The sequence below is a fragment of the Neobacillus paridis genome (assembly GCF_016765675.1).
In the GTDB taxonomy this organism is placed as follows: Bacteria; Bacillota; Bacilli; order Bacillales; family Cytobacillaceae; genus Neobacillus; species Neobacillus paridis.
On sequence record NZ_JAESWB010000115.1, the window covers coordinates 1 to 102,496 of the forward strand.

A 102,496-nucleotide genomic window follows, 5' to 3' on the forward strand; every position below is an offset into this window, starting at 1 on the left:
GATTAAATTAATGGCCTGGCGGTGATGGCGAGAAGGTCACACCCGTTCCCATACCGAACACGGAAGTTAAGCTTCTCAGCGCCGATGGTAGTTGGGGCACGCGCCCCTGTGAGAGTAGGACGCTGCCGGGCATAAATTATTGGAGGATTAGCTCAGCTGGGAGAGCATCTGCCTTACAAGCAGAGGGTCGGCGGTTCGATCCCGTCATCCTCCACCATATTTTATTTCTTTGCCGGCCTAGCTCAATTGGTAGAGCAACTGACTTGTAATCAGTAGGTTGGGGGTTCAAGTCCTCTGGCCGGCACCTTTTTCTGTTTACTTTTGATATGTTTCTTAATATGAGCCATTAGCTCAGCAGGTAGAGCATCTGACTTTTAATCAGAGGGTCGAAGGTTCGAGTCCTTCATGGCTCACCATTTAATCATGCGGGTGTGGCGGAATTGGCAGACGCACCAGACTTAGGATCTGGCGCCGTAAGGCGTGGGGGTTCGACTCCCTTCACCCGCACCATTCAATATGCGGAAGTAGTTCAGTGGTAGAACACCACCTTGCCAAGGTGGGGGTCGCGGGTTCGAATCCCGTCTTCCGCTCCAGATTTGCCGGGGTGGCGGAACTGGCAGACGCACAGGACTTAAAATCCTGCGGTAGGTGACTACCGTACCGGTTCGATTCCGGTCCTCGGCACCATGTTAATATTGCGCCCGTAGCTCAATTGGATAGAGCGTCTGACTACGGATCAGAAGGTTATGGGTTCGACTCCTTTCGGGCGCGCCATATATTAACGGGAAATAGCTCAGCTTGGTAGAGCACTTGGTTTGGGACCAAGGGGTCGCAGGTTCGAATCCTGTTTTCCCGACCATCTTTTTTAAAATTTGGGGCCTTAGCTCAGCTGGGAGAGCGCCTGCTTTGCACGCAGGAGGCCAGCGGTTCGATCCCGCTAGGCTCCACCTTAACTGTATATATATATATTTGGCGGTGTAGCTCAGCTGGCTAGAGCGTACGGTTCATACCCGTAAGGTCGGGGGTTCGATCCCCTCCGCCGCTACCAAATATAAAGGACCTTTAGCTCAGCTGGTTAGAGCAACGAGCAAAGCTTCAGCGAGTAAACAGCGAGTTGTACCCATCGAGTTGCCTCTTGGATAAGCTTGCTGAGATGGGGACAGACAAATAATAGTTAATGAATTAAACTAAGGACCTTTAGCTCAGCTGGTTAGAGCAGACGGCTCATAACCGTCCGGTCGTAGGTTCGAATCCTACAAGGTCCACCATTTATCTTAATTTCTTATATAATTTACGGAGGAATACCCAAGTCTGGCTGAAGGGATCGGTCTTGAAAACCGACAGGCGGGTTAAACCGCGCGGGGGTTCGAATCCCTCTTCCTCCGCCATAATCTTTAAATAATTATTATCGCGGGGTGGAGCAGTCCGGTAGCTCGTCGGGCTCATAACCCGAAGGTCGCAGGTTCAAATCCTGCCCCCGCAATCTGGTCTGGTAGTTCAGTTGGTTAGAATGCCTGCCTGTCACGCAGGAGGTCGCGGGTTCGAGTCCCGTCCAGACCGCCATTTTTAGTTTTAACTAGAAGGCTCAGTAGCTCAGTCGGTAGAGCAGATTGCATGCTCCTTTGAATATGCTTCTGTGGCAATCTGCGAGAAAAATCGTGAGATTTTTTGAGCAAAGGACTATAACTAGCCTTTCTGTAGGGTACATTCTTAATATGGCTCAGTAGCTCAGTCGGTAGAGCAAAGGACTGAAAATCCTTGTGTCGGCGGTTCGATTCCGTCCTGAGCCACCATTATTAAAAAAGAATATTGTGGCGGCTGTGGCGAAGTGGTTAACGCACCAGATTGTGGCTCTGGCATTCGTGGGTTCGATTCCCGTCAGCCGCCCCATCAATAAATAAGCGGGTGTAGTTTAGTGGTAAAACCACAGCCACGAGCATTGCATCGTGAGTCTGCTACGAGTTGCCTCGACGCATCTATCATCATCGAATTAGCTATTAAAGGAAGAGGCATTCTACGCGTGTATGAGTATATGATTATAAAATCAATTAAATAATGCGGGTGTAGTTTAGTGGTAAAACCACAGCCACGAGCATTGCATCGTGAGTCTGCTACGAGTTGCCTCGACGCATTTATCATCATCGAATTAGCTATTAGAGGAAGAGGCATTCCACGCGTGTATGAGTATATGATTATAAAATCAATTAAATAATGCGGGTGTAGTTTAGTGGTAAAACCACAGCCTTCCAAGCTGTTGTTGTGGGTTCGATTCCCATCACCCGCTCCATAATGGGCCTATAGCTCAGCTGGTTAGAGCGCACGCCTGATAAGCGTGAGGTCGATGGTTCAAGTCCATTTAGGCCCATCCTAACATTATTTATTCCGCAGTAGCTCAGTGGTAGAGCTATCGGCTGTTAACCGATCGGTCGTAGGTTCGAATCCTACCTGCGGAGCCATATGGAGAAGTACTCAAGTGGCTGAAGAGGCGCCCCTGCTAAGGGTGTAGGTCGGGTAACCGGCGCGAGGGTTCAAATCCCTCCTTCTCCGTTTTTATCTGGCCCCTTGGTCAAGCGGTTAAGACACCGCCCTTTCACGGCGGTAACACGGGTTCGAATCCCGTAGGGGTCATAATTTTAAACGTCACTTTCCTTTCATTCGAACAAATAAAACAGTCGTCTTCTTCGACATAGGTCCAGTTCTTCACATTATTGTTCATAAAAAAATCGCCCTTTCTGTAGTGTTGGTTTGGTCACTTACATTTTACTAGAGAAGGCGATTTTTTTTGTGCCCTTTTTTGAAAGAATGCAAAATAATGGGGCATCCAAAAGTCAAAATTAATGACTTTTTGGACAGCTCCAAACCGTCCCCCACGCTTCTTTGAAAGGGGTTTCAATTTTTTCTTGACATTGGGGATAAAAGGTATATAATTTAATCAAGAGGTAGTAACCAGTTCAACAAAGGTAATGACCAGTTTGAATTTAAGGAGACGAAATATGTGCTTATCAGCGATAGTAAAGTACCTTTATATTATCAGTTAGTTGATATTTTAGGGAAGCAAATTAAAGAAAATATGAAGCCACATGATAGGATGCTTTCCGAAAGGGAAATTTGCACCAAGTATAATGTTAGTCGGACTACAGTGAGGCTGGCCATGGCTGAATTGGAAAAGATGGGCTATATATACAAAATGCATGGAAAAGGGACCTTTGTAGCTACCTTGGCTGAGAATAAGCAAAATTTAATGGAGAGCTACAGTTTTACCGAACATATGAAAAAATTGGGTAAAGTCCCGAAAACCGAGGTCTTATCTTTTGAAGTGATCAAGGTTAATGATTATTTGGCAAAACATATGGGCCTATCTGGTGAGGAAAATGCCATTAAAATTATCCGCTTAAGGCTTGCAGATGGTATACCCATGATGGTTGAAACGAGTTATTTACCTTTTGCAAAGTTTTCGAGTCTAACCGAGGAATTAGTAAAAAAGAAGCCTTTGTATGAAATTTTTAAAGAGGAATTTTCACAGGTGATTAAGGCAGCTGATGAGGAATTTTCAGCAAGCATTATTCCTAGCAGGGAAGCCCACCTCCTCCAGGTTCCGACTAATTCTGCCTGCCTGAAATTGGAGCGTACCACCTACAATACAGCAAACCAGGTTATTGAGTTTACATTCAGTATCGCCAGAGCTGACCAATTCATTTATAAAGTTAGACATATTAGATAAAAAGAAGGGTTTGATAGCATGATTGGAATTATTTTGTGCGGCCATGCACATTTTGGAACAGGCCTTTACTCAACTGTAAGATTGATAGCAGGTGAACAAGAAAATTTTGAAGTCATTGATTACGAAGAAGGGATGACCTCTGAGGCTCTCTCGATGAAACTATCTGACACTATTGAAAAGTTACAATCTGCAGAAGGGGTTGCCATTTTGACAGATATTGCCGGGGGGACACCATTTAATGAAGCAGCAAAGCTTTCCGTTACGAAGGAAAATGTAACCGTTATATCCGGCGTAAATGCTCCGGTTCTTTTGGATAGCTGTTTTAAAAGGAATCTGCCAATTAGCCAATTTATCGAAGAAATTGTCCAATCTGGCAAAGATGGAATGAAAGTTTTTAAAGTGAAATAGGTTTTAAAAAAGCTTTGCACAACAACTGGTCATAACGTCATATCCAGTAGTGAATGTAGATAACCTGTATCTAGATTGTTTACATTAGCAAGATCCGAAATAGTGTCACAGTCGGCAGTTAAGAAAAAAGGAAAGATGTGATTGTCATGTTTCAAATGGATTCTAAAGAACTCGAACGGCTCGGCGCCGCGGTTACGAGCAAGGAAATTAAACAACAGCCATTGCTGTGGAAGGAAACTATCGATATTTATAACCGGGAAAAAGAGAATATAACAGCTTTCTTTACGAAACTCCGCGGGTTGGGGCGTATTCGTGTCATCTTTACCGGAGCAGGGACCTCTGCTTATGTAGGAGATACACTCCTTCCCTATTTAAGAAATAAGGTGGATGGAAATGAGTTTTCCTTAGAAAGCATCGCAACGACTGAGATTGTTTCAAATCCTTATCAGGTCTTTAAAAGGGAAGTTCCTACTTTGCTTGTTTCATTTGCCCGGAGCGGCAACAGCCCCGAAAGTATTGCGGCAGTAAATTTAGGAAAGCAATTGGTTGATTCATTCTATCAATTAAACATTACTTGTGCTCCCGAGGGAAAATTGGCTCAGATGGTCAAGGACGAAGAAAATTCGCTGCTACTGTTAATGCCATCCGGGGCAAATGATCAAGGCTTTGCGATGACAGGCAGCTTTACATGCATGATGCTATCGGCGTTGTTGATTTTTGATCCGCAAAGCGATGAGCAAAAGCAAAAATCGGTTGCGGAAATGATTGAAATGGGGAATTTCGTCATTCAGGAAGAAGCACAAATCCAAAGCATTGTGAATAAAGACTTCGATCGGATTGTCTACCTAGGATCTGGAAGCCTGGCCGGATTAACAAGAGAAGCACAGTTGAAAGTACTGGAATTGACAGCCGGACAGTATGCAACCATGTTTGATTCTTCGATGGGCTTTCGTCACGGCCCTAAATCATTTGTAAATGGAAAGACGGCAGTATTTGTCTTTACCTCCAATCATGAATACACACGAAAATATGATTTAGACATTCTTGAGGAAATCAGCCGTGATGCAATTGCCAATGTCATTGTAAGCATCGCCGTCGAGCAGGAAAGCAATTTTTCAGGGGAACGGTTTACATTTGCCGCCGGGAAAACGTTGGATGATATATATTTAGCCTTCCCATTTATCATGTTTGCCCAAACAGTTGCCATCTTGGCTTCCTTAAAAGTTGGCAATACACCTGATACTCCGTCCGCTACCGGAACGGTAAACCGGGTGGTAAAGGGTGTCATCATCCACGATTATCAAGAGTAAGGAGCTTTTTAAAAAGCCGGGCAATTTTAGCGATTTACTTTTTTAAAATAATAACCAATTTATACGAAAGAGGGAGATCGAATGGGAACACCAAATATTCTATTAACTCGGATTGACAATCGTTTGGTTCATGGACAAGTCGGCGTTACCTGGACCAATACACTGGGGGCGAATCTCGTTGTAGTGGCGAATGATGAAGTGTCGCAAGATCCGGTGCAGCAAAGCCTTATGGAAATGGTATTGCCGGATACGGTTCAAGCTCGCTTTTTCTCAATTGAAAAAACGATCAGAATTATTGGTAAAGCAGCTCCACATCAAAAAATATTACTGGTTGTCAGAACTCCACAAGACGCTTTAAAACTGGTTAAAGGAGGGGTGCCTATTAAAGAAATCAACGTTGGAAATATGCATTTTGCGGAGGGGAAAAAGCAATTGTCTGCCACGGTTTCAGTTGACAAAAATGATATTGCGACATTTAAGGAACTGGATCAGCTGGGAATTAAATTGGATGTTCGCGGTATTCCAAATGAAAGTGGCAAGAACATGATGGAATTACTGAAAAATGCTTAATATTTCTGAAATGGAGGAATCGCCATGTTAATCCAAGCCTTATTAATCGGAATATGGGCTGGTATAGCCGGAATTGACTTGTTCAATGGTTTAACCCATATTCATAGGCCTATTTTTACCGGTTTTGTTGTTGGACTAATTTTAGGAGATTGGCAAACAGGCTTAATTGCTGGTGCTACACTTGAATTAGTTTGGGCAGGGATGGTGCCGCTTGCTGGTGCACAGCCGCCAAACGTCGTTATCGGCGGAATTATCGGTACTGCATTTGCCATTTTGGCACACCAGGATCCAAAAATTGCCGTTGGTGTCGCTGTACCGTTTGCCGTTGCCGTACAAAGCTGTATTACATTGTTGTTTACGATTTATTCACCAGTTATGCATAAAATGGACAATTATGCTGTGAACGGAAATACAAAAGGCATTGATCGTCTAAACTATTTAGGCCCCATTATTTTATTTATATTCTATTTCATTATTTCATTCTTGCCAATTTACTTTGGTGCCGACAAAGCAGAAGTAATTGTTAATGCGCTTCCAAAATGGTTGATTTCTGGTTTAAGTGTAGCTGGGGGAATCATGCCAGCCGTCGGTTTTGCTATGTTGATGAAGATTATGTGGAAAGGTTCCTACGCTCCATTCTTTGCCGTCGGTTTTATTCTTGCCGCGTATTTAAAAATGCCGATTCTGGCCGTCGCTATTTTAGGTGTTGCTGTTGCCGCATATGACTTCTTCATGGGAAGTGGAAAATCCGATGATGGTGATAAAGTCAAGGTGGCTCCTGTAAATGATGATCTGGAGGAGGACTATAGCAATGGCATCTAAAGAAACAATAAATCGTGATGAATTCATTAAAAATGATTACGAAGATCCAACCGTAGAAAAAGTACTCACGAAAAAAGATTTGAATAAAATGGCCTGGCGCTCTTTGCTGTTGCAAGCATCATTTAACTATGAACGGATGCAGGGGGGTGGCTGGACTTACAGTTTGCTACCGGGATTAAAGAAAATTCATAAAAATAAAAATGACTTAAGGTCTGCCATGCTCGACCATTTACAATTTTTCAATACTCACCCATTCTTGGTAACGTTTATTCAAGGCGTTATCCTGGCAATGGAAGAAAACAAAGAACGCCGCGACACGATTCGCGGGATTAAAGTGGCCATGATGGGTCCTCTGGGTGGTATCGGTGATGCATTGTTCTGGCTGACATTACTTCCAATTACGGCTGGGATTGGTGCCTCATTGGCAGCAAGTGGAAATATCGCCGGTCCGCTGTTATTCGTTATTGTTTTTAATATTGTTCACTTCGCCCTTGTATTTGGTTTGATGCATTATGGATACAATGCAGGAACAAAAGCAGTATTAAGCTTAAAAGAAAGTACCAAGAAAATTTCTCGTGCCGCATCAATCGTCGGGTTAACCGTTATCGGCGCACTTGTTGCCACTTATATTAATTTCAAATTTGGCATCAAAATCCATGCCGGCAGCATTAATGTCGATTTGCAAAAAGGTGTAATCGATCAAATTATGCCGCAATTATTACCGTTGCTTTATACATTCTTCTGCTACTGGATGTTGAAAAAAGGCCGTTCACCATTAACCTTGATTGGAGTTACCGTTGTAATCGGGATTCTTGGAAGCCTGTTTAAATTATTCTAATTGTTTGAATACCAACAAAAGAGAAAAGATTCCCCTTCTTTTCTCTTTTGTTACTATGAAAGAAGGAATAAAATGCGCTATTTTGTTTATGCAGATAAATTTTTTCTAAAGAATGTGGTGGAGGACGCCGGCTATTTAGAAATTGTGGACGGCAAATTTGGCAACTATTCTAAAACGCTTCCGGTTGATCATGCCGAGGTCATCGACTGTAAGGGGAAATGGATTGCCCCGGGTTTAGTCGATACCCATATTCATGGGCTGTTAAATCATGATGTGATGGACAATGACTTTGAGGGCATCAAAGCTATTTCGGAAGGTCTTCTTTCCTGTGGTGTCACTTCATTTTTACCCACTACTTTAACTGCCCCGGTCGATTTACTCAACAAAGTCGTTGAAACCATTGGCAAGCATTATCAAGAAGTTCAAGGTGCAAAAATCCAAGGAATTTATTTAGAAGGTCCATTTTTCACGGAAGAGCACAAAGGGGCACAGAACCCGGACTATTTTTCTGATCCAGATCTGCAAGCTTTTGAAAAATGGCAACAGCTCTCAGGCGGGATCATTAAAAAAATTGCCTTGGCTCCAGAGCGCAAAGGAGCTGCGGAATTTGTCAAGAACGTGACAGAACAGGGAGTTGTCGTGGCGTTGGGCCATAGCAATGCAAGTTTTGAGCAGGCAAAAGAGGTGGTCGAGAGCGGCGCTTCCGTGTTTGTCCATACGTATAATGGGATGAGTCCGTTAACCTCGCGTGCACCGGGAATGGTCGGAGCTGCAATGACTTTAGAGAAGGTATACTCGGAATTAATCTGTGATGGACACCATGTACATCCAGTGTCGGCTAAAGTTTTAATGGATGTCCGCGGCAGGGACCGGGTGGCGATGATTACTGATTGCATGCGCGCGGGTGCTATGCTGGATGGGGTCTATACGTTGGGGGAATTCCCGGTCATCGTCAAAGACGGGAAGGCAACGATTGAAAACGGCAGCCTGGCCGGAAGTGTACTAAAACTGAAAGAAGCGTTGAAAAATGTTGTTGATTGGGGTATTGCCACTCCGGAAGAAGCAGTAATGATGACAACTATTGTCCCGGCTACCAGCTGTCATATTGATGATGTCTGCGGCTCAATTGCACCGGGAAGAGAAGCTGATTTTATCGTGCTGACGGACAAAATGGAGCTGGAAGCCACCTATCTTAACGGTGTGTGCAGGTATCATGTATAAGAGTTTAGGCTTAAAAAAATATCGTAAAAAAACATTCACTAGCAAGTTTGCTGGTATCATGTAAAAACATTTGGTGCCATAAAGTAAAAGCAAAAAGGGAGTCATTCGATGATTGTAAGTGTAACCATGAACCCGTCTGTCGATATTTCGTATCATTTAGATGAATTTATTTTAAATGAGGTCAATCGTGTTGCACATGTCAGCAAAACTGCAGGCGGCAAAGGCCTGAATGTTGCAAGGGTCATTCACTTGTTGGACGTCCCTGTGACCGCGACCGGAATCTTAGGGGGAACACTCGGGACTTTTATTGAAAATCAGTTGGACCGTGATGGAATTGCACACGACTTTTTAAAGACGAATCAAGAGTCGCGAAACTGTATTGCCATTCTTCATGAGGGGAAGCAAACGGAAATTTTGGAAGCTGGGCCGCATTTTTCCACCAAAGAGAAAAATGAATTTCTCACCCATTTTGGGAAATTTTTAAAAGCCGGAAATATTATTACGATCTCCGGCAGTCTGCCAAGAGGATTTGATGCTTCGGTCTACACCGAAATGATTCGTTTAGCCAGTGAACAGCAAATTCCTGTCTTGTTGGACTGTTCGGGAAAGGTGCTTGAGCAAGTTCTTAAGGCTAAGAAAGCCATGCCGGATCTTATTAAGCCAAACATTGACGAGTTAAATCAACTGCTTGGTAAAAAATTGCATGCAGAAAACTTGGACGGGCTTAAAACGGCTTTGGCAGATCCGTTATTTGCTGATATTGAATGGGTCGTCGTATCACTGGGAGCAAAAGGGGCGTTTGTCAAACATAACGATACGTATTTCCAAGTAAAAATCCCTTCGGTCCAAGTAGTGAATCCCGTTGGGTCGGGAGATTCCGTCGTTGCCGGATTAGCGGCTGCGATGCTGCAAGGAAAATCGGTGGAAGATATTATGAAAACAGCTATGACGACCGGGGTGTTAAATGCGATGGAGACACAAACCGGTTATGTAAATAAAGCAAAATTCGATCTTATTTTCCAACAAGTGGAAGTAATTGAGATGAAATAAGATCGAAAGAGAGGGAGTTACAACTATGGTCAAATTAACGAACAATAAGCTGGAAGCATTAAAACGATTATCAGATGAAAATGGCATCATCGGTGCATTGGCCATCGACCAGAGGGGATCATTGAAAAAAATGATTGCAAGCGCCAGCTCAAAAGAGATTGGTGATGAAGGTATCATTGAATTCAAAAAACTGGTAAGTAAAGAGCTCACGAAATATGCCTCATCGATTTTACTTGATCCTGAATATGGCCTGCCTGCTGCGGAAGTAAGGGATGAAAACGCAGGATTGCTGTTGGCTTATGAAAAGACCGGTTACGACGCAACCGTTCCTGGACGCCTGCCGGATGTGCTTGACGTGTGGTCAGCGAAACGGTTAAAAGAAGCCGGGGCGGATGCGGTTAAGTTTCTTCTATATTATGATGTTGATGAAGACCCAGCGATTAATGATATCAAACACGCATTCATCGAACGGGTTGGTTCGGAATGCGTTGCCGAGGATATCCCGTTCTTCCTGGAAATCGTTTCATATGATGCGACGATTGAAGATGTGAAAAGCGTCGAATATGCCAAGGTAAAACCACATAAAGTCATTGACGCTATGAAGGTGTTCTCAGACTCACGCTACAACGTCGATGTGTTAAAAGTAGAAGTGCCTGTCAATATGAATTATGTCGAAGGCTTCGCTGAAGGTGAGGTTGTCTACACGGTGGAACAAGCAAAACAATACTTTAAAGACCAAAGTGATGCGACAGAGCTGCCTTATATCTATTTAAGTGCAGGGGTTAGCGCCCAATTGTTCCAAGATACGCTGGAATTCGCTGCCCAAGCCGGTGCAGAATTCAACGGGGTCCTTTGCGGCCGCGCTACATGGAAAAACGGCGTCCAGCCATTCGCCGAAAAAGGTCAAGCAGCCGGTAACGACTGGCTCCAAACCGAAGGCAAAGACAACATCACCAGCCTAGATGCTGTCTTAAAGAAAACCGCAAAATCCTGGTTCACCAAAGTCGAAGCATAAGTCATCGGCGGCACAACTGTCAGCCATGGGGTTGCGAAACAAACGATTGATTATTGCCGGAGTAGAAATGTAACTGTGATGGCGATGGTGCAGCCCAGGGGCGGCGATTTTGTTTATAACAAAGCGGAGATTGCCATGATGCAGGAGGATATTGCCCATTTCAAAGAGCTGGGAGCCGACGGGGTGGTATTCGGCTGTTTAACGGACAGCGGCTGGATTGATGAAGTAGCGATGCTTACGCTTCTGCAATCGGCGAAGGGACTCGAGGTCGTATTCCATATGGCATTTGACCAGATTAGGCCCGAAGCTCAGCTTGATGCCATCACCTGGCTGGCAGAACAAGGAGTGACACGGATATTAACGCACGGCGGTTCAAGCAATTCCAAACTGGAAGACAACCTTGACCTGTTAAAGGAATGGATCCAGTTTGCTGGTGATAGAATTACCATCATGCCCGGCGGCGGAATTACCGATCGGAATCTGCCGCACATTGTTCGTGAGTTAGGGATAACCGAGGTGCATGGGACGAAGATTGTCGGTGAACTCGAATAGTAGAAAAAAAATAATAAAAATTAATTCTGAAAATTTTAAATAAATTATTGCTCAACAAAAAACACTATCTCAAGTTTGACAGTTAAAACCACAAGAATGCTGTAATGACAGGCTTTCTTGTGGTTTTTTTGTGAATTTAACAGCTATTTACATAAACAAAATTAGGTATTTTAGCCCGTGATTTCCATTGTGATTTTTATTTATTACCAATCCCCCCTTCTTGGTTCCTAAAAAAAATTAAAAGTGAATTGATATTTTTAGCAAAATGACTCGAAATTTGATGATTTTTTTGTCGAAAATGCAAGGATAACGACAAAAAATAGAACATTATAGCAATTTACTATCTAAATTGTCTGAAAAGGGAAAAAAGTATTTTGAGGATTACGACCCAAATACATATATAATTGTTTTTTGAAGTACATATTCTCAAGTGAGGAAGAGGAAATCATGACAGTAAACATATTATTTCCCACTGACTATCAGTTGCATCTATTTCATGAGGGAAATCTTTTCCAAAGTCATCGGCTATTCGGTGCTCATATTTTTTCCTATTCCAACCAAACGAGTACACGATTCTGTGTATGGGCTCCCAACGCTGTAACAGTTCGACTGGTTGGAGAGTTTAATAACTGGGATGGTCATGGATATGAATTAAACAAAGTGAATAATGAAGGAGTTTGGATGATCGTTGTGAATGACGATCTGGACGGAGAGCTTTATAAGTATGAAATTGTTACACGATCTGGAGAAAGGCTGTTAAAAGCTGATCCTTATGCCGTTTATTCGGAAGTAAGACCGAATACTGCCTCGATTGTTTATTCCATAAATGATTATGCGTGGCAAGACGATCGATGGATGAAACGGAAGTCTCAAAGCAACTTCTTAACGGAGCCTGTTGTGATCTATGAAGTCCATTTAGGATCATGGCGAAAAAAACAAAATGGAGATTATCTTACATATTCGGAATTAGCTGCCGAGCTAATCCCTTATGTTAAGGAACATGGATTTACCCATGTAGAACTATTGCCGCTTGTTGAGCACCCGCTCGACGATTCGTGGGGTTATCAAGGAACCGGGTATTTTTCCGTTACTTCAAGGTTTGGTGAGCCCCGTGAGTTTATGTATTTTGTGGATCAGTGTCATCAACACGGAATTGGCGTAATCCTTGATTGGGTCCCGGGTCATTTTTGCAAAGACGCACATGGGTTATACCGTTTTGATGGTACCCATCTTTATTCGTATCAGACTCCTGGCGATCGGGAAAATATGATTTGGGGAACAGCCAATTTTGATTTAGGTAAGGGAGAAGTACAAAGTTTTCTGATTTCTAATGCCTTATTTTGGATGGACTATTTTCATATCGATGGTTTTCGGATGGATGCTGTTGCCAATATTATTTATTGGCCCAATGCAGGTCATAAGAAACGTGAAAATCCATTTGGAGTTGCATTTTTAAAAAAGTTGAACCAGGTGATCGAAGAATATAATCCTAACTTTTTAATGATTGGTGAGGATTCCACCGAATTTCCCCGGGTAACCGCGCCCGTACGCTTTGGTGGATTGGGGTTTCATTATAAATGGAATATGGGCTGGATGAATGATGTTCTGGAATATATGGAAACGCCGCCGTTTGCGAGATCTCACGTTCATTCTAAGATTACATTTTCACTTTTATATGCTTTTTCGGAAAACTTTATGCTCCCATTTTCACATGATGAAGTTGTCCACGGAAAAAAGTCATTGCTTGATAAAATGCCTGGGGAATATCACGAGAAATTTGCTCAATTACGGCTATTGCTTGGATATATGTTCGCCCATCCAGGGAAAAAACTGCTATTTATGGGTTTTGAATTGGGGCAGTTTGCCGAATGGAAGGATAAAGAGCAATTGGACTGGAATTTAATGGAATATCCTCTTCATCAAAAGAATAATTTTTATGTAAAAATGTTAATGAAAGTATATAAACGGTCAAAAGCGCTCTATGAACTAGATCACCTGCAGGCAGGTTTTGAGTGGATTGACGTTGATAATGCGGATCAATCCATTTTTTCTTTTATCCGCCGCGGAAAAAAAGAAGACGCCATGCTGATCATTGTTTGTAATTTCACAGGTATTGGCTATCAAGGATATAAGATTGGTGTCCCCAGTCCGGGTCAATATCGGGAAATATTTAATAGTGACCAGGAAGAATATGGCGGATCGGGGGTTGTAAATAAAAGGGCACTTATGGCGGTACAAGAGCCAAGTCATGGAAAACCATATTCACTTCAGTTAACAGTAGCCCCGTTTGGGTTTCAAATAATAAGACCAGTCAAAAAACGAAAGGAGCGAAAAGGGAATGGTAAAGAAAAAGTGCGTGGCCATGCTGTTAGCAGGAGGAAAGGGAAGCAGGCTGAATGATCTAACCAAGGAGCTGGCAAAACCCGCAGTCCCTTTTGGAGGAAAATATCGGATAATCGATTTTACTTTAAGCAATTGTGCTAATTCCGGAATTGATACGGTTGGCGTTTTAACACAGTACCAGCCTTTACTATTAAACTCCTATATTGGCATTGGCAGTGCCTGGGATCTTGATTGTAAGGACGGCGGGGTAACGGTACTACCGCCATATAGTGAATCTTCAGAGGTCAAGTGGTATACCGGAACTGCCAGTGCCATCTATCAAAATTTGAATTATTTAAAGCAATATCAGCCTGACTATGTCTTAATCCTTTCAGGGGACCATATATACAAAATGAATTATGAGAGCATGCTTGAATATCACCAGGAAAAACAGGCAGACGTCACAATTTCTCTCATTGAGGTCGCCTGGGAGGAAGCCAACCGGTTCGGCATTATGAATACGGATAGTGATATGAGGATTATAGAGTTTGAGGAGAAGCCCGCTAATCCGAAAAATAATCTTGCCTCCATGGGGATTTATATTTTCAGCTGGAATATTCTTAAGGAATATTTGGAACAGGATGCTAACAATCCCGATTCAAGTCATGACTTTGGTAAAGATATTATCCCTTTGTTATTAAGAGAAAAGAAAAACCTGTTTGCTTATCCGTTTAGGGGATATTGGAAAGATGTGGGTACTGTTGAAAGCCTGTGGGAGGCCAATATGGATTTATTAAAGGAAGACTGCGAGTTAAATTTATTTGATTACAGCTGGAAGATTTATTCCGTCAATCCGAACCGGCCGCCGCAGTTTATTTCACCGGAAGCGGTTGTCAAGGAGTCACTGATCAATGAAGGCTGCACGATTGAAGGAGAAATAGAGCATTCCGTGCTCTTTCAAGGTGTTTCAATTGGGAAAGGATCCGTCGTGAAAGATGCGGTGGTTATGCAGGATACAGCTATAGGTAAGGATTGTTTCATCGAAAGAGCGATTGTTCCTTATGATATGACAATCCCGGATGGAACGGTGATTCGTTCCTTTGATGAAAAAATAATTCTAGTAACCGAGCAACTGATCCGCAGGTTAAAGCCAGCCTATTAGCATGATCCGTTATGGCGCAAGAATACTGGGGATGGAGTAGAGAAACTGGAGGGACTTATTGAGTGAAAAGAAAGCTATTAGGAATTATTGATGCAACAACCTATCATGAAGACTTGAAGGACTTATTAACGCATCGGTCTCTAGCTGCACTGCCATTTGCCGGCAGGTACCGAATTATTGATTTTATCTTATCAAGTATGGTTAACTCTGGAATTAGAAGCGTCGCTATTTTTCCAAAAATACAGTACCGCTCCTTGATGGATCATTTAGGGTCGGGGAAAAATTGGGATTTAAATCGCAAACGGGATGGGCTTTTCTTTTTTCCATCGGCCATTGTTGATAGTGAATATAATAGAATTGGTTCATTCGACCTTTTTGCGGCCAATATGGATTATTTTTATCGCAGCACACAGGAATATGCGATTATTAGTAATTGCTTTACGATTTTAAATATCGATTTTGGCTCAGTTTTTAAATGGCATTTGCAATCAGGCTGCGATATTACGGAAATCCATGATCAGCGTGGAAGTTCACTAGAAATATATTTGATCAAAACTTCGCTTCTCATCAAGTTATTAGAAACTAGAAATCAAACCGGGTATACCTGCGTGCAGGATGTGGTAAATGACCCGCATCATGGCTATTCCATTTGCCAGTATGTTTATGATGGCTATGCCGTGATGATTGATTCCATTAAAACCTATTATTCTAGCAACATGAATTTATTGCAGCCTGAAATGTGGAAACAGTTGTTTTTGCGTGAGCGGCCCATTTTTACCAAGGTCAAGGATGAGCCGCCGACAAAGTATTTAAAAGGGTCGAAAGTAACAAATGCGATGATTGCCAATGGCTGTCTCATTAGCGGTATTGTGAACAGAAGCATCATTGCCCGTGGTGTAAAAATTGGCAAAGGTTCAGTTATTAAGAACTGCATTATCATGCAAAAATGCCAAATTGAAGATAATTGTTACCTGGATTCGATGATTTTGGATAAAGATGTGAAAATTGAAGCAGGAACCAAAATAATCGGTACGCCAGGGTCACCATATGTGATTCGAAAAGGGACGAAGCAAGGAGCGTTGATGAAATCATGAAGGTACTATTTGCAGTGTCAGAATGTGGTCCGTTTGCAAAATCAGGAGGCCTGGCCGATGTTGCCGGGTCTTTGCCAAAAGAACTGAAGGCCCAGGGAACAGATGTTAGAGTGATTCTTCCAAAGTATGGAACGATTGCCGAAAAATATAAAAAGGAAATGAAAAAGGTCAAGGAATTTACCGTTTCTGTCGGCTGGAGAAATCAGTATTGCGGCATCGAGCAGCTCGAGTTCCAAGGAGTTATCTATTATTTTATCGATAATGAATATTACTTTAAACGCGAAGGACTATATGGCTATTTCGATGATGGCGAGCGGTTTAGCTATTTTAACCGGGCGGTTCTGGAAACCATCACCCAGCTGAATTTTTTCCCAGATGTGCTTCATTGTCATGATTGGCATACGGCAATGATTCCCTATCTATTAAAAACAGAATATTACAGGCGCAGGGGGTACGATCTGATTAGAACTGTTTTTACGATTCATAATCTCCAGTTCCAAGGAATTTTTCCAAAAGAAGTATTGGGGGATTTATTGGGCTTGGAGGATCTGTCGCTTCACTATCAGCATTTGGAGTTTTATGGAAATGTCAATTTTCTTAAGGGGGCACTGATTGCTGCCGATAAAATTACCACTGTCAGTCCGACGTATAAAGAGGAAATCAAGACGGAGGCTTATGGGGAAAAACTGGAGGGTTTATTAAGGAAACGGAATGAGGACCTTGTGGGAATTTTAAATGGAATTGATGAGGGATTCTACAATCCTGTTCATGATCCGCTTATATTTCAAACATATAGTCTGGAGGATTTAACTAAAAAGCAGGATAATAAACGTATGATTCAAAAGCAATTCGACCTAAAGCAAAGCCTTGGTACGCCGCTTTTGGTGATGATTTCTCGGCTGACCAAACAAAAGGGGGTTGACCTTGTACAATGTGTACTCCGGGAAATTCTGCAGGAAGATTTACAGGTCATAATCCTGGGAACGGGTGATTACGAGTACGAGGAATTCTTTCGGCAGGCGGCAAGAATTTATCCGGAAAAGCTGAAGGTTCAGACGGAATTTAATGAAGCCTTGGCGCATAAGCTGTATGCCGCCGCAGATCTGTTCTTAATGCCTTCACTATTTGAACCTTGCGGCCTTGGTCAATTGATCGCGATGAAATACGGGGCCATTCCGATTGTACGGGAGACGGGCGGGTTGAATGATACGGTTAGCTCATGGAATGAAGTGACCGGGCAGGGAAATGGCTTTTCTTTCCGCGATTTCAATGCGCATGACATGCTTTTTACCATTCAGCGGGCAATTGGCTTCTATCATGATCACAGGACATGGCAGAAAATTATCAAACAGGCAATGGAAAAGGATTATAGCTGGGCGCAATCGGCCTTTTGCTATAATCAGCTCTACGCTGAAATCGTCTCTGGGAGTGAATCGCATGTTTTCTTCGAAAGAACAATTTAAGAAGACCTTTTTAAAACGGCTTGAAATGCTATGCGGGAAAAGCTTTGCCGAAAGTACGCCAAGAGATCATTACCAAACGCTTGGTCAGATGATCCGTGAATTTGTCAGCAATGACTGGATTACAACGAATGAGCGCTATTGGGCATCAAAGAGAAAACAAGTCTATTATTTGTCAATCGAATATTTATTAGGCAAACTTTTACGGCAAAACTTAATCAATCTTGGGGTGGAGGCGATGGTTGAGCGCGGACTTCAGGAACTGGGAATAAATTTGACCGAGATAGAAGAAATAGAGCCTGATGCGGGCTTGGGGAATGGCGGCTTAGGAAGATTGGCCGCCTGTTTTTTAGATTCGCTGGCTTCGCTCAATCTTCCTGGCCATGGGCATGGCATCCGCTACAAGCATGGCTTATTTGAACAAAAAATTGTTGATGGCTATCAGGTTGAATTGCCTGAGCAGTGGCTCAGAAGCGGCAATGTTTGGGAGGTTCGCAAAGCGGACTTGGCAGTCAGCATCTCATTTTGGGGCAATGTGGAAGCAAAAATTGAAAATGATCGGCTCATCTTCCGGCATTTAAATGCTGAAAAGGTGACCGCTGTCCCTTACGATATCCCGGTTGTCGGCTTTAACACAAACACCGTCAATACGCTGAGACTCTGGAGCGCGGAGCCGGCACAATTTCCGTTTCATCAGGATGTTCTTAAATATAAGCGGGAAACGGAAGCTATTTCGGAGCTGCTTTACCCGGATGATACTCATGATGAAGGAAAAATCCTTCGGCTAAAGCAGCAATATTTTCTAGTATCAGCATGTATACAGTCTATTTTACGTTCTTATAAGAAGCAGCATGCGAACCTGGAACAGCTGCACGAATATGTCTGCCTTCATATAAATGATACCCACCCGGTTCTGGCCATTCCGGAGCTGATGCGAATCTTGATGGATGAAGAGGGCTTCGGCTGGGACGAGGCATGGCATATTACAACGAATGCGATTTCCTATACCAATCATACGACCTTATCAGAAGCATTGGAAAAATGGCCGGTTCATATTTTTCAACCACTCTTGCCAAGGATATATATGATTATCGAAGAAATTAACGAGCGTTTTTGCCGTATGCTTTGGGAGGAAACACCCGGTAATTGGGAAAGAATTAGCAGTCTCGCGATTATTGCCGACCATCAGGTGAAAATGGCCCATTTGGCAATCGTCGGCAGCTTTAGCGTTAATGGAGTGGCAAGACTGCATACAGAGATTTTAAAGGAACGGGTAATGAAGCCATTTTTCCAGTTGTATCCTGATAAATTTAATAATAAGACAAACGGGATTGCCTATCGCCGCTGGCTGTTACAAGCAAATCCGCGGCTGTCCGCCTTGATTACAGAAGCAATCGGAGCAGAATGGACCCAATCAGCGGATAAACTAAAACAATTACTTCAATTCCAGCAAGATGAACCATTTTTACAGCATTTAAAAAAAATCAAAACCGATAATAAGAAGCAGCTAGCAGAAATGATTTACAAACAGAATGGAATAGCTGTTGATTCAGAGGCCATTTTCGATGTCCAGGTAAAACGGCTTCATGCTTACAAAAGACAGCTTCTTAATGTTTTACACATTATGTATCTATATAATCGGATGAAAGCCGATTCCAGTTTTGAAATCGTTCCAAGGGTGTTTATTTTTGGGGCAAAGGCATCACCGGGATACTATTATGCTAAAAAGATTATCAAATTAATTAATACAGTAGCGGATAAGGTTAATACTGATCCGCAGATAGGTAATAGACTCAAAGTGGTTTTTTTGGAGAATTATCGCGTCTCCTTGGCAGAAAGGATTTTTCCGGCGGCAGATGTCAGCGAGCAAATTTCGACTGCCAGTAAAGAAGCTTCCGGAACAGGCAATATGAAATTTATGCTTAATGGAGCATTAACGATTGGAACATTGGATGGGGCGAATGTCGAAATTCATGAGCTTGTAGGGGAAGATAATATCTTTATCTTTGGACTGACAGCAGCAGAAGTCCTCCGTTATTATCAACATGGCGGTTATGAATCGGTTGAGTATTATCATCATGATCAACGAATTCGTGAAGTCGTCGATCAGCTTGTGAACGGCTTTTTTCCTAATGTGTCCAATGAATTTGAACCCATTTTCGATTCCTTACTTGGGGAAAACGATCAATATTTTGTTTTAAAGGATTTTGCTTCCTATACTACTACTCAAAAGAAAGTAAGTGAGGCTTTTAAAGATTCAATCCGCTGGCAGCAAAAAAGTCTTATGAATATTGCCCATGCCGGTTATTTTTCCAGTGACCGGACAATCAAGGAATATGCAAGAGATATTTGGGGAATTTTACCTTATCAATAAACAAAAAGCTTCTGCAGCTTGCAGAAGCTTTTCAAATTCTAAAAGAAATGTCCGACAAAAATGCCGACGGTGAATAACAGTCCAAAAAAGGTATTGGTCTGCGCCGTGGCCTTCATCGCTGGAGCCATTTGAATTGGCAGGACGCCTTTATTAAAGACTTTGATTGCCTTGATTGGTTTGATTGTGCTTAAAATGACAAGAGCCGTCCATATAGGTGCAACGCTGCTGATAATCAGCCCTAAAACCCAGAGATAGGAAAAGATAAACATCCCGGCTAATAATATAACGGCTTTTTTCTTGCCTAACAGAACTGCCACGGTTTTGCGGCCATTCTCTTTATCACCGTCAAGGTCGCGAATATTGTTCGATAAATTAATCGCACTGACTAAAATAAAAATTGGGATTGAAAACAGAATGCTTCCGCTGGTAATGGTTCCTGTTTGGATAAAGAAAGCAATTAAGATAATGAACATTCCCATAAAAAGACCGGAAAATAATTCACCAAAAGGTGTATAGGAAATAGGCAGCGGACCGCCGGTATACAGGTAGCCGACCGCCATACAAATAAGCCCGACAAGAGTTAAATACCAGCTGCTATTGGCGCAAATGTAAACCCCCAATAACAGGGCAATTCCATAACAGGCTAGAGCGAGCTGCATGACTGTCTTTGGTTTAATTCCGTCACGGACGATAGTACCGCCAATCCCGACTGAATGTTCAGAATCAAGCCCGCGTTTAAAGTCATAGTACTCATTAAACATATTAGTGGCTGCCTGAATTAATAGGCTGGCAATTAACATCGCAAAGAAAAGTCCAAAGTGAAAACTTCCTTCTTTAAAAGCAAGTGCGGTGCCAAGTACAACAGGTACAAATGCTGCTGTTAATGTATGAGGACGGGTCATTTGCCACCACACTTGAAAACCCTTGTTGGCTTCAACAACCGGTTTCGCACCCTGCTGTAAATTAGGCTGCATATGCCATTCTCCTCCCCTTATATAGATCTCTAATTTCATCAAATTGTTACAATTTTATTAATATCCAACCCTAAGTGTAGGGAATTCACCAATGAGTGTCAATTAAATTTTACTTTCAAAACTAGAAGATTCTCCCTACTTGGTAAATAGGGAGAAGTTCGTGAGAAAATGATAAAACACATTTTAACCATTACACGGAAATTTGACATATAATAAGGGATGAAACGGGGATAAATAGTGACAAGTCATGTTGACTTCTTTACAATTGGAGTTGTATCTTAAAAAAAGGGCTTACAAAATGGATGGCTGGCAGTCATTTCGGCTGTTTTGGAGGGATTTATTTGTATACCATTCAGGAAACAGAAATAATTGAAAGGGGCCTTACGGCAGTTGACCGCGCAAAGGAACTTGGTCGACCCGTATTGCTTAGTGAAGTGCATAAATTGGATGGCCTCAATCCATTTACATTTTTAAATTCCGGAGAAGAGCTGTTTTTAGGGGAAAGATTTTTCTGGAAGGATCCAAAAGACGAGATTTTCCTGATTGGACTTGGAATTGCAAAACAGATTCAGTCGGTTCAGGCTACTGACCGCTTTTTTCGTGTGGAAAAAGAGTGGGAACAGATTTTAATGGACGGTCTCATCTTTAATTCCTATTCCACAATTGGCATTGGTCCGGTTCTTTTTGGCGGATTTTCTTTTGATCCATATAAGAATAAAACGGAACTGTGGGCAAAATACCCTGATTCCCTCTTTTATTTACCTAAATATATGCTCACCATTATGAACAATGAGGCTTATTTAACGACAAATGTTATTTGCCTGGAGGAGGATGATCCCTCTTTATTGGAGAAGATCTCCGTTGAACGCAATCAGCTGATGCTTTCATTTTATCTCAAGCACGAAGCAGAACCAGCAGTACTCAGTGAAATAAAAGAAATTTCAAAAGATAAATGGAAACGGTCTGTTGACGACGTCGCCAAGGAATTAAGCGGAGGGCCATTGAAGAAAGTTGTTTTGGCCCGTGAACTGAGGCTTATTTTTAACAAGCAGCTGGATACGGGAAAAATAATCGCGAACTTATATGAACAGCAGCATGAAAGCTTTATCTTTGCACTGGAATCAAATGGGGATTGTTTTCTGGGGGCGACACCGGAAAGGCTCGTAAAAAAACATGGAACTGAGATTTTTTCCACCTGCCTGGCTGGTTCCATTTCTCGCGGAACTACAGCAGAGGAAGACAGGCGTTTAGGAGAAGAATTACTTCATGATCAAAAGAATTTAATTGAACATCATTATGTGGTGGAAATGATCAGGGAAGCATTAGCGGAGTCATGTGATAAGATCATTCTTCCTGACCGGCCGCAATTAATGAAAATTAGAGATATTCAGCATCTTTACACACCTGTAATCGGAAAGGCACGTAAAGATTCATCATTGCTCAGATTAGTGGAAAAGCTGCATCCGACACCCGCTCTTGGCGGCCTGCCGCAAAAGCAAGCAGTTGAAAAAATTAGGCAGGTTGAGGAGCTTGACCGCGGTTTTTATGCTGCACCAATTGGCTGGCTTGATTACCAAGGGAACGGGGAGTTTGCGGTGGCAATCCGCTCCGGCTTAATTCAGGGGAACGAGGCATCGCTGTTTGCCGGCTGTGGAGTAGTGGCAGATTCTGATTCCGAAAGTGAATATTTGGAGACGGGCTTGAAATTTAGACCAATGCTTAGAGCTCTTGGAGGGGAATAAAATGAGTCATCAAGAATCATTAACCGCATACCTTGCTGCCTTCGTGGCAGAATTGGTTCATTCAGGGATTAGCGATGTCGTCGTAAGTCCCGGTTCCCGGTCTACACCGATGGCAATGGTAATGGCAGAACATCCAAATTTAAAAGTTCATATTCATGTTGACGAACGTTCAGCTGCCTTTTTTGCACTAGGGATTGCCAAAATAACCAATCGTCCGGTTGCCATTCTTTGTACTTCAGGAACGGCAGCAGCCAATTATTTCCCGGCGATTGTCGAAGCGCATTATGCCCGGGTTCCTTTGCTTGTATTGACTGCTGACAGACCGCCTGAATTAAGAGAAATTGGCGCGCCACAGGCAATTGACCAAATTCACCTATATGGACATCATGTCAAATGGTTTGCGGAAATGGCCCTGCCGGAGAAATCAGTAGATATGATTCGCTATGCCAGAACCGTTTGTTCCCGTGCTATTGCCATTGCGGGCAAGGCACCTGCTGGTCCGGTTCATTTGAATTTCCCGTTTCGGGAGCCGCTCATTCCACAATTGGATGAGAATCTCTTTCGATTAACGGAGCGTCCGCAGGGGTATGTCAAGGTTCATAGTGGTGAGTTACTGATGGGTGACGGACATTTTCAGCAAGTTGCTGCGAGAGTGGACAATAGGCGGGGGATTATTGTTTGTGGAAACATTGCTGACGAAAGATTTGCCAATGCTGTAACCATGTTGGCTGAAGTCTTAAAGTTTCCTATTTTAGCGGATCCTTTATCGCAGCTTAGAAGCGGCAAGCATGAATTAAAAAATATTATTGATACATACGACACTTTTTTACGGAATGAAGAGGCCAAGGCTTTCCTGAAGCCGGAGGTCATTATTCGTTTCGGAGCTATGCCCGTTTCTAAAGCATTAACATTCTTTATTAAAGAAAATCCTGAGGCCGATCAGTTTGTTATTGATGGCGGCGGCGACTGGCGGGATCCGGCTGTTTTATCTACCGATATGATTTTTTGTCAGGAAACGAGCTTTTGTGAAAAGCTGTTACCATATGTAAAAGGAAATTCTTCACCGCAATACTTAAACGATTGGCAGCAAGTGAATACGGTGACAAAGGAAAGTATGACCAAAGTTCGTGAGCTGCCTGAGTTAAGTGAAGGAAAACTGTTCTATCAATTGGCTGAACTGCTTCCGGAGGAAGCGACATTGTTTGTCGGAAACAGCATGCCTATTCGTGATCTGGACAGCTTTTTCCTGACCAATGGAAAAAATATTAAAGTGATGGCCAATCGCGGAGCGAATGGTATTGATGGAACTGTTTCTACGGCACTTGGTGCGGCTCTTTATGCCAAATCGATGTATCTCGTCCTTGGCGATTTAACCTTTTTCCATGATTTAAATGGTTTATTGGCGGCAAAGAGGTTTAATATAGATATTCATATTATTCTGGTGAACAATAATGGCGGCGGTATTTTTTCTTTCTTGCCGCAGGCAGAGCATCCGAAACATTTTGAACTCCTTTTTGGGACACCATTGGATCTTGAATTTGAACATGCTGTCAAGATGTTTAACGGCCGCTTTACAAAAATAACCGATTGGGAGCACCTTCGTCTTGAAATGGAAAAATCTCAAGATATAAAAGGTTTAAATGTATATGAAATTACCACAAATAGAGAGCAAAATCGTGCCGAACATCGGGAATTTTGGCAGTTTGTTTCCCAGGAAATATCGAAATTTGTCAAAGGTGAGTTTTGATGAAGTTTCTTGTAAATGATGTTAACTACCATGTTGAGGTATGCGGCCGCGGTTTTCCCCTTGTGTTATTACATGGTTTCACCGGTGATTCCTCGACATGGACTCACTTTTGTGAACAGTTGGGGAAACATTCTCAGCTGATAATACCCGATATTATCGGACATGGGAAAACGGATCTTCCTGATGATTCCCAGCGGTATTCCATTGAAGCAGCGGCACAGGATCTCAGCCTCATCCTTGACCAGCTTGGAATCAGGCAAATCGATTTGCTTGGTTATTCAATGGGCGGCAGACTTGCGTTAACGTTTGCCGTTCTTTTCCCTGAGCGGGTTAGAAAGTTGATTTTGGAAAGCTCCTCTCCAGGTCTCTTATCAGTTGAAGAAAGAAAGCAGCGTCGCGACAAGGACGCCGTACTTGCGCATTTTATCATCAAAAAAGGAATGGAGCAATTTGTTGATTATTGGGAAGAGATCCCATTATTTGCATCAATGAAACAACTTCCACAAGCCGCTAGGGAAAGAGTCAGGAAGCAGCGGCTCGCTAACTCACCTAAGGGGCTGGCGAACAGTCTGCTTTATATGGGGACAGGTTCCCAGCCATCTTGGTGGGAACGGCTGGAAACGCTTAAATGTGAAGTATTATTAATAACCGGGGAAAAGGATCAAAAGTTTTGTGGAATTGCTGAAAAAATGATCACTAGGCTGAAAAAAGCGATTTGGGTTTCGGTTCCCAATACCGGTCATGCAATTCATGTGGAAGATTGTGAAAAATTTGTTACAATAGTAAGTGACTTCTTGTCAATTGAGAAAAAATAAGGAGGTTATATAGAATGGCAGTAGAATGGGTTCCAGGCCGTAAGTACGATGAAATTATCTATGAAACATATAATGGAATTGCTAAAATTACGATTAACCGCCCTCATGTACATAATGCATTTACACCAAAGACCGTTGCCGAAATGATCGATGCGTTTGCCACTGCCCGTGATGATTCCAATATTGGTGTGATCATCCTGACAGGTGCCGGTGATAAGGCATTCTGTTCTGGCGGAGACCAAAAAGTTCGCGGTCACGGCGGTTATGTTGGGGAGGATCAAATCCCAAGGTTAAATGTTCTAGATTTGCAGCACTTAATTAGGATTATTCCCAAACCGGTTGTCGCCATGGTTAAGGGTTATGCGATTGGCGGAGGCCATGTCTTGCATGTTGTCTGTGATTTAACGATTGCCGCAGATAACGCGATTTTCGGTCAGACAGGCCCTAAGGTGGGGAGCTTTGATGCCGGTTATGGTTCTGGTTATTTGGCAAGAATTGTTGGTCATAAAAAAGCCCGGGAAATTTGGTACTTATGCCGTCAATACAATGCGCAGGAAGCATTGGATATGGGCTTGGTCAATGCCGTTGTACCGCTTGAACAGGTTGAAGATGAAACGATTAAATGGTGTGAGGAAATGCTTGAAAAGAGTCCGACTGCGTTGCGTTTCTTGAAAGCCGCGATGAATGCCGATACGGATGGATTAGCAGGATTACAGCAATTTGCCGGTGATGCTACATTGCTTTATTATACAACAGATGAAGCGAAGGAAGGCCGCGATGCCTTTAAAGAAAAGCGGAAGCCAAATTTTGGACAATTCCCGCGTTTTCCATAATGAACAGTTCAGCTTGATGGGTTTCCATCAGGCTGTTTTTCTTAAGAAATGCAGGTGAATAAAGATGGACAATAAAATGCCGAATTTTTTAACGAGAAGGGCGTTTTTAACCCCTGAACGAACGGTTGTTTGTTTTCAAGAACAATCATTAACCTTTAAAGAATTGTACGATCGTTCTTACCAAACAGCCGGACAGCTGCAAAAACTTGGAGTAAAGAACGGTCAGTTTACTGCAGTTTTATTAAAAAATCATCTCGATACCATTGTGATTTTATTTGCACTCCAGCTATTAGGAACAAAAACGGTGATCTTGAATTGCCGCTTGACCGCGGCCGAATTGCTGTGGCAGCTGCAGGATTCGCAGGCATCTGTGTTAATAGTTGAAGATTGCTTTGCCGATTTAAAGCAGCAATTTACCGAACAGCTCCCCACTTTAATATCGGTAACAAAGACAATGTTGTTTGCCCAGGAGCAAGTGCAGCCGAAACTTTTAGAAGAGGTCAGTTTGGATGAGATTTGTACCATTATGTATACTTCCGGGACAACCGGGAAGCCCAAAGGGGTTATTCAGACATATGGCAACCATTGGTGGAGTGCTGTCGGTTCAGCGTTAAACTTGGGGCTGACAGACCAGGATTGCTGGCTATGTACTGTGCCGTTATTTCATATCAGCGGTTTCTCTATTTTAATGCGCAGTGTGATTTATGGGATGCCGATTGTCCTACATGAAAAGTTTTCTGAGCAAAAAACGATTCGTGATATCAAAGATAAGCGGGTAACGATTATGTCGGTGGTTGGCACGATGCTCTCACGAATCGTTGATACCCTGGAGGACGAGCGGCTGCCGAAGGAGTTTCGCTGTATGCTCCTGGGCGGCGGTCCGGCACCTTTGCCATTACTGAAGACATGTGTTGAAAAGCAAATTCCTGTGTTTCAAACATATGGGATGACCGAAACCTCTTCACAAATCGTCACCCTTTCACCGGAATACAGCCTGACTAAGCTTGGTTCTGCCGGAAAACCATTATTCCCATCAGAAATCCGAATTGAACGAATCGACGGGGCCACAGCACAGCCGGGAGAAGCAGGGGAAATCGTCGTAAAAGGGCCGAATGTGACAAGCGGTTATTTAAATCGTGAGGATGCTACCGCAGAAAAAATTCGCCAGGGCTGGTTGTATACCGGAGATGTAGGTTACTTGGATGAGGAAGGGTTTCTATTTGTCCTTGATAGGCGCTCAGATTTAATTATTTCCGGCGGCGAAAATATTTACCCGGCTGAAATCGAAGCGGTACTATTAGCCCATCCCGATATTTTAGAGGCAGGCGTTACCGCTGTTGATGATAAGGATTGGGGTCAGGTGCCGGCTGCTTTTATCGTCACCAGGAATGGCCGGGACATACCTGTTGATGAACTACAGCAATTTTGCCGCAATCGGTTGGCAAAATACAAAATCCCTAAGTTTTTTTATCTAATAGACCGGCTGCCAAGAAATGCGGCAAAAAAGTTGCTGCGCAGAACCTTAAGAGATTGGGTGAATGAAGGAAGGTTCCGTTAATGAAAATCACTGCTGTCGAGCTATTTATCATCAAAATGCCATTAAAGGCTCCATTTATAACTCACCTAGGGACTGTTCAGGATCGGGAAGGGATTATCGTCAAAATAACGGATCAAGAGGGAATGACCGGGTATGGTGAAGGTGTTGCTTTTTCCACCCCATGGTATACAGAGGAAACGGTAAAAACAAGCATCCATATGCTGACCGACGTGTTAATTCCTGTATTGCAAACACATCCAATCGACCATCCGGACGAGGCAGCGGAGCTTTTCAAATCTGTTCGCCGAAACAACATGGCCAAGGCCGGGTTGGAAACAGCCCTTTGGGATTTGTATGCAAAACAGCAGGCTCTGTCACTGTCAAAGATACTGGGTGGGACACGCCAAGAAGTTGCCTCGGGAGTGGTGGTCGCGGCCGATTCTCTGACAAACGCTCTGAAACAAATCGAAAGCTACCTGGAAGATGGTTATCAACGGATAAAAGTAAAAATCAGTCCAGAGCAGGACTATCGATTTTTAGCAGAAATCAGAAAACGTTATCCGCTGCTTCCCATACTGGCTGATGCCAATTCAGCTTATAGTTTAGATGATCTTGACCGCCTAAGAGCCCTTGATGAACTCAATTTGCTGATGATTGAGCAACCGCTGGGACATGATGATATCATTGAACATGCGAGGCTGCAAAAACAAATAAAAACGCCAATTTGTCTTGATGAAAGTATCGTAACTTTTGACGATGCCAGAAAAGCGGTGGAGTTGGGAAGCTGTAAGGTGATTAATATAAAAGTGGGCCGTGTGGGCGGTCTTTCCGAAGCAAAGCGGATTCATGATTATTGTGTTGAGCAGGAAATTCCAGTTTGGTGTGGGGGAATGATTGAGTTTGGAATTTCTCGGGCTCATAATATTGCTCTTGCCTCTTTACAAGGCTTTTCCATCCCTGGAGATATTTCTGCTTCGAGCCGTTTTTGGGAGGAGGATATTATCTTACCTGAAGTATCAGTTGAAAACGGCGTGATTCAAGTACCCAACAGTCCTGGAATCGGGTTTGCCATTAATGAAAAAAGACTGAAGGAAACAACAATTGCTACAAAAGTATTTCCAATTTAAAGAACCAGACAAAAATGCCTGGTTCTTTCATTAATTACTCAGTAGACAGCAAGGGAAGAAAGCTAATCATTTAGAGCGGTTTTTAATGTCTTCAAGTTCTTATTCATCAATGAAAAATATGTTTCTTTATGATTCAGATTATCTGTTGTTAAAACCGCCAAATTATGAACTGGCAGCGCTCGGGCACCAATCTCCTGCTGGACTATTTTTCCCAGCTTTGATTGAACATTTTGCTCAAATAAAATGTATTTTAAACCTTCTCGATCGGCTAAAGAAATGATTTTTTCCAGAGCCTTTTGTGTTGGCTCATTGGTCGTGGAGAGTCCGGAAATACTAATTTGTTCCAGTCCATAACGATTTTCCCAATACCCAAATGCAGCGTGGGTTACAATGATTTGTTTATGCTTTGCCTTGGAGATCGTAGATGCAAATTGCCGATTTAATTCATTTAATTTTGCTGCCAGCTTCTGATAGTTTTGATTAAAATATGCCTTTTGCTTTGGCATTTTTTTACTTAATTGATCGCGAATCACACCAGCCATTTCCTTTGCGTACAGTGGGTCAAGCCATACATGAGGGTTAATATCGCCATGTAAATTATGATCCTGATCATGGTCATGGTCTTCTTTTTTATAGCTGTTGTCTTGCGGAAGCTGAAGCTTCTCAGCGACAGGGACCATGGTTACATGTTGATTTTTCAACGTTTCCTTTGCCTTCTCAACAAATCCTTCCAGACCAAGTCCAATGTAGAAAAAAAGGTCTGAATCGGCTAGGTTCATCATATCCTTTTGCGATGGCTCGAAGGTATGTTCATCAGAACCAGGGGGATAGATCGTGTTTACATGAACGTATTTTCCGCCTATTTGCTCCGAAAAATATTGCAGCGGGTATACCGTTGTATAGATTTGCAGCTGCCCCTTCTTTTTGGCAGTATGCTCATTTGTACATGCAGATAATAAGATGCTTAATGGTAAAAAGACTGATAGAATAATAATAAATTTCTTCATATAAGCCCCCTTGAATTAAATCGTACTTATTCCGATTTATTGTTCAAAAAAATTTAGTTGTAATCCGTAACGATTCCGATTAACATTAGTATATTACAAGAAATCCGGGGAAAATGCAAGAGTAAAAATATTTGTTTAAAACTTCGGTTATTTTGTATCATAAAGGGAGAGATAGAGAGGATGTGGTGATGATGAAAAATGGGACAATGTTACAAGAGATCCTTGCATACAACCAGAAGTTTGTGGAAAATCGAGAATATGAGAAATATGAAACAACAAAATATCCGAACAAAAAGATGGTCATTTTGACATGTATGGATACTCGTCTCCTTGAACTCTTGCCAAAGGCCTTAAATTTGGGAAACGGAGATGCAAAGGTCATCAAAAATGCAGGGGCACTTGTATCACATCCGTTTGGCAGTATTATGCGGAGTATCTTAATCGCGGTATATGAATTACAGGCTAAGGAAGTATTAGTGATCGCCCACCATGATTGCGGAATGAGCGGGTTAAAGGCCGAATCGGTTTTAACGCATATGAAGGAACAGGGAATTACCGAGGAAACGCTGAATACTTTAGCTTTTTCCGGAATTGATATTAATCATTGGCTTCACGGCTTTGATAGTGTCAACGACAGTGTTTCTCACAGCGTGGACATCATTAAAAATCATCCGCTGATGCCAAAAAATGTACCGGTTCATGGCTTAGTGATTGATCCTAAAACGGGAAAGCTTGACCTCATCGTTAACGGTTATCAAGATTGATGTTTTTTTCGATCCTCCCATGTTTCCGGAACGGGATCCAGTCCCCCCGGGTGCAATGGATGGCATTTTAAGATTCTTTTTACTGCCAAATATCCGCCCTTTACGGCACCAAAGCGCTTGACAGCTTCTAATCCATATTGGGAACAGGTCGGGTAAAAGCGGCATGTCGGCGGTTTCAAGGGTGAAATCGCGACTTGGTAAAAACGGATCAGTGAAATAAATATTTTTTTCAGCATCCTCGGTTTCTCCTTTGAGTGGTTATTTTCAAGATACCATATTTAAGACGGAATCATACAGGTTTTTGCCTGTAAAAAAACTCGCCTATTCAGCGAGTTTTTATTATACATTTTGCTTCCGCTCTTTTTCATCATTTAATTTTAGTAAATGATTATTTTCCAGCGGATCCGGATCAACCGTGTGCTTAAAGGAATAGGCTTTTGAGGTTGTAATCACAGCCAATAACAGTACAACAAAAACAATAATGATCGATACCACTAAAACAGTAGTCAACTCTACCATCCCCCCTTATTTCAATATTGTACCATGAAAAATGAAAAGGAAACTGACTTTTCAGTTTCCTCTTCGCGTTAGTATGTAAATTTAATGGATATTCCTTGGATAATAAATATGTGCTCGCTGCTGCCCATATTGTTCTTGAGCAAATTTCCCCTTTAAGCTTTCAATCAAATACAGCCCCATTAAATCATACAACTCTTGTTTATCCATTTCATGAATTAAAGCCAACAGGTCCTCGTATGACATTTCCTCTAAAAAAGCAAACGCGAGCATATCAATGTCTTCTTCATCACCTGTAAGTTTGTTGCGATACATTTCAAATAATTCATCAATTAGTTTCAATTTCAAGCACCTCCCATTAGTATTCTTTCCTTATGGTATTCCCTTAAGTAACTAAAAAATATTTCCAAATTTACTGAAAAATCTGTAATTTATTGTTTATATATTATATCTTATTCAATTTGGAAAAATGAATCGAAATTTGGCAGAGAATAAATTTTTTCTTTTTGCAGATGACTAAAAATGAAAAGGGGTGGAAAAATGGAAGACCAAAAGAAAACCTATTATATTGATGTAGGTACGGGGGGAATTTCCCGAAGTGCCACAGCATCGACTTGGAGCTACAAAATTGAAGCAACAGATGCAGAAATTTCACAGCTTCGGGCCTTAATGGATCAAAATCACACAACTGAATGGAAAAACTTTTTTAGGGCTCATGTTCCTTATGTTCAATATCATTATGACCGGCAAAATGATGCTTATGACAGCACCATTCAGCAAATCTACGGAATGTTATATCAACTTGGTGATGAAGAGGCTAAAAATCATATTGCAACCATGAATATTTTACCACACAATAACGAGTAAAGGAAAATCCAAATTCGAGGATTTTCCTTTTTTCGTATATAATCTTTTTAGATACATGAGTGGAGATGGATTTTATGAGATTTCAGTTTTTCGATGATCACGGAAATAATGTGGAGTTAGCTTTTTCAAAGCAGGTGTTTGCCGAGGAAGCAGGGCATGTGTTGATTATCAGTAAAATCGGGAAGAGCTGGGTTCTGACCGACCATAAAAAGAGAGGGCTGGAATTCCCCGGCGGCAAAAGGGAACAGGGTGAAACGTTGGAGGAGGCGGCAAGGCGGGAGGCTTTTGAAGAAACAGGAGCAATTTTTAAGGAATTAAAGCAAATTGCTGAATACAGAGTTACTGAAGAAAACGGCTCGTTTGTAAAGGCAGTTTTTTGGGGAAAAGTAAGCAATCTGGAGAAGTCGAGCCATTATTTTGAAACCAATGGTCCGGTTTTGATAGACGGTGATCTGCTCAAGCGGCGGTTTGGTCCGGAGTATAGCTTTATTATGAAGGACAAGGTTGTCGAGGAATGTATCAAATATATCGAACAGCAGCAAAAAGAATAGCAGACATACGAACCTGCTATTCTTTGATTAATTTCTTTTCCAATAAATCAACAAGCTGATACATAACTGTAGCCAATACGGCTATTACAAAAAGTGATAAAAACACGAGGGTAAAATTAAATACTTGGAATCCATAGATGATCATATAACCTAACCCTCTGGACGAAACTAAAAATTCTCCCACAATCACGCCAACCCAGGATAGCCCGACATTGACTTTTAACGTCGAAATAATGGTCGGAAAACTTGCCGGTATAATTGCTTCTTTAAAACATTGAAAGCGTGTTGCTCCAAAGGTTTGGAGCACTTTTAAATAATTGGGATCGACCTCTTTAAATGAAGTATAGACAACAATCGCGGTAATGATAACACAGATAATGACGCCATTGGCAATGATTGAAGTGTATCCGGGGCTCAGAGCAACAATGATAACTGGCCCCAGGGCGACCTTCGGCATGGCGTTAAAAATGACCAGGTAGGGGTCGAGAATGTTGGACAGCATCGGTGACCACCAAAGAAGGGCAGCAATGATGACGCCAAGAGCAGTCGCAATAATAAAGCTGGCAACCGTTTCTGTTAATGTTACTCCTAAATTAGCTGCTAATGAACCGTCTTGTATTTTCTCAAAAAACAGCTTCCATATTTTATTGGGAGAACTAAAAATTAGCGGGTCAATCCACTGCATCCTGCTTAACAATTCCCAGCTTGCAAAAACAAACGCGAGAATAATCAGCTGATAAAAGCGGACCCATCTTTTTTCAATTTTTAACGACTGAAGATAGTTTTGATGAAGGAGTTCGATCTTATTCCGATTTTCGTTCAAGGGTCTCCAACTCCTTCCAAATTGCTTGAAACACAGAAGAATACAAAAAGTGATTTCTTGCTTCGAACGGGGATAATTTTCGTAATTCCTCCGGTATTTCAAATGTTTTATGGATTGTTCCCGGTCGAGATGACAGCAAAAATACACGGTCACTCATGGCAATAGCCTCTCCAATATCGTGGGTAACGAGAATCGCCGTTTTGCCGAAATCTTTTAAGGTCTGCGAAACTAAGTCTTCCAGCTTTAGCTTTGTTTGATAATCCAACGCGGAGAAAGGTTCATCCAGCATCAACAGCTTTGGTTCCGTTGCCAATGTTCGAACTAATGCTACACGCTGTCTCATCCCGCCAGATAGTTGCTTTGGCAGTTGTTTTTCGACACCGCCGTTTAATCCCATCTGTTTTAATAGGTTGAGAGCGTTCGACCTTGTTTTTGGGTTAAGCTGTTTTGCTAATTTTAGACCTAAGAGGATATTTTCTTCAATCGTTTTCCAGGGAAAAAGGTAATCTTGCTGAAGCATATAGCCGATTGTATTTTTGGTAGTGGCAACGGGTTTATTTTCTAATAAAACGGCACCTTCCGTTGGTTTCAGCAGACTCGAGATAATTGAAAGCAGGGTGGTTTTTCCACAGCCACTTGGGCCGAGAAGGGAGACAAATTCTCCCTCCTCAACGGTAAGATTAATATTGGAGAGGGCCGTGGTTCGTAAGGCTTTGGTAAAATACGTGTGGTGAACATCTTGAACTTTCAAGAAACTCATCTTGTTACGGCCTCCCTTTCCGTTTATTTTTCAATGACTTTTTCGGCAATTTCTGTGTTTACAAGCGTTTTATGGGCAACTTCCTGGGGAAGCTCTCCAGCCTCTTTCATGATATTTTGCAGATTGTTCCACTCTTCTTCATCCAGGATCGGATCGGTTGCGAAGCTGCCCTGGTTTTTATAGCGTTCTACAACAGTTGTCATAATATCTAAATCGGTATCCGGAAAGTACGGTTCCACCGCCTTGGCGATTTCTGCAGCACTGTGGTCCTTAACCCATTGCTGCGCTTTATAAATAGCTTTTGTAAATTTTTCAATGGTGTCTTTGTGTTCTTTTATATAGCTTTTTTTCGCCATAAACGTTGTATAGGGAACATGACCGGATTCTTTTCCAAAGGAGGCGACAATGTGGCCTTTTCCTTCTTTTTCAAAAATACTGGCCGTCGGTTCAAATAATTGTACAAATTCACCGGTTCCGGAAGCAAAGGCATTGGCAATATTAGCAAATTCAATATTTTGGATTAAATTTAAATCTTTGTGTGGATCAATACCGTGCTTCTTTAACACGAATTCACCGACCATTTGCGGCATGCCGCCTTTCCGCTGTCCAAGAAAGGTTGTTCCCTTTAATTGCTCCCATGAGAAGTTATCGATTTTCTTGCGGGCAACCAGGAAGGTGCCGTCGGTTTGGGTGACTTGCGCAAAATTTATCACCGGATCATTCGAGCCCTGGGCATATACATAAATGGATGTCTCTGAACCAACAAGAGCGACATCGGCCCCGCCGGAGAGAAGGGTCGTCATTGTTTTGTCACCGCCGGGAGTTGTTGTTAAAGTGACATCCAAACCTTCTTCTTTAAAAAATCCCTTTGCTAAGGCAACGTATTCCGGAGCATAGAAGATCGAGCGGGTTACTTCGGCAATACGAACTTTCTCCAGTTTCTTCGGCTCTTTTCCAGAGTCATTATTACAAGCAGCCAATGGTATCATAAGAATAGCGATTAAAGCTAAGGAGAAACTGATTTTTAACCATTTATTCATAAATGTTAAACCTCCTTAATATGGGCTGATTACCTATGATAATGTATGAAAAGGAGTAAAATGTGTGATTACCCGGTGTTTAATTTTTTTCAAAAGGATGAATCCAGATGAATAATGACAACGGAATGATTGTTGAGGTTACACGGTTCCCATCTCCTAATCCAAATGTGGAATTAAAGGAAATTACTTATCTTTCCAATGGATTAAGGGTAAAGGGGATGTTGGCGGAACCGAAAAATGAACAAGTATCGGATGGTTTTCTTTATCTGCGCGGCGGCATTAAAAATGTCGGTAAAGTTCGGCCAGCGCGGATTGCCCAATTTGCACAAGAGGGCTTTGTTGTCTTTGCACCCTATTATCGGGGAAACCAAGGCGGGGAAGGGAATGAGGATTTCGCCGGTGAGGATCGGGAAGATGCTTTTGCAGCATTTCAATTGCTGCAATCGCTGCCACAGATTCGGAACGTTCATATTTTTGGCTTTTCTCGGGGCGGAGTCATGGCGCTAATGACCGGGAATCAGTTTCCGCAAGCTGCTTCACTGGTTACATGGGGCGGAGTCAGCGATATGAGCTTAACTTATTGGGAACGCAAGGATTTAAGGAGAATGATGAAGCGGGTGATTGGTGGAACACCGGCAAAATATCCGCAAAGGTACAAATCGAGAACACCTTTATATGAACTTGAAAAAATGTCGGCACCGATCCTGATTATTCACGGTGTTAAAGATCATAATGTTTCCATTGAGCATGCTCACCGGCTGGAAAGGCGGCTGAAAGAATTGGCGAAACCCGTTGAGTGCTGGTATTTTGCCGAATTTACCCATTACTTTCCTCCTGTAGTGAATCGTAAAGTTGTCCAAGATTTAACGAGATGGATGAAAAATCAGTGTAAATGATGATAAGATAGAGGTATCAATTGGAGAGGAGCGGATTTTATATGGGAATGCCCCTTGAATTAAACACCCTGATTGTGACGAAGGGAAGAGAGATAAGAATTGAGGAAAATCTATTTCAGTTAGAAAAAGAAGGGTACAGACTCTACCCGATTGAAATTCCACTCGATATCAGAAAAACTCTTGAAAGCAATTCCAGCGGTTCAGCATTGATTAAGAAGCTGGAATGGGAAAATAACAAAACGACGATTACTTATCAACTCATTTCATTGAACTCGACAAATTAGATCACAGTTTTATCCATAAAAAATGGTGCCCTTCAAGGAAATGGGCACCATTTTAGTTTATTTAGGCAATCGGTCCGCCTTTTTCGGCAATTTCAGTGGCAACGTTTTGGAATTTTTTAAAGTTTTCCCGGAATTTGGCTGCAAGTTCCTTCGCTTTTTCAGCGTAAGCTTGTGGGTCATGCCAAGTTTTGCTTGGCTGCAGAACCTCGTCTGGCACGCCAGCGATATGAAGCGGAATATTTAAGCCAAAGATTTCGTCGGTGACTGTTTCGACATGGTTTAATTCACCTTCAAGTGCGGCCTGCACCATCGCTCTTGTGTAGGAAAGCTTCATCCTGCTGCCAACACCGTATTCTCCGCCGGTCCAGCCTGTATTGACTAGGAAGACGTTGACGTTATGCTCGAGAATTTTATCTCCCAGCATTTCCGCGTAACGGGTCGCTGGTAATGGCATGAACGGAGCTCCAAAGCAAGTCGAGAAAGTTGCTTCCGGAGTGGTGACACCGCGCTCAGTGCCGGCAAGCTTTGAGGTATAACCGCTTAAGAAATGGTACATGGCCTGTTCTTTCGTTAATTTTGCAATAGGCGGCAGCACGCCGAAGGCATCAGCAGTTAAAAACACGATTGTATGTGGATGACCGGCAATACTAGGAATGACACTATTATCAATGTTTTCAAGTGGATAGGCAGCCCTTGTATTTTCCGTTAAGGTATTGTCGTCGTAATCGGCAATCCTTGATTCTTGGTTGACGATGACGTTTTCCAAGACAGTTCCAAAGCGAATGGCATCAAAGATTTGCGGTTCTTTTTCATGCGAAAGATTGATACATTTAGCATAGCAGCCGCCTTCAATATTAAAGACGCCATGGGACGACCAGCCGTGTTCATCGTCACCAATTAGCTTCCGATTCGGATCGGCTGACAGCGTTGTCTTTCCAGTTCCGGATAATCCAAAGAATAAGGCAACGTCACCTTCTTGACCAACATTTGCCGAGCAGTGCATGGAAAAAATATTCTTTTCAGGAAGTAAGAAATTCATAATCGAGAAGATCGACTTTTTCATTTCTCCTGCATACTCAGTCCCGCCAATAAGAACAATTCGGCGCTCAAACGATATAATAATAAAGGTTTCCGAATTGGTTCCATCTACTGCAGGATCCGCTTTAAAATTAGGAGCAGCGATGACAGTGAATTGGGCATCATGCGCTAAAAGCTCATCCTCTGTCGGACGAATGAACAATTGATGAACGAAAAGATTATGCCAAGCCAATTCATTAATCACTTGAATCGGCAATCTCGATTTTTTATCTGCACCGGCAAATCCTTTGAATACAAATACATCTTCCTTCTGTCTTAAATACTGAAGGACTTTATGATAAAGATTTGTAAATACTTCCTCAGAGATAGGTTGGTTTGTTGAACCCCAGTCAATTTTATCTTTCGTTGATTTTTCTACAACAATAAATTTGTCTTTTGGAGAACGGCCTGTATATTTGCCGGTGGAGACACGTACTGCACCGGTTGAGGTCAACGTTCCTTCGTTTCGCGCCAAGATTTTTTCAACCAATTGGGGTACAGATAATTGCATTTGAACGTTCTTTTCTTTCAGTAACTGATTAAGTTCGTTTGGAACGTGAACAGAGTTCATGGATCGGACCTTCCTTTTCTTGTTTTTAACGAAAAAATTGTCTTTAAATAGTATAACACAATTAAATGATTAGTCTATACTAATTATGTGAAAAAATTATGTCATCTTCCACTTTATACTATTCATTGAAAGAAAAAAAAGGAAGAACAATTTATTATTAGAGCAATAGATTGAAAAATATTGACATTGTTTCCAGTAGTACGTTATGATTATATTTTGAACGGATACTCTCTTATCCCGAGCTGGTGGAGGGACGGGCCCAATGAAACCCAGCAACCTGCAACGAAGAAAATGTTTTTTTTCTATGCATTTTCTAGGCAAAGGTGCTAACCCAGATGCAAGGCTTGACCTTGAACGATAAGAGCGAAAGGAATGAATTTAGTGTATTTTAACCTTTCCTCATTGATGGAAAGGTTTTTTGTTTTTAAGAAATTATTGGGGATAATGGTTCTTCTTAATAAATTTCCCATTTTTATTTCATACTACAAAGGGAATGAGTTCCGTTTAAATTAGAGGTTCAATATATTGTCAGCAACAGGCCATGTAGATAACCTCATTTATTTCATTAATATAGGAGGAATTCAGATGCCAACAAGACGCCACTTGTTTACATCCGAATCAGTAACTGAAGGTCATCCTGATAAGATCTGTGACCAAATTTCTGATTCAATTTTAGATGCAATTTTAGCCCAAGACCCTAATGCCCGTGTTGCTGCTGAAACATCGGTAACCACTGGTCTAGTGCTTGTAGCCGGGGAAATTACCACATCTACATATGTAGATATTCCCAAGATTGTTCGGGAAACGATTAAGGAAATTGGCTATAATCGTGCCAAATATGGCTTTGATGCGGAAACATGTGCAGTGTTAACCTCCATCGACGAGCAGTCGCCCGATATTGCCATGGGTGTCAACCAAGCACTTGAAGCCCGCGAAGGGAACATGACGGATGAAGAAATCGAGGCAATTGGGGCAGGAGATCAGGGGTTAATGTTTGGTTTCGCCTGCAACGAAACGAAGGAACTGATGCCGCTGCCGATTTCGCTTGCGCATAAGCTTGCCCGCAGGTTAGCAGAAGTACGAAAAGAAGATATTCTTCCGTATCTGCGTCCTGATGGGAAAACACAGGTTACTGTTGAATATGACGAAAACAATCAGCCGGTCCGGATTGATACAATTGTCGTGTCAACCCAGCACCATCCTGAGATTTCTTTGGAGCAAATTCAGCGCAACATAAAAGAATATGTCATCAATCCGGTTGTTCCAAAAGAACTTATTGATGACAATACGAAATATTTCATTAACCCAACAGGACGTTTTGTGATTGGCGGTCCACAGGGAGATGCCGGCTTAACTGGTCGGAAAATTATTGTTGATACGTATGGAGGCTATGCCCGCCATGGCGGTGGTGCTTTCTCTGGGAAAGATCCGACCAAGGTAGACCGCTCTGCCGCCTACGCGGCCCGCTATGTAGCAAAAAATATTGTGGCCGCTGGCCTTGCCGATAAATGTGAAGTTCAGCTGGCCTACGCAATCGGGGTTGCCAGACCAGTTTCAATTTCAATTGATACGTTTGGAACCGGAAAAGTAAGTGAGGACGTCTTAGTTAATCTAGTCAGTCAAAACTTTGATCTTCGTCCGGCAGGCATTATTAAAATGCTGGATTTACGCCGTCCGATTTATAAGAAAACAGCCGCTTATGGACATTTTGGCCGTACAGATATTGACCTCCCTTGGGAGCGGACAGATAAAGCGGAAACACTGCGCCAACAGGCAGAAAATCGTTGATCCTCAGTGGGAGTTGCAAATAAACTGTAACTCCCATTTTTTATTTTTCGTCTAATTCTTTGTTTAGCGGTTTAAACCAATGTTTATCCAGCAGCAGCGAACTGAAAAATGGTAAGGCCATAAATTTCCTTATACTCACAGTGCCATTTTGCGAAAAAAAGTGGTAGTATTAGATAGTATGTTTGCTTGAAGGAAGGGGCGGAGCGCCTCATGATTGGATCGGATTTTCCCGTTATGGCAGAATAAAACTCTTGCTCTGACGTTGGGTAAATATGTTCTGATCCACCGTCTTTTTTGATATTTTGAATGGAGTAGGTGAGGTACATAATGTGCGGATTTATCGGTTGTATACATGATAAAGCACAAAATTATACGGACGAACAAAGACAACAATTTAAAAATATGAATGATATCATTACCCATCGCGGCCCTGATGATGATGGCTTTTATTTTGATGACCATATTCAGTTTGGCTTCCGCCGCTTGAGTATTATTGATCTTGAGGCAGGTCATCAGCCGCTTACGTATGAGAATGAACGCTATTGGATTATTTTTAACGGTGAAATCTATAACTATGTAGAGTTGCGCGAAGAATTGTTAAAAGCCGGCTTAACGTTTGCGACAAGCTCTGATACCGAAGTAATCATTGCCCTTTACAGCCATTTAGGGGAAAAAGCAGTCGAAAAACTAAGAGGAATGTTTGCCTTTGTTATTTGGGATAAACAGGAGCAAATCCTCTACGGCGCCCGCGATCCGTTTGGAATTAAACCATTCTTTTATTTGCAGGATGGGGAGAGAACGTTCTTTGCCTCCGAGAAAAAAAGTATTTTGCTGGCGCTGGAAAATGATGTCTTAGATTATGATTCCTTGCAGCACTATTTAACTTATCAGTTTGTACCGGAACCATATACACTTTCTGCAGGCATTAAGAAGCTTGAACCAGGCCATTATTTCACGAAAAAAGTCGGTTCTCAAATGGAAATTAAACGCTATTGGAAGGCGCATTTTGCCCCAATTCAAAAATCAGAAGCCGATTTTATTAAAGAAATAAGAGATGTGTTATTTGATTCGGTAAAAATGCATATGCGCAGCGATGTACCAGTCGGTTCGTTCCTTTCCGGCGGGATTGATTCATCGATCATTGCCTCCATTGCTAAGGAATTCCATCCAGCGATTAAGACCTTCTCGGTTGGCTTTGAACGTAATGGCTTCAGTGAAATTGATGTGGCCAAAGAAACAGCAGAAAAACTTGGCGTAGAAAATATCAGTTATGTTATCACACCTGAAGAATACATGAAAGAAGTGCCGAAAATCATCTGGCATATGGATGATCCGCTGGCGGATCCTGCCTGCGTGCCGCTTTACTTTGTTGCTCGTGAAGCAAGAAAGCATGTTACCGTTGTCCTATCCGGTGAAGGCGCCGATGAGTTGTTTGGCGGTTATAATATTTACCGCGAACCACAAGACTTAGAGATTTTTAACAAAATCCCTCGTGTATTTCATCGCTTTTTGCGGCTGATTTCGAGGATGATGCCGGAGGGGATGAAGGGAAAAAGCTTTATCGAACGCGGAGTAACCCCAATGGAAGAGCGTTATATCGGCAATGCCAAAATGTTTAGCGAAGAAGAAAAACGTGAATTGTTAAATGTGTATCGTGAAGGACTAAAGTTTACCGATATCACCAAGCCGCTTTACCAGGAATCAAGCGGCTATGACCCTGTTGACCGAATGCAATATATTGATATTCATACATGGATGCGCGGCGATATTTTACTAAAGGCAGATAAAATGACGATGGCGCATTCATTAGAGCTTCGCGTACCATTCCTTGATAAAGCCGTGTTTGAAGTGGCTTCAAAAATTCCGACGAGCCTAAAAACGGCAAACGGAACAACGAAGTATGTGTTACGGAAAGCAGCCGAAGGAATTGTTCCGGATCATGTGTTAAATCGAAAAAAACTCGGTTTTCCGGTACCAATTCGCCACTGGCTCAAGGCTGAGATGAACGAGTGGGCGAAAACCATCATTCGCGAAAGCGCGACTGATCATTTAATCAATAAATCATACCTGTTAAAGCTGCTTGATGACCATTGCCTCGGGAAAGCCGATAACAGCCGGAAAATTTGGACTGTTCTCATGTTTATGGTGTGGCATCAAGTATATGTTGAGAAGGTATATTCTTTCCAAAATGACTATAAGACAGAAAAAGTGCATGCGAGTCATTCATAAAAAATAAGCACCTTGAGTGCTTATTTTTTTTGCAAAGACTTATAGTATTGAGCTTTTTCAGCATATTCTGTATAAATACGTTTTATTTCTTTTCTGTCTTCATCCGTTAATTCTCTAATAACTTTTGCCGGTCTGCCAAATGCTAATGTATTAGGGGGGATTTTCTTTCCCTGCGGGACAAGACTGCCAGCACCGATAAAGGCACCTTCACCAATTTCGGCCTGGTCAAGGATAATCGAGCCCATCCCAATCAGGGCCCTCTTTCTGATAATACAGCTATGTAAAATTACTTGGTGTCCAATTGTTACCTCATCTTCTAAAATGAGCGGGTTGTTTGGGCTTTGATGCAAGACGGAATTGTCCTGGATGTTGACTTTGTTGCCAATTCTAGTAGGCGCTACATCACCTCTAATCGAAGTATTGAACCAAACGCTCGATTGTTCGCCAATTTCAACATCTCCGGTAATGGTTACAAAATCAGCGATAAATGCGGAGTCAGCAATCTTTGGGTACCTATCTTTGAATGGGTAAATCATTCTGGTCGCTCCTTTTGTAATGATGACTCTATTTTAGCGAATTTAATAAATGGAATACAAAAAATAAATCTCGGCGTCAATTTTTTGAAACAGTTTCAGGACAACGTTACACTAGTCTTTATGGTAAAATATATGAATGATAATGAATTTTTGTAGGAGGAAAAAGTATGTGGAAGTGGGAAGCAGAAGGGGAAGCGAAAGCAGTCATTGTAATTGTCCATGGTGCGATGGAGCATCATAAGCGATATGGCTGGCTGATTGAAATGTGGCGTTCATCCGGCTTCCATGTCATCATGTCAGACCTGCCGGGGCAAGGCATCACCACAAGAGCGAACCGCGGCCATATTGATTCCTTTGATGAATACATATTTGAGGTCAAAGATTGGGTTCAAGCCGCTTATCGCTATGATCTGCCAGTGTTTTTAATGGGGCATAGTATGGGGGGCTTAATTTCAATCCGCCTACTCCAGGAGGAAAGGTTAAATATCGCCGGAGTTATCCTTTCTTCTCCTTGCCTAGGGCTGGTTCAGAAACAACCTAAATTTCTAGAACTTATTTCTCTTCTGTTAAATATTGTATTTCCATCCTTTAAGGTGAATTCAGGATTGACGGTCCAAATGGCCACAAGGAATGAGGATGTCTGGGAAGCCGATTCAAATGATTCGCTGTTCGTGACCAAGGTTTCAGTCAGGTGGTATCGCGAGCTGGTTTATGCGATGAAGCAGGCCTTTCTCGATCTTGAAAAAATCCAGGATACCCCAATGCTTCTCATGCAGGGAGGCGAAGATAAAATAGTTAACAAGGCCAATGTCAAGGACTGGTTCAATCACGCCCCATTATCGGAAAAAAGATTTAAAGAGTGGCCGCAATGCTACCATGAAATCTTTAACGAGCCGGAGCGAGAAGAAATTTTTGAATATGCCAAGGATTTTGTTTTGAGTCAATTAAAAGCTATTGGCTATATTGTATAGAAAGGTTGTTGTTTTCCATGAAGCCATTCACTCTTATGTCCAGGGTATACCGCAAAATCCTGCCTGCCGTTCATCGAGAATTGGCTTATTGGAAAAGTCGTGCTGCAAAGATTCCCAATCCGGAGTTAAGAAGGCAGGCACTCGCCAGTATTGAGACTAAAACCTTCCATTGCGAAGGTGGAGGTATTCTCGCTTTGACAGCCAATCAGCAGTATAAACAGGCTGTAAAATTTATTGTGGCTTATCAAACCATCAGCGATTATTTGGATAATCTCTGTGACCGGAGTACTTCGCTGGATCCCAATGACTTCGCGGCCCTTCATGAATCGATGCTGGATGCGCTTGTGCTCAAAGCTGACAGGAAAAATTATTACCGGCTCCGTGAAGATCAGGACGATGCTGATTATTTATATGACTTATCGGAAACATGCCGTTCCGTATTAAGGGAATTAAGCACGTATGGGCTGATTAAAGATTATCTTCAAGAACTGTGCCGCTATTATTGTGACTTACAGATTCACAAGCACGTGAAAAAAGAGGAACGCGTGCCGCGCCTTGAAAAGTGGTTCGAGCGGAATCGAAATCATGTCCCGGACATGGAGTGGTACGAATTTTCGGCCTGCTCAGGTTCAACATTAGGAATCTTTTGCTTAATCTCTTATGCGATGCGGGAAGATTTTAAAGCAAGTGACGCGGAGAATATCCGCAATGGCTATTTCCCTTATATTCAAGGCTTACATATCCTGCTAGATTATTTTATTGATCAGGAAGAGGATAAAGCGGAAGGGGACTTGAACTTTTGCTTTTATTATGAAGATCAGGAAACGCTGTTTAACCGCTTAAAATATTTTGTGGCCGAAGCAGACAAGCACACCGAACAGCTGCCGCATAAGAAATTCCATCAGCTGATTAACCGCGGCTTATTGGGGATTTATTTATCGGATTCCAAAGTCCGTAAGCAGGCGGAAGTCCGCAGGCTGGCGAGGGGAATTATCAAAACCGGCGGCTGGGCCAGCTATTTCTTTTATTTTAATGGACTAGCCTACCGCTCACTGCAAAAATCTGCACCAGCGTTTCTAACCAAGCTGGCTTCCAAGCCTCTACATCAACAAGAGTAACACATTTTACGGTGAAATCGATATTGGCAATGGATATCAACGAGTTATCGCGGGTATCTGCATAAGTTCAAAGAATACCGACATTTTGTATAAGTTCAAAAAATACCTACATTTCCAAAAAAACCAGGCGCAGATGGCCTGGTTAAATTTTTTCAATCGCGACAATAAATGGCGGGTTATGCTGCTGGTTAATAAATTGGTATTGCAGGACATGGGCCGTCTTTTGATCCAGTCCGCGGCAATAGGCTAAAAGTGCATCCCGTTCGGCGGCACCGCCTTCATGCCCGTGATAAATAACCAGAACAATGATCCCTGCCGGAGCCATGATTTCAAGCAGCTGGTCAATTGCCGTAATTGTTGTTTCCGGGCGGGTGACAATCGTTTTGTCGCCGCCTGGCAGGTAGCCAAGGTTAAAAATCGCCCCAGATATGTTTCCGTGATGTACAGCTGGGATTTTTTCGGCAAGATGCTCATGTCCATCATGAAAAAGTACTGCCCGGTCAAGCAAACCGTGTTGCCGCAAACGTTCCCTAGAAGCATCTATGGCTTGCTGCTGTACATCGAAGCCGTACACTTTTCCGGCCTCACCGACAAGTTCTGCTAGGAAAACGGTGTCGTGGCCATTGCCTAATGTGGCATCGACCACGACATCCCCGGCAGTAACGGCTTTTTGTAATAAAATTTTGGCAAAGGGAAGAATCCGATCCAATTTCATCATTAACGATTTACACTTCCTTGGTAATACTTACCTTGCCAGCTGTCGCGGCGTTTCAGCTCATCATCAATGGCATTTAGCACTTCCCACTTGTTGACGCTCCACATTGGTCCGACCATCAGATCAATCGGGCCGTCGCCGGTGATGCGGTGAACAATCATTTCCGGCGGTAAAATTTCTAATTGGTCGCATACTAAGTTTACATAGTCCTGTTGCGACAGAAATTCAAGCATGCCTTTTTCATATTGTTTCACCATCGGCGTTCCTTTAAGCAAATGGAGTAGGTGAATTTTAATTCCTTGAACATCCAATTTCGCGACTTCACGTGCCGTTTCCATCATCATTTCGTCATTTTCAAGCGGCAGACCGTTAATAATATGAGTACAAATCCGAATCCCGTGCTTTCTCAGCTTGTTTACTCCATCGATATAACATTGAAAATCATGGGCTCGGTTGATTAGGTTTGCGGTCTGTTCATGAACAGTTTGCAGTCCGAGTTCCACCCATAAATATGTTCTTTCGTTGAGTTCTGCCAAATACTCAACCACATCATCAGGCAGGCAGTCAGGCCGGGTTGCAATCGAAAGGCCGACAACACCATCCAGGCCAAGGACGGTTTCATATTTTTCGCGAAGCACTCGGACAGGGGCATGGGTATTAGTGAAAGCCTGAAAATAGGCCATATATTTCCCATCTTTCCATTTTGAATGCATTTTCGCTTTGATGTCATTAAATTGTGTCGCTAAGCTTTCAGCCCGATTTCCGGCAAAGTCACCGGAACCGGCAGCACTGCAAAAGGTACAGCCGCCATAGGCAACAGTACCGTCACGATTTGGACAGTCAAAGCCGCCGTCAAGCGCCACCTTAAACACTTTATGGCCAAATTGCTTTCGTAAATGATAATTCCACGTATGGTAACGTTTATCGTCTGAGGCATATGGAAAAGGTTTTGTCTGAAGCATTCAGCAAACCTCCTTTTTAAAAATTAAGCATAGGAATAATTTTATCATGAACTACGAAGCATATCCAAATGTAATGGTTTCAAGATGATTCCCAGTAATTATCAATCTGTTTATGTAATAGGAAAAGGAATTGGGAACAAAATAAGAATTGAAGCAGTATGCTTCAAGGCGTGTTGACTTAAAGGGGGTTCTTTAATGGCTACGCGTGTTTCGATGTCGAACTTAACTCAGCAGGTGGAGGACACGATTCGCTTTGCTGAAGAGCAATATAAACAAAGCAGTCTGCAGGAACAATATAATGACGATAATTATTATCAAGCATTGCAGCGGCTGGAGCAGACATACCAGGATATTGCAACAATGGCGCATAGTGCCAATGGACCGCAGAGAGAACAACTTCACCGGATGCGGCTGCAAATTCAGCAGATGCAAAACAGTATGATTTTAAAGGGGACAAGAGGAGGAGAACAGTTTTGAAAAAACGTTCTAAACAGCAAAACCCTGAACAAAAGACACGAAATGGCATCAATAACCAAGACATTGAACTGGGCCAAGACCGGGATTTAATAAAACAGGCAAAGAAGAAATATGAAAATATCGGCAGCCAGCCGATAAAATCGAAGATTCATCAAGAATAATCGTACGTAATCGCAAAATCTCTCAACAATGGTTGGGAGATTTTTTAAAATTTTATCGATTTCATTTGCATCCTGTTAGAAAATTTAATAAAATAATATTTACATTATATTTCTTATAGTCAACAACAGTGAATAGGAGCAGTAGTGGTGAAAAACCGTTACAAGAGAGTTGACGGCTGGTGAAAGTCAACCGGGGGACATCATGAACTCGCCTAGGAGTTGCAGATATGAAGGGACAGTAATGTCTGCCGTTTTCCGCGTTAAGGATAATGAAGCGAGTGCATCAGCACTAATGTGGGTGGTACCGCGGGAAGATACATATAATCCTCTCGTCCCTGTGTGGGGATGAGGGGTTTTTTTATTTTATTTGGCGGCAGCGCCTGCCACTAAGGAGATCTCCTTAGAATCATCATCGCAGGAACTAGCTGTGCTTATTCCAAGGCGCGACAGCTTTTATTTATCAATAGGAGGAAATCATAATGAGTTTCGATCATCGAAAAATCGAAAAAAAATGGCAAAAAAGATGGGAAGAAGAAAAAACTTTTAAAACAAGCGAAGAATATGATAAACGAAAATTCTACGCCTTAGATATGTTCCCATATCCATCAGGAGCCGGGCTCCATGTCGGGCACCCTGAGGGCTACACCGCAACAGATATACTTTCGCGGATGAAACGGATGCAGGGCTACAACGTGCTGCACCCGATGGGCTGGGATGCCTTCGGTCTACCTGCAGAGCAGTATGCATTAGATACTGGCAATGATCCGGCAGAATTTACCGCAAAAAATATTGATACCTTCCGCAGGCAAATTAAAGCGCTCGGTTTCTCTTATGATTGGGATCGTGAAGTCAACACAACCGATCCGGACTATTACAAATGGACACAATGGATTTTCTTAAAGCTGTGGGAAAAAGGCCTTGCCTATGTGGATGAAGTTCCGGTTAACTGGTGCCCGGCACTGGGGACTGTATTAGCTAACGAAGAAGTGATTGATGGTAAAAGCGAACGCGGCGGCCATCCGGTAGAACGCCGGCCAATGAGGCAGTGGATGTTGAAGATTACCGCTTATGCCGACCGTTTGCTTGAGGATCTGGAAGAGCTGGATTGGCCCGAGTCATTAAAAGAAATGCAGCGCAACTGGATTGGCCGTTCTGAAGGAGCTGAAGTCAACTTCCAAATTGAAGGACATGACGGAACATTCACCGTATTTACGACTCGTCCTGATACACTTTTTGGGGCAACCTATGCGGTCCTTGCACCTGAGCATAAGCTTGTCGAAAAAATTACCACGGCAGAACAGCGCCCGGCAGTTGAGGCCTATCTTGAAAAAGTCAAATCCAAGAGTGATCTTGAACGTACCGACCTTGCTAAAGAAAAAACCGGCGTCTTTACAGGTGCCTATGCAATAAATCCGGCCAATGGCGAAAAAATGCCAATCTGGATTGCCGACTATGTACTGGCAAGTTACGGTACCGGGGCCATTATGGCAGTACCGGCCCATGATGAGCGCGATTATGAGTTTGCCAGGAAATTTGACCTGCCAATTAAGGAAGTTGTTGCTGGCGGCGATATCACTAAAGAGGCTTATACCGGCGACGGTGAACATATAAACTCCGATTTCTTAAACGGTTTGAATAAAGCTGATGCGATTTCGAACATGATCGCCTGGCTTGAAGATAAAGGCATTGGGACGAAGAAAGTGACATACCGCCTGCGCGATTGGCTGTTCAGCCGGCAACGTTACTGGGGTGAACCGATTCCAATTATTCATTGGGAGGACGGTACCACCACAGCAGTTCCAGAAGATCAGCTTCCATTGACACTGCCGAAAACAAAGGATATTAAACCATCCGGCACCGGTGAGTCACCACTTGCGAACATCGAAGAATGGGTCAATGTTGTCGATCCGGTAACAGGGAAAAAAGGCCGCCGCGAAACCAATACAATGCCGCAATGGGCTGGCAGCTGCTGGTACTATTTGCGTTATATTGATCCGAAAAATGATCAGGAACTGGCCTCACCAGAAAAATTAAAGCACTGGCTGCCTATAGATATTTATATTGGCGGTGCTGAACATGCCGTATTGCACTTACTATATGCCCGTTTTTGGCATAAATTCTTATATGATCTTGGCGTGGTACCAACAAAAGAGCCATTCCAAAAACTATTTAACCAAGGAATGATTTTAGGCGAAGGCAATGAAAAGATGAGTAAGTCAAAAGGAAATGTTGTTAATCCAGATGACATCATTGAAAGTCATGGTGCTGATACCCTGCGCTTATATGAAATGTTCATGGGACCATTGGATGCCTCGATTGCCTGGTCGACAAATGGATTGGACGGTTCCCGCCGTTTCTTGGATCGGATCTGGCGTTTGCTGGTTGAAGAAGATGGCACGTTAAATCCAAAGATTCAGCCGACCGAAGAAGCTTCAAGCATGGAAAAAGTATATCATCAGACAGTGAAGAAAGTTACTGAGGATTATGAAGGCCTAAGATTTAACACGGCCATTTCGCAAATGATGGTATTCGTAAATGAAGCGTATAAAGCTGATGTTCTGCCAAAGCCATACATCGAAGGCTTTGTTAAATTACTTTCGCCGGTGGCACCGCATCTTGCCGAGGAGCTTTGGGAAAAGCTTGGACATCATGATACGATTTCCTATGAAGCTTGGCCTGCCTATGATGAAGCCAAGCTGGTGGATAACGAAGTGGAAATTGTTATTCAAATCAATGGTAAAGTAAAAGCCAAGCTGGTAGTGCCAAAAGATGCCAGCAAAGAGACGTTAGAGGGAATCGCCATGGGTGATGACCGCGTGCAAGCACAAATTGACGGCAAAACAATTCGCAAAGTCATTACCGTACCCGGCAAGCTCGTGAATATTGTTGCAAATTAAAATGATGACATCCTCCATCCATATATGGGGGATTTTTTTATTTTAATTTTCAGAAAAATGGTCAATAATGAGAGACAAAAAGAAAGGAAGAGTTCGATGATCCAAGTGAAGTTGTTTGACCGGGAGCATGAAAAGGATTTAGAAAAAGAAATGAATCATTTTTTAAGAAGATTGGATGAGAAGAGCTTGCTGGATATTAAATATAATGTCGCGGCATTTCCAGAGGATGATGAGGAGGAACAAATTTACTGTTTTTCGGCAATGATTATTTATAGGGCCTGACCAATGGGTCAGGCCCTAGCTGATAATGCGGCATTCACCCCTGCCAATCTCCCAGTAACCAGCGCGGAGGTAATGTTATATCCTCCTGTATAACCGTGAATATCGAGGATTTCGCCGCAAAAATATAACCCGTTCATCCGTTTTGAACCCATCGTTTTTGGGTCGATTTCTTTCACAGACACCCCGCCGCCGGTAACAAAGGCTTTTTCCAACGGCAATGTCCCATTGACCTTAAATTGAAACTGCTTGCAGCTTTTGGCAAAACTGCGGGTCTTTTCGTTCGTAAGAGAGCCTGCCTGCGCTGCGGGATCGATCTCATTGGTTTCTAACAGAAAAAGCAGGTAGCGCTCCGGCAGCAGCCCTTTTAAGGTATTTTTGATGCTCTTTTTCGGCTCTTCTTTTATTATTTTGATCATTTCCTGAAATAATTCTTCTTCATTTCGATCCGGCATCACATCGAGGCTCATCGTAACCTCTGTAAGATGCCATTTTTTCATGGCTTTCACGACAAACTGACTGCATCTTAACACAGCGGGACCGCTAATGCCGAAATGGGTAAAAATCATATCCATCCGGTGGCTGATAAGAGGCTTTCCTTTTGGGTTTAACACGCTTAATTCAATGTCTCTTAATGATATTCCCTGCAGAATTTTTTGCTTAATAAACGGTTCACTGGAAGTGACAGGCACTTCCGTTGGAAATAATTCGGTAATTGTGTGTCCGGCTTTCTCCGCCCAGGCATAACCGTCGCCGGTTGATCCCGTTTGCGGAACCGATTTGCCGCCAACAGCAATGACAATGGATTTTGCCCAGATTTTTTGCCCGTCTTTTAATTGGACTGCTGATACCCTGCCATCCTCGTAGAGTACATCGGCAACCGGGCTGTTTTTAAAAACTTTAACCTGTAGTTTTTCTAATTGCTGCAACAAGGCATCAACCACCGACTGTGCCTTATTGGAAACTGGAAACATCCGGCCGTGGTCCTCTTCCTTAAGAGCAATTCCCAGATTCTCGAAAAACTGAATAATATCTTCATGATTAAAAATCGAAAAAGCGCTGTATAAAAACTTGCCGTTTCCCGGGATATGTTTAATAATTTCCTCTACTGGCCTCCGGTTTGTTACGTTGCAGCGGCCGCCACCGGATATCGCCAGCTTCCGGCCAAGCTTGTCCCCTTTATCAATGAGCAGCACCTTGGCCCCTTTTTCGCCAGCAGCAATGGCTGCCATTAAACCTGATGGACCGCCGCCAATCACAATTACATCCAATTGCATTTTTTCACCAACTTTAACTAGATTCACTTCATTATGCAACAATTATAGTAAAATTAAACGAACCTCCCATTATTTTTCACAAAAATAACTTGATTGTAAGTGGCATCGGGAGAAAAGAAGTTGTAAACTACTAATAGTGTGCAAAAAGTCAAGTTTCTTATTGCGCATGTATTTCTTCAGTCAGGAAGGGATTCTATGCAGTCGAAGCTTTTAAGAGGTACCTTTATCTTAACACTGGGAACGATACTTTCGAAAGTTCTTGGGTTAATTTATGTTATTCCATTCTTTCAAATTGTCGGTCGCGAAGGAACCGTTCTATATCAATATTCCTACGTTCCGTATACAGTTTTTATCAGTATTGCAACAGCTGGTGTACCGCTTGCTGTTTCGAAATTTATTTCAAAATATAATGCCCTCGAGGAATATGCAGTTGGCAGAAAGCTGTTTAAATCCGGGATTGTGGTTATGCTGACAACTGGATTTTTGGCCTTTTTAGTGATGTATCTCGCTGCGCCCACCCTTGCCGAGATGAGTACGGGCGGAGACGCCAATTTAAAAAATGTTACCACCGTCATGCGGGCTGTCAGCTTTGCTTTAATTGTTGTGCCGTTTATGAGTTTAATCAGAGGCTACTTTCAAGGTCATCAATCCATGGGGCCATCAGCTCTTTCACAAGTAGTAGAACAGATTGTCAGAATTGCTTTTGTTCTGCTGGGTGCCTTCGTAGTCATGAAGTTTTTAAATGGAAAAATTGTTACGGCTGTCAGCGTAGCGACGTTTGCCGCATTTATTGGGGCAATCGGCGGACTTGCTGTATTATTTTGGTATTGGTATAAAAGGAAACCATATTTAGACGAATTGCTTGAACATGATAAGGGTACGATTAATATATCACTCAAAGAAATCTATAAAGAAATTATTTTGTATTCCTTTCCCTTTGTTCTAGTCGGAATCGCCAATCCGTTATTTCAGGCAATTGATCAATTTACCTTTAGTAAGGCATTAGTTCAAATTGGTTTTACCGAGCAAGTGGCCGATTCCTTTTTTTCAATGTTAAACTTTGAATCACATAAAATTGTTATCATTCCTGTTTCCCTGGCAACTGCTTTCTCCTTAACGCTGGTTCCAAGCATCACCAAAGCGTTTGTAGAGGGTGACAAAAAAAGTATGGTTCATCAATTAAATCAGTCGTTTCAGGTTTTATTATTTTTAACATTACCGGCAGCGATTGGGTTATCATTATTAGCTGAGCCGGTTTACACCGTTTTTTACCAACATGATGTTATGGGAACGGAAGTATTGAGGGCATACGCGCCGGTAGCGATTCTCTTTTCTTTATATTCCGTTACAGCTGCTATTTTACAGGGAATTAATGAACAGCGCTTTACGGTTCTTAGCCTGCTTGTCGGCTTATTGATCAAATTGTCATTGAATATTCCTCTTATTAAGATGATGGAAACAAGAGGTGCCGTTTTAGCCACGACATTAGGATACACGGCAGCAATTATAATCAATCTGATTGTTATTAAAACCTTTGCCCGTTATCCATTCCGGATTGTCTGGCGCAGAAGTTTGCTGATCGGGATATTTGCCGGTTTAATGAGGGCTGTAACAGAAGGGGTTTACCGGGTACTATTGCTATTCCTTTCACCCGAGTCAAAAATTCAATCGGTCATTATTATTCTCTTATGTGCTGCAATTGGTGCGGCGGTTTATTTCTATCTTGGGGTTAAGTCAGGTCTCATTAGCCGCTTATTCGGCTCAAGATTTGACCGCCTGATGACAAAAATAAAATTGCCGGGAAGGAGAAGAACGGTTGAGAATTGATAAAATGCTGGCGAATCTGGGTTATGGCAGCCGTAAGGAAGTCAAACAACTGTTGAAAAGCGGTGCTGTAATGATTGATGATATCGTGGTTAAGGATGCCAAACAGCAAGTGGATCCAACTATCCAAACGGTAACCTTAAATGGTGAAGTGATTGAGTATAAGGAATATATATATTTGCTGATGAATAAGCCGCCTGGTGTTTTATCTGCGACAGAGGATAACGTCGATGAGACGGTGATTGATTTACTGGAAATAGAGGACCAAGTCTATGAACCGTTCCCGGTCGGCCGGCTCGACAAAGATACCGAGGGTTTGCTGTTGATTACTAATGATGGGCAATTGGCGCACAGGTTGTTATCGCCAAAAAAGCACGTTCCCAAGACTTATTTTGCGGTCATTGATCGTGAAGTAACGGACGAGGATGTTAGGGCTTTTGCCGAAGGTGTTGTACTCGACGATGGTTATAAAACTAAGCCCGGCAAGCTGAAAATTCTAAAATCCGGGACTCATTCCGATGTTGAACTAACGATTACTGAAGGAAAATTCCACCAGGTAAAAAGGATGTTTGAAGCCGTAGGCAAGAGGGTTATATACCTGCAGCGGATTTCCATGGGCCCCTTAGTACTGGATGAAACACTTGAACCTGGTGAATACCGCGAACTAACGGACGAAGAAATTGAGTTATTAAAAAATGATCAAGTGAAGTGAAAAAGCAGCTATAGTGTTAGCTGCTTTTTCTTTAATTTCCTCAACAATAGGTAAAATATGATTTTCTGTCGTCACAATATTTTTCCTAAACTTTGGGTATCTTACAATCAAAAGAAGACATGGGGGGAAGTGTTGATGAAATTAACACATGAGAAGGCGATCGAATTACATGGCTTTAATAATCTGACGAAATCATTAAGTTTTAATATGTATGATATTTGTTTTACGAGGACGCGGGAAGAGCGGGAAGCCTATTTAAATTATATTGATGAGCAATACAGTGCAGAGCGGTTGACAAGAATTCTACAGGATGTCGCCGATATTATTGGGGCACATGTATTGAATATTGCCAGTCAGGACTTTGAACCGACCGGGGCCAGCGTGACCTTTTTAATATCGGAGGCACCCGTTCACAATCCGCCTTTGGAAATATTCGAAGAATCACCGGGACCGTTAATGGAATCGGTGGTTTTGCAGCTTGATAAGAGTCATATTACCGTTCATACATATCCGGAATACCACCCTGATGAGGGGATCAGTACGTTCCGCGCTGATATCGATGTTTCAACATGCGGTGAAATCTCACCTTTGAAGGCGCTGCACCATTTAATCCGTTCGTTTGAGACGGATGTGATGACCATCGATTACCGAGTCCGCGGATTTACTAGGGATAAAGATGGATATAAATTATTTATTGATCATGAAATTAGCTCCATTCAGAACTATATTCCCGACGATTTGATCGATATGTTTGATATGATTGATGTCAACGTTTATCAGGAAAATATATTTCACACGAAATGTAAACTGCGGAATTTTGATTTAAATAACTATTTATTTGGGTATACAAAAGATAAATTGTCCCCAGAAGAAGCTGCTGAAATTACAGAACGAATTCATTTTGAAATGGATGAAATTTTTTATGGGAAAAATATTATTTGAAAAAGAGCCTGATTGCCGGGCTCTTTTCATATATTATCCTTCGAATAGATGATGCAGCATCCGATTTTTATCATCGAAAAATTGCTTCATCAGTCGATAATGGTTTGTCTCTTCCAGTTTGCTTTCTGAAATTCCTGACTCAGTAAACTCAAAAATTTTTGCATCTGGGTAGGCCATAATGATGGGTGAATGGGTTGCGATAATCAATTGGGAATTTTCCTGTACTAAATCATGAATTCGTGTCAGCATCGACATTTGTCTGAGAGGTGACAAGGCAGCCTCCGGTTCATCCAAAATATAGATACCATTTCCACGGAATCGATGAAGAAACGTGGCGAAGAATGCTTCACCATGGGATTGCTCATGGAGTGAAACCCCGCCAAATGAATCAATCACCTTAGTTCCGAATCCTTCCCGGTCCATTTCTTCAATATTGGAAGCAACATTATAAAAGCTTTCCGCCCTTAGAAAAAATCCATCAGTTGGTTTATCGATGCCTTTTATTAATTTGAGGTAATCAGCAAGCGGGGAATGAGAATCATAGGTGGAAAAATTAAAGTTCAACGATCCGCCCTCAGGATTAAATCCTAATGCAACGGCAATTGCTTCGATTAATGTAGATTTCCCCATGCCGTTTTCACCAACAAAAAAGGTAACCTTAGGATGTAATACGAGTTCATCCAAAGTTTCTACACTGGGGAGATGAAAAGGATATTGTTTGAATGACGGAATATCAGCTTTCATTAATTGGATACTTCTTAAAAATTGGCTATTCCAATACATATATTGACCTCGGTTTGCTTTTTACCTTCATTGTATCAACCTGTTGGAATTTGTATCAATTAGGATGACAAAAATTCTGCACATTCGGAAAAGGGAGGCTGCATGAAATTAGGTATATTATAACAGCTTATCCCATACATTTGAAATAGGAGGGGAACTTGTATGCAATTTTACTATGGTCAGCAAATGCCATTAAGAATACTGGATGAAGCAGAATTTTGGAAACATCAAGAGGAGGAGCATACGGTTGTAATTCGCGAGTTGGTTTCCGAACTGGAACCTGAATTTGTCGATGCTTTGAAAAAATGGGAACAGGCCCTTGCTGAAACAAACCAGCAGGTAGTCCGTTTTATTGAATCGGTGGTCCGCTCTGGTTATCAAATATCAGACCAGTTGCACCAACAAGTGATGCAGCTGGTGGCCTATTGCCTGCAGCAAAGTGAATCGTTTATTGCCCTATGCCAACAAATCAAAACACACAGTGCTGCGGTAAGCAGCAATCATACAGCAAAAGTAGTACTTGTGCACATCATCCGTGAATCCGAGTATTTTATCGGTATTGCTCAGGCACTGTTATCAAGTGGACAGTAATAAACTTTAAAGTGATATTCCTTATTGGGATATCACTTTTTGAATCATGTTGACGCGACGGGTAAATTATCAAAACAGACGGGTAAAATCAGAAAAATGACGGGTAAATGATAAATCCCGTCTTAAAGCAGTACCAATAAAATAAAAAGCCAGCAAGTAATTCGCCGGCTTTTACACTAGTACGATTGTTTTTCTAGTAATATATGAAAAAAGGATTAACACTCCGATGGTTATAAGACTAACGGATGTTCCAATAATATTATTGCGATTAAATATAAATCCGATGAAGATCACGCCCAAGGCGATTAAAGCAAAGACGGTCGAATATGGGAACCATTTTACTTTAAAAGACGGCTGATTGAGGTATTGCGGCCGTAGTTTTAACTGTGCGGCACAAATACTCATCCATATTAGCATGACGGTGAAACCAGGGATTGTCATTAAATAGCTGATGACTTCATCAGGGGTCAGGTATGCCAGGAAGACGCCAAACATGATAAACAAACTCGTCATCATCAGCCCAATAATCGGAATTCCTTTACGAGATAATACCGCTAATCTGGCAGGCGCCACACCACTTTGTGCCATCGAAAATAACGTCCTGGAAGTTGCATATATACCGGAGTTAGCCGCCGAAAGCACCGCGGTCAAGAGCACAAAATTCATAATATGGGCTGCACCAGGCAGACCGGTAACACTAAATACTTGGACAAACGGGCTGTCGGCGCCAGTAACCTTATTCCACGGCATTATCCCACAAATGATGAGGATTGGCATTATATAGAAAATAATAATCCGCCAAACCGTACTCTTGATAATTCTTGGTAATACCCTTTCTGCATCCTTCGTTTCGGTCACGGCAACACCGATCAACTCGGCCCCGCCATAAGAAAACATAACGACCAAAAAGGCGCTGAACGTGCCCCCAAGGCCATGAGGGAAAAAGCCGCCATGCCCGGTATAATTTGACAATGGATTGTGAATCCCACTGGGAATAACGCCTAACAGTAATAAAAATCCTAAAATGATAAAGGCCGTTAGAGCAAGAATTTTCACCCCGGCAAACCAAAATTCAAGTTCTCCATAGTATTTTACTTGAAACAAATTAATTCCAATGATCACCACAGCGCAGATCAGACTTAGCAGCCATAAGGGGGATTGAGGAAACCAAAATTGCAGGAAGCTTCCTGCAGCTAATAATTCTACTGCCGTCACGATAATCCAGTTGATCCAATAAAGCCAACCCACGAGGAAAGATACTTGGGAACCAAAAGCCTTGTTGATTAAATGCTGCACATTATGATTGGGATAAGCCAAAGCCAATTCACCTAGCGCCGCCATAATAATGAACAGAATAACTCCACCAATTAAATAGGCAAAAACAACGCTTGGGCCGGCAGTATGGAGCGTATCCGCACTCCCTTTAAATATCCCTGTACCAATCATCCCGGCTAATGCAATAAATTGAACGTGGCGCGGTAATAATCCTTTGTTTAGTTGCTGTTTTTTCATAGTGCACCCGCTTCTCTCTCGCTTAAACGCTTTTAAGTGATAAAGCATTTTTTATATTAATATATCATTTTTGTGAAAATTGTCAATAACAGCTAGTTGTTTCATAGAGATTGTAGGAAAACACAATAAAACAACACGCGGCAATCCGCGTGCTGTTTTAACGATTTCATTTATGAAGACATTTTAACTTTCTTATGTGTGGTCGTCCATTTTCCACGGCTTGGACTCATGACCAAATCATTATAGGCTAAGACATTTAAATCTCGTTGTACGGTTCGAGGAGTGATACCAAATTCCTCTACAAGTTCCTGTGTTGTAACTGTGCCATTCTTACGGATAAACATGTAGATACATTTGATGCGGTTTAACATCCGGTTAGTTGAAGGTTTCAAAGAACCACTCCCTATCCTTTTTTCAAACCTTTGGCTAATCCCTCTATCGACAGTCTGGTTGAAAATTGCTTTTCAAAATATGTAATTTTCTTTTCCGCGCAGACATCTCCTTTTTATGGAAGGTCCTCTGTCAATATTTCAATGTCTTATCCTTAGTCTTATTGTACCCATAATTTCAAAAAATTTCTACTACAATAGTATAGTTTTAAGAATTTTCCTCCATTATTTTGAAAAGCAGAGTGTTTTCCCTCCTTTTTTTAATTCTTACTATAGGGTATGGTGTAAACTATGGGACTTATGATAAATTAATTGAATTTTCTAATAAAATTTTTAGTGAAATATTTCGTTTTTTAGAAACTAGCTTAGTTGTAAGGACAAAAATTCAAGCGAGGGTTTTCACCAATGACAAGCATCATGTAAACCGGAAATTGAAAATCGATGTGGAAAATTGTAATCTTTACTATAAGTTACGTGGAAATAATCTGCGTCTTTTTATAAAGTGTCTCTTCATAGTTAGGCAAAAATAGAATAAAATTGTGAAAAGGAATGAAAACAATATGCAGCAAACCCATTATTTTTTTGCCGTTAGGATCCCGGAAGATACGAAGGTACTTATGAAGGATATAATGGAGAAATTGCAACAAAGTTTTCCTTTTGACCGCTGGGTCCATCATCAGGATCTTCATATTACATTAGCATTTCTCGGGGCGGCGGAGGCTGAGAAACTGACGGCAGCAGAAAGCTTCGTGAGAGAGGGATTAGAAACGGAAAAATCTTTTCGATTACAAATAAACGGACTCGGAGTCTTTGGAAGGGAGGATTCCCCAAGAGTATTTTGGGCAGATACGGTCGATAGCAGTGAACTGCGAATCGTAAGGAATAAGGTATATACAGCTTGCGGGAAAGCAGGCTTTCAATTAGAAACGAGGCCATTTCGACCGCATATTACTTTAGCAAGAAAATGGAGCTCCGAAACCACTTTTCAAAAAAAGAGGCTTGAAGTTTGGCAGGAATTGCAATCTGAACCACTCTCCTTTCAGGCGAAGGATGTTGTGTTATATCAAACGTATCTCAATCAAACTCCTAAATATAAAGCGATAACTATTTTTCCACTACAATCATAGAGATAAAAGGGTTGGTTTTTATGAGAAGCATCTACTTTATTGTTAATCCGAATGCCGGAAACGGACGCTGCCGTAAAATATGGGATAGAATAGAAACCTTGTTGATCGATGAACAAGTTTCTTTTTTGGCATTTTATACGGAATATCCGGGTCATGCAAAAAAACTTGCCGGACAAATTGCGGCTAAACATGATGGGGAAACCATCATTGTAACGGTTGGCGGCGACGGAACTTTGCATGAAGTCATGAATGGCGTCACCAGGAATAAAAATGTCATCCTTGGGTTTATTCCAGGCGGGTCCGGGAATGATTTTTCCAGAGGCTTCAAGATTCCGTCCAACCCTGTGAAAGCTCTGCAGGTACTGCTTCGTTTAATAAAAAGTGATCCTGTTCAAATAGATAACGGAAAAATGACATTGGCGGACGGGGCGGAGGAGTTTTTCATTAACAATATGGGTGCCGGATTTGATGCACTCATTGCCTATCAGGTCAATCATTCACCAATCAAGGCTATCCTTAATAAGCTGTCATTGGGCCGTTTAGTTTATGTTTATTTTCTGCTGAAAGAATTATTCACTTTTAAACCGACAACCATTGATATTGCGATTGATGGGAAAAAGTATTCCTTTAAACAGTCATGGTTTGTCACCGTTTCAAATCAGCCATATTATGGCGGGGGGATGAAAATTGCCCCCGCAGCTATTCCCGATGACGGTTTACTGGATATTACCGTTGTTCATGAATTATCCAGATGGAAGCTGTTGCTGGTATTTATAAGCGTCTTTTGGGGCAAGCATATATTTTTTCAAGAAGTGAAGACCTTTAAAGGCAGAATGATATCGATTCAATCGGCGGAGAAACTGTTTGTCCATGGGGATGGGGAGCATGTTGGCTACACTCCTTTAAAAATCGAAATCCAGGTCAAGTCGATGCAGGTATTGACAAGAATGCAGCATGCCCCAGAAGTTAATCTAGAAGCGAGGGATTCAAATGACTTCTAATAATAGGAATTTTCTTGCTTATTTGGACGAGATGGACTTGATTACCATTCTTCTTCCCCTTTCCTATCACCAGGGGTTATCTTCCTCTTTTTCTTTAACTGATGGACTAGGAGAGAGTCGATTGCAAACAATTAAAAAATATTTCATCGAAGGCTATTATAAATATATCTGCCGATTTTCGGAAGAATATGACTTTGGGAAACAGTATTGGATTATCGACGAACATAGCGGCAAAACCGATTTACAAATCGGTGCTGTCATTAGAACGGAAGCCTTTGACCAAAAATTTTATTATGAGGGGCATGATTTAGGAGTAACCTATCAGAAAGATCAGTGCCTTTTTAAACTTTGGGCGCCGACTGCTGTTCAGGTTAAATTGAAATTAAACCCACCTTCCAGTCCCGATTCGGAAATAGTAAAGCTGAAACGAGGGGATAAGGGGATTTGGTCGGTAATCGTTTCCCGTGATTTGGAATATTACCAATATAGTTATCTTGTACAGGTTAATCAGGAATGGCGCGAGGCCGTTGACCCGTACGTCAAGGCTGTCAGTGCAAATGGTGAAGCCGGTGTTATTGTCAATCTGAAGAAGACCGATCGGCCGAAGATCACTCTCCCCCCCATTGAAAGTCCGGTGGATGCCATTATTTACGAAACACATATAAGAGATTTCACGATTCACCCGAATAGCGGGGTTAAGCATAAAGGATTATATCTTGGGGCCGGGGAATTAAATACCAAAGGTAAGGACGCCGAACCTACCGGTTTATCCTACGTAAAAGCTTTAGGTGTTACCCATATAGAATTCCTTCCGTTTCATGATTTTGCCGGTGTTGATGAATTAAAGCCGAAGGAATCATATAATTGGGGCTATAATCCCCTGCATTTCAATACTCCGGAAGGCAGCTACTCCACAGATCCCACTGATCCCTATTCCAGAATTATCGAATTAAAGCAATTAATTGACCAGGTTCATCGAGCTGGACTTCGGGTTATGATGGATGTGGTCTATAACCACGTTTATATCCGTGAACAATCCTCATTTGAAAAAATCATTCCTGGTTATTACTTTCGTCATAATGACATGGGAATGCCATCAAATGGCACCGGTGTCGGGAATGATATCGCATCCGAACGGCGGATGGTACGAAAATTTATCGTTGATTCCGTTCGCTACTGGCTAGAGGAATATCATATTGATGGTTTTCGTTTCGATTTAATGGGGATTTTGGATATTGAGACAATGAATGAAGTGAAAACTGTCTGTGATTCAATCAGTAAGGGTGGGGAAGTCCTCATCATTGGTGAGGGCTGGAGTCTTAATACCCCGCTGCCGTGTAACCAAAAAGCGAATCTGGCAAATCAGGATAAATTGCCGCGGATTGCCCAGTTTAATGATCAATTTCGCGATGTTATAAAAGGCAGTACGTTTCATCTTGATGATAAAGGCTATGCCCTGGGAAATGAAGCGTACCATGAGGCCGCATTTGAAGCGATTACCGGCAGTATTGGCTTTAATAAGCGAGAAAATCGTCTGTTTAATGAACCAACGCAAACTGTCAACTATATTGAATGTCATGATAACCATACATTATGGGATAAGCTTCAAGTCTGTTTGAAGGATGAAAATATAGAGGTAAAAAAGAAATATCACCGTTTGGCAACCGGATTGGTCATCTTGTCGCAAGGAATTCCTTTTCTCCACAGCGGGCAGGAGTTTTTCCAGACGAAACAAGGTAACGGCAACAGCTACCGAGCCCCTGACACTGTTAATCAGCTCGATTGGATACGGAAAAGTGAAAATGAAGAAAATGTAAACTATCTAACAGGTCTTATTCAAATTCGTAAGGAATATCGTTGTTTTCGTTACCGGACTGCTGCCGAAATCCGAGCTAAAATTCGACAGTTTCCACTCCCCGCACCAATGATGGGCTTAATATATTATTCAGAAGGATACGATATTCTTCTCGTAGTGAACCCATCGAAAAAGCAGTACTCCATTTCCCTGCCAAAGGGAAAATGGTCACTTTTAGCTAATCAACATTATGCAGATAAGGTTCCAAAAGGCAGCTTTTACGAGGGGGAATCAGTGATTGAACCAATCTCACTTCATGTATTCGTAACATCCAGCTCTACGAGTAATCCTGCGGCAGCATTAGCATCGCTTTTTCTTCAAAAAGATGACTTGACGAAAAAAGGCAAATGGAGATAAAATCTATTATGATGGCTATTGTAGAATAACATATCAATAGCCCTTTTTTATTTAAATAACAGACCACGTTTAAATCTATTCTAATTGGAAATTGGTTATAAAGATAAACCTTTGGACGGTTAAGGTTCTTCCTATCCTGGAGAAGTCCTTCTAGTAAAGTTAGTTAGGATTAGGGACACCACCATTAGAACGGCATAAATTGAAGGTGACAATGTTGGAACATATATTAGGACAAAAGTGGGAAATAACACCCGCTGGCGGCGCCACTGGTGAAGCATTTTTTGCAAAAAATGAGAACCAAAGCCTTTTTCTCAAACGGAATTCTTCCCCTTTTTTGGCCGTGCTGTCAGCCGAAGGGATCGTTCCAAAGCTGATTTGGACAAAGCGTTTGGAAAACGGTGATGTCATTACAGCCCAGCAATGGCTGGAAGGGCGGGAGCTAAAACCAGAAGAAATGAATCAAGAACTTGTTGCCAGGCTGTTAAAGAAAATCCACCGATCAGAACCGATGCTTAGTATGCTTAGCCGCCTCGAAAAGTCTCCTTTAAACCCTGAAATGATATTTCAATCGATTATAAATGAAGTCGATAACGAAACGCTTTCTTTACCGGAAGTTCGGAGGGCATTGGCTTTCTTAAAACAAGAATCAAAAAATGTCCATTGCGAAGAAAAAGTCGTTTGCCATGGTGATTTGAATCATAACAATTGGCTGCTTACAGAGGATAACGAGCTGTACCTAATTGATTGGGATGGAGCTGCGATTGCCGATCCGGCAATCGATTTAGGAATGCTATTATATTGGTACATTCCCGAAGAAAATTGGCGGGACTGGCTTTCCATGTATGGGGAGGAGCTTACAGATAACTTAAAACTAAGGATGAAATGGTATACAGTCCTTCAGACCATTTCATCCATTCAGTTCCATAAAGATAAAAACCGCCTTGAGGAAATGAAGAAATGGATTAAATTTCTAGACGAAATTCTTTAATTACGAAAATTGTCCAATATCATTTACCCATTGTGATAAATTTTCCTGATTGGAAACAATGTGTTGGTCGAGGTCGGCAGTCTGGGCTCCTTCTTGACTGTAATAATAGATATCCTGCAGAATGTCTTTTATATTTTGGCTGACCTGTGCATTTACCATCAGTGATTTAGCCAATCGTTCCAGCTGTTCACATTCCGCTGTTGAGCCGCAACAATCGGTTTGATGATCATTTAATATATCTTTTAGTAATGTGACTTGATCCTGATGATTCAGTGGCAAGAAAAACACATCCTTTCAAGTAAAAATGAAAATTGAATTCACCTTTAGGTTGTGGATTCTTTTTTTGTTTATTCACTTGCAACAGATATTGCTTCGTGATATTGTTTTCATCAAAATTATCTTATAGGAGTGCCGTAATGAGACTTAGAAATAAACCTTGGGCAAAGGATAAAATAGCACAATACCCCCAGTATATCGTTCCAAATCCGGAAGAATATAAAGGAAAATGGCATGAGGCATTTGCTAGTGATCAGCCGCTCCACATTGAAGTAGGTACCGGGAAAGGCCGGTTTATTACCGAAATGGCCAAAGCTCATCCAGAGATTAACTACATTGGGATCGAATTATTTGATAGTGTCATCGTCGCTGCATTAGACCGATTAATTGAGGCAGAGCTTCCAAATCTTAAGCTGTTAAATGTTAATGCCAAGGATTTAGCCAAGTTTTTTGCCAAAAACGATGTCCAGCGCGTTTATTTGAATTTTTCTGATCCGTGGCCTAAAAAGCGTCATGAAAAAAGAAGATTGACTTACAAGGACTTCTTGAAGCTATATGAGGAAATCATGACAGATGGCGGGGAAATTCATTTTAAGACAGATAATCAAGGCTTATTTGAATATTCATTAATGAGTTTTTCTGCCTATGGCTTGCTGTTGAAATTTATCAGCCTTGATCTTCATAACAGCGATTTTGAAGGTAATATCATGACTGAATATGAAGAAAAGTTTTCCGAAAAGGGAAATCGGATTTATCGTTGTGAGGTTAAATATCAACATTAATGATTTCGGACCGCTCATTTTGATGGGTTGTCCTTTTTATTTTTCTTAATTATCAGATAATGATAAACTAAAAAAAAGGAGTTGATGAGTATGGATACATTAAAGATCGGAAATGTATCGTTAACATGGTTATCCGGCGGAGTAACCAATCTGGACGGGGGAGCCATGTTTGGAGTCGTACCAAAATCATTATGGTCGAAGAAATATCCGGCAAATGAAAAAAATCAAATCGAATTGCCAACAGACCCGATTTTAGTTCAATTTGATGGGAAAAATATCTTAATTGAATCGGGGTTAGGAAATGGAAAATTAACTGAAAAACAGCTTCGGAATTATGGGGTAACGAAGGAATCCGAACTGGATGTTTCCCTACAAAGCATAGGCCTTGATTCAACTAAAATTGATTACGTATTAATGACCCATTTACATTTCGACCACGCATGTGGCTTGACCAAACCTGGAAATGGTGAATTTGTATCGGTTTTTCCTAATGCCAAAATCATTACATCCAAAATTGAATGGGATGAAATGCGTCAACCCAATATTCGTTCAAAAAATACATATTGGAAGGAAAACTGGGAAGCCATCGAATCACAGGTTGAAACATTTGAGGAAAACTGGAGTTTTGGCCCGATCCGGATGATTCATACCGGAGGTCACAGCAATGGACATTCCATTGTGATCATTGAAGATGGAGGAGAAATGGCGATTCATATGGCTGACATTATGGCAACGCATGCCCACCAAAATGTCCTATGGGTAATGGCCTATGATGATTATCCAATGGATTCAATTGCTGCAAAGGCTAAATGGCAGCCATTTGCTGTAGAGAAACAGGCCTGGTTCACTTTTTATCATGATGCATTTTACCGGGCAGTTAAATGGGGACCGGACGGTCAAATGATGGAAAGCGTGAAAAGATCGAAATAACGAAAAGCCGTATCCTAATCGATGAATGGGATACGGCTTTTTCTTAAGCAATTCCTTCCGACAGACGGCGAATATCAATGAGTGTTCCTGTTGAGGCATCTGCAATAAATTCATATTGTTCATCGATGCCTTCAACAGTTTTGGAGATTCCTCCTTTGTAAACCTGGTAATGGATTTGCTGTTTTTGATATGGCTCCGCTACCATATGGATCCATGAGCCGGATATCGATCCATTTTGACTAAATTGCTTTTTAACATTTTCTAATACTTTTTCAGGTGATACCTTTGTTTGTTTAGTAATCATTTGGCGTGCCGTGTAGCCGCCAAGAATACCAACTGCAGCACCAAGCATAAAAGATTTCCAGTTCATTGCAGGACCTCCAACATACAAATATGGAAAAGATTGTGACTTCCTATTCTCTTCCAGTATAGCGCATTAATTTGACGGAAGATAGAAAAATCAAATGTTGGTAAAAATCCAATAAATTCTGTAATATTAGGCTGAATACATATATTATTTAGACCAATTCAAAAGGAGCAAACAGCTGATGAATGAACAAACTTTAAAGCTTTTTCAAACGTTAACAGAGCTTCCCGGTGCACCGGGAAATGAACATGCTGTCAGGAAATTTATGAGGGAACAATTAACGCAATATGCCGATGAAATTGTCCAAGATCACTTAGGCAGTATTTTTGGTGTTAAAAAGGGCAATGACCAAGGTCCCACCATTATGGTTGCCGGCCACATGGATGAGGTTGGCTTCATGGTTACAGCCATTACTGATAATGGTATGCTTCGATTTCAACCATTAGGAGGCTGGTGGAGCCAGGTCCTTCTCGCCCAAAGGGTCCAAGTCATGACGAAAAATGGTCCAATCATCGGGGTCATCGGCTCGATTCCACCGCATCTCTTAGATGAAGCGAAGAAAAATAAACCGATGGAACAAAAAAATATGTTAATTGATGTCGGTGCAGATGATCGGGCAGATGCTGAAAGAATGGGAATTAGACCGGGACAGGCGATTTTGCCAATCTGCCCATTTACCCCAATGGCAAACGAAAAGAAAATTTTAGCTAAAGCATGGGATAATCGCTATGGCTGCGGCCTGGCGATTGAGCTGCTGCAGGAATTAAAGGATGAAACATTGCCAAACATCCTTTATTCCGGGGCAACTGTACAGGAGGAAGTTGGATTACGCGGTGCCCAAACGGCAGCCAATATGATAAAACCTGATCTCTTCTTTGCACTTGATGCCAGCCCTGCCAATGATGCGAGCGGCGATAAATCGGAATTTGGCCAACTTGGGAAAGGGACATTGCTGCGAATTCTTGACCGGTCTATGGTAACCCATCGGGGAATGCGGGAATTTGTTCTTGATATGGCGGAGACAAACCATATTCCTTATCAATATTTCGTTTCGCAGGGCGGAACCGATGCCGGCCGTGTACACTTGGCAAATGAGGGAATTCCAAGTGCGGTAATTGGTATTTGTTCGCGTTATATTCATACCCATGCTTCGATCATCCATGTAGATGACTATGCTGCTGCTAAAGAATTATTGGTTAAATTAGTAAAAGCCTGCGACAAAACAACAGTAGATACCATTAAGTCCAATAGTTAATTTTTCTGGGGACAACTCTTTTGAGTAAGCCCCTTTTTTTATAAAGGAGATGGACAGCAATGAAAATCGTCATTGGATCAAAAAATCCTGCTAAAATTGCCGCAGTTAAAAATAGTTTCAGCCATCAGGCGGCCGAATTCTGTTCACTTGATATCCCCTCGGGAGTCAGCGAACAGCCTTTTTCCGATGAAGAAACGATTAAAGGGGCGATTAATCGGGCAGAAGGCGCCCTTCTTGAAGGAAATGGAGACATCGGAATTGGCCTTGAGGGAGGCGTCCAGGAAACGAGTTACGGTCTCTTGATTTGCAACTGGGGGGCATTGGCAGCACCGGGGAAGGAGCCGATTATCGCCGGGGGCGCCCGGATTTTACTGCCTGAAGAAGTGGTCGGTAGATTGCGGGCTGGTAAGGAACTTGGTCCGGTTATGGAAGAGTATGCGAAAAAGAAGAATGTCAGTAAACAAGAAGGGGCTGTCGGAGTATTTACCGACGGACGGGTCAACCGTACGGAAATGTTTACCCATGTGATGAATCTTCTTGTCGGACAATTTAACTATCACCAAAAGCAGAAATAGGATAAGCTAATGGAAAACAGATAGCAATTCTTTTACAACAAAGGTGAAATTCAGCACTGCATTTCGTTGGACTAGAAGCAGTTTGACTGCTATGATGTGATAGAACGTTAACAAATGATCAAGGCAATACGGAGGCGTTTTAAAATGAAAAATTTACAATCCATGGAGCAATTTGAACAGCTTCGTCAACAAGGAAAAACAATTTTCATGTTTTCTGCCGATTGGTGTCCAGATTGCCGTTTTATCGAACCGGTGCTCCCGGAAATTGAAGCAGAATTTCCTGACTATGCGTTTATTCATGTGGACCGTGACGGCTATATAGATCTCTGTCAACAGCTTGATGTATTCGGCATTCCAAGCTTTATTGCTTATAAGGACGGGGAAGAGCTTGGCCGCTTTGTCAGCAAAGATCGCAAAACAAAAGAAGAAATAGAAAACTTTATCAAAGGTTTAAAATAGAACCTGCCCTCCTTCCCTTTTGGAGAAGGAGGTTTTTTCCTGTAAAATAGGGAAAACGATTCCTGGGAACGAGAGGGGGATGTAGATGGACAGTCTTAAAATGAAACGTGAATTGGAGTCGCGCTTGGCAGGCGAGGATAGAATCATTACTTATGACCGTGAGAAAGACGAGCTGCGAATTGAAAGTAAAACAGCGGGGAAAGGGATTACCGTATCGCTCCCCGGCATTGTGGCTAAGTGGCATAACGAAAAGGAAAAGGCGATTGAAGAGGTTGTTTATTATGTAGAACAAGGGCTGATGGCAATGGTAAGCCCTGTTCAATTAACCGATCATGAGAAAAGAATCTTTCCCGTTATCCGTTCCACATCCTTTCCGGTGGAAGCTGAAGAAGGTGTACCATTCTTGACAGATGATCATACGGCTGAAACAAGAATTTATTATGCTTATGATATGGGAAAAACCTATCGCTTACTCGATTCCCGGATTATTGAAAAAGAGGGCTGGGAGCCACATCGGATTAAGGAAATTGCTTTGTTTAATGTAAGATCTTTGTCAACTAATTTAAAAGAAGATCAAGTTGCCGGTAATACTTTTTATTTTTTAAATACAAATGATGGCTACGATGCAAGCCGAATTTTAAATAAAGGTTTTCTACACGACATGGAAAAACAAATAACCGGAACGATGGTTGTAGCTGTTCCGCATCAGGATGTCCTGATAATCGCCGATGTTCGCAATGACAGGGGCTATGATGTAATGGCGCAAATGGCGATGAGTTTTTTCACAAGCGGTCACGTCCCGATAACCGCCTTATCCTTTTATTATCAAAATGGGGAATTAGAACCGATTTTTATCCTTGGAAAAAATAAATAAAAAATAAAATTGGGACCCGAAAGTGGTCCTTTTTCCTTGAATGATTTCCGGATTTGTCCAATTATAAATTGTTTTGAACTATTTCTATAGAATTGTCTCGAAAAAATATCAATTACTGCTAAAATAGAGTAATAGATGACAGCAGAAAGAGTGATAGTTTTGAGTTGGATCCAAAACTTATTTCAAAAATTAAAAAAAGATGAGGAAGAAGAATTTGCTGAATCCTTTTTTCATAATGATAAACAGGGAGATCTTTCACCACTTCAACAATATGATGGTGCAAAGGATGTCGAGGTAAAGGTTTCCTATCAATATCCGAAAAGCAACCCTCTGCCTCCCGAATTGTTACTCAAAACAAATCCAGAAGGCAGACATAAAGGAAAAAAAGCAAGGCATTCAGAAAAAAGAAAAACTGATCAAGTGGATGATTTGTATGATAAAAATGCATTTCCTAAAGAGGAAACACGACTAATAAAAGCAAACAGTTCATTTCATCCAACCGAAATTCCTTCTCCGGTATTTGGATTTAGGCGGCCAAGAAAAAAAACAGATATTGTTGAACACGAACTAAGTCCTTTTTTTCAAGCTGATCTTTCACCGCTGCCTGAGAATAAGGAATTGGCAACGGAAGTTGTTGAGAGGGAAAAGGAACAACAGGAATCCTCTCCTGTAACTCAGTGTGTGGAAGAAACTTCAGTTTCGCTTGAGAATACATCGGAGCAAGTGGAAATGGAACGGGATGCAGAAAATACATATGAGCTGCCTGCTGCGAACAAAGAAATAGTTGCCGAAGCTAACGGGCGGCAGCAAGAAAACAGCAGCGAACCGTTTTTAAAGGAAGAAAATATTGAGAAGAGAAGGTCAGCGCGGTCAGCAAGACAGCATTTACCCTTTAATGTTTTAATGTTAAAGCAGGATAAGGAAAAATGGGGGATGCATAAACGAATAAACAAAATCGCACCTAAACAGGAGCATACCAACCAGCCTGGAGAGGCGGAAAAGGCAGCTATGTCATTTGGACAGATTGAAGAGGAAAAGGAGCCAGCCGGAGAAATAAATCTGCCAGGCCATTATCAATTCCCTGATGTTAAGCTGTTAAAACCGCCGATTGCTAAAGGGAATGATACCGAGTGGATGATGCAGCAAGAGAAGCTTCTCAATCAGACATTAGAGAACTTTAATGTTGGCGCCAGCGTTGTTAATGTTACTCAAGGCCCTTCTGTAACCCGATTTGAGGTACAGCCGCAGCCAGGTGTTAAGGTCAACAAAATCACCAACCTGAGTGATGATATTAAGTTAAGCCTGGCAGCCAGAGATATTCGGATTGAGGCCCCTATTCCCGGTAAACATACGATCGGGATTGAGGTCCCTAATCAAACAGCAAGACCAGTATTTATTAGCGAGATTATTCAAAGCCGTACTTTTCGCGAAACAGCCTCACCATTAACTGTAGTCCTAGGACTTGATATTGCCGGGAACCCGATTGTTACCGATTTAAAGAAAATGCCTCACGGACTGATTGCCGGTGCAACTGGTTCGGGAAAAAGTGTCTGCATCAACTCGATCATTATCAGTCTGCTTTATAAAGCCGCACCAGAGGATTTACGCTTGCTGCTGATTGATCCCAAAATGGTCGAATTAGCTCCCTATAATCGGATTCCACATCTTGTCAGTCCCGTCATTACCGACGTAAAAGCGGCGACAGCGGCATTAAAATGGGCTGTCGAGGAAATGGAGCGGCGTTATGAACTTTTTGCTCATACTGGTGTTCGCGACATTAACCGGTTTAATGAACTGGCAGTGGAGCATAAGCAATATTCTGATAAACTGCCATATATCGTGATCATTATTGATGAACTCGCCGACCTTATGATGATGTCACCAGCAGATGTCGAAGAAGCGATTTGCCGGATAGCCCAAAAGGCAAGGGCATGCGGCATCCACCTGATCATTGCCACACAAAGACCGTCTGTTGACGTCATTACCGGTTTAATTAAAGCCAATGTGCCGACACGGATTGCTTTTTCCGTATCCTCACAGGTTGATTCCCGAACGATTATTGATATAAGCGGAGCAGAAAAGCTATTAGGACGCGGTGATATGTTATTTTTAGAAAATGGTTCTTCAAAGCCTGTCCGCTTGCAAGGAACATTTGTATCAGATAACGAAATTGACCAGGTTGTGGATCATGTCAAAGAACAGCGGGAGCCGGAATATTTATTTGAGCAAGAAGAACTGTTAAAAAAGTCGCAGCTAGCAGAAGGGGAGGATGAGCTGTTTTTTGAGGCTTGTGAATTTATTGTGGATCAGCAGGCTGCCTCCACCTCAAGCCTGCAGCGCCGCTTTAAAATTGGTTATAATCGTGCGGCCAGACTTATGGATATGCTCGAGCAAAACGGCTACATCACAAGTGCAAATGGCAGCAAACCCCGTGAAGTGTTAATCACCCAAACCGATTTGGAGATGATTCAAGATTTAAATGGATAATGGTTGATGATCATGGTATTGCTTTAAAGCAATGGACAAATAATAAAAAATAGATTGCTGACTGCTTTTTGTAATAAAATAGTTTTTATCCATGAACAGTGCTATAATATAAAAATGTGTTTAGCAGGTTTTTATTGTTACGTTGACAAAAGCTGCATGATTAGCAAATACAGACTGATGTCATATACTGTTTTACAGTATTATGTTGGTTGGAGGTTCATCTATGACTATTTACCATTTTGTGGGGATAAAGGGAACAGGAATGAGTGCACTTGCACAAGTTTTACACGATATGAAATTTGAAGTGCAAGGCTCCGATTTTGAAAAACACTTTTTTACCCAAGATGCCCTTGAAAAATCCGGAATAAAAATCCTTCCTTTTCAAAAGGAAAATATAAAACCAGGAATGACCATTATTGCAGGGAATGCTTTTCCCGACACCCATGAGGAAATCCAAGAAGCGATGAAACTCGGTCTTCCGATTGTCCGCTACCATCGCTTTTTAGGCGATTTCTTGCAGCGGTTTACAAGTATTGCAATTACAGGGGCTCACGGTAAAACCTCAACAACAGGTCTCCTTGCCCATGTGATTTCCGGAATGAAGCCGACATCGTTTCTAATTGGCGATGGAACTGGTAAAGGAGAAGAAAATGCTGAGTATTTTGTTTTTGAAGCATGTGAGTATCGCCGACATTTTCTCTCCTATTTCCCTGATTATGCCATCATGACTAATATTGATTTTGACCATCCTGATTATTTCGCCAATATTGATGATGTCTTTTCCGCATTTCAAGAAATGGCAATGCAGGTGAATAAAGCTATCTTTGCCTGCGGTGATGACGAGCAGCTTCAAAAAATTCAGGCAAAAGTTCCCGTTTTATTTTATGGATTTGATGAAGGAAATGATTATCAAGCCAAAAATATTGTGAAGACCACGGATGGAACAAGCTTTGATGTGTTTATCCGCAATACCTTTTATGATACATTTTCGATCCCGACCTTCGGTACCCATAATGTGTTAAATGCCCTGGCTGTTATTGGCTTGTGTCATTATGAAGAAATGAGTGTTGATACAGTAAAGGAAAGATTAACTACTTTCCAAGGGGTTAAAAGAAGATTTTCGGAAAAAAGAATTGGTTCTCAAATATTAATTGATGATTATGCCCATCATCCGACTGAAATAAAGGCAACCATTGATGCAGCTAAACAAAAGTATCCGGAAAAAGAAGTTATTGCTGTTTTTCAGCCACATACATTTACCCGGACTCAAGCCTTTCTTGAGGATTTTGCTGCGGCTTTAAGGCTGGCGGATCGTACCTATTTGTGTGAAATTTTTGGCTCTGCTCGAGAAAATCATGGGAAATTAACGATTAAGGATTTGCAGGCAAAAATTGTCGGAGCGGAAATTCTGACGGAAGATAATACGGCCGTATTACAAAAGCATGATCATAGTGTCATCCTGTTTATGGGTGCTGGGGATATTCAAAAATTCCAAGAAGCGTATGAAAAATTATTGGTTTAACAGAGGCTGACCCAAAAGATGGTGTCAGGCACCGCAATGGCATATCTAGCTGCTGACCAAAGTAAAGCGTTAGATATAGTTAGTGGTGCTTGCCGCCATTAGGGACAGCCTCTTTATTTTAGGAATTTTATGTATCTGCTAATTCGCTTTATCTATAAGTATTTTTTTTAATTAATGGCAGGAAAACGAGACAAATAGATGGAAGTAGTATAAGATGATAGCGAGGTTTAGATCCTCAAAAGTTAGGCTATACATATGATAGATTGAGGCGGAGGTTTTACCATGCAAATTATTTTATACTTAAGCGTTGCCTTGATAGCTGTTGCGTTTTTAGTGCTTGTCATTTTTTTATCGAAGACCCTTAAGACTCTTCAGGAAACATTATCAAGTGTTTCTGATACGTTAAAGGGGGTAGAGAATCAGCTTGACGGTGTAACACGGGAAACTACCTTGCTTTTACAAAAAACAAATGCGTTAGCTGATGATATTCAGCAAAAGTCCCAAAGCATAAATAGTGTTGTAGATGCGGTAAAAGAAGTAGGTGAAACCGTTTCAAACTTTAACGGAACATTAAAAAATATTACAACAACGGTTGACAAAAAAGTAGAGGAAAGTAAAGAAAAGGTATCACAAATCATTCAATGGAGTCATATCTTCCTGGAATTAAAAGAAAAATGGCAGGAACGAAAGGAATTAAAAAATGAAGCTTATGAAACCGATAAGCGGAAAATTCACTCTTATTAGGACAAAAAGGAGCTGAAAAAAATGTCTAAACGAGATTATGATTCACGGGAAACCAACCAAAATCGCACCGGAGATTCAGCGGGTAAAAGCTTTTTTCTGGGCGCCCTGATTGGAGGTCTTGCCGGGGCAGCAGCAGCCCTTCTCCTTGCTCCTAAATCCGGAAAAGAGCTGCGCCATTCCATTAGCAGTAACACTGGGACGATTGTCACAAAATCGGTGGAATTGGGTGAAACAGTGAGAAATAAAACCTCCAATTTTTCACAAGGTTTAACCCGTCAATCTACAGAGATTATGAATAGAGTTACGGGAAAAGCAGTAAGCGATGAAGCAGCTGAGAATGAATCTGAAACTATCTATATTCCGATTGGCACCTCGAGTAAAAAACAGGATGATAAAGGGGCAGTGAATGACGGAGAGATAGAAAGGAAATTAAAAGAAGCTCAAATGGCCTTTGACGAGGAAGAACGGCGAATCAAACTATAATTGTAAAAGGTAAGGCCAGTTTAATTGTTAACCACACGGTGAAGTGATAAAATGACTTCACCGTTTATTTTTGGAGGGATACCAATCATGCTAAAAAAAGTTGATACGATCGAACAATTTAACGAGATCATCAAAGAGGATTCGCGTTTTTATTTTTTTAAGCACAGCCTTACCTGTCCAATCAGTCAGGCTGCGTACAAGGAATATGAGAAATTTACGGCAGACCATCAAGAGATTCCTGCTTATTATTTGGCTGTTCAAGATTCCCGCCCATTGTCAAATGAAATAGCAGAGAGGTTTGATATTAAGCATGAATCACCGCAGGCGATTCTTTTTTCAGATGGGAAAGCTGTTTGGAATGCCTCTCACTGGAAAATTACCAATCGTTCTTTAACAATGGCCTGGCAAGAAAATGAATAAAAAATGTCACAACATAAAGGGTTTTGCGATACAATAATTTTATACCATAAATATCTACTTTAACGCTTAAAAGCGTTTAAGAAATAAAGAAAAAAGAGATGACAAAGACATTACTTTCCGTTATAATAAACCCTAATAAAATTGTTACAAAATTTTTAAAATACTTATGAATCCGGTAAACCATAATCGATATCTCGATAGATTTGACTATTGTTAAACGAAGGAAAGGATGGGGACGAAAGATGGGCAATAATGAATTAGAGCGGTTGAGAGAGCGTGTGGATGAAGTAAACTTGGAGTTGTTGAGGTTAATCAATGAAAGGGCCCAGCTCGTTCAAGAGATAGGACATGTAAAAGGGAGCCAAGGAGTTTTTCGCTTTGATCCGGTCCGCGAAAGAATGATGCTTGACAAGATTAAGCAAAATAATGATGGACCATTTGATAATGCTACGATTGATCATCTCTTTAAGGAGATTTTTAAAGCAGGCTTGGATTTGCAAAAGGATGATCACAAGAAAGCGTTGCTTGTGTCCAGAAAGAAAAAGCCGGAAGACACCGTTATCAATTTAAAAGGGGAATATATCGGTGATGGCAAACAGCATTTTGTTTTTGGCCCGTGTGCCGTCGAATCCTATGAGCAAGTTGCCACTGTGGCCAAAGCAATGAAGGAAAAAGGCTTAAAGCTATTGCGCGGCGGTGCCTACAAGCCAAGAACCTCTCCATATGATTTTCAAGGCCTTGGGGTTGAGGGCCTCAAAATCTTAAAAAGGGTGGCTACAGAGTTTGATATGGCCGTGATTAGCGAGATTGTCAATCCTGCTGATATTGAAATGGCGGCTGAATATTTGGATGTCATTCAAATTGGCGCCCGAAACATGCAAAACTTTGAACTGTTAAAAGCCGCAGGGGCTGTCAATAAGCCGGTTCTGTTAAAAAGAGGACTAGCCGCAACCATTGAGGAATTTATTAATGCAGCTGAATATATAATGGCCCAAGGAAATGGACAAATCATTCTTTGCGAGCGCGGCATCAGAACATACGAACGGGCAACAAGAAATACGCTTGATATTTCTGCCGTGCCAATTTTAAAACAAGAAACGCATTTACCTGTCATGGTCGATGTTACCCATTCAACTGGCAGACGAGATCTGTTGCTTCCATGTGCGAAAGCAGCGATTGCTATTGGAGCAGACGGCGTTATGGCGGAAGTTCATCCAGATCCGGCTGTTGCCCTGTCCGATGCCCAGCAGCAAATGAATTTGGAACAGTTTGATCAATTCTATAATGAGCTGATTGCTTCAAAATTTGTTCACCTTTAATCATCTGAGGGTGAATGGCCTTCTGCTGTTTTAGCAGAAGGTTCATTTTTTAAGAAAATAAAAAAATATCGCCTAGCCAATTGCGGCTTTTATTTTCTTGTCGTATCATTAATACATAATTTAGATTGTTTACTTTATCACAAAAGGGTTGGAAGCGGATCAATGGTTTGTTTCGGATCCTATCTTGTGAGACTGGATTTAATGACTAGATTTTCACGACGTGATGTAAAATAAAGAGAACGATGTTCGTTTTTAGGAGAGTGTTATGAGTGAATAATATTACCATTTATGATGTTGCCCGTGAAGCAAATGTTTCCATGGCTACCGTTTCACGTGTAGTGAACGGCAATCCAAATGTAAAACCGGTTACCCGGAAGAAAGTATTAGAAGTCATCGAGCGGCTTGGCTATGTACCGAATGCAGTTGCCAGAGGGCTCGCAAGCAAAAAAACAACGACGGTTGGTGTTATTATCCCTGATATATCGAATATCTTTTTCGCGGAGCTGGCCCGCGGTATTGAGGATATTGCCACGATGTATAAATACAATATTATCCTTAGTAACTCTGACCAAAATAAAGATAAGGAATTACATTTAATTCATACAATGCTTGGAAAGCAGGTAGATGGCATTGTCTTCATGAGCGGCAAAGTTACCGAGGAACATGTTGAGGAGTTTGAAAAATCACAAGTCCCAATCGTTCTTGCGGGATCCATTGAAGCTAGCGAAAAGATTCCATCCGTTAACATTGATTACGAACAGGCTGCTTATGATTCGATTAATGAGTTTATTGCCAGAGGCCATAAACGGATTGCCTTTGTCAGTGGGCCGTTCTATGAACCTGACATTACTGTCAAGAAGCTAAACGGTTATAAACGAGCCTTAGAGGAAGCAAAACTTCCGTTTAACGAAGAGCTTATTATCGAAGGAGATTATACGTACGATTCTGGATTAGAAGCTTTTGATAAAATGTTAGAACTATCGGAAAAGCCTACTGCCATTTTTGTCGGGGCGGATGAAATGGCTCTTGGGGTTGTTCATGGGGCAGAAGACAAAGGCTACCACATTCCAGAAGATTTTGAAGTGATTACATCCGACAATACAAGACTGTCACTGATGGTTCGTCCGCAGCTTACAACGATTGTTCAGCCGTTATATGATATTGGTGCGGTGGCCATGCGCCTTTTAACTAAATTAATGAATAAGGAAAAAGTGGAGGACCAAATTGTGGTACTGCCACATCGGATTGAACACCGACAATCAACAAGAAATCAATAAGAAGAATAAAGAAAACTCGCCGACTGGCGAGCCCTAAGGGCGAAGACAGAGGCGTAGTTGAACTTATGCCTAATAGGAAAGTTTTCACACTTTCCTATCGGCCAAAAAAGCCGGCCATCTTGGTCGGCTTTTGCCATTACACGGTTTCGCTTTTCCTTTGATTTCTAATCGGGTATAGCGCTTTTTCAAGCGTATTTAAATTCTTTTCCGTTATTTCGGATTTTCTAGGGATGGGAGGGTATAGATTTTCCGGGTCATCCCATTCTCTTGGCAATTCGAGTGGGGCTTTAGCCTGCCAGTAATCAACCCATTCAGCAGGCAGGGGACCCGAAAATTTCGAGTTTTCCGTCATTTCCAGCCAAATCAGTGCCCATGCTCTAGGCACCACACGCCAAATATCATAGCCGCCGCCGCCCACCGCAATCCATCGGCCGCCACAATATTGATGAGCAAGTTCATGGGCCAGCTTGGGGATTTCCCGATAGCTTCTCATTGTTGTTGATAAATGTGTTAATGGATCATAATAGTGAGCATCTGCCCCGTTTTGAGTTAAAATGACATCGGGTTTAAAAAATTCCGTTATCTCTCTAAATGCTTGTGTATAGACATGAAGCCATGATTCATCTTCAGTAAAGGCATCAACGGGGATGTTGAAGGAATAACCATAGCCTGCCCCTTGCCCTCTTTCATTGACATTGCCTGTACCCGGGAATAAATAACGGCCAGTTTCATGTATTGAGAGAGTACATACTCTTGGTTCATCATAAAACGACCATTGAACGCCATCACCGTGATGTGCATCCGTATCTACATAAAGAACGCGGGCATTATATTTTTCCAGCAAATATTTAATGGCTACGGAGCTGTCATTATAGACACAAAAACCCGATGCTTTGCCCCGAAAACCATGATGTAATCCACCGCCAAGGTGAAGGGCATGCAACGCCCGGCCTGACATGACTTCATCAACAGCAGTCAGTGTGCCGCCAACCAATAATGAACTGGCTTCATGCATGTTGGGAAAAATCGGAGTATCCTCTGTACCCAAGCCGTAGTTTTCGGCAATTTCGTTCGGGAGCTGGCCGTGGCCTGCTTTTTTCACTGCTTCAATAAAACCAGGATCATGAACAAGCTGTAATTCTTCTTCTGTGGCCATTCTCGGTGGAACCATACATTTTGGGTCCAATGCATTGATCTTTTGTAATAAATCCATTGTTAATTTAAGCCGGAATTGATTAAAAGGATGATGATTGTTAAATTTGTAATTTAGCAGTTCTTCGGAAAAGATAAATTTGCATGCATCTGTCATAGTGAAATCCCCGGAAGATTAGGCCATAAAACGTGATGGCCAGCTTTTCTGAGATCTTGAATGAGTCCAGTGGGATTCATTAATTGAACCCTAAAGACCAGTATTTTATATTGATCATCCTGTTTATCCGGGTAAACCAGTACGCTAAGAATATTGGCATGTCGTTTACAGATAATTCCGGCAATATCGGAGAGGACACCGGAGATATTGGGAACCCTTATCTCAATTTGCGATCCTGGCTGATGGGCACCTGTCAGTTCGACCATTGTTCTTAAGATATCCGTTTCCGTAATAATTCCAACCAGTTTATGGTCATTAATAATCGGAATCGCGCTAATTTTGTGTTCATAAAATACCGCTGCTATCTCTTCAACAAAGTCAAGCGGATGACCGGTAATGATGTTTCGTTCCATAATCAGTTCAAGTGGCTTTTTTAAATCATCCGGATTTTCAGTTGTCCGGAATGTTGAAGGAGTTACTTCTTTTAATCGGGAAATAGTAACTAGACCAACTAAATTATTTTCACCATTAATAATCGGGATATGGCGGATATTATTAGTTTCCATTGCCTGAATAGCATCCTCAATTGTATTCGTAGGATGCAGCGTAACAACATCTCGATTCATGATTTCTTCTACAATCATTGCTATCCCCTCAATTCTAAAATTCAGATAAAAACTGGGAGTTTAATACATAAGTCGATTCATAAAGCGTAATCTGTCAAACCTTTGAATGCTTTCAATATCAACCCGTTTTCCAATTCTCGCCATTAAGCAGTTAGCAGGATGGGAACAAATTTCCGGATCGTCTGTGGCATACCACTCTAACCCACCGGCATTCATCATTTTTTCCATAACCTTTCGATATTCCCATACATTTAATTTCGTTCCTTTTAAATCCCAATGCCAATAGTATTCTGTTGTAATGATAATATAATCTTCCATTGCGTCATCCATCATTGACACTTTTAAAAGGTTTTTGCCAACTGCACAGCCTCTAAATTCCGGGATTACTTCAATCGCACCCAATTCAATTAGATTTTCGATCTTTCCCTCTGACCAGCGTTCCATCGGGTCGGGATAGAGGAATGTAACATAGCCAACAATGGTATTTCGATGTCTTGCAATAATGATTCGGCCTTCTGGCAAATCAGCAATTCCGATTAGAGCCTTGTGCTGCTGTTCTGGGGGGCGAAAGGCAATTAAATCTTTATGAAAATCTAACGCTTTCAGCTGGACTGAGGAAATAGGACCCTCAATAATTAGCGTGCCATTAGGAGTCTTTAACTCCTTGGCATTGTAAGTTTTTTTATGTTCCATTAAGTCACCCCTAGAAATCAATAATATCACAAATATATTATACATAATTTTCATGACGGAAAAGTTACTTCACAAAAATTTTTGGAATCTTTATCTTAATTGTTACAAATTTCGGAAAAAATTTTAAAAAAATATTTTTTTAAAATTGTGAATTGTCGCCTTTGGTAATATAATAACATTATCAACTTTAAAAAGGGGGAGATTTTGTGAGAGTGGAAGCGTTACCAGTTGTACAGGGGGAATATAATTTACGCAATTATGAGGAAATGTATGAAAAATTCAACTGGAAAGAAACAGAAAAGGAATTTTCCTGGAGTGAGACAGGGCTTGTCAATATGGCTTATGAGGCCATCGACCGCCACGTTGAGACCTTCCGGAAAAACAAGATTGCTCTCTACTATCGTGACGGATCTAGAAATGAAAAGTATACTTTTAAAGAAATGAAAGAGCTTTCAAACAAAGCGGGAAATGTACTAAAGAAGTATGGTGATGTTGAGAAGGGCGACCGGGTATTTATTTTTATGCCGCGTTCACCAGAACTTTACTTTGTTGCGCTGGGGATTATTAAGCTTGGTGCCATTGTTGGTCCATTGTTCGAAGCTTTCATGGAGGGTGCGGTCAGGGACCGCCTGCAAGACAGTGGAGCAAAAGTTTTAGTCACAACTCCGGAGTTACTCGATCGAGTTCCTGTACAAGACTTGCCGGAATTGAAGCATATTTTCCTTGTTGGTCAAAATGTGAAGGAAGAGGGGATCTTTGTTGACTTTTTAGACAAATTTGCCGAGGCTTCTAAGGAACTTCAGATTGAATGGGTTGAGCGCAATGATGGTCTGATCCTTCACTATACTTCTGGTTCCACTGGAAAACCGAAAGGCGTGCTGCATGTACATAATGCGATGATTCAGCATTATCAAACAGCAAAATGGGTACTTGATTTAAAAGAAGAGGACGTATACTGGTGCACAGCTGACCCGGGCTGGGTAACCGGAACTTCTTACGGAATGTTCGGTCCATGGTTAACCGGAACCTCTAACGTCATTATTGGCGGCCGCTTCAGCCCGGATTCCTGGTATAAGATGATTGAAGACTTTGGTGTTACCGTTTGGTATAGTGCCCCAACCGCATTCAGAATGTTAATGGGAGCGGGGGATGAACTTGTTAAAAAATATGATTTAAGCAGCCTGCGTCACATTTTAAGTGTTGGCGAGCCGTTAAACCCTGAGGTTGTAAAATGGGGTGTAAAGGTATTTAATAAACGAATTCATGACAACTGGTGGATGACGGAGACTGGCGGGCAATTGATCAGCAACTACCCTTGTATGCCGATTAAACCGGGTTCAATGGGGAAACCGATTCCCGGGGTTGTTGCGGCAATTGTTGATGATCAAGGCAATGAGCTGCCGCCGTACCGGATGGGCAATTTGGCGATCAAAAAAGGCTGGCCGTCGATGATGTATACGATTTGGAATAACAAAGAGAAGTATGAATCATATTTCATGCCAAATGGCGACTGGTATGTTTCGGGGGATTCAGCCTATATGGACGAGGATGGATATTTCTGGTTCCAAGGCCGGGTCGACGATGTCATCATGACATCCGGTGAACGCGTCGGGCCATTTGAAGTTGAAAGCAAGCTGGTTGAGCATCCAGCGGTCGCTGAGGCTGGAGTAATCGGAAAGCCGGATCCCGTCCGTGGTGAGATTATTAAAGCTTTTGTTGCTCTTAGAGATGGTTATGAGCCTTCCGAAGAATTGAAAGAGGATATTCGTCAATTTGTTAAAAAAGGACTTGCTGCCCACGCAGCTCCAAGGGAAATAGACTTCCGTGACAAACTGCCAAAGACGCGCAGCGGTAAAATCATGAGACGTGTCCTAAAGGCATGGGAGTTGGATTTACCAACCGGTGACCTTTCAACAATGGAAGACTAAGATGAAACAAAGACAGCACATCACCGCTTGATGTGCTGTCTTTTTATAACGCACTATTTCATAAAGTTCTACCGATTTATTGGCGCATTTGAACGTTTTATTAGCGAATCTGGACCTTTTATTAGCGATTTAGTGCATTATATTAGCGAATTAAAAAATCGTAAAAGAATGAGCTATTAATATTTAATTAATGTATACTTCTTTTTCCCTCTTCTAATGATAATAAACTGTCCTTCAATCCGATCTGCTTCTTGGAGAACATAGGCGGTGTCGGTAATTTTTTCCCCATTCACAGAAACAGCCCCATTCGAGATGTCTTCACGTGCTTGACGTTTCGACGGAGAAATTTTGGCAGCCACTAACAGGTCAACTAAATTTTCCTCTCCGGCTGCTTCGTATGTTGGAACGTCCTTAAAACCCTGCTTGATTTCATTAGCCGATAAATTTTTTACATCGCCGCTGAAAAGCGCCTGAGAAATTTTAATTGCTTGCTGCAATGCGTCCTCGCCGTGAATCAAACGGGTCATTTCTTCCGCTAACGCCTTTTGCGCTTTGCGCAGATGTGGTTCTTCTTCGACGCTTTTGGCCAATTGTTCAATTTCGTCATGAGAAAGGAAGGTGAAATACTTCAAAAATTTCACCACGTCGGCATCAGCAGTGTTAATCCAGAATTGATAAAACTCATATGGTGTCGTTTTTTCCGGATCCAGCCAAATAGCGCCACCTTCAGATTTGCCAAACTTGGTGCCATCTGCCTTTGTCACAAGTGGGATCGTCATTCCATATGCTTTCGCTTCATCCGAATGCATTTTCCGGATGAGCTCTAAGCCGGTGGTAATATTTCCCCACTGGTCACTGCCGCCAATCTGCAATTTACAATGATAGTGATCATATAAATGATTGAAATCCATTGCTTGCAGGATTGTATAAGTAAATTCAGTAAAGGAAATTCCTGTTTCAAGGCGGTTGGCAATCGTATCTTTGGCCAGCAAGTAATTAACCCCAATATATTTTCCGATATCACGAAGGAAGGTAACAACACTCATGGATTTGGTCCAATCGTAGTTATTTACCATGATGGCGCCATTTTCTCCCTCAAAATCAAAAATAGCCTCGAGCTGTTTTTTAATTCCCGCAGCGTTTTTCTCCACCGCCTCTAATGTTTGCAGTTTTCGCTCTTCTTTTTTTCCGCTTGGGTCACCAATTAGGCCAGTTGCCCCGCCGACTAAAACGATTGGCCGGTGGCCATGCTCCTGAAATCTTCTTAATGTTAAAAATGGCACTAAATGACCGATATGAAGACTGTCAGCAGTCGGGTCTGTTCCGCAGTAAAGCGATATTTTTTCCCTATTTAACAGTTCTTTCAGGCCTTCTTCATCCGTTTGCTGATAAATAATTCCCCGCCATTGTAAATCTTCCAGTAAGTTCACCAATAACTACCTCCAGATAAAAAAATAAGTCCCTGCATAAAATGCAGGGACGAAAGAAATCGCGGTACCACCCAGCTTGAGGATCATAATCCTCCAACTCGAAAAAAATAACGGTTTTATCCGTCCTCCGCTACTTGAATTGTTTCACGGAGAAAGCTCGAGGATGTAATTCATTCTTCTATTTGTGACAGCTTGCACCGACCGCTGTCTCTCTTGATACAGGGATAGAAGAACTACGATTGTTTCCCTTCACAGCCTTTAATAAAAATAACTTATAGTCTTTTTTATCATAATCCTTTTTCATTGTCAAATTAGATAGGGAAATTTCAGAAAAATGATGAATCATGTCAATCTTCCGCTTATCGATATGATATAATTGAAGGTAATTTTAGATGAGGTGATGGAATTAATGAAGGAAAAATGGCAAAAATGGATCAACAAAATAAAGTCCATCTTTACCTTATTAACCCATGGAAAAACGGTAAAGGGCGCTCGGATTACCTATGCAGTCGTATGGAATTTATTCCTTCTAACGATGACAGTTGTCATTTTAGGGGGGGCGTTTGCAGCAGGTGTTGGTGCCGGTTACTTTGCATCACTCGTGAAGGATGAGCCTGTCCGTTCTTATGAGAGCATGAAAAAAGATATTTATAATTACACAGAAACATCGGAATTATATTTTGATCATAATGTCTATCTTGGAAAGCTAAGAACTGATCTTGAACGTGAGGAAGTTAGCCTTGATCAAGTGTCTGATTATTTGATAAAGGCCATCGTGGCCACTGAGGACGAATATTTTTATCAACATCACGGTGTTGTACCAAAGGCTGTTCTGCGTGCTCTGTTTCAAGAAGTTACAAACTCCTCAGTCCAATCAGGAGGTAGTACATTAACCCAGCAATTAATTAAAAACCAAATTCTGACGAACGAAGTTTCATTTCAAAGGAAAGCCAATGAGATTTTACTGGCACTCCGGCTAGAGAAATTTTTTAGTAAGAAGGAAATACTGGAGGCTTACCTGAATGTTTCTACCTTTGGAAGAAACTCTTCCGGTAAAAACATTGCCGGGGTTCAAGCAGCAGCGAAGGGGATTTTTGGGAAAAGGGCAAGTGAATTAACATTAGCACAGGCTGCCTTTATTGCCGGCTTGCCGCAAAGTCCGTTTGGCTATACTCCGTTTACAAATGAAGGAACTGTTAAAAAGCACCTGGAACCAGGTCTTTCCCGGATGAAAACAGTATTAAAGAGAATGTATGACGGCGGTTATATTAGTGAAAAGCAATATAAAGAAGCATCTGCCTATGACATTACAAAAGACTTTATCCCACGTGCTGCCAATCCGATTGAAAAATATCCTTGGCTGACCTTTGAAATTGAAAACCGGGCCAAAGAGGTTTTAATGACAGTGCTGGCACAAAAGGACGGTTATTCGGAAAAGGATTTAAAAAAGGATGATTCGCTTTACTATAAATATAAAACGTTAGCAGCCCATGATTTGCGACAGAATGGGTATAAAATTTATACGACTATTGATAAAAAAATTTACGATGCAATGCAAAAAGTAAAGGACCGATACCAATGGTATGGACCGAATAAACCGGATAAAATAAAAGACCCGGATACAGGGGAATGGAAAACAGTGATGGAGCCTGTCCAGGTTGGTGCCATGTTGATTGAAAATAAAACCGGAAAAATCATCAGTTTTGTTGGCGGAAGAAAGTATGATAGCGAGCACCAGTTGAACCATGCGACAAATGCCATCAGGCAAAACGGATCAACCATGAAACCGCTGCTTATATACGCTCCGGCAATTGAACTAGGGAAGGCCTCACCGGGGACTCCTCTTCCTGATGTCGCCTTAAGCCTTAATCCTGCAAGCAGCAGTCCATGGCCGCACAACTACGATTACCGCTACAGCGGTTTGGTTTCAGCCCGTTACGCACTGGCAAAATCCTACAATGTTCCGGCTGTGAAACTGTATAAGGAAATCGTCAACCAACGTCCAGCCAAGTATCTTGAAAAAATGGGTTTCACTTCGCTTACCAAAGCAGACTATACAAATCTTGCTGCCAGTATCGGTTCGTTGACGAACGGTGTTACGATTGAAGAAAATACAAACGCCTTTAGCACATTTGCCAATGGTGGACAATTTATTGATGCCTATCTGATTGACAAAATCGTTGATAAAAATGGCAAGGTAATTTACCAGCATAAAGCGAAGCCGGTGAAGGTTTTCACACCGCAAACGGCCTATCTTACTCTAGATATGATGCGGGACGTGATCAAAATGGGGACCGCGGCGGGGCTCAGGAGCAAGTTAATCTTTAATGCCGACTGGGCCGGGAAAACAGGAACTGGGAATCAGTATATCGACTCCTGGTTTGTCGCAACCAATCCTAATGTCACCTTTGGGCTTTGGAGGGGTTATGACAAGCCTAAATCACTCCAGACTTATGGGATGTCCTACAGCCAGCGAACGAATACTCTCTGGGCTCAATTAATGAATGCCGCTTATAAAATCAGACCCGATTTGGTTGCCCCAAAACAATCTTTTAAGATGCCGGGCGGAATTGTCAGACGTTCCTACTGTGCCGTTTCAGGGCTGCTTCCTTCTGCAGCCTGTGCAAAAGCTGGACTCGTTGAAAGTGATTATTTTAAAGTTAATAATGTTCCTACAAAAGTGGATGACAGTTTAATTGAAGGTCAATATGTCACAATTGGAGACAAGAAGTATTTAGCCTTGCCTTCCACACCAAAGGAGTTTGCCCAGGTTGGCTTAATTTTAAACCCTGATTTTATCCGGCGAATGGTCGGGCCTAATTTTCATAATTACAGTCAGCTCATTCCCCAACGGGATCGCTGGGGAAAGGTACTTGTCTCGACAGCCAGGTTGGCGGATAACGGAAAAAAACCCAATCCTGTTAGTTTAAAAGCAAGCGGAAATACATTAAGCTGGTCGCAAGCTTCTGACAAAGATGTCGTCGGCTATCGGATTTACCGCGGGGGGGCAAAAGTGGGCAGTATTGTAAATGGCTCGAAGCGATCATTTACCGCCGGAAACGGGGCCTATTATGTGACGGCAGTCGATATTGCAGGGAATGAATCGGCACCATCGAATCTAGTTGAAATTGGAACGGGCGAAAAGCCCAAAGATCAGCCGGTAACAGGTAAACCGGGAGAAAAGTCAACAGGAAACCCTAAAGACAAGCCGGCTGGAAAAGATAACCACTAAGAAATCAGTTTAATCGCTGAACAGTGAAAAGGTTGTAGCAAAAGCACACTTGATGTGTGCTTTTTTGCGTGCTGAAATAACAGAAAAAAATTCCCTAACCAAAATGGCAGGGAATTTCTTTTGCGAAAATTAACGTGAGTAGAACTCAACGATGAATGTTTCGTTGATTTCAGCTGGTAATTCAGAACGCTCTGGCAAGCGAGTGAAAGTACCTTCTAATTTGTCTGCATCAAAAGTTAAATAATCAGGTACAAAGTTAGTTGCTTCGATTGCTTCTTTAATCACTTCAAGATTACGTGATTTTTCACGGACGCTGATCGTTTGACCAGGAGTTACGCGGTATGATGGAATATCTACGCGAGAACCATCAACCAAAATGTGCCCGTGGTTAACTAATTGACGTGCTGCACGACGAGTGCGGGCAAGACCTAAACGGTAGACTAAGTTATCAAGGCGAGACTCAAGCAAGATCATGAAGTTTTCGCCGTGAACGCCGCTCATTTTACCTGCTTTTACAAATAAGTTATGGAATTGACGCTCATTTACTCCGTACATATGACGAAGCTTTTGCTTTTCTTGTAATTGCAATCCATATTCAGAAAGCTTTTTGCGTTGGTTTGGACCATGTTGTCCTGGAGCGTAGGGACGCTTTTCTAATTCTTTCCCAGTACCGCTGAGAGAAATACCAAGACGGCGGGATAATTTCCAGCTTGGGCCGGTATAACGAGCCATAAGATGACTCCTCCTTCGTGTTTTTATTTGGGTAAAATAAAAACCGTTAAGACACACTTTTAACAGTCATTTTGTTTTCATGCACCATCGCCCCAGCAGCAGAGGGTTACACGATGCACCATCGTAAGATCTTTGAAAACTGTCTAGCTTCCGCTTTTCTTACGAGGAACAAAATGAAACAATTAAAGTTGTTCTTATAGGCTGCAATATTTTACACAAATGCTATTATATAATTTTTATATGATGAAAGTCAATATCAATTTAGCTAAAACAGTATATTCATGGATTGAAAAAATTTAAATGAACTTTTTCGTGAAAATATTTCAAAAGGACTACGAAATTTCCTGATATCAGGTTATAATGTATATATTTGGAATTTTATGCTATATCTGAATATTAGGTGGAGATAAAATGAATTATCTAGAAAGAGATCTGCGAGCGCAAGCTGAAAAATATAAAAATCTATTCCTAATTAGTGAAAAGCTGCATTCATGTATGGATATGGAGACCTTATTAGAGGAACTATTTGTTATTTTGCATGAGAATTATTCTGATTATTCCTATTGCCTATTTCTTTCATTTGATACCCATAGCCGTGAAAATTATCCTATCAAGGAATTGGAATACGATAGTGAAAATGTTGCTGCCGCGAAAGCCTATGCCTTGGGGGAAGTTCAATTTGAACAATCAATCACAGATAGAAACGCGATTATTTATGCACCTTTAAAGGGGATTCAAGGAGTTTATGGGGTATTGCAAATGATTGCCCGTGATTCGGTTGATTTTCCAGAATCAGAAATTGAATTTATTACCCTACTGGCTGGCAGTGTCGGGCATGCCATTGAAAATGCAAAGCTGTATCAGCAGTCGGAGCAGCTGGTATGCAATTTAAAGCTGTTAAATGAAGCTACCAAACAGTTTAATTCCAATCTTAAGCTTGAGGAGGCAATGAGCAATATTTCTCAACAAATTCAGTCCGCTTTTCAAGCAGAAGAGGTCGGCTTTTTTGTGCTGACGGATGACCAGTTGAAAGTGAAATTGCTGCCTGGTTCAACTCCATATTTTTATTCAAAGCTGGGACAAGTCTATATCCAATATTTTAAGGAGAAAATTCTGCAAGAAAAAGACTCTCTTTACTTTGCTGATTTTAGGAGTGAAATGGAGGTTGGAGAAGAATTTCACTCCATTATGGCTGTTCCCGTGTACCAAGGTCAGAGCTTAAAGGGCTTTTCCATTGTCATGCATCATAAGCCATACTTCTTTACATTTGACACATATAAATTATTGCAGACATTAATTCAACATTCTTCGTTGGCCTTAATGAATCATAAGCTGCGGGAGGAATTGAATAAATTAGTCATCACGGATTATTTGACAAAGCTGCATTCGCGCAAATATTTAGATGAAAAGATTCTTCATTCGATGAAAAAGGATAAGCAAGGTACGTTCATCTTGATTGATATTGATAATTTTAAAAAAATCAATGATACCTACGGACATCAAGTGGGCGATGAGATTCTCGTTCAAGTGGCTAATGTAATTAAAGCAAATATTCGCGAAAAAGATATTGGAGCACGCTGGGGCGGTGAAGAGTTAGCCATCTATCTGCCAATGGTTTCATTGGATAATGGGACAGCGATAGCGAAAAGATTAATTAAGAAGGTGGAGGAAAATTCAAACCCTAGAGTCACGGTCTCATGCGGTGTTTCGTATTGGTATAAAGATTTGGCTCATTCCTATCAATCCTTGTTTAAACGGGCGGATGAAGCGTTATATGTGGCGAAAACAACCGGGAAGAACAGAGTAGTTGCCCAAACAGATCATCATGAGGCAAGCTAGCAATGGTATCAGGCACTTTTTTGGTGCCTGACACCGCTTGAAATAGCCTCTTTTTTTACAAGATGTCCAGCTCCACAAGGAAAGCTTCGTCAGCATTGGCTGATCGAAGGCGCTTACGCTTTTCTTAAATGAATTTAATTAATACTGAAACAAATTCCTCAAGCTTTTCTTGGTCAAGTTCATCGAAGCGGTTCAATTCTGGTGAATCAATGTCTAAAACGCCAATTAAATGTTCCCCTTTTAAAAGCGGTATGACGATTTCCGATTGAGAGGTGGAATCACAGGCAATGTGACCGGGGAATTGGCTGACATCGGCGATCCGGACCGTTTCTTTTTTTAATGCGGCGGTACCGCATACCCCTTTGCCGACAGGGATTCGGACGCAGGCGGGCAGACCTTGAAACGGCCCTAAGACAAGCTCGTTATTTGTATCCATTAAATAAAAACCAACCCAGTTAATCCGGTCAAGAAATTGATTTAATAAGGCCGCTGCATTGCTTAAGTTGGCTATTTGATTTTTTTCATCATGGATTAATGCATGTAATTGCTTTTTAACCATTTGATAATTTTCTTCACGGCTTCCCGTGTATTTTTCGACGTTAAACATGTCATTTCACCTATTTCTGTTGCGTATTATTCATTATTTTAGCAGAAATCGAAGAATTTGAGCAGACTTTGTCGACATTTTTGAGAAGGAAACAACGGTGACAACAAGAATCCTTATAATAAGGGGATTTATGATGTTTCAAGGGGGGGAATCAATGAAGAAAAATGCTAAGGATGAGATTATCAGAGCGGCAATTATATTATTTAATTCAAAAGGGTATTCAGGAACGTCAATAAGGGATATTGCCAAGCTGGCAAAAGTTAATACAGCGACCATTGCCTACTATTTTGATAACAAAGCGGGACTGTTGGAATATTGTATTACCCACTTTTTTGAGCAATATATTCGAATCATGGATGAGGTGTTTCATTCAATTGATAAGGGTGCCAGAACATGCCTAAAGCAAATGGTTACAGAATTATTGCAATTTCAATTTGAAAACATTCAGCTGGCCAGCTTTGTTTATCGGGAAATGTCAGTGAATACGCAAGTTTCCCGTGAAGTCATGGCTACATACTCTTTGAAAGAGAAATATTATTTTCAACAGATATTTGAAAGAGGATTTGAATGGAACGAGTTTCGGCCGCATTCCATTCCGTATTTAATCATTCAGCTCAAGGCCTTATTAATGATGCCATTTACCAACGCCATTTATCTGCGGGAAGTATTATATATTTTTCCAAATGAAAATTTCTTCGTGCAAAAATATTTGAAAGATATCCATTTATGGATTGATCGAACCTTATGTACCGACCTTCCGCTTAAAAAAGGTGCGATAGTAAAATAGCGATAACCGCTATTTTTTTTTACAAAAAAATTGAAAATAATAGTCAAAAACTGTCGTTTACATGGTATCATAAAGGCATCGAATAAACATGAAAGAATTTTTTTAAGATAAATTGTACGTGCTAAAATGGAATCATTGTTGTTTGGAATAGGAGGCTTACAAGTGATTTATATCATTGGACCGTTCATCCTCTTACTTGCATTATTTGTATCAGGATATTTCATAAAGAAAAAATACTTTAAAGAAATGGACCGTTTAGAGGCTTGGAAGATTGATCTGTTTAACCGTCCGGTAACAGAAGAAATGTCAAAAGTAAAACAGCTGAATATGACGGGACAGACAGAGGAGCTTTTTGAGCGTTGGCGGAATCAGTGGGATGAAGTGATTACTGTAAAGCTTCCAAGTTTTGAGGAGATGCTGTTTGATGCGGAAGAATACATAGATCATTACCGTTTCAAGAAAGCTAAAGAATTGCAGCAGCAGCTTGCAGAACAACTGCAGGAGGCTGAAAACCAAATAAATAATATTTTAGCTGAACTCAATGAACTGGTTGGCAGTGAAGAAAAAAACCGGCAAGAAATTGAACAATTAAAGGAACAATATCGGGAAACAAAGAAGATGTTGCTGGCACATCGTCATAATTTTGGCAAAGCCGAAAAGCAGCTGGAAGCCGGACTTGATGAGATTTCCCAAAAGTTCCATGATTTTGATGAAAAAACAGAACATGGTGACTATTTGGAAGCGCGTGAAGTGGTTCTCTCAATTCATAGTAAGCTTGACACGATAAAGAATAATATGGATTTAATCCCACAATTGCTGATTGAAAATCAATCGCTGCTCCCCAATCAACTAACGGAGGTTCTAGACGGCTATCGGGAGATGACGGAAGCTGACTATTACTTGGAACATATTAACGTGGAAACTGAAACAAATCGTTTACAGGAGAAGCTGGCTGAAAATATCGCCTTCATTGAAAACATGGAAATGGAAAAAGCTGTAGAGGGTACAAAAGAGGTAAAAGAGCGCATTGATATTCTGTTAGATCTGTTGGAAAAAGAGGTTTATGCCAAGCACTCGCTGTTAAAAAATAAGGAGATTACCAGCGATCTGTTGGCCTCAGCCGAAGCGGAAAGTAAAAATCTTGCGGGTGAAATCCTCCAAGTGCAAGCAAGTTACCAAGTACCGGAAAAAGATTTGGAAATTCAAACGAATTTGGAAAAGGAACTCGCTGCTGTTTATAAACGCTATGAGATTCTATTAGAGAAATTAAAGCAAAATGAAACGGCTCAATCTGTAATGAGTGATGAGCTAAGTGAAATTAAGGAACAATTAGATTTGCTTGTTGAAGAACAGCAAACTTTCTCGCAAAAATTACAGGCACTTCGCAAGGATGAGTTTGCCGCTAGAGAACAAGTAAAAGAGCTAACGAAGAAAGTGGCAGAAACGGTTCGGCTTGTACAGAAAAGCAATGTTCCCGGATTGCCGGAAGATTATAAATACCTTTTTGAGGATGCCAATGAAAGTATTCGCAATGTCAAAGTACAGCTGGAAGAAAAACCGCTAAATGTTTCTGTGCTTAATCAATATTTGGAGATGGCGGTGTTAACGGTCGAAAAACTGGTGAATTCGACGATCGAGTTAATTGAAAATGTGATGCTTGCCGAACAAGGAATTCAATATGGAAATCGCTATCGAAGTCAATATCCATCTGTTGCCAAAGGCTTAGCCGAAGCTGAAAATGCTTTTAGACGTTATGATTATCAAGAAGCACTAGAGCAGGTCGCTGCCTCCCTTGAAGCAGTTGACCCGGAGGCGTTGAAAAAAATTAAAGCTGCAATAGAGTCAACATAACCAAAGAAACCGGTTTAACCAAATATTGGTTAGCCGGTTTCTTTACTTCTTTTTTTTTAAACCTGGTGTTTTTATGATAAAATTTTAGCGGCAGAAGAAAGGTGAAAAATTATGATCTATTTTGATAACAGTGCGACAACCAAACCCTATAAAGAAGTGCTTGATTCATTTCTTAAAGTTTCAAGTGACTATTTCGCGAATCCATCGTCATTGCATCGTTTTGGCGGGCAAGCTGAAAAGCTTCTTTCCCAAGCAAGAGAACAGGTTGCCCAGCTCCTGCAGGTTAAAACAAATGAAATATATTTTACCTCTGGTGGGACTGAAAGCAATAATTTGGCGGTTAAAGGTGCTGCTTTGAGAAACAGAAATAAAGGTAAGCATTTAATTACATCAAGTGTGGAGCATCCCTCTGTCCGACTGGCCATGGAACAGCTAGAACAGGTCGGATTTGATATCACTTATGTACCGGTTGACCGGAACGGAAGGGTATCGGCTACTGACATCGAAGCGGCGATTCGAAAAGATACCAGTTTCATTTCGATCATGCTTGTAAATAATGAGGTCGGAACGATTCAGCCAATCAAAGAAATAGGTGAAATGCTAAAGAGGTACCCAACTATTCTTTTTCATGTCGATGCTGTCCAGGGGATTGGAAAGGTTCCCCTCACTCTTCATGAAGACAGGATTGATTTATGCTCTATCTCCGGTCATAAATTTCATGGACTAAAGGGGACAGGTGTCCTTTATGTTCGTGATGGAGTAAGAATTACGCCATTATTTTCTGGTGGCAGCCAAGAGCGAGCCTTGAGGAGTGGAACGGAAAATGTAGCAGGGGCCGTTGCTTTGGCGAAAGCACTCAGAATGACTTTTGACAGGAGTACAGCCGGAATTGAGAATATGAGAAATATTCAAAACATGCTACGGCAGGAATTAAGCAAAAATGAACGTATTCAAATAAATACACCGTCCGAAAATTCTGCTCCGCATATTCTGAATTTCTCGCTGAATGGGATTAAATCAGAGGTATTTATTCATGCCCTTGAGGAGAAGGAGATCTTCGTCTCAACAACAAGTGCCTGCTCCTCTAAAAAGAAAACAGCCAGTACCACACTTACCGCAATGGGAGTCCCAAAGGCAACTGCTGAAAGTGCTGTGAGGATCAGCCTGTCTTACGATAATACCACCGAGGAAGCGTTGAAAGTCATTGAAGCGATTGAGAACTCGTTAAAACAATTAGAAAGGGTAATGAAATAAATGAATTATGACCGTATATTAATTCGTTATGGGGAAATATCTACTAAGGGTAGGAATCGAAATAAATTCATTGATAAGCTAAGAAAAAGCGTGCGCATCGCGTTGACGAACTTTCCTAACATTAAAATAGAAGCCAGCCGTGATCGGATGTATGTTGTCCTAAACGGCGAAAATTCCCAAGCGGTTATTGAAAAGTTAAAACCTATTTTTGGGATTCAATCCTTCAGTCCAGCTATCAAAGTGGCCAAAGAAATTGAAACATTAAAAATAAAATCACTTGAATTGGTTAAATCTCAATACAGTGAAGGAAACACCTTTAAAGTAACGGCAAAAAGATCTGATAAGACGTTTGAATTAACGACAGATGAAATTAATCATTTGATAGGCGGGCATCTGCTGCAGAATATCCCCGGCTTAAAAGTAAATGTTAAAAATCCTGATATTAATCTAAGGATTGAGGTGCGAAAAGAGGCTATTTATTTATCATCCGAAACCATTCCGGGTGCTGGCGGGCTTCCAGCCGGGTCAGGGGGAAAAGCAATGTTAATGCTGTCCGGCGGAATTGACAGCCCAGTAGCAGGTTATTTATCAATGAGACGCGGGCTGGACATTGAAGCAGTTCATTTTTTCAGTCCGCCATTCACAAGTGAGCGGGCTAAGGAAAAGGTAATGGATCTGTCAAAAAGACTAGCGGAAATTGCCGGTGGTTCGATAACACTCCATATTGTGCCATTTACTAAAGTGCAGCAAGTGATCCGTGAGCAGGTCCCGGAAAATTATACGATGACCTCTACCAGAAGAATGATGCTGCGAATTACCGATGAAATTAGAAGGAAACAGGAAGGGCTCGCGATCATAACCGGGGAAAACCTTGGCCAGGTTGCCAGCCAAACACTGGAAAGCATGTATGCGATTAACGAAGTAACCAATACACCCATTTTACGTCCATTGATTTCGATGGATAAGAACGATATTATAAAAATGGCTGACATGATTAATACCTTGGAAATTTCAAACAGACCTTATGAAGATTGCTGCACCATCTTTGTCCCAGCATCACCGAAAACGAAACCTAAAAGAGAAAAAGTCATTCAATATGAAAGCTATTTTAACTTTGAACCATTGATTCAAGAGGCTGTGGAAAAGGTGGAAACCATCACAATTAAGCCTGGACGGGAACAGCGTCGGGAATTTGAAGAATTATTCTAATTGTATATTTTGATATTTTTGTGAACAATTACCAAACAAAAACAAGAATTTTGCCATGTGATTTTACACATTCTATACTCACAAGGAGGTGAAAATCACATGGCAAACAACAACAACTCCAATCAATTACTAGTAGCAGGCGCTGAGCAAGCCCTTGAACAAATGAAAGTGGAAATTGCTCAAGAATTTGGTGTAAACCTAGGTGCTGAGACAACTTCACGAGCTAACGGTTCTGTTGGTGGTGAAATCACTAAGCGTCTCGTTTCTATGGCGCAGCAGCATTTAAGCGGATTTTCACGCTAAACTTAAATAAATATAATGGCTACAGAGAGTAGAGGATTCCTCTACTCTCTTTTTGCATGGAGAAATTTTTAACTGAATAATAATTTAAAATCTTAAAATAATTTTGTATAATCATACTATAACCTATCTTGGGAGGGATACGATGAAAAGAGAAGATCTAATTGCCCCTGAACAGTATAATCTTGTGACAGAGGTAGAACGCTTTACGAACGATCCGAAGAAAATTGCTTTAAAGTGGGAAAACGAATCAGGGGAGAAGAAACAGGTTACATATGAACAATTATTGAAACAAGTAAACCGGGCCGGAAATGTTTTTAAGGCCAGTGGTTTAGACAAAGGCGATGTGGTCCTGGTGATTGTACCTCGGCTGATTGAAGCCTATGTTGTTTATTTAGCCGCCTTAAAGGCCGGTATGGTGGTGATTCCCAGCTCTGAAATGTTAAGAGAAAAAGATTTGCAATATCGCATTTCTCATGGCGATGTTAAAGCGGTTGTCAGCTATTATCCCTATGTTGACCAATTTAGCAATATTACTTCAGCGCAGCCCCTTGTTAAATTCACCGTAGGTGCAAAAGCCAAAGGCTGGATTCATTTAGATGCAGAAATGGAGGAAGCAAGTGAGGAATTTGCAACAGTAGCCACGTTAAGAGACGATATGGCCTTTTTATCTTATACCTCCGGAACAACCGGAAATCCTAAAGGTGTTGTTCATACCCACGGCTGGGCCTTTGCTCACTTAAAGACAGCAGCATCCAATTGGCTCTGCATCGAAGAAGGGGATACTGTTTGGGCAACCGCAAGCCCGGGTTGGCAAAAATGGATTTGGAGCCCTTTCCTCTCGGTTCTCGGCTCTGGTGCAACAGGATTAGTCTATAATGGCAAATTTGAACCCAATAAATACTTAAGCCTGCTGCAAAAATATGATGTAAATGTTCTTTGTTGTACACCAACGGAGTACCGGTTAATGGCAAAAGTGGATAATTTGGCTGAATATCAATTGCCAAACCTTCACAGCGCTGTATCTGCTGGTGAACCATTAAATCGCGAGGTCATTGATACTTTCCGGAAACATTTTGGTGTTGATGTTCGTGATGGTTATGGTCAAACGGAAAACACCTTACTCGTCGGAGTAACAAAAGGAATGGAATTAAAGCCGGGTTCAATGGGAAAACCGACTCCGGGCAATCGTGTCGAAATTATTAATGATGAGGGGGAAGTATGCGCTGTTGGAGAAGTTGGCGATATTGCCGTGCACATTGAAACCCCTGCCTTATTTAAAAATTATTACAAGGATCCGGAAAGAACCGCGATGCAATTCCGTGGAGATTATTATATAACCGGAGATAAAGCAAAAATGGATGAGGATGGCTATTTCTGGTTTGAAGGCCGCGGTGATGATATTATCATCAGTTCAGGCTATACCATTGGTCCTTTTGAAGTCGAGGACGCCCTTGTCAAGCACCCATTTGTAAAAGAATGTGCTGTGGTCGCCAGCCCTGATGAAATCCGCGGCTTTGTGGTAAAAGCTTTTGTCGTTCTAAAAGAGGATGTCGATGCAGATTCTCCGGATTTAACGGCAACACTGCAGGAGCATGTTAAAGCGTTGACTGCACCGTATAAATATCCAAGAAAGATCGAGTATGTGTCGGAACTGCCAAAAACAACCTCCGGTAAAATCCGCAGAATTGAACTGCGCCAAAAGGAATTGGAAACAGCAAAAAAATAAATGACTTATATGTCTAATTAGCGGATAACCGCTGGTTCCTTGCCTATTTGCATTGTGCACTTGCGGAAATATATAAACTGTCCCTAGCAGGAATTTTACTTATGAATCCCATTAGTGAATGAAGCAGGCGAATTTCTCTCGTCTGCTTTTATATTGCAAAAAGGAGAACAAAAAATTCCCCTATTTTAGTTGTTTCATTGTATAATTAAAATTATTTCGATTTTAGAAAGAATAGGGGCTTGGGAAATGACAAAAAAAAGCGAAGCACAGCTAGGCGCCATTCATGCTGGTTTTTCCTATCTTCTTTGGGGGTTATTACCGATCTATTGGAAGTTTTTGGGTGGCATAAATGCTATAGAAATCCTTGCCAATCGGATTTTTTGGTCGTTTATTTTTATGTTGCTTGTTGTGTTATTAACAAAAAAATCGGGACTGTTTCTTTTAACCATCAGGGGATTTGCCAAAAAGAAAAAGCAATTGTTCGCCTTGATTTTGGCCTCAATACTGATAACCATTAATTGGTTCATTTATATTTGGGCGGTGAATAGCGGTCATATTGTTGAAACAAGCTTAGGTTATTACATCAATCCGCTGGTCAGCATCTTATTGGGGATGGTCGTTCTTAAAGAAAAATTATCACCGGCCCAATATTTATCTTTTTTTCTGGCAGCAATTGGTGTCATCATTACGACCGTTGCTCATGGTAAATTCCCATGGATTGCGATTGGTCTGGCCATCTCCTTCGGCTTGTATGGTTTGGCGAAAAAATTGATTAATGTTGATTCGTCTGTTGGGTTAACATTGGAAACGTTAGTGATTACACCGGCGGCGGCAGCTTATCTGCTTTATCTGTTTATAAATGGAACAAATGCCTTTTTATCAGTTGATATCCGTACAGTATTATTATTAATCGGATCTGGAGCAGCGACAGCCGTACCCCTGCTTTATTTTGCGAAAGGGGCGCAAAAAATCCCGTTGTCTTTACTCGGCTTTTTACAATATATTGCTCCGACTTTGACGCTACTTCTCGGAATTTTCGTCTACCATGAACATTTTTCAACAGTACAATTGGTATCATTTTTGTTTATTTGGACGGCATTAATACTTTACTCTCTTTCCAAAACAAGGTTATTTGCCGGAAAACGCTTAAACGAAAAGCAAGCATTGTAAAAAAAGGTGTCAGCTCCAGCAAATTTTTGCTGGTGGTCTGACACCTTTTGAATCATAGAAACGTCCGCTTTACTTTTTCCCAGAAGGAATTATCTTTTAATTTTAATGTTTTTAACTTTTTATTGCTTAATTGGATTTCGATATGATCCACTTCGCGAATACTTAGCGCTTCATTATCCATTCCCATTACAGGATGGTCATTCTCTGTTTTAACTTTTAGTGTAAGTTTTCGATCATTGCTTAAAATAAACGAAGAGCCAAGGGTCCGGTAATTGTTGTTATTAATCGAAGCTATCTCGCTTATTTGCATACAAGGTATAAGCGGGTCAACAATCGCCCCTTTTACCGATTTATTATAGGCTGTGCTTCCTGTCGGGGTTGCGACAATTAAGCCGTCGCCGCGGAATGTTTCAAAATGAAGCTGATCGATAAAGACATCAATTACCAGGGTTTTTATGATGGATGAAACGATACTAAATTCGTTAATGCAATTAAACGCGCCCTGGCCATTGACGGAGACCTCTATCAGAGGGTAACGGCGTACCTCCAGCTGCTCATTCCTCATCGCTTCAATCAATTTCGAGGTATCATCAATGCGAAAATCACAATACATATTTAAATTATTTTTAGTTGAAATCCCCATATACAAACAATCATCACGAAATCCTGTTTTTCGAACAGCTTGAAGAAATGCCCCATCATCGCCAATGCTGGCAATAATATTTGCCTGGCGAAAATCGTTGACAATCGTAAACCCATATCGTTCCGTAGCTTCAAAGAGTGGCGCTGCATTTCGAAGGATTTCTTCATTGCGCTTGTAATAATAATATACATTACGTCTTTCTGGCATACATGATCCCCTCCTGGAAAAATGGTGAGAAAAAGAACAAGTTTTCTCCATTTTACCATGTATCTTTGATAAAATAAGGTTTGTCCTGCATTAGTTTAGCATTTTTTTTGAAACAATATGAGAATGGATATTTCATTTTTAGCGGAAAGAGAAAGAGAGGAATATGGATGAGTGGAAAACGTTGGGCTGCACTAGGGATTGCTGCCGCATTATTCTTTGTTTCAATTGTTGTAAATTTTCTATCTGCGTTTGCTTTTAAGGGAATCAAAACAGATTTCACTGATTTTATGACTTCAGCTGAGCAGCCGTTTACAGAGGAAGTGGTGGATAACGGGAGCGAGCTTAAGAAAATAGTCGTTCTTGATGTCGATGGCGTTATTCAGGACACCGGTGATTCCGGATCGCTGTTACAAGGCGGAGGATATAATCATCAAACGTTTATGAAGCAGTTAAACTATCTTAAGGATGACGATTCGGTAAAAGGGGTCATCATTAGGGTAAACTCTCCAGGAGGCGGTGTGATGGAGAGTGCTGAAATTCATGATAAATTGGTTGAAATCCAAAAGAAATCTAAAAAGCCGGTCTATATTTCGATGGGGGCAACGGCAGCATCAGGGGGATATTATATTTCAACGGCGGCGAAAAAGATTTATGCCAGTCCGGAAACGTTGACAGGAAGCCTCGGAGTCATTATGGAAGGAATTAACTATAAGGGATTAGCCGATAAGTATGGTGTTGATTTTGTGACCATTAAAAGCGGGAAATATAAAGATATTATGAGTCCGACGCGGAAAATGACGGAAGCAGAACGAAAAATTTTACAAACGATGATTGATCACTCTTACCAAGGCTTTATCAAAGTCATTTCCGAAGGCCGTCATATGAGTGTTGACAAAGTTAAACAAATTGCCGATGGCCGGGTGTATGATGGCCGGCAGGCAAAGGAATTAAATCTAATTGATGGTTTTGGATACTTGGATGATGTGATTAAACAAATGAAAAAGAATGAAAAGCTTAAGGGTGCAAAGGTTGTCCGATATACGGAGCCGCTTGGTCTCGGTTCGCTGTTTTCTTTCGAGGCTAAAAGATGGGCCGGTAATAACGCTGAAATGGCCGGCTTAATGAAGGTTCTTTCAAAACCCAATTCACCACGGCTAATGTATCTTTATGCGGAATAGGGGAGATAGCGGATGGATACGAATGAAAAATTTTATGAAACAGAAAAAAATATTTCCGAAGGTTTTAAGGACCAAAGTTTGAATCGCACTCAAGCTGCTGATGGGGAAGTACCCGCGGAAAGTCACACCCAGCAGCTGCCAGTTCGCTATGCTGGTTTTTGGATGCGGTTCTGGGCCTATCTGCTTGACTTAATTGTAATCGGAAGCATTGTTCGTTTGTTGATTAACCCGCTTTTTCGCCTGCTTGATATTTCCTTGGCCGAATATAATATGTTTGCTCCGATCTCCATTGCGTCAGCCGTGATCTTTTATTTATATTTCGTGTTGATGACGAAGTTTTTTCAGCAAACACTGGGGAAAATGGTGTTTGGGTTGAAGGTAATTGATTTGAAACATGAAAAATTATCATGGGGAACGATTATTTTTCGTGAATGGATCGGCCGGTTTATTTCCGTCACCGTTCTCATTGGCTACCTCATCGTTGCCTTTCTTCCCAAAAAGCAAGGGCTGCATGATATTTTTACCGATACGACTGTTATTCATTCAGACTAATCGACAGACACCAAGCTTGATAAGTCTGAAGGGAAAAAGACTTTGGGGTATTTAAGCCTGTCAACAAAAGTTGGCAGGTTTATTTTTTTACGGTTGAGGAAATAATAGCAGGCTGAAAGGTTGTGGAGAACTTGCTATGGCTTTATATTTCTTTATCCGTTTTGCTGGGATTATTGCTGCTTATTGTATTTACCAAATTAACGATCATCATCAATTATCAGCACCATAATGATGACGATGATTTAAAAGTGGAGTTCAAGATTTGGTTCGGGTTGATTCAATATAAAATCAATGTTCCGTTAATCAAAATTGATGATGACTCTCCCAGCGTGATTGTCAAACATCATTCTCATTTAGGAGAAGAGCCAGGTGGAAAAGTAGATCATAAGGTGAACCAAATCACGAAAGATAAGGCAGTAAAAAATATTGAGAAGGCCAGAGATTTTTTGCAAAAGGTTGTAAGAATGCAAGTCATCGTCAGGAAGTTCTTTCAAAAGATTAGTGTTAAAAAATTCGAGTGGTCATCATATATCGGAGTTGGCGATGCTGCTTATACGGCGATTGCAGCAGGGGCATTATGGACCCTTAAAGGGAGTATTGTAGGTTTCTTAAGTCGCTTTTTTAAGCTGACAGTCATGCCGCAACTAGCGATAACGCCCCAGTTTCAAGCTGCGGTGATTCAAACGCATCTGCTATGTATTTTTCAGTTTCGAATCGGGCATGCTATTTTAGCAGGATTAAAGTTGATTAAATACTGGAGAGGCGAAAAAAATCGCTTCACAAGCAAATCAACTTTTTCAAATGATAAAACAAAGTTCGTTTGAAGAAGGAGGAAATTACGATGGCAGATCATCCAATTCAGGGATTGATGACTACTGCAATGGAAAGTCTAAAGGAAATGATTGATGTGAACACAATCATTGGGGATCCTGTGGAAACCCCTGATGGGAGTGTCATTTTAACTGTTTCTAAGGTAGGGTTCGGATTTGCAGCCGGCGGCAGTGAATTTAACATGAGCGGTAGTTCAGGAGGCCAAAATCAAGGCCAGAGCCAAAGTCAGGGACAAGGTCAAAGCCAAGGGCAGCAGCTTCCATTCGGAGGAGGCAGCGGTGCCGGTGTCTCGATTACGCCAATCGCCTTTTTAATTGTCAATGCCCAGGGAGTAAAAATGCTTCATCTAGATGAAAGCACTCATTTGTATGAGAAGATTTTAGAACTTGCCCCTCAGGCAGTGGATAAAATTCAACAAATGTTCGCCAAGAAAAATGAATCAAGCCAACAATCTCAAACCGGAAATCAATCCCCCAATCATAAACCTAAAGTAGACTTGGACATTGATGTAATCCAATAATGCAATACACTGCGGCTCGCCGATTGGCGAGTTTCTTATATTTAGACAATGATAATTTCAAAGGCCATATTAATTGCAAAATTAATACTTACAGGATATATTTACTATGTACATGTGGGAAACGAGTTGATTCAAGTTGAATCAGTTATACTCAGTAGAATAAAGGAGGATGTAAATATGGCAAATGTTACATTTAAGGGAGGTCCTGTCACTTTACTTGGCAACGAAGTAAAGGTAGGAGATAAGGCGCCTAATTTCACTGTCTTGGCTAACGACTTATCAGAAGTTACTTTAGACGATACAAAGGGTCAAGTTCGCCTAATCACTTCCGTACCATCCCTTGACACTGGAGTGTGTGATGCCGAGACGCGGCGTTTTAATGAAGAAGCGAACAGCTTAGGTAATGTAAAAATATTAACAATCAGCGTTGATCTGCCATTTGCTCAGAAGCGCTGGTGTGCAGCTGCCGGAATTGAAAATGTCCAAACCTTATCAGATCACCGTGATCTTTCGTTTGGGGAAGCGTACGGGGTTGCGATTAAAGAATTAAGATTATTAACCCGTGCCGTATTTGTCGTTGATTCTTCCGACACGGTTACATACGTTGAGTATGTAAGTGAAGCAACCAACCATCCAAACTACGAAGCAGTGTTACATCACATTAAGCAAACTATGCAAAGTTAGTTATCCCCTTTCCACATAAGGATTCAGATTACAATTTTAAATTAATAATTATTTTAACCACTGTTAATTACACA

At 41.5% G+C, this 102,496-nt stretch carries 95 protein-coding genes, 21 tRNA genes, 1 rRNA gene, 1 riboswitch and 2 other annotated features; of the genes, 92 read left to right on the top strand and 25 right to left on the bottom strand.

Annotated features, from left to right (window positions below; translation table 11 throughout):
* Positions 1 to 14: 14 nt before the first annotated feature.
* From rrf to JK635_RS06555, 37 genes are all read left to right on the top strand, one after another.
* Positions 15 to 131: ribosomal RNA gene (gene rrf / locus JK635_RS06375) — 5S ribosomal RNA — on the top strand.
* Between the two features lie 10 nt (positions 132 to 141).
* Positions 142 to 217: transfer RNA gene (locus tag JK635_RS06380), tRNA-Val, on the top strand.
* Between the two features lie 14 nt (positions 218 to 231).
* A tRNA-Thr gene (locus tag JK635_RS06385) sits at positions 232 to 304 on the top strand.
* A 36-nt stretch (positions 305 to 340) separates the two neighbouring features.
* A tRNA-Lys gene (locus JK635_RS06390) sits at positions 341 to 416 on the top strand.
* Positions 417 to 425: 9 nt separating this feature from the next.
* Positions 426 to 510 (top strand) — tRNA-Leu (locus JK635_RS06395).
* 8 nt (positions 511 to 518) lie between these two features.
* Positions 519 to 593, top strand: a tRNA-Gly gene (locus JK635_RS06400).
* Between the two features lie 5 nt (positions 594 to 598).
* Positions 599 to 687, top strand: a tRNA-Leu gene (locus JK635_RS06405).
* Between the two features lie 10 nt (positions 688 to 697).
* A tRNA-Arg gene (locus JK635_RS06410) sits at positions 698 to 774 on the top strand.
* 8 nt (positions 775 to 782) lie between these two features.
* Positions 783 to 859, top strand: a tRNA-Pro gene (locus JK635_RS06415).
* Between the two features lie 15 nt (positions 860 to 874).
* Positions 875 to 947, top strand: a tRNA-Ala gene (locus tag JK635_RS06420).
* Positions 948 to 971: 24 nt separating this feature from the next.
* Positions 972 to 1,048: transfer RNA gene (locus JK635_RS06425), tRNA-Met, on the top strand.
* Between the two features lie 143 nt (positions 1,049 to 1,191).
* Positions 1,192 to 1,268 (top strand) — tRNA-Ile (locus JK635_RS06430).
* A 27-nt stretch (positions 1,269 to 1,295) separates the two neighbouring features.
* A tRNA-Ser gene (locus JK635_RS06435) sits at positions 1,296 to 1,388 on the top strand.
* A gap of 21 nt (positions 1,389 to 1,409) precedes the next feature.
* Positions 1,410 to 1,483: transfer RNA gene (locus JK635_RS06440), tRNA-Met, on the top strand.
* A gap of 3 nt (positions 1,484 to 1,486) precedes the next feature.
* Positions 1,487 to 1,563: transfer RNA gene (locus JK635_RS06445), tRNA-Asp, on the top strand.
* A gap of 154 nt (positions 1,564 to 1,717) precedes the next feature.
* Positions 1,718 to 1,793, top strand: a tRNA-Phe gene (locus JK635_RS06450).
* Between the two features lie 21 nt (positions 1,794 to 1,814).
* Positions 1,815 to 1,890: transfer RNA gene (locus JK635_RS06455), tRNA-His, on the top strand.
* A gap of 323 nt (positions 1,891 to 2,213) precedes the next feature.
* Positions 2,214 to 2,287 (top strand) — tRNA-Gly (locus JK635_RS06460).
* A 4-nt stretch (positions 2,288 to 2,291) separates the two neighbouring features.
* Positions 2,292 to 2,365: transfer RNA gene (locus tag JK635_RS06465), tRNA-Ile, on the top strand.
* Positions 2,366 to 2,381: 16 nt separating this feature from the next.
* Positions 2,382 to 2,456, top strand: a tRNA-Asn gene (locus JK635_RS06470).
* A 3-nt stretch (positions 2,457 to 2,459) separates the two neighbouring features.
* Positions 2,460 to 2,547 (top strand) — tRNA-Ser (locus JK635_RS06475).
* 9 nt (positions 2,548 to 2,556) lie between these two features.
* Positions 2,557 to 2,628: transfer RNA gene (locus tag JK635_RS06480), tRNA-Glu, on the top strand.
* Between the two features lie 367 nt (positions 2,629 to 2,995).
* A complete protein-coding gene (locus tag JK635_RS25240; RefSeq protein WP_202653138.1) occupies positions 2,996 to 3,721 on the top strand; it encodes a GntR family transcriptional regulator in 726 nt (241 codons plus the stop codon).
* 18 nt (positions 3,722 to 3,739) lie between these two features.
* Positions 3,740 to 4,129, top strand: coding sequence for a PTS sugar transporter subunit IIA (locus tag JK635_RS06490; RefSeq protein ID WP_202653139.1), 390 nt, complete (start codon positions 3,740 to 3,742; stop codon positions 4,127 to 4,129).
* A 146-nt stretch (positions 4,130 to 4,275) separates the two neighbouring features.
* Positions 4,276 to 5,439, top strand: a complete 1,164-nt coding sequence (locus JK635_RS06495; RefSeq protein ID WP_202653140.1) for an AgaS family sugar isomerase — start codon at positions 4,276 to 4,278, stop codon at positions 5,437 to 5,439.
* Between the two features lie 81 nt (positions 5,440 to 5,520).
* Positions 5,521 to 6,009 carry a PTS N-acetylgalactosamine transporter subunit IIB gene (gene agaV / locus JK635_RS06500; RefSeq protein WP_202653141.1) on the top strand — a complete coding sequence of 163 codons (489 nt, stop codon included), beginning with the start codon at positions 5,521 to 5,523 and terminating at the stop codon, positions 6,007 to 6,009.
* Between the two features lie 24 nt (positions 6,010 to 6,033).
* The gene (gene agaW / locus JK635_RS06505; RefSeq protein ID WP_202653142.1) at positions 6,034 to 6,831 is read left to right on the top strand and encodes a PTS N-acetylgalactosamine transporter subunit IIC; all 798 of its coding nucleotides are present in this window, start codon (positions 6,034 to 6,036) and stop codon (positions 6,829 to 6,831) included.
* Positions 6,821 to 7,669, top strand: coding sequence for a PTS system mannose/fructose/sorbose family transporter subunit IID (locus JK635_RS06510; protein WP_202653143.1), 849 nt, complete (start codon positions 6,821 to 6,823; stop codon positions 7,667 to 7,669). The genes agaW and JK635_RS06510 overlap by 11 nt, the downstream gene beginning before the upstream one ends.
* A 72-nt stretch (positions 7,670 to 7,741) precedes the next feature.
* Complete coding sequence (gene nagA, locus JK635_RS06515; protein WP_202653144.1) at positions 7,742 to 8,890, top strand: N-acetylglucosamine-6-phosphate deacetylase; 1,149 nt, start codon at positions 7,742 to 7,744, stop codon at positions 8,888 to 8,890.
* Between the two features lie 108 nt (positions 8,891 to 8,998).
* Complete coding sequence (gene lacC / locus JK635_RS06520) at positions 8,999 to 9,940, top strand: tagatose-6-phosphate kinase (RefSeq protein WP_202653145.1); 942 nt, start codon at positions 8,999 to 9,001, stop codon at positions 9,938 to 9,940.
* Between the two features lie 25 nt (positions 9,941 to 9,965).
* Complete coding sequence (gene lacD / locus JK635_RS06525; RefSeq protein ID WP_202653146.1) at positions 9,966 to 10,955, top strand: tagatose-bisphosphate aldolase; 990 nt, start codon at positions 9,966 to 9,968, stop codon at positions 10,953 to 10,955.
* A gap of 3 nt (positions 10,956 to 10,958) precedes the next feature.
* Positions 10,959 to 11,507 (top strand): copper homeostasis protein CutC, encoded by a 549-nt coding sequence (locus JK635_RS06530; RefSeq protein ID WP_202653225.1) that lies wholly within the window; start codon positions 10,959 to 10,961, stop codon positions 11,505 to 11,507.
* A 447-nt stretch (positions 11,508 to 11,954) separates the two neighbouring features.
* On the top strand, positions 11,955 to 13,907 hold the full coding sequence (gene glgB / locus JK635_RS06535) for a 1,4-alpha-glucan branching enzyme (protein ID WP_202653147.1): 1,953 nt from the start codon (positions 11,955 to 11,957) through the stop codon (positions 13,905 to 13,907).
* Positions 13,846 to 14,991 carry a glucose-1-phosphate adenylyltransferase gene (locus tag JK635_RS06540; protein ID WP_202653148.1) on the top strand — a complete coding sequence of 382 codons (1,146 nt, stop codon included), beginning with the start codon at positions 13,846 to 13,848 and terminating at the stop codon, positions 14,989 to 14,991. The genes glgB and JK635_RS06540 overlap by 62 nt, the downstream gene beginning before the upstream one ends.
* Before the next feature lie 62 nt (positions 14,992 to 15,053).
* Positions 15,054 to 16,085 (top strand): GlgC family sugar phosphate nucleotidyltransferase, encoded by a 1,032-nt coding sequence (locus JK635_RS06545; protein WP_202653149.1) that lies wholly within the window; start codon positions 15,054 to 15,056, stop codon positions 16,083 to 16,085.
* Positions 16,082 to 17,548, top strand: coding sequence for a glycogen synthase GlgA (gene glgA, locus JK635_RS06550; RefSeq protein ID WP_202653150.1), 1,467 nt, complete (start codon positions 16,082 to 16,084; stop codon positions 17,546 to 17,548). The genes JK635_RS06545 and glgA overlap by 4 nt, the downstream gene beginning before the upstream one ends.
* Positions 17,523 to 19,919, top strand: a complete 2,397-nt coding sequence (locus JK635_RS06555; protein ID WP_202653151.1) for a glycogen/starch/alpha-glucan phosphorylase — start codon at positions 17,523 to 17,525, stop codon at positions 19,917 to 19,919. Before glgA ends, JK635_RS06555 begins: the two co-directional genes overlap by 26 nt.
* 38 nt (positions 19,920 to 19,957) lie before the next feature.
* On the opposite strand, the gene JK635_RS06560 is transcribed toward JK635_RS06555, so the two are convergent.
* Positions 19,958 to 20,893, bottom strand: coding sequence for a 1,4-dihydroxy-2-naphthoate polyprenyltransferase (locus JK635_RS06560; protein WP_202653152.1), 936 nt, complete (start codon positions 20,891 to 20,893; stop codon positions 19,958 to 19,960).
* A 341-nt stretch (positions 20,894 to 21,234) separates the two neighbouring features.
* Between JK635_RS06560 and JK635_RS06565 the strand changes: the two genes are divergently transcribed.
* The 6 genes from JK635_RS06565 (at position 21,235) to menC (ending at position 28,694) form a co-directional block, all read left to right on the top strand.
* Entirely contained in the window at positions 21,235 to 22,635 is a 1,401-nt protein-coding gene (locus JK635_RS06565; protein ID WP_202653153.1) for an isochorismate synthase, read from the top strand.
* 1 nt (position 22,636) lies between these two features.
* Entirely contained in the window at positions 22,637 to 24,382 is a 1,746-nt protein-coding gene (menD, locus tag JK635_RS06570) for a 2-succinyl-5-enolpyruvyl-6-hydroxy-3-cyclohexene-1-carboxylic-acid synthase (RefSeq protein WP_202653154.1), read from the top strand.
* Positions 24,382 to 25,197, top strand: coding sequence for a 2-succinyl-6-hydroxy-2,4-cyclohexadiene-1-carboxylate synthase (gene menH / locus JK635_RS06575; protein WP_202653155.1), 816 nt, complete (start codon positions 24,382 to 24,384; stop codon positions 25,195 to 25,197). Before menD ends, menH begins: the two co-directional genes overlap by 1 nt.
* A 14-nt stretch (positions 25,198 to 25,211) precedes the next feature.
* Positions 25,212 to 26,030, top strand: a complete 819-nt coding sequence (menB, locus tag JK635_RS06580; protein ID WP_202653156.1) for a 1,4-dihydroxy-2-naphthoyl-CoA synthase — start codon at positions 25,212 to 25,214, stop codon at positions 26,028 to 26,030.
* 64 nt (positions 26,031 to 26,094) lie between these two features.
* Positions 26,095 to 27,588 carry an o-succinylbenzoate--CoA ligase gene (locus JK635_RS06585; RefSeq protein WP_202653157.1) on the top strand — a complete coding sequence of 498 codons (1,494 nt, stop codon included), beginning with the start codon at positions 26,095 to 26,097 and terminating at the stop codon, positions 27,586 to 27,588.
* A complete protein-coding gene (gene menC, locus JK635_RS06590; RefSeq protein WP_202653158.1) occupies positions 27,588 to 28,694 on the top strand; it encodes an o-succinylbenzoate synthase in 1,107 nt (368 codons plus the stop codon). Before JK635_RS06585 ends, menC begins: the two co-directional genes overlap by 1 nt.
* Positions 28,695 to 28,756: 62 nt before the next feature.
* Here the strand turns inward: menC and JK635_RS06595 are convergent, their stop codons facing one another.
* Positions 28,757 to 29,701 (bottom strand): metal ABC transporter solute-binding protein, Zn/Mn family, encoded by a 945-nt coding sequence (locus JK635_RS06595; RefSeq protein ID WP_202653159.1) that lies wholly within the window; start codon positions 29,699 to 29,701, stop codon positions 28,757 to 28,759.
* 206 nt (positions 29,702 to 29,907) lie between these two features.
* On the opposite strand from JK635_RS06595, the gene JK635_RS06600 reads away from it, so the two are divergent.
* Entirely contained in the window at positions 29,908 to 30,465 is a 558-nt protein-coding gene (locus tag JK635_RS06600) for a beta-class carbonic anhydrase (protein WP_374049143.1), read from the top strand.
* Here JK635_RS06600 and yidD read toward each other — a convergent pair.
* From yidD to JK635_RS06615, 3 genes are all read right to left on the bottom strand, one after another.
* The gene (gene yidD / locus JK635_RS06605; RefSeq protein WP_202653160.1) at positions 30,456 to 30,701 is read right to left on the bottom strand and encodes a membrane protein insertion efficiency factor YidD; all 246 of its coding nucleotides are present in this window, start codon (positions 30,699 to 30,701) and stop codon (positions 30,456 to 30,458) included. The genes JK635_RS06600 and yidD overlap by 10 nt on opposite strands.
* Positions 30,702 to 30,804: 103 nt before the next feature.
* Positions 30,805 to 30,975: a YtzI protein gene (gene ytzI / locus JK635_RS06610; protein WP_202653161.1), complete on the bottom strand. Its 171-nt coding sequence runs from the start codon at positions 30,973 to 30,975 to the stop codon at positions 30,805 to 30,807.
* 90 nt (positions 30,976 to 31,065) lie between these two features.
* Positions 31,066 to 31,323 (bottom strand): DUF6154 family protein, encoded by a 258-nt coding sequence (locus tag JK635_RS06615; RefSeq protein ID WP_202653162.1) that lies wholly within the window; start codon positions 31,321 to 31,323, stop codon positions 31,066 to 31,068.
* Between the two features lie 198 nt (positions 31,324 to 31,521).
* Here JK635_RS06615 and JK635_RS06620 point away from each other — a divergent pair, with 198 nt between their 5' ends.
* On the top strand, positions 31,522 to 31,848 hold the full coding sequence (locus JK635_RS06620) for a hydrolase (protein ID WP_202653163.1): 327 nt from the start codon (positions 31,522 to 31,524) through the stop codon (positions 31,846 to 31,848).
* Positions 31,849 to 31,922: 74 nt separating this feature from the next.
* Positions 31,923 to 32,399 (top strand): RNA deprotection pyrophosphohydrolase, encoded by a 477-nt coding sequence (gene ytkD / locus JK635_RS06625; RefSeq protein WP_202653164.1) that lies wholly within the window; start codon positions 31,923 to 31,925, stop codon positions 32,397 to 32,399.
* A 16-nt stretch (positions 32,400 to 32,415) separates the two neighbouring features.
* Here ytkD and JK635_RS06630 read toward each other — a convergent pair whose 3' ends face one another.
* From JK635_RS06630 to JK635_RS06640, 3 genes are read right to left on the bottom strand one after another with little or no spacing between them, the layout of a single operon-like run.
* Entirely contained in the window at positions 32,416 to 33,222 is an 807-nt protein-coding gene (locus tag JK635_RS06630) for an ABC transporter permease (RefSeq protein WP_202653165.1), read from the bottom strand.
* Entirely contained in the window at positions 33,203 to 33,982 is a 780-nt protein-coding gene (locus JK635_RS06635) for an ABC transporter ATP-binding protein (protein WP_202653166.1), read from the bottom strand. Before JK635_RS06635 ends, JK635_RS06630 begins: the two co-directional genes overlap by 20 nt.
* A gap of 23 nt (positions 33,983 to 34,005) precedes the next feature.
* A complete protein-coding gene (locus tag JK635_RS06640) occupies positions 34,006 to 35,022 on the bottom strand; it encodes an ABC transporter substrate-binding protein (protein WP_202653167.1) in 1,017 nt (338 codons plus the stop codon).
* Positions 35,023 to 35,129: 107 nt separating this feature from the next.
* Between JK635_RS06640 and JK635_RS06645 the strand changes: the two genes are divergently transcribed.
* Together JK635_RS06645 and JK635_RS06650 are read left to right on the top strand one after the other, a co-directional pair.
* Positions 35,130 to 35,918: an alpha/beta hydrolase family protein gene (locus JK635_RS06645; RefSeq protein WP_202653168.1), complete on the top strand. Its 789-nt coding sequence runs from the start codon at positions 35,130 to 35,132 to the stop codon at positions 35,916 to 35,918.
* Between the two features lie 41 nt (positions 35,919 to 35,959).
* On the top strand, positions 35,960 to 36,202 hold the full coding sequence (locus tag JK635_RS06650) for a DUF2584 domain-containing protein (RefSeq protein WP_202653169.1): 243 nt from the start codon (positions 35,960 to 35,962) through the stop codon (positions 36,200 to 36,202).
* 61 nt (positions 36,203 to 36,263) lie between these two features.
* Here the strand turns inward: JK635_RS06650 and pckA are convergent, their stop codons facing one another.
* The gene (gene pckA, locus JK635_RS06655) at positions 36,264 to 37,850 is read right to left on the bottom strand and encodes a phosphoenolpyruvate carboxykinase (ATP) (protein ID WP_202653170.1); all 1,587 of its coding nucleotides are present in this window, start codon (positions 37,848 to 37,850) and stop codon (positions 36,264 to 36,266) included.
* Between the two features lie 229 nt (positions 37,851 to 38,079).
* Positions 38,080 to 38,214: riboswitch (SAM riboswitch) on the top strand.
* Positions 38,215 to 38,435: 221 nt separating this feature from the next.
* Here pckA and metK point away from each other — a divergent pair.
* On the top strand, positions 38,436 to 39,638 hold the full coding sequence (gene metK / locus JK635_RS06660) for a methionine adenosyltransferase (protein ID WP_202653171.1): 1,203 nt from the start codon (positions 38,436 to 38,438) through the stop codon (positions 39,636 to 39,638).
* Between the two features lie 327 nt (positions 39,639 to 39,965).
* The gene (asnB, locus tag JK635_RS06665) at positions 39,966 to 41,867 is read left to right on the top strand and encodes an asparagine synthase (glutamine-hydrolyzing) (protein WP_202653172.1); all 1,902 of its coding nucleotides are present in this window, start codon (positions 39,966 to 39,968) and stop codon (positions 41,865 to 41,867) included.
* Between the two features lie 20 nt (positions 41,868 to 41,887).
* Here the strand turns inward: asnB and JK635_RS06670 are convergent, their stop codons facing one another.
* Positions 41,888 to 42,403 (bottom strand): gamma carbonic anhydrase, encoded by a 516-nt coding sequence (locus JK635_RS06670; protein ID WP_202653173.1) that lies wholly within the window; start codon positions 42,401 to 42,403, stop codon positions 41,888 to 41,890.
* Positions 42,404 to 42,570: 167 nt separating this feature from the next.
* On the opposite strand from JK635_RS06670, the gene JK635_RS06675 reads away from it, so the two are divergent.
* Positions 42,571 to 43,374 (top strand): alpha/beta hydrolase, encoded by an 804-nt coding sequence (locus JK635_RS06675; RefSeq protein WP_202653174.1) that lies wholly within the window; start codon positions 42,571 to 42,573, stop codon positions 43,372 to 43,374.
* A 17-nt stretch (positions 43,375 to 43,391) separates the two neighbouring features.
* Positions 43,392 to 44,492 carry a tetraprenyl-beta-curcumene synthase gene (tbcS, locus tag JK635_RS06680; RefSeq protein ID WP_202653175.1) on the top strand — a complete coding sequence of 367 codons (1,101 nt, stop codon included), beginning with the start codon at positions 43,392 to 43,394 and terminating at the stop codon, positions 44,490 to 44,492.
* A 142-nt stretch (positions 44,493 to 44,634) separates the two neighbouring features.
* Here the strand turns inward: tbcS and mnmM are convergent, their stop codons facing one another.
* Both mnmM and mnmL read right to left on the bottom strand, forming a co-directional pair.
* Positions 44,635 to 45,207: a tRNA 5-(aminomethyl)-2-thiouridylate-methyltransferase MnmM gene (gene mnmM / locus JK635_RS06685; protein WP_202653227.1), complete on the bottom strand. Its 573-nt coding sequence runs from the start codon at positions 45,205 to 45,207 to the stop codon at positions 44,635 to 44,637.
* A 2-nt stretch (positions 45,208 to 45,209) separates the two neighbouring features.
* The gene (gene mnmL, locus JK635_RS06690; RefSeq protein ID WP_202653176.1) at positions 45,210 to 46,169 is read right to left on the bottom strand and encodes a tRNA modification radical SAM protein MnmL/YtqA; all 960 of its coding nucleotides are present in this window, start codon (positions 46,167 to 46,169) and stop codon (positions 45,210 to 45,212) included.
* Positions 46,170 to 46,364: 195 nt separating this feature from the next.
* Between mnmL and JK635_RS06695 the strand changes: the two genes are divergently transcribed.
* From JK635_RS06695 to JK635_RS06710, 4 genes are all read left to right on the top strand, one after another.
* On the top strand, positions 46,365 to 46,646 hold the full coding sequence (locus JK635_RS06695; RefSeq protein WP_202653177.1) for a YtzC family protein: 282 nt from the start codon (positions 46,365 to 46,367) through the stop codon (positions 46,644 to 46,646).
* Entirely contained in the window at positions 46,643 to 46,807 is a 165-nt protein-coding gene (locus JK635_RS06700; protein WP_202653178.1) for a glycogen biosynthesis protein GlgD, read from the top strand. The genes JK635_RS06695 and JK635_RS06700 overlap by 4 nt, the downstream gene beginning before the upstream one ends.
* Before the next feature lie 119 nt (positions 46,808 to 46,926).
* Positions 46,927 to 47,147: a binding site (T-box leader), on the top strand.
* 139 nt (positions 47,148 to 47,286) lie between these two features.
* The gene (gene leuS / locus JK635_RS06705; protein ID WP_202653179.1) at positions 47,287 to 49,704 is read left to right on the top strand and encodes a leucine--tRNA ligase; all 2,418 of its coding nucleotides are present in this window, start codon (positions 47,287 to 47,289) and stop codon (positions 49,702 to 49,704) included.
* A gap of 96 nt (positions 49,705 to 49,800) precedes the next feature.
* Positions 49,801 to 49,986 (top strand): sporulation protein Cse60, encoded by a 186-nt coding sequence (locus JK635_RS06710; RefSeq protein WP_202653180.1) that lies wholly within the window; start codon positions 49,801 to 49,803, stop codon positions 49,984 to 49,986.
* Between the two features lie 8 nt (positions 49,987 to 49,994).
* Here the strand turns inward: JK635_RS06710 and JK635_RS06715 are convergent, their stop codons facing one another.
* Positions 49,995 to 51,260 (bottom strand): BaiN/RdsA family NAD(P)/FAD-dependent oxidoreductase, encoded by a 1,266-nt coding sequence (locus tag JK635_RS06715; RefSeq protein ID WP_202653228.1) that lies wholly within the window; start codon positions 51,258 to 51,260, stop codon positions 49,995 to 49,997.
* Positions 51,261 to 51,455: 195 nt separating this feature from the next.
* On the opposite strand from JK635_RS06715, the gene JK635_RS06720 reads away from it, so the two are divergent.
* The 3 genes from JK635_RS06720 (at position 51,456) to speD (ending at position 54,738) form a co-directional block, all read left to right on the top strand.
* Positions 51,456 to 53,087 carry a putative polysaccharide biosynthesis protein gene (locus JK635_RS06720; RefSeq protein ID WP_202653181.1) on the top strand — a complete coding sequence of 544 codons (1,632 nt, stop codon included), beginning with the start codon at positions 51,456 to 51,458 and terminating at the stop codon, positions 53,085 to 53,087.
* Positions 53,077 to 53,796, top strand: a complete 720-nt coding sequence (locus JK635_RS06725) for a pseudouridine synthase (RefSeq protein ID WP_235887939.1) — start codon at positions 53,077 to 53,079, stop codon at positions 53,794 to 53,796. The genes JK635_RS06720 and JK635_RS06725 overlap by 11 nt, the downstream gene beginning before the upstream one ends.
* 135 nt (positions 53,797 to 53,931) lie before the next feature.
* Positions 53,932 to 54,738: an adenosylmethionine decarboxylase gene (gene speD, locus JK635_RS06730; RefSeq protein ID WP_202653182.1), complete on the top strand. Its 807-nt coding sequence runs from the start codon at positions 53,932 to 53,934 to the stop codon at positions 54,736 to 54,738.
* Between the two features lie 33 nt (positions 54,739 to 54,771).
* Here the strand turns inward: speD and JK635_RS06735 are convergent, their stop codons facing one another.
* On the bottom strand, positions 54,772 to 55,482 hold the full coding sequence (locus JK635_RS06735; protein ID WP_235887940.1) for an AAA family ATPase: 711 nt from the start codon (positions 55,480 to 55,482) through the stop codon (positions 54,772 to 54,774).
* Between the two features lie 201 nt (positions 55,483 to 55,683).
* On the opposite strand from JK635_RS06735, the gene JK635_RS06740 reads away from it, so the two are divergent.
* Positions 55,684 to 56,112: a DUF2935 domain-containing protein gene (locus tag JK635_RS06740; RefSeq protein ID WP_202653184.1), complete on the top strand. Its 429-nt coding sequence runs from the start codon at positions 55,684 to 55,686 to the stop codon at positions 56,110 to 56,112.
* A 171-nt stretch (positions 56,113 to 56,283) separates the two neighbouring features.
* Here the strand turns inward: JK635_RS06740 and JK635_RS06745 are convergent, their stop codons facing one another.
* Positions 56,284 to 57,624, bottom strand: coding sequence for an amino acid permease (locus JK635_RS06745; protein ID WP_202653185.1), 1,341 nt, complete (start codon positions 57,622 to 57,624; stop codon positions 56,284 to 56,286).
* Positions 57,625 to 57,794: 170 nt separating this feature from the next.
* Positions 57,795 to 58,016, bottom strand: a complete 222-nt coding sequence (locus JK635_RS06750) for a DeoR family transcriptional regulator (protein WP_202653186.1) — start codon at positions 58,014 to 58,016, stop codon at positions 57,795 to 57,797.
* 557 nt (positions 58,017 to 58,573) lie between these two features.
* Between JK635_RS06750 and thpR the strand changes: the two genes are divergently transcribed.
* The 4 genes from thpR (at position 58,574) to JK635_RS06770 (ending at position 63,341) form a co-directional block, all read left to right on the top strand.
* Positions 58,574 to 59,140 (top strand): RNA 2',3'-cyclic phosphodiesterase, encoded by a 567-nt coding sequence (gene thpR, locus JK635_RS06755; RefSeq protein ID WP_202653187.1) that lies wholly within the window; start codon positions 58,574 to 58,576, stop codon positions 59,138 to 59,140.
* Positions 59,141 to 59,160: 20 nt separating this feature from the next.
* Positions 59,161 to 60,141, top strand: a complete 981-nt coding sequence (locus JK635_RS06760; RefSeq protein ID WP_202653188.1) for a diacylglycerol/lipid kinase family protein — start codon at positions 59,161 to 59,163, stop codon at positions 60,139 to 60,141.
* Positions 60,131 to 62,353: a type I pullulanase gene (pulA, locus tag JK635_RS06765; RefSeq protein ID WP_202653189.1), complete on the top strand. Its 2,223-nt coding sequence runs from the start codon at positions 60,131 to 60,133 to the stop codon at positions 62,351 to 62,353. Before JK635_RS06760 ends, pulA begins: the two co-directional genes overlap by 11 nt.
* 214 nt (positions 62,354 to 62,567) lie before the next feature.
* A complete protein-coding gene (locus tag JK635_RS06770; protein WP_202653230.1) occupies positions 62,568 to 63,341 on the top strand; it encodes a phosphotransferase family protein in 774 nt (257 codons plus the stop codon).
* Here the strand turns inward: JK635_RS06770 and JK635_RS06775 are convergent, their stop codons facing one another.
* Positions 63,342 to 63,620, bottom strand: a complete 279-nt coding sequence (locus JK635_RS06775; protein WP_202653190.1) for a YtzH-like family protein — start codon at positions 63,618 to 63,620, stop codon at positions 63,342 to 63,344.
* Positions 63,621 to 63,757: 137 nt separating this feature from the next.
* Between JK635_RS06775 and trmB the strand changes: the two genes are divergently transcribed.
* Positions 63,758 to 64,399: a tRNA (guanosine(46)-N7)-methyltransferase TrmB gene (trmB, locus tag JK635_RS06780; protein WP_202653191.1), complete on the top strand. Its 642-nt coding sequence runs from the start codon at positions 63,758 to 63,760 to the stop codon at positions 64,397 to 64,399.
* A gap of 90 nt (positions 64,400 to 64,489) precedes the next feature.
* Positions 64,490 to 65,329, top strand: a complete 840-nt coding sequence (locus JK635_RS06785) for a YtnP family quorum-quenching lactonase (protein ID WP_202653192.1) — start codon at positions 64,490 to 64,492, stop codon at positions 65,327 to 65,329.
* Positions 65,330 to 65,372: 43 nt separating this feature from the next.
* Here the strand turns inward: JK635_RS06785 and JK635_RS06790 are convergent, their stop codons facing one another.
* On the bottom strand, positions 65,373 to 65,699 hold the full coding sequence (locus tag JK635_RS06790) for a PepSY domain-containing protein (RefSeq protein ID WP_202653193.1): 327 nt from the start codon (positions 65,697 to 65,699) through the stop codon (positions 65,373 to 65,375).
* Between the two features lie 178 nt (positions 65,700 to 65,877).
* On the opposite strand from JK635_RS06790, the gene JK635_RS06795 reads away from it, so the two are divergent.
* From JK635_RS06795 to ccpA, 11 genes are all read left to right on the top strand, one after another.
* Entirely contained in the window at positions 65,878 to 66,951 is a 1,074-nt protein-coding gene (locus JK635_RS06795) for a M42 family metallopeptidase (RefSeq protein ID WP_202653194.1), read from the top strand.
* A gap of 59 nt (positions 66,952 to 67,010) precedes the next feature.
* Positions 67,011 to 67,526: a DUF84 family protein gene (locus JK635_RS06800; RefSeq protein WP_202653195.1), complete on the top strand. Its 516-nt coding sequence runs from the start codon at positions 67,011 to 67,013 to the stop codon at positions 67,524 to 67,526.
* A 144-nt stretch (positions 67,527 to 67,670) separates the two neighbouring features.
* A complete protein-coding gene (locus JK635_RS06805) occupies positions 67,671 to 67,985 on the top strand; it encodes a thioredoxin family protein (protein ID WP_202653196.1) in 315 nt (104 codons plus the stop codon).
* 85 nt (positions 67,986 to 68,070) lie between these two features.
* The gene (locus tag JK635_RS06810) at positions 68,071 to 68,859 is read left to right on the top strand and encodes a DUF1444 domain-containing protein (protein ID WP_202653197.1); all 789 of its coding nucleotides are present in this window, start codon (positions 68,071 to 68,073) and stop codon (positions 68,857 to 68,859) included.
* 159 nt (positions 68,860 to 69,018) lie between these two features.
* Positions 69,019 to 71,346, top strand: a complete 2,328-nt coding sequence (locus JK635_RS06815) for a DNA translocase FtsK (RefSeq protein WP_235887941.1) — start codon at positions 69,019 to 69,021, stop codon at positions 71,344 to 71,346.
* 223 nt (positions 71,347 to 71,569) lie between these two features.
* Positions 71,570 to 72,868, top strand: a complete 1,299-nt coding sequence (gene murC / locus JK635_RS06820) for a UDP-N-acetylmuramate--L-alanine ligase (protein ID WP_202653199.1) — start codon at positions 71,570 to 71,572, stop codon at positions 72,866 to 72,868.
* 282 nt (positions 72,869 to 73,150) lie between these two features.
* Positions 73,151 to 73,612, top strand: coding sequence for a DUF948 domain-containing protein (locus tag JK635_RS06825; protein ID WP_202653200.1), 462 nt, complete (start codon positions 73,151 to 73,153; stop codon positions 73,610 to 73,612).
* 21 nt (positions 73,613 to 73,633) lie between these two features.
* Positions 73,634 to 74,095 carry a YtxH domain-containing protein gene (locus JK635_RS06830; RefSeq protein ID WP_202653201.1) on the top strand — a complete coding sequence of 154 codons (462 nt, stop codon included), beginning with the start codon at positions 73,634 to 73,636 and terminating at the stop codon, positions 74,093 to 74,095.
* 87 nt (positions 74,096 to 74,182) lie between these two features.
* Entirely contained in the window at positions 74,183 to 74,515 is a 333-nt protein-coding gene (ytxJ, locus tag JK635_RS06835) for a bacillithiol system redox-active protein YtxJ (protein WP_202653202.1), read from the top strand.
* Between the two features lie 242 nt (positions 74,516 to 74,757).
* The gene (locus JK635_RS06840; RefSeq protein ID WP_202653203.1) at positions 74,758 to 75,834 is read left to right on the top strand and encodes a bifunctional 3-deoxy-7-phosphoheptulonate synthase/chorismate mutase; all 1,077 of its coding nucleotides are present in this window, start codon (positions 74,758 to 74,760) and stop codon (positions 75,832 to 75,834) included.
* 269 nt (positions 75,835 to 76,103) lie between these two features.
* Entirely contained in the window at positions 76,104 to 77,111 is a 1,008-nt protein-coding gene (ccpA, locus tag JK635_RS06845; RefSeq protein WP_308078031.1) for a catabolite control protein A, read from the top strand.
* 136 nt (positions 77,112 to 77,247) lie between these two features.
* On the opposite strand, the gene JK635_RS06850 is transcribed toward ccpA, so the two are convergent.
* From JK635_RS06850 to JK635_RS06860, 3 genes are read right to left on the bottom strand one after another with little or no spacing between them, the layout of a single operon-like run.
* Entirely contained in the window at positions 77,248 to 78,420 is a 1,173-nt protein-coding gene (locus tag JK635_RS06850; RefSeq protein ID WP_202653204.1) for an acetoin utilization protein AcuC, read from the bottom strand.
* Positions 78,417 to 79,064, bottom strand: a complete 648-nt coding sequence (locus tag JK635_RS06855; RefSeq protein WP_202653205.1) for an acetoin utilization AcuB family protein — start codon at positions 79,062 to 79,064, stop codon at positions 78,417 to 78,419. Before JK635_RS06855 ends, JK635_RS06850 begins: the two co-directional genes overlap by 4 nt.
* Positions 79,065 to 79,106: 42 nt before the next feature.
* On the bottom strand, positions 79,107 to 79,739 hold the full coding sequence (locus JK635_RS06860; RefSeq protein WP_202653206.1) for a GNAT family N-acetyltransferase: 633 nt from the start codon (positions 79,737 to 79,739) through the stop codon (positions 79,107 to 79,109).
* Positions 79,740 to 79,945: 206 nt separating this feature from the next.
* Between JK635_RS06860 and acsA the strand changes: the two genes are divergently transcribed.
* On the top strand, positions 79,946 to 81,667 hold the full coding sequence (gene acsA, locus JK635_RS06865; RefSeq protein WP_202653207.1) for an acetate--CoA ligase: 1,722 nt from the start codon (positions 79,946 to 79,948) through the stop codon (positions 81,665 to 81,667).
* 176 nt (positions 81,668 to 81,843) lie between these two features.
* On the opposite strand, the gene tyrS is transcribed toward acsA, so the two are convergent.
* Positions 81,844 to 83,097: a tyrosine--tRNA ligase gene (tyrS, locus tag JK635_RS06870; RefSeq protein ID WP_202653208.1), complete on the bottom strand. Its 1,254-nt coding sequence runs from the start codon at positions 83,095 to 83,097 to the stop codon at positions 81,844 to 81,846.
* 42 nt (positions 83,098 to 83,139) lie between these two features.
* Positions 83,140 to 83,359: a binding site (T-box leader), on the bottom strand.
* A gap of 147 nt (positions 83,360 to 83,506) precedes the next feature.
* On the opposite strand from tyrS, the gene JK635_RS06875 reads away from it, so the two are divergent.
* Positions 83,507 to 86,329: a transglycosylase domain-containing protein gene (locus JK635_RS06875; protein WP_202653209.1), complete on the top strand. Its 2,823-nt coding sequence runs from the start codon at positions 83,507 to 83,509 to the stop codon at positions 86,327 to 86,329.
* Between the two features lie 129 nt (positions 86,330 to 86,458).
* Here the strand turns inward: JK635_RS06875 and rpsD are convergent, their stop codons facing one another.
* Positions 86,459 to 87,061, bottom strand: a complete 603-nt coding sequence (gene rpsD, locus JK635_RS06880) for a 30S ribosomal protein S4 (protein WP_202653210.1) — start codon at positions 87,059 to 87,061, stop codon at positions 86,459 to 86,461.
* A 411-nt stretch (positions 87,062 to 87,472) separates the two neighbouring features.
* On the opposite strand from rpsD, the gene JK635_RS06885 reads away from it, so the two are divergent.
* The gene (locus JK635_RS06885; protein ID WP_202653211.1) at positions 87,473 to 88,900 is read left to right on the top strand and encodes a sensor domain-containing diguanylate cyclase; all 1,428 of its coding nucleotides are present in this window, start codon (positions 87,473 to 87,475) and stop codon (positions 88,898 to 88,900) included.
* A gap of 124 nt (positions 88,901 to 89,024) precedes the next feature.
* Here the strand turns inward: JK635_RS06885 and JK635_RS06890 are convergent, their stop codons facing one another.
* Positions 89,025 to 89,507, bottom strand: coding sequence for a free L-methionine (R)-S-oxide reductase MsrC (locus tag JK635_RS06890; protein ID WP_202653212.1), 483 nt, complete (start codon positions 89,505 to 89,507; stop codon positions 89,025 to 89,027).
* A 154-nt stretch (positions 89,508 to 89,661) separates the two neighbouring features.
* Between JK635_RS06890 and refZ the strand changes: the two genes are divergently transcribed.
* The 7 genes from refZ to rarD all read left to right on the top strand — a co-directional run bounded on the left by refZ (position 89,662) and on the right by rarD (position 97,807).
* Entirely contained in the window at positions 89,662 to 90,294 is a 633-nt protein-coding gene (refZ, locus tag JK635_RS06895) for a forespore capture DNA-binding protein RefZ (protein ID WP_202653213.1), read from the top strand.
* Between the two features lie 162 nt (positions 90,295 to 90,456).
* Positions 90,457 to 92,145, top strand: a complete 1,689-nt coding sequence (ezrA, locus tag JK635_RS06900) for a septation ring formation regulator EzrA (protein ID WP_202653214.1) — start codon at positions 90,457 to 90,459, stop codon at positions 92,143 to 92,145.
* Positions 92,146 to 92,256: 111 nt separating this feature from the next.
* Positions 92,257 to 93,399: a cysteine desulfurase family protein gene (locus JK635_RS06905; RefSeq protein WP_202653215.1), complete on the top strand. Its 1,143-nt coding sequence runs from the start codon at positions 92,257 to 92,259 to the stop codon at positions 93,397 to 93,399.
* Positions 93,400 to 94,608, top strand: coding sequence for a tRNA uracil 4-sulfurtransferase ThiI (gene thiI / locus JK635_RS06910; protein WP_202653216.1), 1,209 nt, complete (start codon positions 93,400 to 93,402; stop codon positions 94,606 to 94,608).
* 99 nt (positions 94,609 to 94,707) lie between these two features.
* Entirely contained in the window at positions 94,708 to 94,911 is a 204-nt protein-coding gene (locus tag JK635_RS06915) for an alpha/beta-type small acid-soluble spore protein (protein WP_202653217.1), read from the top strand.
* A gap of 142 nt (positions 94,912 to 95,053) precedes the next feature.
* Positions 95,054 to 96,637: an acyl-CoA synthetase MbcS gene (gene mbcS, locus JK635_RS06920; protein WP_202653218.1), complete on the top strand. Its 1,584-nt coding sequence runs from the start codon at positions 95,054 to 95,056 to the stop codon at positions 96,635 to 96,637.
* A 246-nt stretch (positions 96,638 to 96,883) separates the two neighbouring features.
* Entirely contained in the window at positions 96,884 to 97,807 is a 924-nt protein-coding gene (gene rarD / locus JK635_RS06925; RefSeq protein ID WP_202653219.1) for an EamA family transporter RarD, read from the top strand.
* A gap of 52 nt (positions 97,808 to 97,859) precedes the next feature.
* On the opposite strand, the gene JK635_RS06930 is transcribed toward rarD, so the two are convergent.
* Positions 97,860 to 98,657, bottom strand: a complete 798-nt coding sequence (locus JK635_RS06930; protein WP_202653220.1) for an NAD kinase — start codon at positions 98,655 to 98,657, stop codon at positions 97,860 to 97,862.
* Between the two features lie 167 nt (positions 98,658 to 98,824).
* Between JK635_RS06930 and sppA the strand changes: the two genes are divergently transcribed.
* From sppA to tpx, 5 genes are all read left to right on the top strand, one after another.
* Positions 98,825 to 99,835 (top strand): signal peptide peptidase SppA, encoded by a 1,011-nt coding sequence (gene sppA, locus JK635_RS06935; RefSeq protein ID WP_202653221.1) that lies wholly within the window; start codon positions 98,825 to 98,827, stop codon positions 99,833 to 99,835.
* A 12-nt stretch (positions 99,836 to 99,847) separates the two neighbouring features.
* Entirely contained in the window at positions 99,848 to 100,387 is a 540-nt protein-coding gene (locus tag JK635_RS06940) for an RDD family protein (protein WP_202653222.1), read from the top strand.
* Between the two features lie 122 nt (positions 100,388 to 100,509).
* Positions 100,510 to 101,211: a DUF2953 domain-containing protein gene (locus tag JK635_RS06945; protein ID WP_308078041.1), complete on the top strand. Its 702-nt coding sequence runs from the start codon at positions 100,510 to 100,512 to the stop codon at positions 101,209 to 101,211.
* A gap of 17 nt (positions 101,212 to 101,228) precedes the next feature.
* Entirely contained in the window at positions 101,229 to 101,738 is a 510-nt protein-coding gene (gene ytfJ / locus JK635_RS06950; RefSeq protein ID WP_202653223.1) for a GerW family sporulation protein, read from the top strand.
* 177 nt (positions 101,739 to 101,915) lie between these two features.
* Positions 101,916 to 102,422: a thiol peroxidase gene (tpx, locus tag JK635_RS06955; protein WP_202653224.1), complete on the top strand. Its 507-nt coding sequence runs from the start codon at positions 101,916 to 101,918 to the stop codon at positions 102,420 to 102,422.
* Positions 102,423 to 102,496 lie beyond the last annotated feature (74 nt).

What these genes read in the sequence shown, in the direction of transcription:
- JK635_RS06490 (WP_202653139.1), top strand. Translation starts at nt 3,740, where the DNA reads ATGATTGGAATTATTTTGTGCGGCCATGCACATTTTGGAACAGGCCTT.
- JK635_RS06495 (WP_202653140.1), top strand. Translation starts at nt 4,276, where the DNA reads ATGTTTCAAATGGATTCTAAAGAACTCGAACGGCTCGGCGCCGCGGTT.
- agaV (WP_202653141.1), top strand. Translation starts at nt 5,521, where the DNA reads ATGGGAACACCAAATATTCTATTAACTCGGATTGACAATCGTTTGGTT.
- agaW (WP_202653142.1), top strand. Translation starts at nt 6,034, where the DNA reads ATGTTAATCCAAGCCTTATTAATCGGAATATGGGCTGGTATAGCCGGA.
- JK635_RS06510 (WP_202653143.1), top strand. Translation starts at nt 6,821, where the DNA reads ATGGCATCTAAAGAAACAATAAATCGTGATGAATTCATTAAAAATGAT.
- nagA (WP_202653144.1), top strand. Translation starts at nt 7,742, where the DNA reads ATGCGCTATTTTGTTTATGCAGATAAATTTTTTCTAAAGAATGTGGTG.
- lacC (WP_202653145.1), top strand. Translation starts at nt 8,999, where the DNA reads ATGATTGTAAGTGTAACCATGAACCCGTCTGTCGATATTTCGTATCAT.
- lacD (WP_202653146.1), top strand. Translation starts at nt 9,966, where the DNA reads ATGGTCAAATTAACGAACAATAAGCTGGAAGCATTAAAACGATTATCA.
- glgB (WP_202653147.1), top strand. Translation starts at nt 11,955, where the DNA reads ATGACAGTAAACATATTATTTCCCACTGACTATCAGTTGCATCTATTT.
- JK635_RS06540 (WP_202653148.1), top strand. Translation starts at nt 13,846, where the DNA reads ATGGTAAAGAAAAAGTGCGTGGCCATGCTGTTAGCAGGAGGAAAGGGA.
- glgA (WP_202653150.1), top strand. Translation starts at nt 16,082, where the DNA reads ATGAAGGTACTATTTGCAGTGTCAGAATGTGGTCCGTTTGCAAAATCA.
- JK635_RS06555 (WP_202653151.1), top strand. Translation starts at nt 17,523, where the DNA reads ATGTTTTCTTCGAAAGAACAATTTAAGAAGACCTTTTTAAAACGGCTT.
- JK635_RS06560 (WP_202653152.1), bottom strand. Translation starts at nt 20,893, where the DNA reads ATGCAGCCTAATTTACAGCAGGGTGCGAAACCGGTTGTTGAAGCCAAC.
- menD (WP_202653154.1), top strand. Translation starts at nt 22,637, where the DNA reads ATGAGTCATCAAGAATCATTAACCGCATACCTTGCTGCCTTCGTGGCA.
- menH (WP_202653155.1), top strand. Translation starts at nt 24,382, where the DNA reads ATGAAGTTTCTTGTAAATGATGTTAACTACCATGTTGAGGTATGCGGC.
- menB (WP_202653156.1), top strand. Translation starts at nt 25,212, where the DNA reads ATGGCAGTAGAATGGGTTCCAGGCCGTAAGTACGATGAAATTATCTAT.
- JK635_RS06585 (WP_202653157.1), top strand. Translation starts at nt 26,095, where the DNA reads ATGGACAATAAAATGCCGAATTTTTTAACGAGAAGGGCGTTTTTAACC.
- menC (WP_202653158.1), top strand. Translation starts at nt 27,588, where the DNA reads ATGAAAATCACTGCTGTCGAGCTATTTATCATCAAAATGCCATTAAAG.
- JK635_RS06595 (WP_202653159.1), bottom strand. Translation starts at nt 29,701, where the DNA reads ATGAAGAAATTTATTATTATTCTATCAGTCTTTTTACCATTAAGCATC.
- JK635_RS06600 (WP_374049143.1), top strand. Translation starts at nt 29,908, where the DNA reads ATGTTACAAGAGATCCTTGCATACAACCAGAAGTTTGTGGAAAATCGA.
- yidD (WP_202653160.1), bottom strand. Translation starts at nt 30,701, where the DNA reads ATGCTGAAAAAAATATTTATTTCACTGATCCGTTTTTACCAAGTCGCG.
- JK635_RS06620 (WP_202653163.1), top strand. Translation starts at nt 31,522, where the DNA reads ATGGAAGACCAAAAGAAAACCTATTATATTGATGTAGGTACGGGGGGA.
- ytkD (WP_202653164.1), top strand. Translation starts at nt 31,923, where the DNA reads ATGAGATTTCAGTTTTTCGATGATCACGGAAATAATGTGGAGTTAGCT.
- JK635_RS06635 (WP_202653166.1), bottom strand. Translation starts at nt 33,982, where the DNA reads ATGAGTTTCTTGAAAGTTCAAGATGTTCACCACACGTATTTTACCAAA.
- JK635_RS06640 (WP_202653167.1), bottom strand. Translation starts at nt 35,022, where the DNA reads ATGAATAAATGGTTAAAAATCAGTTTCTCCTTAGCTTTAATCGCTATT.
- JK635_RS06645 (WP_202653168.1), top strand. Translation starts at nt 35,130, where the DNA reads ATGAATAATGACAACGGAATGATTGTTGAGGTTACACGGTTCCCATCT.
- JK635_RS06650 (WP_202653169.1), top strand. Translation starts at nt 35,960, where the DNA reads ATGGGAATGCCCCTTGAATTAAACACCCTGATTGTGACGAAGGGAAGA.
- pckA (WP_202653170.1), bottom strand. Translation starts at nt 37,850, where the DNA reads ATGAACTCTGTTCACGTTCCAAACGAACTTAATCAGTTACTGAAAGAA.
- metK (WP_202653171.1), top strand. Translation starts at nt 38,436, where the DNA reads ATGCCAACAAGACGCCACTTGTTTACATCCGAATCAGTAACTGAAGGT.
- asnB (WP_202653172.1), top strand. Translation starts at nt 39,966, where the DNA reads ATGTGCGGATTTATCGGTTGTATACATGATAAAGCACAAAATTATACG.
- JK635_RS06670 (WP_202653173.1), bottom strand. Translation starts at nt 42,403, where the DNA reads ATGATTTACCCATTCAAAGATAGGTACCCAAAGATTGCTGACTCCGCA.
- JK635_RS06675 (WP_202653174.1), top strand. Translation starts at nt 42,571, where the DNA reads ATGTGGAAGTGGGAAGCAGAAGGGGAAGCGAAAGCAGTCATTGTAATT.
- tbcS (WP_202653175.1), top strand. Translation starts at nt 43,392, where the DNA reads ATGAAGCCATTCACTCTTATGTCCAGGGTATACCGCAAAATCCTGCCT.
- mnmM (WP_202653227.1), bottom strand. Translation starts at nt 45,207, where the DNA reads ATGAAATTGGATCGGATTCTTCCCTTTGCCAAAATTTTATTACAAAAA.
- mnmL (WP_202653176.1), bottom strand. Translation starts at nt 46,169, where the DNA reads ATGCTTCAGACAAAACCTTTTCCATATGCCTCAGACGATAAACGTTAC.
- JK635_RS06695 (WP_202653177.1), top strand. Translation starts at nt 46,365, where the DNA reads ATGGCTACGCGTGTTTCGATGTCGAACTTAACTCAGCAGGTGGAGGAC.
- leuS (WP_202653179.1), top strand. Translation starts at nt 47,287, where the DNA reads ATGAGTTTCGATCATCGAAAAATCGAAAAAAAATGGCAAAAAAGATGG.
- JK635_RS06710 (WP_202653180.1), top strand. Translation starts at nt 49,801, where the DNA reads ATGATCCAAGTGAAGTTGTTTGACCGGGAGCATGAAAAGGATTTAGAA.
- JK635_RS06715 (WP_202653228.1), bottom strand. Translation starts at nt 51,260, where the DNA reads ATGCAATTGGATGTAATTGTGATTGGCGGCGGTCCATCAGGTTTAATG.
- JK635_RS06720 (WP_202653181.1), top strand. Translation starts at nt 51,456, where the DNA reads ATGCAGTCGAAGCTTTTAAGAGGTACCTTTATCTTAACACTGGGAACG.
- speD (WP_202653182.1), top strand. Translation starts at nt 53,932, where the DNA reads ATGAAATTAACACATGAGAAGGCGATCGAATTACATGGCTTTAATAAT.
- JK635_RS06735 (WP_235887940.1), bottom strand. Translation starts at nt 55,482, where the DNA reads ATGAAAGCTGATATTCCGTCATTCAAACAATATCCTTTTCATCTCCCC.
- JK635_RS06740 (WP_202653184.1), top strand. Translation starts at nt 55,684, where the DNA reads ATGCAATTTTACTATGGTCAGCAAATGCCATTAAGAATACTGGATGAA.
- JK635_RS06745 (WP_202653185.1), bottom strand. Translation starts at nt 57,624, where the DNA reads ATGAAAAAACAGCAACTAAACAAAGGATTATTACCGCGCCACGTTCAA.
- thpR (WP_202653187.1), top strand. Translation starts at nt 58,574, where the DNA reads ATGCAGCAAACCCATTATTTTTTTGCCGTTAGGATCCCGGAAGATACG.
- JK635_RS06760 (WP_202653188.1), top strand. Translation starts at nt 59,161, where the DNA reads ATGAGAAGCATCTACTTTATTGTTAATCCGAATGCCGGAAACGGACGC.
- pulA (WP_202653189.1), top strand. Translation starts at nt 60,131, where the DNA reads ATGACTTCTAATAATAGGAATTTTCTTGCTTATTTGGACGAGATGGAC.
- trmB (WP_202653191.1), top strand. Translation starts at nt 63,758, where the DNA reads ATGAGACTTAGAAATAAACCTTGGGCAAAGGATAAAATAGCACAATAC.
- JK635_RS06785 (WP_202653192.1), top strand. Translation starts at nt 64,490, where the DNA reads ATGGATACATTAAAGATCGGAAATGTATCGTTAACATGGTTATCCGGC.
- JK635_RS06790 (WP_202653193.1), bottom strand. Translation starts at nt 65,699, where the DNA reads ATGAACTGGAAATCTTTTATGCTTGGTGCTGCAGTTGGTATTCTTGGC.
- JK635_RS06795 (WP_202653194.1), top strand. Translation starts at nt 65,878, where the DNA reads ATGAATGAACAAACTTTAAAGCTTTTTCAAACGTTAACAGAGCTTCCC.
- JK635_RS06800 (WP_202653195.1), top strand. Translation starts at nt 67,011, where the DNA reads ATGAAAATCGTCATTGGATCAAAAAATCCTGCTAAAATTGCCGCAGTT.
- JK635_RS06805 (WP_202653196.1), top strand. Translation starts at nt 67,671, where the DNA reads ATGAAAAATTTACAATCCATGGAGCAATTTGAACAGCTTCGTCAACAA.
- JK635_RS06810 (WP_202653197.1), top strand. Translation starts at nt 68,071, where the DNA reads ATGGACAGTCTTAAAATGAAACGTGAATTGGAGTCGCGCTTGGCAGGC.
- murC (WP_202653199.1), top strand. Translation starts at nt 71,570, where the DNA reads ATGACTATTTACCATTTTGTGGGGATAAAGGGAACAGGAATGAGTGCA.
- JK635_RS06825 (WP_202653200.1), top strand. Translation starts at nt 73,151, where the DNA reads ATGCAAATTATTTTATACTTAAGCGTTGCCTTGATAGCTGTTGCGTTT.
- JK635_RS06830 (WP_202653201.1), top strand. Translation starts at nt 73,634, where the DNA reads ATGTCTAAACGAGATTATGATTCACGGGAAACCAACCAAAATCGCACC.
- ytxJ (WP_202653202.1), top strand. Translation starts at nt 74,183, where the DNA reads ATGCTAAAAAAAGTTGATACGATCGAACAATTTAACGAGATCATCAAA.
- JK635_RS06840 (WP_202653203.1), top strand. Translation starts at nt 74,758, where the DNA reads ATGGGCAATAATGAATTAGAGCGGTTGAGAGAGCGTGTGGATGAAGTA.
- JK635_RS06850 (WP_202653204.1), bottom strand. Translation starts at nt 78,420, where the DNA reads ATGACAGATGCATGCAAATTTATCTTTTCCGAAGAACTGCTAAATTAC.
- JK635_RS06855 (WP_202653205.1), bottom strand. Translation starts at nt 79,064, where the DNA reads ATGATTGTAGAAGAAATCATGAATCGAGATGTTGTTACGCTGCATCCT.
- JK635_RS06860 (WP_202653206.1), bottom strand. Translation starts at nt 79,739, where the DNA reads ATGGAACATAAAAAAACTTACAATGCCAAGGAGTTAAAGACTCCTAAT.
- JK635_RS06875 (WP_202653209.1), top strand. Translation starts at nt 83,507, where the DNA reads ATGAAGGAAAAATGGCAAAAATGGATCAACAAAATAAAGTCCATCTTT.
- rpsD (WP_202653210.1), bottom strand. Translation starts at nt 87,061, where the DNA reads ATGGCTCGTTATACCGGCCCAAGCTGGAAATTATCCCGCCGTCTTGGT.
- JK635_RS06885 (WP_202653211.1), top strand. Translation starts at nt 87,473, where the DNA reads ATGAATTATCTAGAAAGAGATCTGCGAGCGCAAGCTGAAAAATATAAA.
- JK635_RS06890 (WP_202653212.1), bottom strand. Translation starts at nt 89,507, where the DNA reads ATGTTTAACGTCGAAAAATACACGGGAAGCCGTGAAGAAAATTATCAA.
- refZ (WP_202653213.1), top strand. Translation starts at nt 89,662, where the DNA reads ATGAAGAAAAATGCTAAGGATGAGATTATCAGAGCGGCAATTATATTA.
- JK635_RS06905 (WP_202653215.1), top strand. Translation starts at nt 92,257, where the DNA reads ATGATCTATTTTGATAACAGTGCGACAACCAAACCCTATAAAGAAGTG.
- thiI (WP_202653216.1), top strand. Translation starts at nt 93,400, where the DNA reads ATGAATTATGACCGTATATTAATTCGTTATGGGGAAATATCTACTAAG.
- JK635_RS06915 (WP_202653217.1), top strand. Translation starts at nt 94,708, where the DNA reads ATGGCAAACAACAACAACTCCAATCAATTACTAGTAGCAGGCGCTGAG.
- mbcS (WP_202653218.1), top strand. Translation starts at nt 95,054, where the DNA reads ATGAAAAGAGAAGATCTAATTGCCCCTGAACAGTATAATCTTGTGACA.
- rarD (WP_202653219.1), top strand. Translation starts at nt 96,884, where the DNA reads ATGACAAAAAAAAGCGAAGCACAGCTAGGCGCCATTCATGCTGGTTTT.
- JK635_RS06930 (WP_202653220.1), bottom strand. Translation starts at nt 98,657, where the DNA reads ATGCCAGAAAGACGTAATGTATATTATTATTACAAGCGCAATGAAGAA.
- sppA (WP_202653221.1), top strand. Translation starts at nt 98,825, where the DNA reads ATGAGTGGAAAACGTTGGGCTGCACTAGGGATTGCTGCCGCATTATTC.
- JK635_RS06940 (WP_202653222.1), top strand. Translation starts at nt 99,848, where the DNA reads ATGGATACGAATGAAAAATTTTATGAAACAGAAAAAAATATTTCCGAA.
- ytfJ (WP_202653223.1), top strand. Translation starts at nt 101,229, where the DNA reads ATGGCAGATCATCCAATTCAGGGATTGATGACTACTGCAATGGAAAGT.
- tpx (WP_202653224.1), top strand. Translation starts at nt 101,916, where the DNA reads ATGGCAAATGTTACATTTAAGGGAGGTCCTGTCACTTTACTTGGCAAC.